The sequence below is a fragment of the Salinibacter sp. 10B genome (assembly GCF_002954405.1).
Lineage (GTDB): Bacteria > Bacteroidota > Rhodothermia > Rhodothermales > Salinibacteraceae > Salinibacter.
On sequence record NZ_MQWC01000004.1, the window covers coordinates 3,027,116 to 3,142,458 of the forward strand.

At 62.6% G+C, this 115,343-nt stretch carries 83 protein-coding genes, 2 pseudogenes and 2 riboswitches (1 of these 87 cut by a window edge); of the genes and pseudogenes, 42 read left to right on the forward strand and 43 right to left on the reverse strand.

Annotation, left to right across the window (positions count from 1 at the left end):
• The 9 genes from BSZ35_RS12410 to BSZ35_RS12445 form a co-directional block, all read left to right on the forward strand.
• On the forward strand, positions 1-1,390 hold the 3' portion of the coding sequence (locus BSZ35_RS12410; protein WP_258096214.1) for a TonB-dependent receptor. 602 nt of this gene lie to the left of the window's left edge; the window shows 1,390 of its 1,992 coding nt (coding positions 603-1,992); the start codon falls outside the window, past its left edge; the stop codon is at positions 1,388-1,390.
• A gap of 80 nt (positions 1,391-1,470) precedes the next feature.
• Positions 1,471-2,085, forward strand: coding sequence for an HmuY family protein (locus BSZ35_RS12415; RefSeq protein ID WP_258096215.1), 615 nt, complete (start codon positions 1,471-1,473; stop codon positions 2,083-2,085).
• A 133-nt stretch (positions 2,086-2,218) separates the two neighbouring features.
• Complete coding sequence (locus tag BSZ35_RS12420; RefSeq protein ID WP_146110076.1) at positions 2,219-3,892, forward strand: hypothetical protein; 1,674 nt, start codon at positions 2,219-2,221, stop codon at positions 3,890-3,892.
• A gap of 232 nt (positions 3,893-4,124) precedes the next feature.
• On the forward strand, positions 4,125-4,511 hold the full coding sequence (locus BSZ35_RS12425; protein WP_105012743.1) for a hypothetical protein: 387 nt from the start codon (positions 4,125-4,127) through the stop codon (positions 4,509-4,511).
• Between the two features lie 178 nt (positions 4,512-4,689).
• On the forward strand, positions 4,690-5,178 hold the full coding sequence (locus BSZ35_RS12430) for a plastocyanin/azurin family copper-binding protein (RefSeq protein WP_105012744.1): 489 nt from the start codon (positions 4,690-4,692) through the stop codon (positions 5,176-5,178).
• 55 nt (positions 5,179-5,233) lie between these two features.
• Positions 5,234-5,587: a DUF6686 family protein gene (locus BSZ35_RS19585; RefSeq protein ID WP_181149324.1), complete on the forward strand. Its 354-nt coding sequence runs from the start codon at positions 5,234-5,236 to the stop codon at positions 5,585-5,587.
• Between the two features lie 43 nt (positions 5,588-5,630).
• Positions 5,631-6,326: a class I SAM-dependent methyltransferase gene (locus BSZ35_RS12435; protein ID WP_181149325.1), complete on the forward strand. Its 696-nt coding sequence runs from the start codon at positions 5,631-5,633 to the stop codon at positions 6,324-6,326.
• Between the two features lie 144 nt (positions 6,327-6,470).
• A complete protein-coding gene (locus BSZ35_RS12440; protein ID WP_105012746.1) occupies positions 6,471-9,452 on the forward strand; it encodes an AsmA-like C-terminal region-containing protein in 2,982 nt (993 codons plus the stop codon).
• Positions 9,453-9,618: 166 nt separating this feature from the next.
• Positions 9,619-10,716 carry a Gfo/Idh/MocA family oxidoreductase gene (locus BSZ35_RS12445; RefSeq protein WP_105012747.1) on the forward strand — a complete coding sequence of 366 codons (1,098 nt, stop codon included), beginning with the start codon at positions 9,619-9,621 and terminating at the stop codon, positions 10,714-10,716.
• 203 nt (positions 10,717-10,919) lie between these two features.
• On the opposite strand, the gene BSZ35_RS19590 is transcribed toward BSZ35_RS12445, so the two are convergent.
• The 3 genes from BSZ35_RS19590 to BSZ35_RS12460 all read right to left on the reverse strand — a co-directional run bounded on the left by BSZ35_RS19590 (position 10,920) and on the right by BSZ35_RS12460 (position 15,651).
• Positions 10,920-11,306, reverse strand: coding sequence for a hypothetical protein (locus BSZ35_RS19590; protein WP_181149326.1), 387 nt, complete (start codon positions 11,304-11,306; stop codon positions 10,920-10,922).
• A gap of 471 nt (positions 11,307-11,777) precedes the next feature.
• Positions 11,778-12,920, reverse strand: coding sequence for a serine hydrolase (locus tag BSZ35_RS12455; RefSeq protein WP_105012749.1), 1,143 nt, complete (start codon positions 12,918-12,920; stop codon positions 11,778-11,780).
• Between the two features lie 163 nt (positions 12,921-13,083).
• Positions 13,084-15,651 (reverse strand): DUF5916 domain-containing protein, encoded by a 2,568-nt coding sequence (locus BSZ35_RS12460; RefSeq protein WP_105012750.1) that lies wholly within the window; start codon positions 15,649-15,651, stop codon positions 13,084-13,086.
• Positions 15,652-16,466: 815 nt separating this feature from the next.
• Here BSZ35_RS12460 and BSZ35_RS12465 point away from each other — a divergent pair.
• From BSZ35_RS12465 to BSZ35_RS12475, 3 genes are all read left to right on the forward strand, one after another.
• Positions 16,467-16,883 (forward strand): hypothetical protein, encoded by a 417-nt coding sequence (locus tag BSZ35_RS12465; protein WP_105012751.1) that lies wholly within the window; start codon positions 16,467-16,469, stop codon positions 16,881-16,883.
• Between the two features lie 195 nt (positions 16,884-17,078).
• Positions 17,079-20,201 (forward strand): hypothetical protein, encoded by a 3,123-nt coding sequence (locus tag BSZ35_RS12470; protein ID WP_105012752.1) that lies wholly within the window; start codon positions 17,079-17,081, stop codon positions 20,199-20,201.
• Positions 20,202-20,367: 166 nt separating this feature from the next.
• Positions 20,368-21,012, forward strand: coding sequence for a riboflavin synthase (locus BSZ35_RS12475; protein ID WP_105012753.1), 645 nt, complete (start codon positions 20,368-20,370; stop codon positions 21,010-21,012).
• A 144-nt stretch (positions 21,013-21,156) separates the two neighbouring features.
• Here BSZ35_RS12475 and BSZ35_RS12480 read toward each other — a convergent pair whose 3' ends face one another.
• The 5 genes from BSZ35_RS12480 to metE all read right to left on the reverse strand — a co-directional run bounded on the left by BSZ35_RS12480 (position 21,157) and on the right by metE (position 27,023).
• Positions 21,157-21,717 (reverse strand): DJ-1/PfpI family protein, encoded by a 561-nt coding sequence (locus BSZ35_RS12480; RefSeq protein ID WP_105012754.1) that lies wholly within the window; start codon positions 21,715-21,717, stop codon positions 21,157-21,159.
• A 411-nt stretch (positions 21,718-22,128) separates the two neighbouring features.
• Entirely contained in the window at positions 22,129-22,560 is a 432-nt protein-coding gene (locus BSZ35_RS12485; protein ID WP_146110078.1) for a hypothetical protein, read from the reverse strand.
• Positions 22,481-23,758, reverse strand: coding sequence for a 4-vinyl reductase (locus BSZ35_RS12490; RefSeq protein ID WP_105012756.1), 1,278 nt, complete (start codon positions 23,756-23,758; stop codon positions 22,481-22,483). Before BSZ35_RS12490 ends, BSZ35_RS12485 begins: the two co-directional genes overlap by 80 nt.
• Positions 23,759-23,810: 52 nt before the next feature.
• Positions 23,811-24,359 carry a hypothetical protein gene (locus BSZ35_RS12495; RefSeq protein ID WP_146110079.1) on the reverse strand — a complete coding sequence of 183 codons (549 nt, stop codon included), beginning with the start codon at positions 24,357-24,359 and terminating at the stop codon, positions 23,811-23,813.
• A 351-nt stretch (positions 24,360-24,710) separates the two neighbouring features.
• Positions 24,711-27,023 (reverse strand): 5-methyltetrahydropteroyltriglutamate--homocysteine S-methyltransferase, encoded by a 2,313-nt coding sequence (metE, locus tag BSZ35_RS12500; protein WP_105012758.1) that lies wholly within the window; start codon positions 27,021-27,023, stop codon positions 24,711-24,713.
• A gap of 608 nt (positions 27,024-27,631) precedes the next feature.
• Here metE and BSZ35_RS12505 point away from each other — a divergent pair.
• From BSZ35_RS12505 to BSZ35_RS12515, 3 genes are read left to right on the forward strand one after another with little or no spacing between them, the layout of a single operon-like run.
• The gene (locus BSZ35_RS12505; protein WP_105012759.1) at positions 27,632-28,111 is read left to right on the forward strand and encodes a hypothetical protein; all 480 of its coding nucleotides are present in this window, start codon (positions 27,632-27,634) and stop codon (positions 28,109-28,111) included.
• Positions 28,108-29,049, forward strand: a complete 942-nt coding sequence (locus BSZ35_RS12510) for a peptidoglycan-binding domain-containing protein (RefSeq protein ID WP_105012760.1) — start codon at positions 28,108-28,110, stop codon at positions 29,047-29,049. The genes BSZ35_RS12505 and BSZ35_RS12510 overlap by 4 nt, the downstream gene beginning before the upstream one ends.
• Before the next feature lie 48 nt (positions 29,050-29,097).
• Positions 29,098-31,050, forward strand: a complete 1,953-nt coding sequence (locus tag BSZ35_RS12515) for a peptidoglycan-binding protein (RefSeq protein ID WP_105012761.1) — start codon at positions 29,098-29,100, stop codon at positions 31,048-31,050.
• A gap of 55 nt (positions 31,051-31,105) precedes the next feature.
• Here BSZ35_RS12515 and BSZ35_RS19740 read toward each other — a convergent pair whose 3' ends face one another.
• Complete coding sequence (locus BSZ35_RS19740; protein ID WP_105012762.1) at positions 31,106-31,768, reverse strand: hypothetical protein; 663 nt, start codon at positions 31,766-31,768, stop codon at positions 31,106-31,108.
• A 665-nt stretch (positions 31,769-32,433) separates the two neighbouring features.
• Between BSZ35_RS19740 and BSZ35_RS12525 the strand changes: the two genes are divergently transcribed.
• The 5 genes from BSZ35_RS12525 to BSZ35_RS12545 all read left to right on the forward strand — a co-directional run bounded on the left by BSZ35_RS12525 (position 32,434) and on the right by BSZ35_RS12545 (position 38,898).
• Positions 32,434-34,584 carry a hypothetical protein gene (locus BSZ35_RS12525; protein ID WP_105012763.1) on the forward strand — a complete coding sequence of 717 codons (2,151 nt, stop codon included), beginning with the start codon at positions 32,434-32,436 and terminating at the stop codon, positions 34,582-34,584.
• A gap of 411 nt (positions 34,585-34,995) precedes the next feature.
• On the forward strand, positions 34,996-35,655 hold the full coding sequence (locus BSZ35_RS12530) for a hypothetical protein (RefSeq protein WP_105012764.1): 660 nt from the start codon (positions 34,996-34,998) through the stop codon (positions 35,653-35,655).
• Between the two features lie 43 nt (positions 35,656-35,698).
• On the forward strand, positions 35,699-36,280 hold the full coding sequence (locus BSZ35_RS12535; protein WP_105012765.1) for a hypothetical protein: 582 nt from the start codon (positions 35,699-35,701) through the stop codon (positions 36,278-36,280).
• Between the two features lie 44 nt (positions 36,281-36,324).
• Positions 36,325-37,539 carry an aminotransferase class V-fold PLP-dependent enzyme gene (locus BSZ35_RS12540; protein ID WP_258096218.1) on the forward strand — a complete coding sequence of 405 codons (1,215 nt, stop codon included), beginning with the start codon at positions 36,325-36,327 and terminating at the stop codon, positions 37,537-37,539.
• A 417-nt stretch (positions 37,540-37,956) separates the two neighbouring features.
• Positions 37,957-38,898 carry an NAD-dependent epimerase/dehydratase family protein gene (locus BSZ35_RS12545; RefSeq protein ID WP_105012766.1) on the forward strand — a complete coding sequence of 314 codons (942 nt, stop codon included), beginning with the start codon at positions 37,957-37,959 and terminating at the stop codon, positions 38,896-38,898.
• Here BSZ35_RS12545 and BSZ35_RS12550 read toward each other — a convergent pair.
• From BSZ35_RS12550 to BSZ35_RS12570, 5 genes are all read right to left on the reverse strand, one after another.
• Positions 38,895-40,271 carry an FAD-dependent oxidoreductase gene (locus tag BSZ35_RS12550; protein ID WP_105012767.1) on the reverse strand — a complete coding sequence of 459 codons (1,377 nt, stop codon included), beginning with the start codon at positions 40,269-40,271 and terminating at the stop codon, positions 38,895-38,897. The two genes, BSZ35_RS12545 and BSZ35_RS12550, sit on opposite strands and share 4 nt — an antisense overlap.
• Positions 40,261-41,760 carry a hypothetical protein gene (locus BSZ35_RS12555; RefSeq protein WP_258096219.1) on the reverse strand — a complete coding sequence of 500 codons (1,500 nt, stop codon included), beginning with the start codon at positions 41,758-41,760 and terminating at the stop codon, positions 40,261-40,263. Before BSZ35_RS12555 ends, BSZ35_RS12550 begins: the two co-directional genes overlap by 11 nt.
• Positions 41,761-41,876: 116 nt before the next feature.
• The gene (locus BSZ35_RS12560; protein WP_105012768.1) at positions 41,877-43,139 is read right to left on the reverse strand and encodes a hypothetical protein; all 1,263 of its coding nucleotides are present in this window, start codon (positions 43,137-43,139) and stop codon (positions 41,877-41,879) included.
• A 109-nt stretch (positions 43,140-43,248) separates the two neighbouring features.
• On the reverse strand, positions 43,249-45,807 hold the full coding sequence (locus BSZ35_RS12565) for a TonB-dependent receptor (protein ID WP_105012769.1): 2,559 nt from the start codon (positions 45,805-45,807) through the stop codon (positions 43,249-43,251).
• Positions 45,808-45,870: 63 nt separating this feature from the next.
• Positions 45,871-46,056, reverse strand: a complete 186-nt coding sequence (locus BSZ35_RS12570) for a hypothetical protein (RefSeq protein WP_105012770.1) — start codon at positions 46,054-46,056, stop codon at positions 45,871-45,873.
• 224 nt (positions 46,057-46,280) lie between these two features.
• Here BSZ35_RS12570 and BSZ35_RS12575 point away from each other — a divergent pair, with 224 nt between their 5' ends.
• The 7 genes from BSZ35_RS12575 to BSZ35_RS12605 all read left to right on the forward strand — a co-directional run bounded on the left by BSZ35_RS12575 (position 46,281) and on the right by BSZ35_RS12605 (position 63,070).
• On the forward strand, positions 46,281-46,778 hold the full coding sequence (locus BSZ35_RS12575; RefSeq protein WP_105012771.1) for a CIA30 family protein: 498 nt from the start codon (positions 46,281-46,283) through the stop codon (positions 46,776-46,778).
• A gap of 210 nt (positions 46,779-46,988) precedes the next feature.
• On the forward strand, positions 46,989-47,648 hold the full coding sequence (locus BSZ35_RS12580; RefSeq protein ID WP_105012772.1) for a deoxynucleoside kinase: 660 nt from the start codon (positions 46,989-46,991) through the stop codon (positions 47,646-47,648).
• Between the two features lie 174 nt (positions 47,649-47,822).
• Positions 47,823-50,039 carry a putative porin gene (locus BSZ35_RS12585; protein WP_105012773.1) on the forward strand — a complete coding sequence of 739 codons (2,217 nt, stop codon included), beginning with the start codon at positions 47,823-47,825 and terminating at the stop codon, positions 50,037-50,039.
• A gap of 148 nt (positions 50,040-50,187) precedes the next feature.
• On the forward strand, positions 50,188-51,282 hold the full coding sequence (locus tag BSZ35_RS12590) for a YihY/virulence factor BrkB family protein (RefSeq protein WP_105012774.1): 1,095 nt from the start codon (positions 50,188-50,190) through the stop codon (positions 51,280-51,282).
• A gap of 249 nt (positions 51,283-51,531) precedes the next feature.
• Positions 51,532-53,964, forward strand: coding sequence for a BamA/TamA family outer membrane protein (locus BSZ35_RS12595; protein ID WP_258096223.1), 2,433 nt, complete (start codon positions 51,532-51,534; stop codon positions 53,962-53,964).
• Positions 53,965-54,166: 202 nt separating this feature from the next.
• Positions 54,167-59,347 (forward strand): translocation/assembly module TamB, encoded by a 5,181-nt coding sequence (locus BSZ35_RS12600; protein ID WP_258096226.1) that lies wholly within the window; start codon positions 54,167-54,169, stop codon positions 59,345-59,347.
• A 516-nt stretch (positions 59,348-59,863) separates the two neighbouring features.
• Positions 59,864-63,070 carry an Ig-like domain-containing protein gene (locus tag BSZ35_RS12605; protein ID WP_181149327.1) on the forward strand — a complete coding sequence of 1,069 codons (3,207 nt, stop codon included), beginning with the start codon at positions 59,864-59,866 and terminating at the stop codon, positions 63,068-63,070.
• Between the two features lie 146 nt (positions 63,071-63,216).
• On the opposite strand, the gene BSZ35_RS12610 is transcribed toward BSZ35_RS12605, so the two are convergent.
• Positions 63,217-64,119 (reverse strand): porin family protein, encoded by a 903-nt coding sequence (locus BSZ35_RS12610; protein ID WP_105012776.1) that lies wholly within the window; start codon positions 64,117-64,119, stop codon positions 63,217-63,219.
• A 206-nt stretch (positions 64,120-64,325) separates the two neighbouring features.
• Between BSZ35_RS12610 and BSZ35_RS12615 the strand changes: the two genes are divergently transcribed.
• Positions 64,326-66,173 (forward strand): SLC13 family permease, encoded by a 1,848-nt coding sequence (locus BSZ35_RS12615; RefSeq protein ID WP_105012777.1) that lies wholly within the window; start codon positions 64,326-64,328, stop codon positions 66,171-66,173.
• Positions 66,174-66,191: 18 nt separating this feature from the next.
• On the opposite strand, the gene BSZ35_RS12620 is transcribed toward BSZ35_RS12615, so the two are convergent.
• From BSZ35_RS12620 to BSZ35_RS12650, 8 genes and pseudogenes are all read right to left on the reverse strand, one after another.
• Entirely contained in the window at positions 66,192-66,860 is a 669-nt protein-coding gene (locus BSZ35_RS12620) for an HAD-IA family hydrolase (RefSeq protein WP_105012778.1), read from the reverse strand.
• Between the two features lie 122 nt (positions 66,861-66,982).
• Positions 66,983-67,174 (reverse strand): hypothetical protein, encoded by a 192-nt coding sequence (locus BSZ35_RS19275; protein WP_146110082.1) that lies wholly within the window; start codon positions 67,172-67,174, stop codon positions 66,983-66,985.
• A gap of 532 nt (positions 67,175-67,706) precedes the next feature.
• A complete protein-coding gene (locus BSZ35_RS12625; protein ID WP_105012779.1) occupies positions 67,707-68,732 on the reverse strand; it encodes an SMP-30/gluconolactonase/LRE family protein in 1,026 nt (341 codons plus the stop codon).
• A gap of 428 nt (positions 68,733-69,160) precedes the next feature.
• Positions 69,161-69,724 carry a hypothetical protein gene (locus tag BSZ35_RS12630; RefSeq protein WP_146110083.1) on the reverse strand — a complete coding sequence of 188 codons (564 nt, stop codon included), beginning with the start codon at positions 69,722-69,724 and terminating at the stop codon, positions 69,161-69,163.
• A gap of 304 nt (positions 69,725-70,028) precedes the next feature.
• Complete coding sequence (locus BSZ35_RS12635) at positions 70,029-72,233, reverse strand: carbohydrate binding family 9 domain-containing protein (protein ID WP_105012781.1); 2,205 nt, start codon at positions 72,231-72,233, stop codon at positions 70,029-70,031.
• 119 nt (positions 72,234-72,352) lie between these two features.
• A pseudogene (locus BSZ35_RS20225) lies at positions 72,353-73,347 on the reverse strand (aldo/keto reductase).
• Between the two features lie 58 nt (positions 73,348-73,405).
• Entirely contained in the window at positions 73,406-73,969 is a 564-nt protein-coding gene (locus tag BSZ35_RS12645; RefSeq protein ID WP_105013832.1) for a flavodoxin, read from the reverse strand.
• 174 nt (positions 73,970-74,143) lie between these two features.
• On the reverse strand, positions 74,144-74,890 hold the full coding sequence (locus BSZ35_RS12650) for an SDR family oxidoreductase (protein WP_105012782.1): 747 nt from the start codon (positions 74,888-74,890) through the stop codon (positions 74,144-74,146).
• Between the two features lie 302 nt (positions 74,891-75,192).
• Between BSZ35_RS12650 and BSZ35_RS12655 the strand changes: the two genes are divergently transcribed.
• Both BSZ35_RS12655 and BSZ35_RS12660 read left to right on the forward strand, forming a co-directional pair.
• On the forward strand, positions 75,193-76,158 hold the full coding sequence (locus tag BSZ35_RS12655; RefSeq protein ID WP_105012783.1) for an AraC family transcriptional regulator: 966 nt from the start codon (positions 75,193-75,195) through the stop codon (positions 76,156-76,158).
• A 106-nt stretch (positions 76,159-76,264) separates the two neighbouring features.
• On the forward strand, positions 76,265-77,428 hold the full coding sequence (locus BSZ35_RS12660) for a histidine kinase (RefSeq protein WP_146110084.1): 1,164 nt from the start codon (positions 76,265-76,267) through the stop codon (positions 77,426-77,428).
• A gap of 27 nt (positions 77,429-77,455) precedes the next feature.
• Here BSZ35_RS12660 and BSZ35_RS12665 read toward each other — a convergent pair whose 3' ends face one another.
• The 3 genes and pseudogenes from BSZ35_RS12665 to BSZ35_RS12675 all read right to left on the reverse strand — a co-directional run bounded on the left by BSZ35_RS12665 (position 77,456) and on the right by BSZ35_RS12675 (position 79,360).
• Entirely contained in the window at positions 77,456-77,926 is a 471-nt protein-coding gene (locus BSZ35_RS12665) for a cupin domain-containing protein (protein ID WP_105012785.1), read from the reverse strand.
• A gap of 53 nt (positions 77,927-77,979) precedes the next feature.
• Positions 77,980-78,132 (reverse strand): annotated as a pseudogene (locus BSZ35_RS12670) (cupin domain-containing protein); the annotation flags it as partial.
• 478 nt (positions 78,133-78,610) lie between these two features.
• Positions 78,611-79,360 (reverse strand): SDR family oxidoreductase, encoded by a 750-nt coding sequence (locus BSZ35_RS12675; RefSeq protein ID WP_105012786.1) that lies wholly within the window; start codon positions 79,358-79,360, stop codon positions 78,611-78,613.
• Positions 79,361-79,630: 270 nt separating this feature from the next.
• On the opposite strand from BSZ35_RS12675, the gene BSZ35_RS12680 reads away from it, so the two are divergent.
• The gene (locus tag BSZ35_RS12680; protein ID WP_105012787.1) at positions 79,631-80,593 is read left to right on the forward strand and encodes an AraC family transcriptional regulator; all 963 of its coding nucleotides are present in this window, start codon (positions 79,631-79,633) and stop codon (positions 80,591-80,593) included.
• Positions 80,594-80,620: 27 nt separating this feature from the next.
• Here BSZ35_RS12680 and BSZ35_RS12685 read toward each other — a convergent pair whose 3' ends face one another.
• Positions 80,621-82,864: a DEAD/DEAH box helicase family protein gene (locus tag BSZ35_RS12685; protein ID WP_105012788.1), complete on the reverse strand. Its 2,244-nt coding sequence runs from the start codon at positions 82,862-82,864 to the stop codon at positions 80,621-80,623.
• Positions 82,865-83,288: 424 nt separating this feature from the next.
• On the opposite strand from BSZ35_RS12685, the gene BSZ35_RS12690 reads away from it, so the two are divergent.
• From BSZ35_RS12690 to BSZ35_RS12710, 5 genes are all read left to right on the forward strand, one after another.
• Positions 83,289-83,933, forward strand: a complete 645-nt coding sequence (locus BSZ35_RS12690; protein ID WP_181149329.1) for a carboxypeptidase-like regulatory domain-containing protein — start codon at positions 83,289-83,291, stop codon at positions 83,931-83,933.
• Between the two features lie 135 nt (positions 83,934-84,068).
• Positions 84,069-84,443: a 2TM domain-containing protein gene (locus BSZ35_RS12695; RefSeq protein ID WP_181149330.1), complete on the forward strand. Its 375-nt coding sequence runs from the start codon at positions 84,069-84,071 to the stop codon at positions 84,441-84,443.
• A 115-nt stretch (positions 84,444-84,558) separates the two neighbouring features.
• On the forward strand, positions 84,559-86,049 hold the full coding sequence (locus tag BSZ35_RS12700; protein ID WP_105012791.1) for a nitrilase-related carbon-nitrogen hydrolase: 1,491 nt from the start codon (positions 84,559-84,561) through the stop codon (positions 86,047-86,049).
• A 104-nt stretch (positions 86,050-86,153) separates the two neighbouring features.
• Positions 86,154-87,248: a histidine kinase gene (locus BSZ35_RS12705; RefSeq protein WP_105012792.1), complete on the forward strand. Its 1,095-nt coding sequence runs from the start codon at positions 86,154-86,156 to the stop codon at positions 87,246-87,248.
• Positions 87,249-87,338: 90 nt separating this feature from the next.
• Entirely contained in the window at positions 87,339-88,088 is a 750-nt protein-coding gene (locus BSZ35_RS12710; protein WP_105012793.1) for a LytTR family transcriptional regulator DNA-binding domain-containing protein, read from the forward strand.
• A gap of 152 nt (positions 88,089-88,240) precedes the next feature.
• On the opposite strand, the gene BSZ35_RS12715 is transcribed toward BSZ35_RS12710, so the two are convergent.
• The 7 genes from BSZ35_RS12715 to BSZ35_RS12745 form a co-directional block, all read right to left on the reverse strand.
• Positions 88,241-89,920 (reverse strand): ribonucleoside-diphosphate reductase subunit alpha, encoded by a 1,680-nt coding sequence (locus BSZ35_RS12715; RefSeq protein WP_105012794.1) that lies wholly within the window; start codon positions 89,918-89,920, stop codon positions 88,241-88,243.
• A gap of 130 nt (positions 89,921-90,050) precedes the next feature.
• On the reverse strand, positions 90,051-91,025 hold the full coding sequence (locus tag BSZ35_RS12720; RefSeq protein WP_105012795.1) for a ribonucleotide-diphosphate reductase subunit beta: 975 nt from the start codon (positions 91,023-91,025) through the stop codon (positions 90,051-90,053).
• A gap of 222 nt (positions 91,026-91,247) precedes the next feature.
• Positions 91,248-91,353, reverse strand: a riboswitch (cobalamin riboswitch).
• 224 nt (positions 91,354-91,577) lie between these two features.
• The gene (locus tag BSZ35_RS12725; protein ID WP_146110085.1) at positions 91,578-93,083 is read right to left on the reverse strand and encodes a tryptophan 7-halogenase; all 1,506 of its coding nucleotides are present in this window, start codon (positions 93,081-93,083) and stop codon (positions 91,578-91,580) included.
• 62 nt (positions 93,084-93,145) lie between these two features.
• Positions 93,146-94,093, reverse strand: a complete 948-nt coding sequence (locus BSZ35_RS12730; protein ID WP_105012797.1) for a radical SAM protein — start codon at positions 94,091-94,093, stop codon at positions 93,146-93,148.
• A gap of 158 nt (positions 94,094-94,251) precedes the next feature.
• Positions 94,252-95,577, reverse strand: a complete 1,326-nt coding sequence (locus tag BSZ35_RS12735; protein WP_105013833.1) for an asparagine synthase-related protein — start codon at positions 95,575-95,577, stop codon at positions 94,252-94,254.
• A gap of 284 nt (positions 95,578-95,861) precedes the next feature.
• Positions 95,862-98,918: a sigma 54-interacting transcriptional regulator gene (locus BSZ35_RS12740; RefSeq protein ID WP_105012798.1), complete on the reverse strand. Its 3,057-nt coding sequence runs from the start codon at positions 98,916-98,918 to the stop codon at positions 95,862-95,864.
• Between the two features lie 39 nt (positions 98,919-98,957).
• Entirely contained in the window at positions 98,958-99,605 is a 648-nt protein-coding gene (locus BSZ35_RS12745; RefSeq protein ID WP_181149331.1) for an MEDS domain-containing protein, read from the reverse strand.
• Between the two features lie 386 nt (positions 99,606-99,991).
• On the opposite strand from BSZ35_RS12745, the gene BSZ35_RS12750 reads away from it, so the two are divergent.
• Positions 99,992-100,672 (forward strand): RNA polymerase sigma factor, encoded by a 681-nt coding sequence (locus BSZ35_RS12750; protein WP_105012800.1) that lies wholly within the window; start codon positions 99,992-99,994, stop codon positions 100,670-100,672.
• Between the two features lie 16 nt (positions 100,673-100,688).
• Here the strand turns inward: BSZ35_RS12750 and BSZ35_RS12755 are convergent, their stop codons facing one another.
• From BSZ35_RS12755 to BSZ35_RS12785, 7 genes are all read right to left on the reverse strand, one after another.
• Positions 100,689-101,270 carry a hypothetical protein gene (locus BSZ35_RS12755; RefSeq protein WP_146110086.1) on the reverse strand — a complete coding sequence of 194 codons (582 nt, stop codon included), beginning with the start codon at positions 101,268-101,270 and terminating at the stop codon, positions 100,689-100,691.
• Positions 101,267-101,773 (reverse strand): sigma-70 family RNA polymerase sigma factor, encoded by a 507-nt coding sequence (locus BSZ35_RS12760; protein WP_181149332.1) that lies wholly within the window; start codon positions 101,771-101,773, stop codon positions 101,267-101,269. Before BSZ35_RS12760 ends, BSZ35_RS12755 begins: the two co-directional genes overlap by 4 nt.
• A gap of 200 nt (positions 101,774-101,973) precedes the next feature.
• Positions 101,974-103,050, reverse strand: a complete 1,077-nt coding sequence (locus BSZ35_RS12765) for a M23 family metallopeptidase (protein WP_105012803.1) — start codon at positions 103,048-103,050, stop codon at positions 101,974-101,976.
• Positions 103,051-103,300: 250 nt separating this feature from the next.
• Complete coding sequence (locus BSZ35_RS12770; RefSeq protein ID WP_105012804.1) at positions 103,301-104,695, reverse strand: hypothetical protein; 1,395 nt, start codon at positions 104,693-104,695, stop codon at positions 103,301-103,303.
• A 212-nt stretch (positions 104,696-104,907) separates the two neighbouring features.
• Positions 104,908-105,891, reverse strand: a complete 984-nt coding sequence (locus tag BSZ35_RS12775; RefSeq protein WP_105012805.1) for a glycine betaine ABC transporter substrate-binding protein — start codon at positions 105,889-105,891, stop codon at positions 104,908-104,910.
• A gap of 71 nt (positions 105,892-105,962) precedes the next feature.
• Positions 105,963-106,850: a proline/glycine betaine ABC transporter permease gene (locus tag BSZ35_RS12780; RefSeq protein ID WP_105012806.1), complete on the reverse strand. Its 888-nt coding sequence runs from the start codon at positions 106,848-106,850 to the stop codon at positions 105,963-105,965.
• A gap of 56 nt (positions 106,851-106,906) precedes the next feature.
• Positions 106,907-108,004: a betaine/proline/choline family ABC transporter ATP-binding protein gene (locus tag BSZ35_RS12785; RefSeq protein ID WP_105012807.1), complete on the reverse strand. Its 1,098-nt coding sequence runs from the start codon at positions 108,002-108,004 to the stop codon at positions 106,907-106,909.
• 510 nt (positions 108,005-108,514) lie between these two features.
• Here BSZ35_RS12785 and BSZ35_RS12790 point away from each other — a divergent pair.
• The 5 genes from BSZ35_RS12790 (at position 108,515) to BSZ35_RS12805 (ending at position 112,401) form a co-directional block, all read left to right on the forward strand.
• Positions 108,515-108,919: a high-potential iron-sulfur protein gene (locus BSZ35_RS12790; RefSeq protein WP_105012808.1), complete on the forward strand. Its 405-nt coding sequence runs from the start codon at positions 108,515-108,517 to the stop codon at positions 108,917-108,919.
• 66 nt (positions 108,920-108,985) lie between these two features.
• Positions 108,986-109,186 carry a hypothetical protein gene (locus BSZ35_RS19280; protein WP_146110087.1) on the forward strand — a complete coding sequence of 67 codons (201 nt, stop codon included), beginning with the start codon at positions 108,986-108,988 and terminating at the stop codon, positions 109,184-109,186.
• A 119-nt stretch (positions 109,187-109,305) separates the two neighbouring features.
• Positions 109,306-109,839: a cytochrome c oxidase subunit II gene (locus BSZ35_RS12795; RefSeq protein WP_105012809.1), complete on the forward strand. Its 534-nt coding sequence runs from the start codon at positions 109,306-109,308 to the stop codon at positions 109,837-109,839.
• A 96-nt stretch (positions 109,840-109,935) separates the two neighbouring features.
• Positions 109,936-111,606 (forward strand): b(o/a)3-type cytochrome-c oxidase subunit 1, encoded by a 1,671-nt coding sequence (locus BSZ35_RS12800; protein ID WP_105012810.1) that lies wholly within the window; start codon positions 109,936-109,938, stop codon positions 111,604-111,606.
• A gap of 207 nt (positions 111,607-111,813) precedes the next feature.
• The gene (locus BSZ35_RS12805; protein WP_146110088.1) at positions 111,814-112,401 is read left to right on the forward strand and encodes a hypothetical protein; all 588 of its coding nucleotides are present in this window, start codon (positions 111,814-111,816) and stop codon (positions 112,399-112,401) included.
• Between the two features lie 199 nt (positions 112,402-112,600).
• Here BSZ35_RS12805 and tenA read toward each other — a convergent pair whose 3' ends face one another.
• Together tenA and BSZ35_RS12815 are read right to left on the reverse strand one after the other, a co-directional pair.
• Entirely contained in the window at positions 112,601-113,320 is a 720-nt protein-coding gene (tenA, locus tag BSZ35_RS12810; RefSeq protein WP_105013834.1) for a thiaminase II, read from the reverse strand.
• A 75-nt stretch (positions 113,321-113,395) separates the two neighbouring features.
• Positions 113,396-113,499, reverse strand: a riboswitch (TPP riboswitch).
• A gap of 198 nt (positions 113,500-113,697) precedes the next feature.
• Complete coding sequence (locus BSZ35_RS12815; RefSeq protein ID WP_146110089.1) at positions 113,698-115,074, reverse strand: wax ester/triacylglycerol synthase family O-acyltransferase; 1,377 nt, start codon at positions 115,072-115,074, stop codon at positions 113,698-113,700.
• Between the last annotated feature and the right edge of the window lie 269 nt (positions 115,075-115,343).

Below are 115,343 nucleotides of genomic sequence, written 5' to 3' on the forward strand. Positions count from 1 at the left end.
ACACACGACACTGTCGCTGCAGGGGCGTCTCGCGGCGCAGTCGCAGGACTATACCGTCGGCATCAGTAGTGCCGGCCCCTCCGGTGAAACACCACACACCCAACGTGCTGAGCAGATCGACTGGAACGTTTCACCCGAGATCGAGCAGCAGCTGGGCGCGGGCTGGCGGCTCACGGGCACGCTCTACGGCGCCGGCTATCACACCGATCAGACGCTCCGCCGCACGTCCAACGGAAGGGTCCGCAGCTCGTCGACGCTCGACCAGTACCACGGCGAGGCCGAGACGGTGCTGCGCGGCACGATCGGCAGCACTCACCTGCTCACGGTGGGGGCCGGAGCCACGCTCGAAACCATCAACGCCGACCGCAAGACCGGGCAGCGGGTCGGCGGCTTCGGCTTCGTACAGGATGAGTGGAGCCCGGTGGATGCCCTCGACGTGACGGCGAGCGTTCGCCTGGATGGCAACAGCGACTACGCCTCGCGCCTGAGCCCGAAGCTGGCCGTCCGCTACGCGCTGCTGGATCGCCTTTCGTTTCGCGCGTCCGTCGGCAGCGGCTACAAGGCCCCGGCGTTTCGCCAGCTCTACCTCGACTTCACCAATCCGCAGGCCGGGTACTCGGTGCTCGGCGTGACGGAGGTGCAGGCGGGGCTGCGACGGTTCGAGGAGCAGGGCCAAATCGACACCTTCTTCCGCGATCCGAGCACGCTAGGCGATCCTCTCTCTCCCGAGACCTCACGTGCCTTCAACGTAGGGCTCACGGGTACGCTTTGGGAGGGCGCCACGCTCCGCCTCGACCTCTACCACAACGAGGTCGATAATCTGATCGACACGGAGGCGGTGGCCCGCAAGGCCAACGGGCAGAGGGTCTTCACCTACGTGAACCGAAACGAGGTTTTCACCCGCGGCGTCGAGGCCCGCCTCACGCTCCGTCCGGCTTCCGGGCTTCGCGTCCAGCTTGGCTACGACTACCTGGAGGCTAAGGACCGGCAGGTGTTGGAGCAGCTGGAGGAGGGCACCATCTACCGACGGGAGAACGGGCGCGACGTACGGGTGACGGTCGACGACTACGCCGGGCTGCCGGGACGCGCCACCCACTCCGGCACGACGCAGCTCCGCTACCGCTATGCGCCGCTGGGGCTGACTGCCAGCGTGCAGGGGACGCTCCGCGGCCGCGCCGGCTACGCCGACCTCGACGGCAACGGCATTATCGACGCCGACCGCGAATATCTGGAGCGCCGTATGCTCTGGGACGCCACGCTTTCGAAAACCATTCGCGACAACTACACGCTGCGGGTCGGGACCGAGAACCTGCTCGACTACACGAATCCCACGCGCGTCCCGTCGCTTCCGGGCCGCACCTGGTTCGTGGAAGCCCAGGCCCGCTTCTAACTCCCCTTTGCTTCACGCACTCACTCCTCAAGCATTCACCCCTCACGCAACACGCAATACGAACAATGCTCAACCGAATCATGCAACGCTCTTCTCTCCTTGCCCTGCTGACGCTGACGATCGGAGCGGTTGTCCTCTCGGCCTGTGACAGCACCGGCGCCAACGAGAAAGAGGATCCGGGGGAGACGGCGACCCTTGTGACTGTGGAGAACCTTCCCGCCGATCCCGACACGACCAGCGGCCGCGGGCGACCGCAGGGCTACGGTCAATTCGCCTTCTTCAATCTGCGGGATAGCAGCATCGTTCTGCACTCCGACGAGTCGACCCGGTCCGATTCGGCATCGACGAAGTGGGACATCGCCTTCCAGAGTACAGACATCATCGTGAACGGGGGAGCGAACGGACCGGGGGAGGGCGCAGCGTACGTCGCTGAGAAGGCCTTCCAGGAAGTTACGGAGGTGAATACCGACAGCCTGAAGAAGAACCGCGTGGAGAACTGGTACACCTACAACGCGAATGGCAATCACCTCGTCCGTCCCACGCCGGGTCGCACCATCGTCGTGCGCACGGCCGACGGCGAGTCGTACGCCAAGATTCGCATCCAGAGTTACTACCGTAATCAGAATACGGATAACGAGTCGCGGTACTACACCTTCGAGTACGTGCTGCAGACGGACGGCACGTCGTTCGAGTGACACGTGATTCGGGAAGTGTGATGAGGGAATCGTGATGCGTGGCGGGAGAGAAGCAGCCCGATTCCATGCATCACGTCACACGCTTCATTTCCAGGTTCTACGCACTACGCAACACGTAATACGTACAATGCCGATGCTTCGACTCCTCCTCAGCGTTCTGGCCGCATTCCTCTTCGTCGCCTCGCCCGCCAGGGCACAGTCGGACACGGTCGCTGCCGACGATCCCGGGCTCCTTGTGCTGGCTCCCGACCGCGGCTTTCTCGGCAACGAGAAGACCCGCGACGTGATGGCTGATTTTCGCGAGCACACCTCGAACGTCGGGCTTGCCTTCGCGACGTACGAGGAGACGACGTCCAACCTGAACGAGGGGCTTTCGCAGATTGATACCGAGAACGGCGTCGTGGTGCTGCCGCTCTTCCTCTCCACCCACCACACGCTCTACCAGTCCGCCCGGGAGGCCATGCCGACGGTCGAGAACGGCGTGCAGTGGGCTGCGCCACTGGGCACGAACTACCTCGCCGAGGAAATTCTGTTTGATCGGGTCGAGGCCCTCTCCGAACAGCCGGACGAGGAGGCGCTGGTGGTGGTCGGGTACGGCGCCACGGACGCCGCGGGGGCCGATTCGATTCAAGCCGACCTCCAGGCCTCCGCCGAGCGCGCGGCCGAGAAGTACGGACTGGCCGGGAGTGGGCAGGTCGTCGTGCAGTACGCGAGGAACGCGTCCGAAAAGGCATCTCGCGCCGCCATGGGGACGGCGACGAAGACGGTGAAAGCGGCGGCCGGCGAGCACGAGCGTGTGATTGTCGTGCCGTACAATCTGGGGATGGAGTACACCTCGATGATGTCGAGCTGGTCGTGGATGAGTCGTCCCCTTGGATCGATCGACGGGGTGGTGGCGAACGGAGAGGCGGTGCTCCCCCACCGGAACGTGGAGCGCTGGCTGCGGCGCACGGCCACCACCTACCGCCCCCTCTCGCCCGACGACGTGGGCGTGATTGCCGTGCCGCACGGCTCGGAGTACAACTGGAACGAGACCATGCGGACGGGCCTCGACCCGCTTACGGACGACTATACCATCGCGGAGGCCTTCAGCATGGTCGATCCGGTCGTCGTGGAGCGGGCGGTCCGGCAGCTGGAACAGGAGGGCTTCAAGGCGGCCGTGATGGTGCGCATTTTCTCGATGGAGAGCAGCTTCCAGGAGAAATCGCATTACATTCTGGGTCTTCGAGACACCTTCGGTCGAAGCATCATGGGCGAGAGCTTTCCCGAGCGCATTCGCACGCACCTGCAAATGACGACGCTCGGCGGCCTGGAGGCTGACCCTCACTTTGCAAAGGGTCTCCTCGACCGGGCACAGGCCATTAGCGAGAATCCGTCCGACGAGACGGTCATTCTGCTGGCACACGGCACCGGCTCCGACGAGGAGAACGCGCACTGGATGGAGAACCTGCGCACGATCGCCGACACGATGCAGGCGCACGGCGGCGACGCCTTCCGCGACATCAAGGTGCACACCTGGCGCGAGGACTGGCCCGAGAAGCGGAAAGAGACGATCCCCGAAATCCAGCAGATGGTGAGAGACGCGTCGGAGGACGGCACGGCACTCGTCATTCCCGCCCGCACGACCTCACAGGGGCGCGCCTCGGAGTACCTGGAGGGACTCGACTACCGCTACGGCAAAGGGTTTGCGCCGCACCCGCAGTTCGAGGCGTGGATGCGGAAGCAGATCGAGACGGGCATCGACCGCCTGCAGGCCGCGCCGCAGTCTGAGGCAGAGACGGTACAGACGGCCTCGTCTACCGAATAGCGCCCAGATGAACCGTGAGGCGTGGCGTGGATGTCCGATTGCTCGCTCACGCATCACGTCATTACGTTTCAAGGCACGCTCCCATACGCCCCACGCCCTTTGCCTCTCGTCCCTCGAATAGCAGGCAACGACCGGGACTGGAGCAGATTCCTCGCAGGCCTCCCCCGCGCTCTTACCTCCCCACCATCCATGCCCTAACGCTCAACGCCAAACCCTGACCCCCCAACTGCCCATGTACAATCTCCACAGTCCCAAGCTCTTCCGGACGCGTCACGGTGCGATTCTGCGGTGCGAATGCTGCAGCCGGATCCAGATCGAGTTTCGCGAGCACGTCTTGCTGGTAGACGAAGACGAGTTCGAACTCTTGATGCGGACGGTCCGGCAGGCGCTGGCCCAGCTCCGTGAGGCCGAGGAGCAGGAGTCGTGGCAGCTGCAGGCGCAGACGGACGGAGGAGCGGTCGGCGTCGTGCTTACGGAAATGTCGCTGGCGGCCCTGCACGAACTGCTCCAGGGAGCATGGGCGATGTATGTCCTGGAAGAGCGCATCGACGCCGCGACGACCGACCTGGCAGACCGGGCCACCGACGTCGTGCGCGATCATCTGCCATGCGCGGGATAATCCCACCAGCGGGATTCCGCCGTGACGACCGTCTATAGACCCACGGATCCCTGGCTGTACCGATTGTGCAGCGCCCCGGATCGTTTTTCCAGCTCCGAGCGCATCGGGGCGCTCGGCCTGCCCGAGACGGGCACCCGCCCTCATCATCGAATCGACGGACCAGACGATATTCATTCTCATGCGCACCCTTTCGCTTTCTCTTCTCCTCACCGCCCTGATTGCGATTGCTGGCTGTGGGGACGGCGACGGTTCCTCCAACTCATCCTCCGATGCGGCGAACGAGGCCGTTACCGAGGTGACGATTACGCCCGTCGGCAATCAGATGCAGTTCGAGCAGACCGAGTTTACGGTGCCGGCCGGTGAGGAAATCTCGCTCACGTTCAAAAATACGGCGACGAGTTCGGCGATGAAGCACAATGTCGTCCTTCTAACGACCAGCGAGGGATCCGTCGTGACGCGGGTCGGACAGGCCGGGACGCAGGCGGCCGACAACGAATATGTGCCTGAAGATGACGCCGTCCTTGCCGCCACGGGCCTTGCCGATCCCGGGGAGACGGTGACAGCCACGTTCACGGCGCCGAGCGAGCCCGGCAGCTACCGGTACATCTGCACCTTCCCCGGGCACTACGCGACGATGCAGGGCACGATGACGGTCGTCTCCCCCTGACGCGGTCGCGTGTCCCGGCCCTCTGCGGATCTCCCTGACCACTGCTTCCAATCCCATGACCCACTCGATCGACGATTCGTCCCTGATCTTTCAGACGGAAAATGGCAAAGTGCTCCGCTGCGCGTGCTGCGATCGCATCGAGGTCGTCTTTGGAAACATTGCCGTTGCCGAGGAGCCGTTTCTCTTCAAGCGATTCCGTCAGGCGGTGAAGCAGATCGACGTTGAGGCGCAGCAGAGCCGCATCGATGCGGAGCGCCCCATCCTCCTGTCGGTGGACGGCGACCGATTTGCGTTCCGCTTCACGCGGGAGGAGGCGCTTGAGCTGGAGGAGTTGCTCGACGGTGCGGCGGCGATGCTTGAGCTTGGGGAGATTGTGGACGAGGAGCTTGGGTCTGATCGCACGTCCTGATCGGCAGCAGATTCACAGTCACGATTCAGAACACGAAATCAGAATGAGCGAGCCAACCTCCATTCAGCAATTCGACGAGGAGCGCGCGGACGGGTACGATGATCGAATCCGCCGCATCGCGCCCGGCTACGACGTGCTGCACGGACTGCTCTCCAGCGTCATGGCGGCGACGCTGGGGGATGAGGCCCACCTTCTCGTCGTGGGCGCGGGGACAGGGGCAGAAATCGCTGCGATGGGGGAGGTGCAGCCGGGCTGGCGCTTCACCGCGGTTGATCCCTCACCGGAGATGCTGGCGCGATGCCGCGAACGGATGGCGGGCACGGACCTGGACGGACGCGTGGAGTACGTCTGCGAGCGCGTGGAGGACCTATCGTCTGGCCGAACGTTCGATGGGGCCACCTCGATTTTCGTCTCGCACTTCCTCCAGACCCGCGAGGCAAAGGAGCAGTACGTCGAATCGATTGCCCGGCGGCTGCGGTCGGGGGCGCCATTCGTGTTCGCGGACCTCTACGATCCCGAGGACGAGGCCGATCAGTTGTGGGCTGCGTGGCAGGAGTGGTTTGCGCGGGTCGGGGCGTCGGACGAGGAGGTAGAGCGCACGTTTTCAAAGATGGAGGACGAGATTTCGTTCGTGCTGGAAGAAGAGCTGAACCAGATTTTGCAAGCGACGGGCTTTGCGGAATGTACTCGCGTGTATCAGAGCTTCCTGTGGGGAGCATGGTGGACGCAGCGCGGCTGACAACCGGATGAGCGGAGTGGGGATGCAGGATTGGTACGGAGCACGTCTCCCAAAGTAGGCGGATGGATCGGTGAGGAGCGCTGTGGGTATGGCACCTTACCCTTCCCGTCTGCACTTCTCTCGTTTACGACCGTCTCCGTTCCCATGACCGACGCCGCCGACGCCTCGTCCGACTCGTCGCCTTCGCTGCTCCGCCGCATTGCCATTTGGGGCGGGAGCATTCTGGGTGGGCTCTTCGTCCTGATCCTGGTCGCCGCACTGCTAATCCCCCAGTTTTTTACCTCCGAGGAGCTGAAGGGCTACGTCATTCCGCCGATGGAGGAGGCCACCGGGCGGCAGGTGGAGATCGACAACATCGGGCTTCGCGTCCTGTGGACGCCTGCCGTATCCGTCTCGGGCTTTCGCCTCGCCAACCGGGAGGGGTACGGCCCGGAGCCGGGCGTGGAGGCACAGGAGTTGAACGTGGAAGTCGCTCTCTGGCCGCTCCTCACCGGCGCCATCGAGCCGTCGGCCGTGGAGCTGGTCGACCCGGTCATCCGCTACGAGATTGCGGAGGACGGGAGCACGAACTTCGAGGACCTGATGGGGGGTGACACGACGGAGGCCGCGGCCGAAGAGGACGAGGCGGTGCTTTCCATTCCCGTCTCCAACTTCCGCACCACGGGGGCGCAGGTGCGCTATCGGGATCGCAGCACCGGGCAGGCGCTGGAGCTCGACTTCGACGCCCAGCTCAGTGCGCTTCCCGACGGCAACGCCCTCACCAGCGCGGGCACGATCGACGTGCAGGCCCTTCGCGCCGTGCTGCCGGATGTGCGGGAGGACACGTTGTCGGTGACGGACGCTACGATCACGTACGACGTGCGGGCGGCGCTGGCGGACGGGCAGATCGATCTGTCGGACCTCACGATCGAGACGGCACCCATTACCGTGAGCACCACCGGCGCCGTGACGCGTCTCAACACGCGTCCGGCGGTGGACCTGACCGTGGAGACGCGGGAGGCCGACCTTGCCCAGCTGGCGGCGTTTGCCCCGGCGGCCGCCGGGGAGGGCCTCAACCCGCAGGGTTCGCTCCAGCTCAAGACGACGATTCAGGGGCCGCTCCCCGACAGCACCGGGGCAATGGACAGTCTCGCGGTCGACGGCACGGGACAGCTCTCTGGCATCGGCGTCGACTATCAGGGCAGAGCGCTCCTCCGCGACTTCTCGGCGGACCTGGCGCTATCCCTGCAGGAGGCGGCCGTCCGATCCATGCAGGGGCAGCTCCTCGGCGCTGATCTCAGCGGAAATGTCGCCGTCGGGGATCCGATGGGCACGCCGCAGGTCGACCTCGACCTCGAAACCGGTGCGATGAATCTGGCGGACCTCGCGGCGTTTGCTCCGCCCGAGCAGGTGGAGGGCTACAATCCGCAGGGGACGCTCCAGCTTGCGATCAAGGCGACGGGGCCGATTCCAGAGGACACGGAGGGGATGGATCAGCTGACGGTCGACGGTACTGGGCAGTTGGCGGGTGTGGGCGTCGACTATGACGGCACGGCGATGCTGCGTGAGCTGGGGGCCGACCTCTCGTTCTCCTCCACGACCGCTGCGGTACAGGGCCTCAAAGGGCAGCTTCTCGGCAAACCGCTGGAGGGCACCGTCACGATCCGCGATCCGCTGGGGAGCCCCGCGGTAGACGGGCGGCTGGCCGGCGCGGCGGACATTGCGGAGCTTGCCTCCCTGGCGGGCGAAGACGCGGAAATGGAGGGCCTACGCGGCACGGCCGACTACGACGTGCAGTTTGTCGGGCCGGTGGACACTCCCGACGCCATCCGGCCCAACGGCCGGATTCGGCTCACGGAATTCCGATATCCCTACGAGGGATTCCGGCACCCCGTCGAGATTCCGGATGCCACCGTACGGCTCACCGGCACGGGCCTTTCGATGGACCGGTTCACGATTCAAACCGGCGAGCAATCGATGGCGCTGCAGACGACCGTTCGCAACCTCTTCCCGATCTCGAAGGGGCTGGCCGAGACCAACCCCGCGATGGCTGTCGACTTTGCCTTCACGTCCGACCGTCTCGACCTCGTGGAGCTGTATCCGGAAGCGACTGGGGACACCTCGGAGGTCTACTACTCGCAACTCTTCGCCGCCACACTCTCCGGTTCAAAGGTGAACGGACGATCGCCGGAGGCCGTCGCGAAGAAGCTGTACGGCGGCACCGAGCTTCCGGCCTACGCCGTGGACGGAGATGTCGAGATCGCGACCTTCCTCAACGATCCGCAGCGCGTGGACAATCTCGCGTTCGACGTGCAGATGCGCGACCGGCGGTTGGAGATGCGCAACCTGTCAGGGACCACGTATGAGGGACAGCTCGCCGGATCGATCACGTTTGACCAGAGCGGGTCGGCCACGAGTGCGGCCCGCTCCACGAGGGAGTCGGTGCTGCTGGCCTCCACGACCGGCGGCGCTGCCCCGATGCCCCCCGCGTCCGACCTCGACTACGACATTCGGCTCAAAGGGGCGCGGGCCGGGGCCTTTCTGGAGGACTGGACCACGCTCGGGCGCGTCGTCAACGGCACACTCGATCTCGAAATGAACGGCGACACTCCTCTCACGGAGGGTTTCCTGCCCGTGGCGAACGCGCTTACGGCCAAGGGCACGTCCATTGTGGCCAACGGGGGCCTCTCACTGAACCTCGGCGCCGTGAAGATGCTCACCGACAAGCTCGGCCTCGGCTCTGCTTTGACCTCCTTCAAGCGATTCGGTGGGCCCTTTACCATTGAGAACGGCACGCTGGAGATGGGGACGTGGGAGATGGGCGGCGCGTCCACGAACGCACGCCTCTCCGGAGCGCTCGGCCTTGGCGGCAGTGTGGACGTGGAGATGCGGATGGACCTGCCGCTGACGGCCCTGCAGAAGAGCAACATTCCGGGCCTCGTGGGGGGCAAAGTCACGAGCCTCGTGCAGAAGCTGGCCGGCGGGGATGTGGGTAGTAACACGATCCCCGTGCGCGTTCAGGTGGGGGGTACGATGAGCGATCCGACCGTAGAGGTTGTGGACAAGGAGGCCGTACGCTCCGCCATTCAGAAGATGGTGAAGGAGGAAGGGCTCAACCGCGTGCGGAATCTGTTTGATGGGGGGTAATGCCGTTCGGGACATGTTCCCGTTTCTCGTCTTGCCCGCCCGATCGACAGAACGGCGAACGCCTCCGAGAGAGCGGGACCAATTTACAGTGCGGAACCGAGGCGAATGCAGGTGCTATTTTGTGGAGGAAGCGGCTCACTATTTTTCGTAAAGACGGTACAGTTGGATGTCTCACTCTCCCTCCCGACGCGACTTTCTGAAACGAGCGGGTTCGGCTCTAGCCGTTTCCACCATCGGCTTCCCCTCCGTCCTTTTGCCGAATCGGGACCGGACGATTGGGGTGGCGCTCTGCGGGCTGGGCAGCTACGCCGGCGGACAGTTGGCGCCGGGGCTGCAGAAGACGGAGCACTGCGAACTGCGCGGCATCGTCACCGGCTCGCCCGAAAAGATTCCGCGGTGGCAGCAGCGGTACGACATTCCGGACGCGAACGTTTACAGCTACGAGACGCTGCCGGACATCGCCGACAACGACGACATTGACGTGGTGTACATCGTCACGCCGACGGGCGTGCACGCACGAGACGCGATCAAGGCCGCAAAGGCGGGCAAGCACGTCTGGTGTGAGAAGCCAATGGCGATGAACGAGGAGGAGTGCCAGGCCGTCATCGACGCGGCGGACGCGAACAACGTGCAGCTTACCATCGGCTACCGGCTGCAGCACGAGCCCAACAACCGCACCGTCATGCGTTACGCGGAAGAGGAAACGTACGGCGCCGTGACGGAGGTGAAGGCGGGCGCGGGCTACGATGGCGCGCACCCTGATCCGGACAACTGGCGGCGGGACGCAGAGCTTGGCGGCGGCGCCCTCTACGACATGGGCGTCTATTCCATCAACGCCGCCCGGTACGCGACGGGCCTGGAGCCGGTGGCCGTGACCGGCCGCACGTGGTCCGAGCGGGACGACATGTACAGCGAGGTGCCCGAGTTTGCCGAGTTTACGCTGGAGTTTCCTGGCGGCGTCACGGCCACGGGCGAAACCAGCTTCGGCAAATCGACGAACTATCTCGATGTGACGTACACCGACGGCTGGTGCCGGCTGCGGCCGTACCAGTCCTACTCCGGCGTGCAGGGTGAGACCAGCGACGGCACGCAGCTCCGACCCAGTGGTCGCGACCAGCAGGCCCGTCAGATGGACGACGACGCCCGTGCGATCAAGAACGGCGAAGCGCCCCTCGTGCCCGGCGAGGAGGGCCTAGCCGACATTCGGATCGTGAACGCGATCATGGAGTCATCGGAGAAGGACGGGGCGCGGATCGAGCTCTAGCGGTCCATGCCCACATCCGTTTCTGATACCTAGTTCGGGGGTAAGCTCCGAGTATGGAGGCCCATCGGTTAATTTCAGGCCGTCTGGGTCACGTGCATATGCCGAGAATGGCTCCAGTAGCACCGTTGGAGTCCAACGGCGCTGCGGATCCTTTCAGGAATCGGAATTAAGCTATCGGATTTGGTAGAATCGGACACGCTCGGTTACCGGTCCCGCCGGACGTACAGGTCCTCGACGTATCCATCTCCGGTCCGGTCCACCAGTGCCGCCAATGGATGGCCTCCGGCCCGGACCCGCAATACCCGCTCGCCGGTCCGATCCGTCGAGACCCACTGGGCGGTGAGGGCGCCGCGAAGATCGAGGCGACGGCGCTCCGCTTCGAGGCGGCGCACTCCGGAGCGGCCCAAAATGTCGATCAGGATTTCCACACGGATGGACACGCCCTCGTCCCGGTGGGGGCGACGGCGAAAGACAATGTCTCGGGCCGGTCGTCGGTGCCAGCGCGGCGCCCGGTGCCGATAGACCCTGCCCCGGTGGTTCACGACGATAGCGGCGCCCCGTTGCTTCCGGACGGCGATCCGGCACTTCATTGGGGGCGGTTGATGTCCGGGCGGGCGGCCCGGATACCAGAGGCGGCACAGGCCGCGCGGTGGACGATGTCCCTTCGGGATATGGAGGCCGCGGGAGCGTTGACCGCGATGCTTGGTTTGGCGCGAACGGCCTCGGGACGCATGCTGCTTCCTGTTCTTCGCCCATCGTTCCTCATGATCAGCTCGGTCAGGAGTTGCCTCGGATGCACGGTCCAGTCCGGGCGGGACGCCGCCGGGAGGCCCTTGGCCTGAGGCCGTCATGGGATGGAGGGCAAAGAGGAGACCGAGGAACAGGACTGCGAACCCCCGAACTTGAATGCTCATGGCGACGGATCGCTGATCGTGAGTGGGCATGCGCATCCGGGAAGCCGTCGCCAAATTGGGAAACGTAACAGAATATCGTGGAAGAAGAGGGAGGGATCGCCGACAAAGGGCCTTTCGGTCGTTACGAAAGCCTCCGAACGTCGAAGACTACCACCCGATAATGGGTTGTGAAAGCGGCGGCCAGGCATCGAAGACCCCAGGACCGCGGGCCGCCGGGATGATGTGTTTGCCCAGCAGACGGAGGATCTGCGTGTTGTGATTGTCGCTGCCGGGCGGGCGATCGCCGAGAGCGGACGTGCAGACCACGACGAGATCCAGCCGAGGCACGACGAAAATGTACTGTCCGCCGTACCCCCACGCGAACGCCACGCGCTCGCCACCAAACCAGTGCGTGAACCAGAGGTAGCCGTACTGATGATTGCGGTACGTCGACAGCACGTAGGTCTTCCAAGAGAGCGTGATCCAGTCTGGGGAGAGCACCTGCTGTCCGTCGAACCGACCGTCGTTCAGGTACAGTTGCCCGAACCGGAGCATCCCTCGCGGCGTGAGCGACATGTTGTTGCCGCCGAAGTAGCGGCCCACCGGTGAGCGCTGCCAGCTCCGGATGCGCATGCCGAGCGGGTCGAAGAGTCGGTCTTGCGCGTAGGCTCGGAGCGACTGCCCCGTTGCCTCTGCGATCGCGGCCCCTAGAATGTGCGTGTTGCCGGTACTGTAAATCATCTCCCCGCCGCGCCGGTCCACCATCGGGCGTTGCAGCGCATTCGCGACCCAGTCGCGGCTTGTCACCCAGGCGCCGTAATTCCCGAAGCTCGTCGACTCCAGTCCGGCCTGCTGCGTGAGCAGGTTGCGAATGGTGATTCGTTGCTTACGGGGAGCGTTGGCCAGCAACGCCGGAAAGAGGGGGCCGATGGGCTGGTTGAGACCTGAGAGCGCTCCCTCTTCGATGGCAATGCCCGTGAGGGCGCTGAGCACACTCTTGCTGGCAGACTTGAGGTTTGATCCACGATTGGGTCCGCCAGTACCGAAGTAGATCTCCGCGACCGTCGTGTCGCCGCGGGCAACGAGGAGACTAGTGAGGGGCGGAGCGATCTCCTCGGCAAGGGCCGCCGCCTCGGCAAGGGCGGCCGCGTCGAATCCGTGTGTTGTGGGCGGATGGGCGCGCCAGGTGACGGTTCGCCCCTCCTCCTGTGCCTGTACGGCGGTTACGTAGAAGCAAAGACTGAGGGCAACGGCGAGCCCGACTCTGAATTGGGCCCGGAGACTGCGGGGAAGGGGAACGGAGTGATGCACTGCGGGAGCACGTTCGGAGATGAGGGGGACTGCGCGTACTCTGCGGCGAAAGTGTGTTGGATTCCCAATTCTTTGGAACCGTCTAATATGGCGCTCTTGGTGTTTCCGAAGTCGGCTGTTCGCTATACCTTGAGCGGGATTCTCTTTGAGCGCTCGCCGAAGGTTATCGGAGGAAGGTGTAGCTCACCTTCAAGGTGAAGGTGTTGCGCGGGAAGAGGTCCAGCGCGTCGGCGACGTGATCCCGGAAAGAGCGCTCGTAGAGCGACCGATCCCGGCGGGCGAGCGGGTTCGCGCTGGGGTTCGCGCGCCGCCCGTGCGTCCACACCAGGAAGATCGTCGAGCCGGGGCGGTACTGCCATCGGAGTACCGAATTGGACTGCAGGCTCTGAATGGCAAACTCGTTCTGCTTTGGATAGGCGTCAAGTGGAACGAGCGTGTCGCGGTCCTGCAGGATTTGGAAGCGATCGTAGGTTCCCTGGGCGACGAAGAGCTGGCCGTAGAGCTGCAGGGAAAGCTGAGGCGTGAACGTGATCGTTCCTCGCGTCGTGACGTCGATGGACCGGGTATCTCGTTCTCCGAAGACGGGAACGAAGTACCGACGCGGACTTGTGGTGATAGGCTCAACCCCTTGGAGGGTTTGGTCGAGTTGATTCGGGCCGAGGGAGAGGTAGCGTGCAGGGGTGCGGCGGGCCTCCGTGCCGATTTGCCATCCTCCGTCTGTCCGGCGGAGTGCCTCGTTGGCCGACCAGGCCGTCACGCTCCGCTCCCATTCTGCCTCCACGTTCGCCGAGAGCGAGAGACGCGTGCCCACGTCGACGTTGCCTCGGAGCCCTGCCGCGTAGCTACGCCCGCCGTCCTCTATCATCGTGAATCCCGCCTCGGGTTCGATCTCCCAGCTGCGGCGGCTGTCCGTCGTAAACTCCGCTTCGACCTTGGCCTGAGCCGGCTCTGCCCAGGGGCCGAGGCCTCGTGTCTCATACAGGTCGTATCCACCAAAGGGGTTCTCCGCTTCTGCGGATACCTCAATCCGCTGGAAGCCTCGGAGCACCCAATTGGTCCCCACCTCAAGACTCAGTCCCTGATTGAGGCCGTTTTGATAGGAAAAGGACTGCGTATTGAAGGTGCGCACGCTCGCCCGCTGAAACGGGCCGAAGGACTCTCCGCCGTTGATGTTGTGTTCGACGGAGGCGAGCATCACGACCATGTTGTTCTCCCGTAGCTGACCGAGGTCGTTCGGATTGAACTGATCCCCGAAGACATCCAGCCCAACGAAGCCGGTCCAGTCGCCCTGTCGCTTGCGAAGCCACGTTTTCCCGGCCGCTCCGGCCCTCGAGTCCTGTTCCGCCGGTGCAGGGCGGAGGTGGGTAAAGGCGGCGAATCCCTCCACGCCGTAGCGATTGTCCCCGAACCGGAGGTCCCAGTCGGCCCCACCGGTGAGGCTGCTCCGTCGGTCCGGCGTCTCTTCTCTCGGAGCGGACATCCCAGTAACGATGCCGCCGACACTTGAGTAGCGCCCGAGTTGCTGCTTGAGCCGGGCCACGCCGTAGTGCCGCGTGGGGTCAAAACTCTGCCCCGTGGTCGCCCCAAGGACACCGTACGAGAGGTCCCCCTCCGTCCGTCCTGAGAACTTGGCCGCACCCACAATAGGGGCCTGCGCGCCGATACGGCGAGTGTAGAGCAGCTCTCCGGGACCGGCGCTAAATTCGAACTTGTTGATCCCCTCCACGAAAAACGGGCGCTTCTCGTCGAAAAATGTCTCGAAGGCGGAAAGATTGAGTACAGCCGGATCCGACTCGACCTGCCCGAAGTCTGGGTTGACAGTCACGTCCAGGATCGAGTTCGGTCCTAGCCCCACCTTCACGTCGCCACCCACGTCGAAGGTGCGGTCCCACTCGGCCGTGCCTGGAACCTGTTCGCTTTCCTCGGCGCGGGCCCGGCTGAGCGTGTAGGGGCGCACCTGCACGTTGCGGCGGGATTCGATTCCCGTGATGCCCGTCACGTAGCCAAACTGAGACACGAGATTGGTGCGCTCCTCCCGGGGCACGAGCGGCCATTCGGCCTGCTCTCCGAGTCGTGGAATCGTGCGGGTGAAGTGGATGCCCCAGCGCTGGGTCTCGGCGCTAGAGAAGCGCAGCATGCTGTAAGGGATTTTGAGCTCTGCCATCCATCCCTCCGAGGTGAGGCGGACGTCACTGTACCACACGGCATCCCAGGACGTATCGAGGCCTCTGGGGAACAGGGCACCGCCTCCACCTCCCCCCTGGCCTCCGCTGGAGCGCGTGGCGTCGAGCTGCACACCTGCCGCACTCACCCCGAAAGCAAAGGCCTGACGTCGGTCCAGGTCTGAGTCGATCGAAATTAGAAACCAGTCCGCCCGGTTCCATTCATCACGTCGGCCCATCGTAGCCTGAACGCGACTCGGGTCTTGGTCGTGCATCCGGGCCCCGACGTAAAGATGGTCCTCGCCGTAGAGAACCCGTACGTCGGTCCGGTGGGTGGCCGCCGCGCCCTCGTCGGGCTCAAATTGACGGAAGTCGCTGATCGAAGTGGCTTCCGTCCAGGCAGTCTCCTGCAGACGACCGTCGACGCGGATCTCGGAGGCCGGTGTGGCCTCCACCGTGGAGCGCTCCTGGTCGGCGGCGGTCTGTTGTGCCCACACGTGGCCTGGAACGCACAGGCTGGCGGAGAGGGCAAAGTAAAGTAGAAGGGACGGAGCAGGAACGGAAGGCATAGTACCGTAAATGGCGAGTCAGAAGAAAGAACTCAGGTGGGGACGACATGCCTCCCGGTCCACTTCTGTCCGTCCCGAGGGGTTCCGGCCCGGCCGACGAAGTGCACGAGCCTACCGCAGAGCACACTACAGAAGGATTCTCCCTCAGATCCGGTCTTCCTTTACCCTCAGTGGTCCCCGATCGCCCCTCTGCCGGTCCGGCATCAGAGGAGGCAGGCAAAGCCGCCATTCCTCCGTCCAATGTTATGACGTGCGATTGCCGTACAATCGCTGATTGCCAATGCCTACGTCGATACGACGCTGTGTTCTGCATCATCCCCTTCCGCTTCATGTCAGTTCCGTCGATGCGGCGTGTCCTCAGCCTCACCTTTCTCCTCGTCGTTGCATGCGGCACCCTCGTAGCTTGGACCCCCGAGCCGACCGTTTCGGACAGCGCAACCGTCTCGAATGGTACAGCGTCAGAAACCGCTGCGTCGGGTTCCGTTCCCGAGTACGCCGAGAATGGGATGGTCGTCTCCGCCAAGCGGTGGGCCTCCGAGGCGGGCCGATCACGAAGGGCGTTTTCGGTGAGTACGTGCGCTGGGGGTGTGCGCAGGCCCTTCGCGTGTAGCACCCCGACGACAAGCGGGTCTTCTACGGCAGATCCGATTCCCGGAGTGACGGAGCCGCCGTCGGTGAGAGGACGGGTCGTAGCCCGCGTCGAATCATTGGAGAAACAGTCTGGACGGTTCCGCGTCCGAGATACGCACTTCGGTACCGTCAACCCCTTTTTATAAACGCGGACACGAGGAAGGGCTCGTGCCCCAGATGATCCTGTGGCCTACCGTTACAATCTCCATCCCTCATACGGCCTCGTCGTTATTCGGGCACAGGGGGCCAAATGGACTGGGGAGGACATTTTGGAGAGTGCGGACGAGATCGTCGCGGACGATCAGTTTGCCCCGGACTACGACTGGATTTACGACATGCGCTACGTCCATCACACCGTGATTGACGTGGAGGAGATCGAGCGCATCGTCGATCGATTTCGGGCCTTTCGCGAAAAGGGACGGGTGGATTCCAACAGCAATTCTGTCATCGTAGGCTCGGACGAGGACGTGCACTTTACGGGGATCCTCTACCAGTACAAGTCGAATCGTACTGAGAGCCAGTTTCAAATCGTGGACACGATGGAGGCGGCCCTGCACTGGCTTGGGGTCGAAACGGCGGCCTCGGAGCTCCTGGAGGAATAGAGCAGAGGGCTTCACGTCGCAGTCTGCTTGATACACCGTTTCGGAACGTGTCCTTTCCCCGAAAGAGTGGCGTGGGCCCATCCCGCTTGCCGCGGCCGCGGCCATTTCTCGATCCCGGGATCGACCCTGGAACAGATCTCCGTTCGCCCGGTGCCGTCCCACTGTCGCTGTTTTGTACCGTAGTTTTCCCTCAGCATGCTGCCCTCATCGGTTCGTTCTCTCGTCGGTGTTCTCGTTTTGCTCTTGGCGATTCCGCTTCCCCTTTCCGCCCAGCCGGCATCGGTCGACACGGCGCTTTTTCGTGATCTCGACTACCGGATGGTCGGCCCTACCCGCGGCGGGCGTGTGACGGCGGTAGAGGGGCATCCTGCTCATCCCAAGACCTTCTATATGGGCGCCGCCGGCGGCGGGGGCGTGTGGAAAACCACCGACTACGGGGAGACCTGGATCAATCTCACGGACGGGGAAAACTGGAAAAGCACGGCGATCGGGGCACTGGAGGTGCCTGCTTCGGATACGAGTATCGTTTACGCTGGCACCGGTTCGGAAGCCATCCGCGCCAATGTGACCACCGGACGCGGCGTCTACAAGTCGACGGACGCCGGCGATTCCTGGCAATTTTTGGGACTGGAAAATGCCGGACAGATTGGCGCCATCAACGCCCATCCGGAGAACCCGGACCGCGTGTTCGTCGCTGCGCTTGGGCATCCCTTCGGGAAAAACAAGCAGCGGGGCGTCTTTCGCTCCACGAACGGCGGCGAAACGTGGGAGAAGGTCCTCTATGCCTCCGACTCGACGGGAGCCGTGGACCTCGCATTCCATCCAAACAACCCCGACGTGATCTACGCTGCGATGTGGCGGGCCGAGCGGAAGCCGTGGACCATTATCAGCGGCAACGACGGGGGGGACGGCCTCTACAAGTCGACCGACGGGGGAGATACGTGGACTCAGTTGGAAAACGGGCTCCCCACCGGACTTGTCGGCAAGATTGACATCGCCGTCACGCCCGCCGCGCCGGATCGCGTCTACGCACTTGTGGAAGCACCGGGCAAGAAGCAGGGCCTCTACCGCTCGGACAACGCCGGCGAGAGCTGGCGACAGGTGAGCGACAAAAAGGAGATCATGAGCCGCCCGTTTTATTTCACCCACATCTTTGCCCACCCCGAGGACCCGGATCAGATCTTCGTGGGCAATGTCAACTATTGGGTGTCGTCGGACGGAGGGCAGACCTTCGACACGAAAGAGGTGACGCACGTGGACGTACACGACCTCTGGATCAACCCCGAGCAGCCTGAGATTCGCATTCAAGGAAACGATGGGGGAGCAACGGTGTCGATGAATGGAGGGCAGACGTGGTCTACGCAGCACAACCAGCCGACCGCCGAGCTTTACCAGGTGAACGTGGACGAGCGGTTTCCCTACTGGCTTTATGCCGGACAGCAGGACAACTCGACGATCGCCGTGCCGAGCCGTCCGCCCGCCGAGAGTGCGCCCGCGGGGCCGTCGGCCTGGTGGAAGGCCATTGGCGGCTGCGAAACCGGCCCCGTCGTGCCTCAGCCCAACACGCCCATCGTGTTCGGCAACTGCAAAGGGCGCTTTGCCCGATACAGCCAGGAAACCGGCCAGGCGCAGCAGTACTGGGTGGGGGCGCAGTACATGTACGGCCAGAACCCCGCCGAGCTGGAGTGGCGCTTTCAGCGCGTGGTGCCCATCGAGATCTCGCCGCATGACTCCAGCGTCGTTTACCACGCTTCGCAGTACGTGCATCGAACCACGAACGGGGGGGAGGACTGGTCCCGCATCAGTCCGGACCTTACGGCGAACAAGCCACAATACCAGATGCGCTCTGGCGGCCCCATCACCAACGACATCACGGGCGAAGAGCACTTCAGTACCCTCTACGCCGTGCAGGTGTCGCCTCACGACGCCGACGTGATTTGGGCGGGCGCGAACGACGGTCCGGTCCACGTAACGCGGGATGGTGGGGAGACGTGGACGAATGTGACACCGCCCGACGTGCCCCCAAACGGGCGCGTCGACGCCATTTCGCCGTCGCCCCACGCGCCCGGCACCGCAACGGTTGCCATCCAGCGACGCCTCCTCAAGGACTTTGCGCCCTACATCTACCGCACCACCGACTACGGCGAGACGTGGACCCGCATCACGGACGGCATTCCGTCGGATTACCCCGTGCGAACCGTTCGGGAGGACCCGAACCGCGAAGGTCTGCTTTACGCCGGCACCGACTTCGGACTGTTCGTGTCGTTCAACGGGGGGCAACAGTGGCAGCCCCTCCAGCGCGACCTCCCGGTGACCCCCGTCACCGACATTCGGGTCCATCGAAAGGATCTCGCTCTCTCCACCATGGGGCGTAGCTTCTGGGTCCTCGACAACTTGACGCCGCTCTACCAGATCGACGAGCAGCTCGCCGAGGCCGACCGTCACCTTTTTGCTCCCCGCGACGCGTACCGATTGCGGTACTGGGGGGGGCAGCGCGGCCCGAGCGGGCCGGAGTACCCGGCCGCTGGGGCGATGATCGACTTTTATCTGGAGGAGGCGCCGGACCAGCCGATCACCCTCGACATTCTCGACGGCACTGATGTGGTGCGCCGGTTTGTGGGGGTAACGGAGCAGATGGAAACGGCAGACGAGAGGAGCCCCGCTCGGCCGATGAAGGCCCCGGGTCCTGTCGAGCCGAGCACGATTGACACGTTTACGGTCCACGCGGGACAGAACCGGTTCACCTGGGACCTGGAGTACCCCGAGGCAACGCCGAAGACACAGGGTGAGGGCACGTACTTCGGCGTCTACAGCGGCCCGATGGCCCTTCCCGGCTCGTACCGCGTGCGTTTATCGGCAGGCGATTGGGACGCGACGCAACCCCTGACGGTGAAGATGGACCCGCGTGTACAGAACGCGGGGGTGACGAAAGAAGACCTGGAGGCGCAATTTGCGCTGAACCGCGAGATCCTCGATGCCATCGGCACGGCGCGCGCCACGGCCTACGCCATCGACTCGGTCCGCACGCAACTCCGCAACGCCGTAGAGAATGGGCAACGCGATCAGGGCACGGTGCAATCGACGCTTGATCGTCTCGGCGCTCTCCACGCAAAGCTGGCAACCTCGACGGAGGGCAGCTACCCGCCCCCCAAGCTCATTGACCAGCTGGAGTACCTCTACTACATGACGAGTGCGGCCGACCAGAATCCTGGATCCGACGCGCCTGCCCGCTTTCAGACGCTGGACAAGCGCCTCAGTGACATTCGTGCCGAATGGAAGCAGCTCCGACGCCAACTCGATCTTCCGACGACCGACTGACATCGCTGCGTTTCACTTGGAAGATGCGGATCCCTAAAGCACATTGAGGCACTGTCGGGGGGGAGGAAGCGTATAGGGGGCGGAGGCATGGAAGCGTGGAGGATTGAACGGCGGCTTCCGTCTGTCTCCCTCACGTTCATGCGTCCACACGTCCACACAGTCGCCTATGTTTACGGGAATCATCGAAGAGGTAGGTACTCTCACGAACGTCGAGGATCTCGGGGGCGGCAAACGGCTCACCATTGAGGCGGAGATGGCACCCACGCTCCGGGTCGACCAGAGCGTCTCGATCAACGGCGCGTGCCAGACGGTCGTGGCGGTGGATGCCGAGAATCGCACCTTCGCCGTCGATAGCATTGAGGAAACCCTGCGCAAAACGACGTTCGGCCGTTTCACGGCGGGCGCGCCGGTCAACCTGGAGCGTGCACTGCAGGCCGGCGACCGGTTGGACGGCCATTTTGTGCAGGGACATGTGGACGCCACCGGCACGATCGTCAAGGTCGAGCGGGAGGAGACAGACTGGCTGTACACCATCCAGTTCGATCCCAAATACGCCGCCTACCTCATCCCGGTGGGCTCCATTTCCGTAGACGGCATCAGCCTAACGGTGGCGCGGCTTGAGGAGGAGACCTTTACCGTCGCGATCATTCCGCATACCTACAAGGAGACGAACGTGGCCGACGGGTGGACGGAGGGAGCGGCGGTGAACCTGGAGTTCGATCTCATCGGGAAGTATGTGACGCGCAGTTTGACCGCGAGCGGCGAGACACCCGATCCAGAGGCACTGGCGCAGGCCTGGGGAGAGGAGTAGGGAGGACGCTGTGACCGGAGAGGATGGATCGTTCTCGTCCTATTGCAAAGTTTTCGCTAGAGGCGTTGTGGAAGCGTGGCAGCACCCTGATCGGGAGCGCTCAGATGCGAACGGAGCACTCGGGTCCGCGGGGACGAAGAGAGATTACGTGTGTGGATAGTCCATTTGTCTGGCAATCTGACGCCGCACAGTCGGTCCCGTTAGCCGTTCCACGACGTGGAGTCCGAGATCAATGCCCGCCGAGACGCCCCGGGCCGTAATCACGTCGCCTACGTCCACCACGCGATCGTCGACCACCTGCGCGCAGTACGGCGCCAAGTCGTCGAATGCATTCGGATGCGTGGTTGCCCGTCGATCGTCAAGGAAGCCCGCCGCCCCCAGAAGTAGGGAACCAGTGCAGACGGAGGCCTTCAGGCCAACAGGCTCGGCGGTCCTCATCCACTTCAGGAAGGCGTCGTCCTCTTGCAGAAGGGCAGTGCCATGCCCGCCCGGCACCACGAGCAGATCGTACGCGTCTAGGGCGGACCCCACGCAATCGGGGGTGAAGTGCAGTCCCCGTGCATCGGAGATCGGTTCACGGAATGCGCAGAGGTCCCACGCGAAGTCGTCTACGAAGCCCATCGTCTTCAGACGAGTGATGGGGTCGTAGGCCCCGATGAGGTCGAGGGCGGTAAGGTCGTCGAAGAGGAGGAAGGCAACGGTCATGAGAAGGGTTTTTCTGATGGACGTCTCATACCGAATCTTGCTACAGGCTTCAGGTAGGGGAGCTACGACGATGTAATACGCAAATCCCTCTCGGATCGTCGGCGCCGTCAAGGAGGGCACCAGAAGCGCCGTTGGACTCCAACGGCGCTACGGAAGCCTACTTCTACCGGAATAGAGCCCCCGGAGTTGGGATCACTTCCCCTTCCAGAACAGAAAGAAGCCCGTTCGTGCCTTTGCCCGAATCGGCCAGTGCGGGGGCGCTTAGAAACGGGTTTGCTGATTTTCCTTCGCACGAGAGAGCCCGTCCCGGAAGAATCGAGAGATCCGAAGACGCTCGGACGGGGGGTTGCGTTCGGATGCTGGGGACCTCGGTACAAGCCCTTTTCTTGAGCGGGATCCCCCAGCAACGATTCAAGACGTTTCCACCAGCCAGCCGATGATGCGTCGGCGGTCTTCGCGGGGAGCATCTTTGTAGAAGTGCACTTCGACCGTGTCGAGGGGAGCGTAAAGGCCCACCTTGCCGGCGACGCCCGGCAGTCGGCTCGTGCGCGATCCGGGAATCGACGCCGAAAAAGACGCGCCGTACCGCTTCTCGCAGCGAGCGGCGAATCCGCTCAGAATCGGCCCGGCGGTCTCGTCCTCGAACGTCGCCTGTACGTGCAGAGGATACGCCCGACAGTCGTTGCGAAGCACGACCTCCCGGTCGGCTCCGTCGTACACGAAAATGTCGTGCGTGTCGCCGTTGCGCAGATGCGCATCGAGCTCACTCGGTGACGCGAAAACGACAGGGGCGTCCGTCTTCGTCGAAGGAGAAGCACTGCTCTTCTTTTGAGCTAAAGCCATCGCTTTCCTTAAAGACGCTGTTTACGTAGTCGCGATCGATGGGACCGTTGAAGTTGAGAATGTCCCCGTGCCGAAGAGCGTTCATGATGGCCGCCCCGCCCCCCATATGGAGCATGCACACCGGTTCGTCGGCCTCTCCGAAGTACTCGCGGTAGTTGTAGGCCTCGTAGCTGTTGTGCACCGAGAACGAAAGCGTGTCGTCCGACAGCTCGTCGAGTTGCCAGTAGCCCCACCCGAAGGCATTGACGACCCCAAAGAGGGCCGTCATGGAGTCGTGTGCGCCGGGGCTGGGACCGAAGTGCGACTTGCGAAGCAATCCAAACTCGGAGGAGAGCAGGATATTTCCGAGGGTGTAAAATCCGCACACGTGGCCCGCTTCCTTCAGCAACCGGACGCCGAGGGCGCGGGACATGTTGTTTTCCTGAATGCGGTCCAGGAAGATCTGCGAGCAGATGTTGTAGTAGAGCGACGGAATGAACGTCAGGTACACGTTAAACGCCGGGATCAGACCTTTCTCCGGGTCCCCCACGAGGTCCATGTTCTGAACCGCCGACGTGACGGGCGGGGCAGGAAGGTTCTCGGGCTTAGGGTTCGGCGTGAGGGCATCACGGTGCTGCTGGAGGCGCTTGGCTTGCTCCATGTAGTTCTCGACGTTGTCCTGTCGATTGCTATGCCGGGTGACCGTCCACGTGTTTTTGTCGTCGCCCATGGCGATGCAAGAGGTCTGCTCGACCTCCACGTCGCAGCCGTAAGCCGCCGTTAATGCTCCCTGCAGGGCTCCCGTCAGGAAGAAGTCTTGCGGTTCGTCCTGGACGCCGAACTTGCTCTTGTAGCCCTCAGAGTAGTGAGACGCCGTTGCCGTGATGGTATCACTCTCTAGAGCATCCGTCACCTGCGGATTGCCATATCCCCGTACCCGAAAAAGGGCCTGCGCGTAGGCAAGCCGTCGATTGAGGGACCACTCAGCGTCGAAGGCGCGCACGAACATAACAAAAAACAGGGCGGCCGACACGTTGACCAGGACGGCGTCCATCCCGGTGTCGGAGCGGGAGCGGAGGGTCTTCTGCAGGAAGCAGTTGTAGTGGTGGCAGTGGGCCACGTGGGTACTCCCACCCGGTCCCACGAGATGACCACGGTCTACAACAGGCTGCAGGGATTGCACCGCCTTAGCCCGAAGGTCAGGGGATACTACGTCCATTTGACTTCGTTGCTAAATAAAGAGCGAACGAGGACGGTAGAGACAGAAACCGCTACCGATAGCACTGGTCCGGAATGTGCTCGTTGACGTTGTTCTCGATGGCATTCTCGAGCGCCTCGACCACGTCCGGGTTGCTGCACTGCTCCAGATCTTCGAGCTCGTCCATGTTGCCCACTCCGATGGATTCGAGTGCCTCAGAGGCCTCCATAAGGATGAAGGCCTGGGTATTTTTGTAGGATTTGACGTTGTCGGTTGTCTCTTCGAGCCAGTCCCACAGGGTCGGAAGGTGAATGACGTCCGTGTCATCGTCGGTCGTCTCTTCTGCCGCAGACGCCGTCCCGTTCCTGCTGCTAACCCCGTCCCTCGACGCGTCTGCAAGAGACGACGTCTCTTCCCCCTCCGTGTTTTGGTCTTCGCTGCCCTCCTGCTGTTTGTAGGCGGCATACGCGATCGTGGGCTCCTCAATGAGGTCTCGTTGTTGCAGCTGACGGACGACGGCAAAGATCTCCGGCTCACTCAGCTCGAGCGTATCGGCAATCTGGCCGATGCTCGTGTCCCCGTCGAGCCGGTCGTAAACGGCCCAGCAAGAGGGGGGAAGCATAAGGTCGGGATCCGGTTCGCGCCGACGCACGAAAACAGTTCCTGAAAACATGGATGGCGGTGGCAACGGATGTGAGGAAACACGAGGGGCGACTTACGGCGTCCGCCTCCGACAGCCGGCATGGCTGTTGAGAGACGGCCCCGAATGTGTTCTAGGTGATAAACAACAATCATTCCGTCCCTTCTTTCTCATTACATCCATCAATGGTTCTTCGTCCGATTCGGGAAATCGGCCCGCCTCGTCCTCGATGTCCGGGAGGCGACGGATCGCGCACCACGACTACGAAAAAAGGCGGCTCGGGGGAGCCCGAGCCGCCTTGATCACGATAACCGAAATGTGTGCGTACGGGGGTTATGCTACCGCAGCAGGCTCGCGTACATTTTCGGCAGCCTGCACCATGTTTTCGAGTGAGGGCTTGACCTCAACCCAGCGGCGTGTCTTGAGGCCGCAGTCCGGATTGACCCACATCTGCTCGGTGTCGAGCACCTCAAGGGCCTTGTGGATGAGGTCTTCCATCTCCTCGACCGACGGCACACGCGGCGAGTGGATGTCGTAGACGCCCGGCCCAATCTCGTTCGGGTAGTCGAACTCGTCGAACGAGTCGAGCAGCTCCATCTTCGAGCGGGAGGCCTCCACGGAGATCACGTCGGCGTCCATGTCGGCGATCGCCTCGATGATGTCGTTGAACTCCGAATAGCACATGTGAGTGTGGATCTGCGTCTCGTCCTGGACGCCGCAGGAGGCGAGCCGGAAGCATTCCACAGCCCACTCCAGGTAGTCGTCCCACTGACTCTCGCGGAGGGGCAGCCCCTCGCGGAAGGCGGGCTCGTCGATCTGGATGGCCTGCACGCCGGCGTCTTCGAGGTCGACCACCTCGTCGCGAATGGCGAGCGCGATCTGGCGGCACGTCTCGGCGCGCGGCTGATCGTCGCGTACGAACGACCACTGCAGCATCGTGACCGGGCCGGTCAGCATGCCCTTCACCGGCTTGTCGGTCTGGTCGTTGGCGTAGGAGAGCCACCGCACGGTCATCGGCTCGGGACGGCTCACGTCGCCGGCGATGATGGGCGGCCGCACACAGCGGCTGCCGTAACTTTGCACCCAGCCGTTTTCGGTAAAGAGGAAGCCGTTGAGCTGGCGACCGAAGTATTCGACCATGTCCCCCCGCTCACTCTCGCCGTGCACCAGCACGTCGAGGCCAATCTCCTCCTGCGCCGCAATCGTGTCGGCAATCTGCTCCTCGATGAACTCCTCGTACTCCGCCTTCGAGATCTCTTCCTTCTTGTACTTCGCACGCATCTTCCGCACATCGTTCGTCTGCGGGAAGGAGCCGATCGTCGTGGTCGGGAGCGTCGGCAGGTCGAGGGCGTCCCGCTGGATGGGGCGGCGCTGGGCGTGCGGAGAGTTGCGCTCCGTCATCGAACCGTCAATGCCATCCACACGGCCCTGCACGGACGTGTCGTTAATCCAGTCGGACTCGGCGCGCGCCGTCTGGGCGTTGCGGCTCTTCTCGAAGAGGGCCTCGGTGCCGTCCACGTCGCCGTTGGCGCGCTCCGTCAGCGCCACGATCTCCTCAATCTTCTGCTTGGCAAACGCAAGCCAGAGCTTCATGTCGTCGTCGAGGGCCGGCTCGGTGTCGAGGTCGACCGGCACGTGCAACAGCGAGCAGGACGGCCCCACGAGCACACGGTCGGAGCCAAGCGCGTCGACGGCCGTCTCCACGGTGTCGAGGAGCGCGTCGAGGTCGGCCCGCCACACGTTGCGTCCGTCGATGAGGCCGAGGGAGAGCGACAGGTCCTCGGGCACGCCATAATCGAGGGCATCCTCCAGCTGGCCCGCGCCCCGAACGAGGTCGAGGTGCAGGACGTCGACCGGCAGGTCCAGAGCCGTAGGGAGGTTGTCCTCCAGGCCGCCGAAGTACGTGGCGACGTGCAGGTCGAGGTCGGCCGCGTCGGCGAGTGCCTCGTAGGCCTTCGTGAAGGCCGCGCGCTCCTCGTCGCTGAGATCGAACACGAGATTCGGCTCGTCGAGCTGTACCGCGTCGGCCCCGGCGGCGGCGAGCTCCTGCAGTACCTCCGCGTAGACGGGCAGCAGGTCGTCGAGCAGGTCGAGGGCGTCGAGGTTGTCCTCCTGCGTCTTGCCGAGTAGCAAGAACGAGACCGGGCCAATGATGACCGGCCGCGTGTCAATGCCATGCTCCTTCGCCTCCTTGTACTCGTCAATGACCTTCGTCGAGGAGAGGGAGAAGTTCGTGTCGCGCGAAAACTCCGGGACGATGTAGTGGTAATTCGTGTCGAACCACTTTGTCATCTCCATCGCCTGCACGCCGGAGTCCTCGCCCTCCAGGTCCTTCTCCTGCAGCCCGCGGGCCATCGCAAAGTAGGTATCGAGGTCTACGCGTTCGCCATCCCACGGGAAGCGTTCGGGCACAGCACCGACCATCGCGCAGGTGTCAAGCACCTGGTCGTAGTAGGAGAAGTCGTTGGACGGCACCACGTCGAGGCCGAGATCCTGCTGCTCCGTCCAGTGCGATTCACGGAGTGCCTGGGCCGACTCGATGAGCTCTTCCTTCGAGAGGTCGCCTTTCCAGTATCCCTCCACGGCACGCTTCAGTTCACGGTGCGCACCGATACGGGGAAAACCGAGATTGCTTGCCTTCGCCATAGGCGTACAAATGGTTCATGCGTGAGGAGAATGGAATCTGTAATGTGAGGGCGTTTGTGGAAAAATGCTACGCACGTCGGTTTATTTCCTCAAACATCCATATTACCCCCAGGTTATGTTGGGGGTAGGTCAAAATTGGAGGAAAAGATTAGGGCGTGAGTATGGGGTCTGGCATGAGGTAGTGAGGCGCACTCGTGTGCACTCGTTTGAATGCAACGAGCCCCCGGAGATCAATCGCCAACCCCGTGCGAAACCCTCATCGAATCGACTCTCGATTGCACGCCCGGATACCGGATCCGGCAACTTAATTCAGGACGGAAAAGAATCTGTAGCGCTGTCGGAGGAGGGGGGCGAGATTGTCCGCCGCACGATGGAGACGCTCTGTGTCGAGGCAAAAAATCCAGTGTCGCGACGCGTCGGACCTGCGGCTACTCTCGCAACGGCACACTCCAACGGCGTTTCGGACTGAGCTTCCATATTGGAAAAAAGCTGCAGGATTTGGTATGAGCGGTCCGTTGACACTCTCTTCTCTCCCCGCTTAAGTTAATTAAAGCATACATACCAATTCTATTTTGTTTTATTTTTTTCTCCTCGCTTCCCTTTTCTCCATGCCTGAGTTTACCGGCGCGACCGACGAGACACACGTCTTCACCCTTCCCTCCGAAATCGACGCCGTCCGCTTCGACCGACGGCAGGCCGCCCCCGGTGGGGAGATCGGCCTCGAAATCCGCACGCTCTTCTGCGCTGAGGGCTCTCGTCTCCAGATCAAGCTCGTCGACGCGCAGGGGACCGTCCACAACACCCTCGACGGCCGGCTCGCGGGCGAGGACATGAATCTCCGGCTTCGGGTGCCGCAAAAGGCGAAGGGCGGCCTCCTGGCGAAGGTCAAGATGCCGAACCACGGCCTCTCGGCCGAGTCGGAGGCCCTGAAGGTGACCGAGCCGGTGCGGGTCCGCGGTGGTCGCAGGAAGAAGTCAAACGCGGAGACATTCTCACGCTCACAGCCGACGCGAAAGGCGCGCCCGACGGCCGCCGGGCGACCGTCCGCATTTTCGAATACAAGGAGCGCGGGGCGCACGTCCCGGTGACGCGGCTGCGTCCTCGGGTAGAAAACGGAGCCGTGGAGGTGATGTACCGGTTCCAGTATCCGGGCGACACCGCGGACATTGTGCCGGAGTGGAAGGCGCCGGAGGGCTACGTGCAACCGCAGTTTTTCTACACGGTGGACGTGAGCGGCATCATCGCCGATTCGCAGGACGCGAAGAGCACGGGCGTGATGCGATTCGTGGACGATCTGGATCTCCGGTTTGTAAACGAGGGAGGAGCGCCGCTGGCCAATCAGACTGTCGAGCTCACGCTCGCCGACGGCTCGACCGAAGAACGGCAGACGTCTGGGGAGGGGCGCGTCCAGCTGCGAGAGGTGCCGCCGGGCCCGGTTCACGTTGGGCTGGCCGGCTACGAACCCGCGTCTGACGAATCGGAGTCCGAGGCCGATCAATCGCCGCCGTCCGAGGATGCAACTCGGCTCGTGATGGACACGGCGGATGCGACCGCCGGCGTGGCGACCGGAGGCGAGGAGACGGTCTGCGTCGTGCCGCCACGAATCGACCTTCACCTGGAGCACGGGCTCGTCGGGGCGAAGCTCGCGGGCACCGACTACACGCTGAAGATCAAAACCGAGGACGGATCCACGTCCACCCTCGAGGGAACGGTGGACAGTGAGGGGCGGCTGCAGCAGGCGGTGCCGGTCGGAGCGGTGGCCGCCGCGCTCACGCTGAAGACGGAAGGCGGGACCGTTACGGTGCCGCTGGATCTCACGTCTCTTTCGGCGGGGGGGGACGAGGCCGGGTTGCAGCAGCGCCTCGCGCAGGCCGGCGTCTACGGTGGCAAGGTTGATAGCAAAAACGGGGCGGTCACCCGGGCGTCCGTTCAGACTTTGCAGGCACAGCTGGGCCAATCGCCGACCGGCACGATTCCCGAAATGGAACGCCCCATGCTCGACGGTCTGCGGTTTCGGGATGCGTAGGTCCCTTTTCTTTTCTCAATTGTTTTGCACTTCCAATCTCAGTTTGTCATGTCTACGCCCGATTCATCAGAACCGACGATCGAGTCCTGGATTGAGGAGAGTTTCTCCGATTCTGGGCAGGCCGCACTGGACCTGCTTCCGGAGGATGCGCCCTTTTACCGGCGGTACGGCAACTACACCCTGCGCCGGGGCGACTGGGACGGCTCCTGGCCCTCGGCGCCGGTGGAGGAGGGGCGGGAGATCGGGCTCGCCAACGGGGACCTCGTGCTCCCCGGCATTGTCGTGGACCCGGCCGAGGAGCAGCCCCCGACCATTTCCCTCGGGGGATACGTGACTCAACTGCAACTGGACCTGTGGAATCTGGGCTTTGGCCTCATCCGGGAGTTTGACGGGGTGTTCGGCCCTCGGACCGAGCAGGCCGTGCGGGAGTTTCAGATCTACGCCGGGATGGGCCGGGTGGCCGAGGAAGACCCGAAGGCCGCCGGGGAGTACGTCGAGCGGCTGTCGGGGACCGACAATCCGGAAGGATCCATGACGCGCTACACCGGAGAAGTGACGGGCGTCCTCAACCAGGAGACGCGCCGCTGCCTCACCCACTGGATCAATGAGGGCTACCGGTGCCCGGTGGTCATCACCGCGCGGACGGGGGACGAATACGCGTCGGTCTACGACGGCGATGCAATGGCCGAGGGGGCCGATCCCGAAAACCTGTGGGGCCACGACGACCTGCAGAGTAATAGCCCACGAGTGTTCGCCGTCGACTTTACCGACTACTACGATCTCCCCTCGGAGCCAGACTCGTCTGACCCATCTCTTGATGGGATTCGACACTTTGTCTTGGGCGAATACAACTCCTATGAGGGCGATGAAGGCCCAGTCTCCCAACAGTATCACACTTGGAATGAGGGTGAAATTACTCCGCAGCGACTCATAGGAACGCCCGGGGAGCACCTAACTGAAGCCGACCAATCCACGTACGATGTCGTCCACGCGGTCTCTCACATCGAGTGCATGGGCTATTTCGACTCGGTGAATGCCTATGACCGAGCCCTCGTGTCCGTTGGTCCGTGCCACTGGACGCTCGGTTTAGCTGACTCGTCTGGGGGGGTAGGAGGAGGAGAACTGTGTGGGTATCTCGCCTATCTGCAAGAGTGTAATCCAAACGCGTTCGAGAAGGCATTCGGCCGATTCGGCCTGGGCCTGAACCATCAATGGGGGAACTGGGAGGATCCGGGGGGATCCCCTGACGGGAGCACGCTTTACGACGACGCATCTCGGACCTACTCCAGCTGGGTGCAGTTGCCAGCGCAGGACCTAGATCCTGAGGGGAAGGGTTCCGATGAGGAGAGCAGTGAGGAGATGCAATCGATGCCGAAGGCCCCACCTGATGCCAAGTCCGAGGCGCTGTACTTCAAGTCCTGGCATTGGTTCTACCGGTTCGTGATGGCAGGACGCACGGTCGAGCCGTATCGTCAGAGAATGTGGGACATGGCTCGGGTTCGGATTCGAGATCTTCGTTCCGCCTCCCTCCCATTGGAGGCACCAGAGAAAGCGGAATGGTCGCCAGAGGAGATCACTATCGGAGACATCTTTACCTCCGAGAAAGCCATGGTGATGGTTTACTGCTGGCACATCTACTCGCCTAGCGATGTTTTTCCGTTAGTAGGCCAATCGTGCCTTGAGGAGGTCTTCGATCATGCCAGTTCTGGGTACCACGACGTTCACGAACAATATGTGGACCAAGAGGACGAAGAACTGCAAATTCAAAGGCAACTGACCATAAACGGCGAAGAGGTCGATGGAGCACGCCTCGACTGGTCGAGACGGCCCGGCTCCTGGTCCGACCGGCATGAGCTGGCTTTGATCGGCGGGCTTCTACAGCGCTCCAGTGGAGAGATTCGTCGGCGGATCGGGCTGCTTTTTCTAGACGAGCACCAGACCCTCGACGAAGGACGAGGCTCGTTCGCGTTTGCGGATGCGGGACTACCCGAGAGCCCTTGAACCGGGTGAGACTTGCTTTTTCTGGAACAGGGGAGAGGAATCTCGCAGAGCAAAGCTACGGAAGACCTTCCTCATACGCGGCGTGCTTGAAGCGAATCGTGCGCGAACGGACCTCTGTTTCACCGGGTTCGTGGAACCGAACGTGGAGATTCCGCCAGCGAGATCCGTTTGGGGCAGTCGTGTATTCGTCGGTCGGCGTGAGCTCAACTGCGTATCTCTGCCGGTGTATCCGGGTATACCACGTTCCGTTGCACCTCGCGTAGACGGTGAATTCGTGCTGAGCAGGTCCGGTCTCCCCGACTGAATTCTCACGGAGAACACGGTCAACCTTCTGGTCGTCGTTTAGGTCACTTCGCCAGACGGTCTGGGTTTTCATCGTGCTATCCAGAATTGTCGGTGCTCGTCGTCCGGCGGGACAGTTGGGGGGAAAAGCGCCCGCCTTCTGCATCTCGGACCTGGTGTAGGGAGAGTCGTGATGCACGAACCACGCGGAACCCGGTAGTAAAGCGTAGCGCTCGATATCTTCATAGTAGCGATAGATCCGCGTTGGATACGTCACATCTTCAGTTCCCAAGGGGGGGGAGTGAGGAATCTTCATGAACTGCCGCCAGTGTTGCCCACTTTTGGTTTCAGCAAAAGCCGAAGGCACGTAGCCGGTGCCACTTGTCCACTCGGTCGAATCGGGGTGAAAGGGTTCAAAATCATATGCAGAAAGCATTCTCATGACAGGAACATATCTGCCTCCTCCGCAGGCCAAGTAGAGCGAAAAGTCGCATCCAGCGCGATCACAGTTGACGGCTGGACCCACGTCGAGTCGTCCGTCCCGGTTCACATCTTCAAGTAACCACGTTTCGACCGTTGCTGACCATAGTTTCTTTCCTCTGTACGTTTCCTTAAGAGGCTCGACGGTAGCTTTCGTGTCATAGCTACTCGAATCGAGGGTGATAGTTACAACCCCATTTTCTGGGCCAACAGGACAGTCCACACCCGCAGAGTCCAGCTGGGAGGTCTGTAGCTCAGCCTTGATTGTATCCGGTCTTGGGACGGTTGTCGACGCACTCGAATCGTGCGCCGCAGAATCCTCCTCGGTCGAGGCAGAAAGCGCGGCCGGCGAACGGCCTCTGGAAGAAGTGCCCGAACCGGAAGCGAACCGGGTATCCTCGGTCACGATATCCGTGGATTCTACCGCTTCCGCTGGCGAAGGGTCGCCTGACTCGGGTGATCTGCAGCCCGAAACGAGGAGCAGGCCGAAGAGACAAGATACGGAGAAGAGAGCGAATCCGGGAAAGGAGTGGCGCATTGGCTCGCATGGATTCAATGACAGAAATGTATTCTTGCATATGCCGTGTCTTTCCTTTCGTTCACATAAAATGGTTCTTTCGCTTGGGTCCAATCACGGGGGACCACGACCAGGAGACGCGCCGCTGCCTCACCCACTGGATCAATGAGGGCTACCTGTGGCGGGAGGTCGACGTGCCGGGGGTTCCCTACGCCCAGTACGTGGCCACCCGGACGAAAGACGGCAGCACGCGGTACGTCCGCACCCGTGAGCCGACCGTGGACGAGGAGGCGCTCGATGCGCTGAGGAGCGGGGAAGTGGTCGCCCTCGACGCGCCGGTGGCCGCCGGGGACATGCTGTGGTGGAGCGGTGCGTTCGGCCTCCCGTCCGGGGAGGTCGCAATCACAGACGCCTACGAGCGAGGCCCCACGGTGCACTGGGAGGTGTTTGCCGCAGACAAAGCCTTCGGGCACGAGGACGGCGTCGGGGACGGGTCCGAGGCCGGCGCGTGGTCGGTTTTTGAGGATCAGAATGACGATCACCGCCTGGACCCGAGGGAGGTGGAGGCGGCGGGGCAGCTGCAGGACCGGTGGGCCGAGAGCACCGCTGCGGAAACCGATACGTTTGCGAAGGCTCCATCCGAGGAGCGGAGCCCGTTTTTCATCATGGAGGCCCCGTGGAGCCGCCGGATCGCGGCGAAGTTTCGGAGCGAGTGGGGCGTGAAGGACGTCGAGACGGTGATGGCCGACGAGAAGGGCTACGAGGCCGACGGGCGGGCGGCGATGAAGCGGCTGCAGTGGTGGGACGAGGTGCGGGACGCGCGGTCGGCGGCGGGCTCCTCGGTGGAGCTGCCCGAGGACGCGACGGTGTGGCACTACCACCCGGTGGGGGCGCTGGAGGCGATCCGGCCCCGCTTTACGGCAGAAGGAGACAACACCACGCTCGACGGCCCGGTCGAGACGATCGAGGACGTGGCCGATCAGGTCATCGGGGCTCTTGGCTACAGCGGGGACCTCTTCAGTCTCGATGAGCAACAATTCGAGCGGGTGCGGTCGGAGATGGACTACGAGCGATCCAGCGACAGCAATCTGAAAATCAAGGTAGCGGCCCCAGCGACCGAAGCGCCGGAGGAATTCGCGCATGTTCACTTTGAACCGAACCGATACGGACACGCCACCTTCAACGGAGCGAACTACTTCCTCGGCATCTTCGCGACGAGCACCGGAGCCGGCGACCCGGAGCTTTACGAGATGCTACAGGAAGGCAGCCCGATTGAAGGCGTGCCGGGCCGCACGCCGGTCGAGAGCGCGTCGGAGACTCCCATGGACTGGTTTGGCGAAATGGAGAAAAACATATGGGCATCGCTGACCGCATCGGAGGGATCCCTTCAAGCGCTCAACACCTACGACACGGCGTTCCTGTCGGTGGGGCCGGTTCAGCAGACGGCGGGGGCGGGCGAGGCAAAAGGCGAGCTCCAGGGGGCGCTGGATACCCTTCGCGAACATGCCGAGGAGACCTACTGGCGGCATTTTGGGCGATTTGGGCTCAAGCCGGTGGGCGCCACGATTCAGGGCGGAGCGAAAAAGGCCCACGTTGAGCTCAACGGCGAGGTGCTCGACACGCCGGAGAAGAAGGAGCGGCTCCGCCGGTTCAAATGGGCGCACCGATTCCAGGAGGCGATGCAGGACCCGACCGTCAGGTACTGGATCATGCGGGAAGGCTTCAAACGTCTGGATCGGATCCGAGACTGGGACGCAACCATGCAGCTTCCTGACCAGCAGGGGAAACCGCAAGAGATGAGCGTCCGTCTGCAAGATGTCTTTCAGAGCGATCTGGGGCAAGCGCTCATCTTGGACGCCCACATCAATCGTCCTGGACTGGTGGTCCCGTATGATGATGACAATGTCTGGACGAGCAAGGCGACGAGCCTGCTAAAAAGTCGAAACGGGACGGCGAGCGATCCAACCCTCACTCCGGATGAGGAGCGTCAGCTGATCGAGGCGATATTACAGAACAGAGTCGATTCGCCTATGAGCGACCCCGAAGGACGCGCGATCGGCATTCTGAAGTATACCAGTGATGAGGTTGTACAAACTTTGGCTACGACAAACCAGCTTGCTGACCAGCCGCAAACCGTGCCCGCCTTCTTAACACGCGTACTGAATCTGGCCGAGAACCGAGACCATTCTGGTGAGGGAGCCTGGGGTGATATTCAAGGTCACGAGGCTGAGCCCCTCTCCTTCAGACGTGAGTAATGGACCGAAACTTCCAGCCGCTACCTCAAATGTGTCTAAGTCGAAATTATGCTAACGCATTCGACTTCCAGGCGTCCTTTACTTTCGGGATTTCTTATATGTTCTCTGCTCGTTTTGATATCAACACTCTTCAGAAAAGAAGACGCGAACCAACACGGTGAAGTCGTCGCCAGTTTCCACGTTATTGCACATGTTGTCGGGACCGATACCACAAGACCAACTCCGATTGAAGAGCGACCTTGTGGAACCTACGACTGGTTTGATGCTCCGGAGGAAGGGTGGGAATCCTTAAGCTCCAGCCCCTTACCTGGAACCCACTATGCGTCGCTACACGAACTAACCTGCAAGTGGGCTGCTTACCAGAATGGTCTGAGTCTCGACTCTACGCACCTTCCGAAGTACGTGCGACCGGTGGGGGACAGTCTCCGCCTTTCCGAGGACGCCGTAACCTATGGGGTAAAGATGCGGCCCGCCGATCCGGATCCCCTGGATAAAAGCAACCTTTACCTCGTCGCCGAGGTGGTTGATTCGCTGTTCTTCAGTGACATTGGAAAAGCGCGGCCCTATCAAGACGAATCCCCATCCACCGTTTCCATTCGAGCGATGCGGCCGATTGACGTGCCCGGTGCTGACTCTCAGTATCTTTGGGTCGAAATCGAAGAACGACATCTTGACGAGGAGGGCTCCCCGACAGGCGTCTACACTCGATGGCGTGGACACATTTTTGCCTACGACCGCCGTCGCGGCATGCGACATCTGCATCGCGCTCCCGTGCGCGTGGAGCGAACGCGGGGTGAGAAGCTCATCGGCGCCGAGCAGTGGGACGTGTCGGTCCCCGAACCCGGAATTATGCTCGTTGAGCCGCGCTCGAAGCGCGGGAAGGTGTGGGAAAACACCATTGACGAAGGCGGGGTGTCGCTCGGTCCGCCCCAGCACTGGATCGGGCGCCACGTGATCGACCCGACGGCCACCAGCAAGCGGGAGGTGGAAATGACGCCGGGCAGCAACTACACCAAGATCATCGACACCACGGAGGTGGAAAATTGGCGAGAGGTTTACGACAAACAGTAGGCAGGTTAGCACGACCGGTCGATTCAGCCGGAAATCCTGAAGGGTGCCAGTCACGTCCGCAATCGTCGAGTTCGAGTCGAGCAGCGTCGGATACAAATCCTTCAACGGAACGCCGCACACGTTTGGAATTGCAGAATCGGGCCACGGGGACGACGACCCCGACCCCGACTTCTACACCCTCCTCCAAGACTCTGGCCGAGAAGGCCTTCCGGAGAGCCCCTTCGACCGCAACGTATGGGCGTCGTTGAGCGAGTCGGAGGGTTCGCTCCGGGCGATCAACACCTGGGACGCGGCCTTCCTGTCGGCCGGGCCGTTTCAGCACACCGCGGGAACCAACGGAGGGAAAGGGGAACTGCCCGGCGTCTTGGATACGGTACGCGAGAACGCCCGTGATGCGTACTGGCACCACTTCGGCCGGTTTGGAGTGAAGCCCATAGGGGCAGAGATCTCCGGTGGGGCAAAGCGCGCCTACTTTGAATTGCACGGCGAAAAGTTGGATGCTCCTGAGAAGAAACGACAACTCCGCCGGTTCAAGTGGCCCCACCGGTTCCGCGAGGCCCTGCGAGACGAAGAGATCAGCCGGTGGGTGTTGACCGAGAGCTTCCGTCGACTGGGTCGGCTTTGAAACCGAACGCTCGAACGGACGGAGGGTCCATTCGTTGGCCTTTGATGCGCACGATGTCTATCCCAATGCCTGATCCGATGGCCATTGATGTGGAGCAGTGTCGGGCCGAAACGCCTGGATGCTCGAACGTTCTTCATTTCAACAACGCCGGGGCGGCCCTGCCGCCGCAACCCGTCCTCGATGCTCAAGTCGGACACCTGAACCGGGAGGCGGCCATCGGCGGCTACGAGGCCGAGGCCGAAGCCGAATCTCAGCTTCAGCACACGTACGCCGCGATTGCTCGAATGCTGGACTGCACGCCTGAAGAGGTAGCGATCGTCGAGAATGCGACGCGGGCGTGGGACATGGCCTTCTACGCCATGCCGTTTGAGGAAGGAGACCGCATCCTGACGTCACGAGCCGCCTACGCGAGCAATCACATCGCCTGCCTGCAGGTGGCGCGGCGTACGGGGGCGGAGGTGGACGTTGTCCCCCATGATGAGTACGGGCAGATCGATGTGGAGGCTCTCCGCTCTATGATGGATGATCGGGTGGCGCTCCTTGCGTTAACGCACGTTCCGACCAATGGTGGGCTCGTGAATCCGGCGGCACAGGTGGGCGAAATCGCCGGGGAAGCGGGCGTCCCCTTTCTACTGGATGCCTGTCAATCTGCCGGGCAGATGCCGCTGTCGGTCGACGAGATCGGGTGCACGATGCTTTCGGCCACCGGCCGTAAGTATTTGCGGGGGCCGCGTGGTACCGGCTTTCTTTACGTGCAGAAGGATTGGATTGAACGTCTGGAGCCCCCGCTCCTCGACCTGCACGCGGCGACCTGGACCGGTCCCGAGACCTACGAAATTCACTCCGACGCTCGTCGCTTCGAGACGTATGAGGGCCACGTAGCGGGAGCCGTAGGGCTGGGGGTGGCGGTGGAGTATGCGCTGACTCTCGGATTGGAGGCGATCTCGGAGCGCGTACAAATGCTTGCCGACACGCTACGCACAGCGCTGTCCGGAGCGTCTGGTGTCACTGTCCACGACGCGGGGCGTACGCGCTGTGGCATTACCACCTTCAGCGCCGAGCAGAAAACGGCCCCCGCGATCCAGACGGCGCTGCGGGAGCACGACATCAACGTTTCCGTCTCAACCCCGAGCTCAACACGTCTCGACGCCGAGGCTCGAGGATTGCCCGATCTTGTTCGGGCCTCCGTACACTACTATAACACAGAAGCGGAAATTGAACGCTTTGTGTCACGGTTGAAAAGCGTTTTGAAGGGATAAGCGACGTTCGCCGGCGTAGCACTGGTCCTCATCAAGAGGGGGCTTGTCGGTGCAGGGGGCGCGGTTTCGTGGGCCGCTCCAACGTGTCGGTACTCCCCCCTGTCCGCCCGGCGGCACGATGTAGGTTCGGAGAATGTCCGGTCCCTGAGGGATACCGGCAGGGTATTCAGGACGTACCCCAGGATGGAGTCGTCTGTATTCTCAAGTCAGCGTCATGCGTTCGGTTTTTTAATTGGGGGACGGGGAGACGGCAAGGCGTAGGTCTCACCCATTGCAGGCGACGTTGGGTTATACCTCCCCTGCCGGGGGAAGGCACACGCTTACGTCACGCCAGAGCGGTGTTCTTGCGAACCGCACTTCGGGGAGGCAGTTGGGGGGTACTGCCTCATCCTTGTTCGGTCAGGACTTACTGCTACAATGCACGTTCTCGTCACCGGCGCGGCGGGATTTATCGGGTCTCATCTGGCGGAGCGACTGTCTGCTCGGGGGCACACCGTGGTGGGGCTCGACGGTCTTACGTCCTACTATGATCCTGCCCTCAAACAAGCCCGGCTGGCCCAGTTGGGGGAACAGGGCATTACGACACGGCAGCTTGACCTTGCGGTTGATCCGATACGGCCCGTCCTGCGCGAGATCGACGTTGTGTATCACCTCGCAGCTCAGCCCGGCCTTTCCTCTCAAACGTCCCGGCGGACCTTCGTGCGAAACAACGTGCGGGCCACGGAACGACTCCTCACCGCGCTGGCCGACCATTCGACCCTCAGTACCCTCTTTTACATCTCCTCATCGTCGGTGTACGGGGCAGACGCAACGGGGCGTGAGCATACGTCCCTTGCTCCCATCTCAGCCTACGGTCGGACCAAACTCCGAGCCGAACAGGCCGTACGTGCGGCCGCTAGGCGGGCATCGTGGGAGGCCTGCATCCTCCGTCTCTTCTCCGTGTATGGGCCGCGCGAGCGCCCGGACAAGCTCATCCACAAGGCACTCCGATGTGCCCGGACGGGGGACGCCTTTCCCCTCTACGAAGGAAGTGCGGAGCACCGACGCAGCTTTACGTACGTTGAGGACGTCGTCGACGGAATGGAAGCGGCTCTTCGTCGGCTCGACCGCTGTCAAGGCGAAATCATCAACCTTGGCGCGCCCACCACTGCCTCCACGCAACACGTTCTCAATGTTGTAGCGGACACCGTCGGGGCGCCCCTCTGCATCAAACGGGTGCCTCCCCGCGACGGGGATCAGCGCCGCACCTGCGCCCAGATCCAGAAGGCCCGTCGCCTACTGGACTTTTCCCTCACCACGACTCTGCGCGAGGGCATTGCCGCCGAGGCCGCCTGGATGGACGAGGCACGGGTCCATTAGGCGCGGGCCGCCGTGGAGCGGTCCCTCTCCCTCTCGCCCGACGCCAGGCGAGAGGCAAGAGTTTTGGCCCGTGCGTAGAGGTTGTGGACGTGGGTGTAGGTGAAGTTAGCACTCCGCCCCAGTCGGTGCAGGTTTTCGAAACGGTCGAGGTAGTTGCCGAGACGTTCGGCCGTCTTTTCCGCGCCCACCTCCAGGATGGGATAGGCGAAGGGCACGGTGTGGTGATCGAATGCCACGATATCGTCGCCGTCGGTGAGGCCCTGCGCCGCGAGCAGGGCGCGGGCTTCCTCCCGGAGCGTGTCGGCGGACCGGCTCCACGCGGCGTCGTCGCGGTGGCAGGGCAGTTCCAGCACCACCACCGTCTGGTCGTCCGGAGCCATGTCGGGACTCCGGTTTGTGGGCTCGTACAGGCGGGTGAACGGCACGTGGCGGGAGGGAAAGTAGAGCGACGCGTTCGGCGTGAGGCGGGGGCGATCCAGACCCAGTACCGCCAGCCGGAGGTGTCGAAAGCGAATCGATGATGCGAGGTCTTGAATCTCGGCGGGCGGGGCAGGATCGAGCAGGCGCAGGACGAGGGTGAGAGGCAGGGTACTCACGACGGTCTCGACGTCAATCGTCTCCGTCTCGTTCACCGTCACGGCCTCCACGCGGGTCCCGTCGTGGGCGATGCTCGTAATGCGCGTCCCGGTGCGGATATGGTCGCGGCCCAGCGCGTTGGCGGTAGCCTCGGCGATTTGCCCGTAGCCGTGCTTTGGGTAGTAGAAGGAGCCGTCCAGGTGGCGGGCCTTCCCCTTCGAGCTCCCGAAGGCCTCCAGGAAAAAGGTCGTCAGGTCGAGCCCTTCCAGCCGGTCCCCGGCCACGCGAGGGGAGAGCCGTTCGGCGTCGGCGCCCCACAGCTTCTCGGTGTAGTTGAGCAGGAAGAGGTCCGCGAGGGTGGGGCCGTAGCTCTGGTGTGCCATCTCGCGGAAGTGGTCGGCGTCGGTCGAGACGCGCGGAATGGACAGCTGCTCCCACGAGATGCGGGCGAGAAGCGACGGCGGCAGCTTCCGGAGGAGGTCGACGGGCGCAAGCGGAAAGTCGATGCGGCGTCCCCGCCAGCAGATTTGGCTCGGCGCGTCGATCCGCCGCAGGTCGTCGCCCAGCAGGGCCTTCACGTCGGCGGTGATCTCGTCATTTTTGTCGTGAAACCGGTGGGCGCCGGTGTCGTAGCGGAAGGGGCCGAGCCGGAGGGTGCGTGCGTTTCCGCCCACAGCGTCGGCGGCCTCCAGCAGGCGCACGGGCATGCCCTGTCGGTCTGCGTAGAGCCCGGTGGCCAGCCCGGCCGGACCGGCCCCCAGCACTGTGATCGGCATGTCGGAGGGGTTAGTGCTCATAAACGGACACTGTGACTTTGGGCCACATGCGATTGACGTGTGGGTTGTGGTAGAATCGTTTTGTTCGCGTCGGGGTGCGGTCGGGGAGCGCGGCGTAGGTGCCCACGACGATCGTCCGTCCCTGCTCAGCCCGGCGCGCGCGGCGGACGTCACTGCTGTCCTCCACCGACAGGAAGCGCGCCTCCACCTGCTGGCGGCGCAGGTACGTATGGACGAGCGGCTTAGACACCACCCGCGTGGGGCCGGGCCGTTCGGTCTGCTGTTCGACAAACGTCTTCGCCTGCGCGATCGCCGACGGGGTGCGGTGCTGATTTACCAGCACGAGCGTCACGGCAGCGTAGGCACCTGCGATTCCCAGGGCGACTGCCTGGCCCCACCACCGCTGGAGTCGCCAGAGTGCCGCTGCTCCGGCTGCCGGCAGCGTCAGCAGAAGGGGCAACAGCGGGAGCACGTGCCGGCTCTTGTGCACCACGTTCTGGCCCACAAAGATCCAGACGCCGTAGAGCCCCGTGCAGAGCACAACGAGCCAAAAATGCCGCTCCCGCCAGCCCCCGTTCCGCCCGAGCCGCGGTGCCCCGAGGCCGCCGAGCCCGAGCACACCTGCGCCCACGAGGAGGGTGAGCGGATGGCGGCCCGGCCACCAGGCCCCAAGGCCGTCGGCCCAGAGGCCCTGCACCAGTCCCGCGACGCGGCGGCTCAGGTCCGACTCCGTCTGCACCGTGCCGCCGAACTCGGTGAAGTGTCCGGTCGTCTGTCCCCACGCCACGTCGACCAGGGGCCAAAAGCCGGTGTCGACGATCATCGGGACGAGCCACACCGCCACGCCGGCCGCGCCCACTCCCATCAGACGGACGGGATGCCGAGACCGCCCCAGCACCCACAAGGCCGGTACGATCACCAGCGGAAGGTACGAGAGCCGCAGCCCCGCCAGGAGGGCCGTCAGTCCGATGCCCGCGAGAGCCGCCCGTTCCTGGACTTTGTTTCCGTCCAGTGCTCGCACCAGCAGGGCCAGGGCCGCCAGCGCATTGGTTGTGCCCAACAGGTCGGGCATGTAGCGATTTCCCATCAGCCACAGCAGCGGACTGAAGAACACGGTTCCGCTGATGGCGATTCCCTCCACGGACCGCAGCGGCACATCGCGCAGCCGGAGCAGGCCCCAGATGATGCCCACGGTGGCCAGCCCGCCAACGATCGAGAAGCTCGCGCTGAACGAGCCGGTGGAGAGGTAGAACAGTTCGGCCGCCGCCCAGAACACGGGATATCCCGGAAAGTGCGGCTGCAGCGCCGCAATGTCGTACGCGTCCGCCACGCTGAGAGCGAAGCGCAGGCTGTCGGGGTCTTCGATGTACGTTATGGTCGTGGCGAGGCGGCTGCCGACGCAGGCCAGCACCAGCGCTCCCCACGCTACGCCGGGCATCCGCCCGTACCGCCGGAGCGCCCGACGCCACGCGGCCGGAACCTGGGAGGTAGCGGCGGTAGACGCGTTCATGTTCGAGTTGATGTCTGCGTGGGAGACAACAACGCCCCTCTCCCACTGAAGTGGAAGAGGGGCAGTTGATCAAGCATCACCGGTAGAGACCGGAGTTGATCCTCAGAACCTGGTGGTTACCAGTTTTGCACGTTGGTGTCTTTAAAGTCGTAGGCGTCCTGAAGGATGCCCGTTGCGGCCTCGAGCTCGTTCGCGTATTCCTCCGCCGTCATCTCGCCGTACGGCGGGGCGTTCCCGATGTCCTCCAGGATATCGTTCAGTTGCGTTTCGCTCAACGCACTGTTGTAGAACTGAAGTCCCCAGGCAAATGCCTTTGCCTCGCCCCAGGCACCCTCGTCAATGTCTCCTTGACTCAGTGTCCCGCTGACCTCGTCGCTGTTCAGAGTGCTCTCCATAGAGTTGATGTAGTGAATCACGTTGACCGCAACGACTTTCTCCCAGGCGTTGAGGGCCGTCTGGGCGTGGTCGGACGGGGAGTCTCCGTTCTCGATGTCTTTCCGTCCCTGTACGAGTGCTTCGAAGGCCTTACCGGCAAAGTCGTTGGGCTCGCCGGTTTGCTGAGCTGCGGCGGAGCGCTCAATGGCGTAGGCGGCCCAGGTGTGAACGTACTCGCTCGTCAGGTCGACGGAGCCGTTTTCGTCCAGGTCCCGCGCGATGATCGGGTCGTCCCCACCGTCGGTGGCTAGGCCCTCAACCCCTCCACTGTAGTCAAGGAAGGGCTCAAGGGCACGCGGGAAGCCGAAGTAGCCGAATGCTTTGTCCCACTGCTCAGCTTGGTCTCCGGAGACGTTCCCATTGGCGAAATCGTTGAGGATCGCTGCGCCCCGGCCGTAGATGGGCGTGCCCAGCAGCATCTTCTCGGCAAACTGACTCAGGACAATGCCGTTGTCCGTTCGAACGATGTTTTCCGATCCGGCTCGTTCGAGATAAAACTCGAGCATCTGATTCGTGGATATTTGCGACTCAGGGTCGGGGGAGTCGCCATTTTCCAGATATTGACTTCGCACGAGCGGGGTGTCGTCCGTCAGCGAAGAGAGGTTGACCGTTCCCTCGAAGTCCCCGTAGACACTCTGTTCGGGGGAGCCTTTGATAGAGGGGACCGTCGTGTCGTTCATGTCCCCTGTGTACAGGGCTTTGAGGTTGCTTGCGGAGTTGTTCGACACTGCGTCGTCCGACCCGGTCCGAATGCCGAGGTCGAAGGCCAGCAGGTTCGCGACGGTCTGGGAGCCGTAATCATTGGACGGATACTCGAACGTGCTCGTCTCGTCGCCATTGTCGCCCCCGTTCGAGCCGGTGCTGTCGCAGCCCGTCAGGACCAGCCCGACGGCGAGAAGGGGAATGAGGAGAAGGCGTGTGTAGCGCAGGAAAGAATGATGCATAGATGCGTATGCGTTAGTGAAAAAGTGCTCCGTGTGAGGGGTGCTTTCTGTGTGAGGAAGGGGTTCCGTCCTTCGGATTTCGGAGGGCGGGGCCCTTTTCTGTGTGATTCTAAAAGTCGTACTGAATCGAGAGATTGACCTGGCGGCGGGCACCGGGAATGATGCCGGTGCTCAGGTTGGCGCTCGGCTGGCGGGGATTGGAGTGTAGCCGCGAACCGATGTAGACGTTGTCCGTCACGTTCTTGGCGGTGAGTTGGACGCTGAGGGCGTCGGAGTACGCGTAGGTGGCCCCGGCGTCGAGTACCGCGTGGGCGGGCACCGGTCCCCGCTCGCCCCGGTTGTTGGTCATCTCCAGGTTTTCGAGGTCGGTGTAGAAGCGGCCCGTGTAACTGAGGTCCGTGGACAGGGTGAGCCCAATCTCCGAGAAGGTCTTTGACAGGCCTACCGTGGCGGTGTGGTTGGGCGCAGCGGGCAGTTCGTTGCCACTGATATCCTCCGGCGCACCGTCGATGGCGCTCGAAACGGTGCCCTGCACGACTGCCGACTGGAGGTAAGTGTACGACACGTCCAGCGCAGGCAACGGCCCGGCGAAGGCCCCACCCTTCACTCGGGTTCGCGCCTCCAGGCCGTAGCTCTCCACAATGCCCAGGTTTTTCTGGAAGCGGGTGCGTCCCCCGACGAGGTTTTCCACGTACAGGTAGAACCCAGTGACTTCGAACTGGCCGGCGGCCGAGCGGCCCCGCACGCCCAGCTCCGAGTTCCAGCTCTTCTCGGCCTTCAGGTCAAATCCGCCCCCATCCGCGCCGGTGGCGCTAGGCGGGTCGAAGCCCACGATCGCGAACGTTGCACTGGAGGGCGGGGTGTAGCCGCGGTGAACGCCGCCGAAGAGACGGAGATTGCTCTCGCCGAGGCTCGGGCCCAGGTCGGCCGCGCCCACATTCCAGTTGAAGCCGAGTCTGGGAAGGGGCACCACACTCGTCTGGTCGCGGTACTGGCTGCCGTTGAGGCGGTTGATGCGCGACTGCTCGAAGACCTCCAGCCGGACGCCGGGCGAGAGGCGGAGCGCCCCCCACTGCACGTCCTCCAACGCGTGAAGCGACAGGGCGCGCGTCTCGTAGACCGAACTGCCGCCAATAATCGTCACGGGCCCGGGATCGGACACGTCGCCCTGGTAGAAGACGCCCTCCCGCACGCCCACCTCGTCGCTAATCTTGCGATTGTCTTTGAAGCGTTCCCAGTGCAGGCGACCGCCGATCTCCAGGTCGGCCTCCTGGCCGAAGAGGGCGTGCCGGATGCCAAGCGAATGCTCGGCACCTGTCACGTAGAAGGTCCGAACGTTGCCGAAGTAGGGCTTGTCGTCCAACGTGAGATTGTCCACTACGTCGCTGATGCCGACGCGCATGAGGGGCCCCGGTGTATTCGGCGGGACCGGTTGGGCATCCACGTCTGCGTTTTGGTAATCGTCGGCCCGCACGAACACGTCCTTTTCTCGCCACCACGGACGGTGGAAGACATTGGCGTAAAATCGCGTGGTCCCCTGCACAGCATCGCTGTAGCGGCGGTTGTAGACCGTTCCGAGCGACGCCCGGTAGATTTGATAGAGGTCGTCGTCCTTGGGGTTGAAGTCCGGATCGGTGCGGAAGGTGTAGGGCGTAAGGCCCGTGTACGTGGCGTTGAGGCGCTCGTAGTCGGCGTTGAGCTTCACGTACAGCGACCGGCTGTCCCCGAGGTTGGCTCGCAGCTTGGCGGTGCCGTTGAACTGACGGAAGTCGTTGTTTTGGCGGAAGCCGTTTCCCCGTTTGAAGAGGAGCTGCACCTGTGGACGCACGTCGTCGGTCCCGAAGCCGCCGACCTCGCCGAACGCACTGACGTAGCCGTTCGTGCCGGGCGTCAGCTCGAGCGTGCCGCCGGGGGAGCGGCGCTGGGGGCGGCTGGTAACGTAGTTGATGACGCCGGCCATCGTCTGCGGCCCGTGCCGGATCGTGGAGCTGCCCTTAATGACCTCAATCTCCTCGATACGCTCAATGGGCGGGTTGTAGTAGAGCGGCGAGAAGACGTAGGGCGCTGGCTGGATCGGCATCCCGTCCTCCATCACCAGCACACGCTGGGTGCGGCGCGGCTGCAGGCCGCGGATGCCCACCGACATGCGGGTCTGCGTCATCCCGTCGTCGGCCAGGCCGTACACGCCGGGCACGTGCTTGAGCGCTGCCTGCGAGCCGATAGGGTCCATCTGCTCCAGGGCGGCGGCGTCGACCTTCGAAGCCGCTCCCGGGATGGCTGCGCGGGCACCCTGCGAGGTCCCGGTGATCTGCAGGCCCGCGAGCTCCACCGTCGCGCTTTCCAACTCCACCGTGATGCGCGTCGTCCGGCTCGGCCGCACCCGAACGGAGCGAGTGTGCGTGACGTAGCCGACGTATCGAACTTGCAGGGCCACCGTGTCGGCGGGCAGGTCGTCGAGAACAAAGCGGCCGTCGCTGTTGGTTGCGGTGCCAAGGGACGTGGCACTGTTCACGAGGCTGACCGTGGCGTTTGGGAGGGGGCGCCCACTCGCCGCGGTGACGACCTGACCGGCAATTTGGCCATCGCGGTCCGCCTGTGCCGTCGCCAACGGCACCCAATTTAGACTAAGTACAAAGACTAGAGCAAGTCCCGAAAGAAGCGTTCGCATAGGGAAAACAGTCGTGCAGTCGCGCGTGGAAGCAGGAAACCGTACCTCGAAACTACCGTGCTGTCAGAAGCGCTCCGGATTCTTCTGAGCGGGGGATGCTTTCGTTGAGTCGGCTTCCGTGGCTGCATCCGGCTGAGCGAGTTTTTCGATGACGCTGTAGCTGCCTCCCCCATCAGACTCTCCATCCGACGGGCCCAACACGGGATCGTCGGAGCACGCAGAGATCAACACCGAGACGGCAATCGCCATAGTCGCAACGACGGCGAAGGCCCATCTCTGATCGAGTAACGAGCGAACGATATACACGGGAGGCCGGGGGTTTTTACTTATTTAGACTGATTGTATATAACGAGCGCCTATCTCTTGCTCAAGTGCTCACGGCTCAGTTGTTTGAATAAACTCGTAATGCATGTACGGTCCCGACCCTGCGAGGGCCTCTTTCCTCTCCGCTCTGCTCATGTACTTTCTGCCCCATGTTTGACTTCACCTCCCCTTCTCCGGATCCTGCCAGCGCCTGGCGCAACGTCGACGACCCGGTTATGGGCGGCGTTTCGGAAAGCACGTTCGCGGCCACGGACGACGGCGCAGCGTTCACGGGCACCGTCTCCTTAAAACAGGGCGGCGGCTTTGCCTCGGTACGCGCGCCCGAAGCGGACTACGACCTGCATGCACACGACGGGCTGCGTCTCCACCTGCGGGGCGACGGCAAGCAATACTGGTTCACGGCGTATACCACCTCGGGCGGATCGGTCAGCTACCGCGTCCCGATCCAGGTTCCGCGCGAGTGGACAATCGTCCGTATCCCCTTCGCTGAGCTCACGCCGTACCGGCGCGGCACGAAGCGCCCGGACGCGCCCCCGTTCGATCCGTCGGAGGTCCGCACGATTGGGTTTCTGATTGCCGACGAACAGGAGGGACCGTTCCAGCTCGAGGTGGCGTGGATTCGCGGCTGGACGGACCCTTCCGACTAGCGATGGAGAGAGTGCCGTCGCAGACATCCGTCCTTTTTCTTGGGCAGGTCCCTCGTTCCAGGCAGGGGCCCGCCTCCGATCCGATGTTCAAAACGGGAAAACGAAGAGGGTTTTCGCAGAAAAGAGATCGGAAGATCGGATCGAAGGTGCGCTCCTTCTGCTAGGACAGGACGGTTCCCATGTTCCCTGTGGTATCCGTACTTCTTTCTTATGCCCGACCTCTTTGACAATCCGTCCGATGAGAAAAAGTACGTCGCCATTGCCGGCAACATCGGTGCCGGGAAAACTGCTCTAACGGACGTTATGGGGCAGTACTTTGGGTGGGAGACCGTCTATGAAAAGGTGGACGAGAATCCGTATCTCACCGATTTCTACAACGACATGCGGCGGTGGGCCTTCAATCTGCAGGTCTTCTTTTTGTCCCGCCGCTTCAAGCAGTTGCAGAAGATTGAAGAGATGGAGGACTCGGTGGTGCAGGACCGCTCCATCTACGAGGACGCACAAATCTTTGCCCGGAACCTCTATGAGATGGGCCTGATGAGCGGGCGCGACTACGAGAACTACGTCAATCTCTTTGGCATCATGACCTCGTACCTTACGCCCCCGACCCTACTGGTGTATTTGCGTGCGTCCGTTCCCACCCTCGTGAACCACATTCAACAGCGCGGCCGCGACTACGAGTCCACCATCCGCATCGATTATCTCGAGCGTCTGCAGGGACACTACGAGGAATGGATCGACGAGTACGACCGCGGGCCAAAACTCATCGTCGACATTGACGAGCGGGATTTCGTGAATAACGATGAGGACCGGCGCGCCGTGCTGAATCAGATTGAAAGCCGGCTGTTTGGTCTCTTTGCCGACGAATAGGTTCAGGTCGGGCCACGCCATTTTGGATACGCCTCTGCCTCTCCGAAAGACGAAGGGACTGGGGGAGACGGCGCTTGCCGTCCGCAATACTAAAATACACCGTTGTCGGGCCGCGCCGCTGAACCGGCAGTGGCATCGTATGGGCTCGACTCGTCAGACGTGCTACGCCCACTCATGACCGCATCTGTTCGGAACGTATTGCTAGACGGTGGGGTGGGGGCAATCCTTCTCGTTCTGTTTGCTGTGCCTGGAGGGGCCGTCCACGCCCAGGTCGATTCCACCACTGTTGTTTCAGACACGACAGTCTCAGACACGACAGTCTCGGACACGACGGCTGCTCCGGCTGACACGACAGTTGCTTCCGTTGACACGGTTGACACGACGGTCGCGCCCGACGATACGACGGCTGTTTCCCCCGACACGACCGATTCCGAGGCGGCAGAATTGCCCGACGACCCGCGTACGTTTACGACGCCCGTCTATGGGCGCCCCGCCATCGATTCCCTCCCCACTCTGACCCCGCACGTGGGATTGGAGCACGCGCTTGCTCAGCAGACGGGCAGCTTTCTCTATGACCTGGCCGCCGTAGGCTGGCCGCATGGCTGGAGCCCGAACGGATTGGGGCCGCACCGGTCGCGTCTCTGGATCGACGGGCGTCCCTACAACAGTCCCCTTACGGGGCGTGCCCGATTTGATCTCGTCCCGACGTCGTTTCTGCAGCGGCCTGGCATTGGGGAGGATCCTGGGGGCGGGACCGCTGGGGTTCAGCTCTCCTGGCGCTCCTTTCCTTCGATCCGGCCCATTACGGAGCTCCGCTTTCGGCGCGACAGCAACGGCCAGAAAGCAATTGAGGTGGTGCACTCGCAGAAACATCAGCTCTCGTTCTTTGGAGAGCCGGGACTTTTTCAGACCACGTTTGGGTATGGAGGGCGTACCGCGGATGGGGTTTATAGCGGGAGTGACCTGCGTCGCGAACGGCGAATCTGGGGGCGCCTTCGCTATCAGCGTGACAACTGGGCCTTTGAGCTGAGCGACTTTTCGTCCCGCCATCGGATTGGGGCGCACGGCGGCGTGGTCCCCCCCGAGGGGTCCTCATTCGAGACCATTTACATCGTTCCGCGCTGCGAGGCCTGCAGTCACACCCCGGGGGCGAGCCGGCGCACCTTTCGAAACGACTTGACGGCCCGCGTTCGAGGACCGGTGTTTCCCGGACTCTCGACCCCTGCTGAGCTCTCGGCAACGTGGACCTCCAATACGTTTGATTTTCAGGAGAGCGGATCGGATTCGGACACAACCTGGACGGTCGCGATGGATGGGGCACATGGGAGCATGCGGCAGTCGCTGCGCCTTGGGCCGCATGATCTGACGCTGGGGGTTCGGGGAAGTCTCTGGGGGGTGGGAAAGAGCAATGTCCGACAGGTGGACGGGGAGCGGTGGGCGGTGCACGCCATTGCGCGTGACTCGGTGCGTTTGGGGGCCACGCAGTTCGTGTTGGATGCCGGTTGGCATTCTACCATCGATCAGCAGTATCCGTCCGCTTCGGCCCAGCTGTACCAGTCGGTCGGTCCGGTTCAGGTGACGGCCTCAGCCGCGGCCACGGGACAGCGCCTGTCGTGGATCGAGACGGCGGGCTTTGAGGGACTGGTGACGCCTCTCGACGAGAGTCCAACCAGCGTGTTTGGGCGTGTGCTTCGAGGAAACGTCGGACTTGAGGTTCAGCCCGGTCCCTTCGACCTACGGGTAGAAGGCTTTGCACATCAGATCCGCAAGGCCGTTGATCTGTATGCTTTACCGTCGTTTGGGCAGCGGGTGGCGTCTGCGGACACGGTGGAGGCTCGGCAGACGGAAACGCCGGTGCGGCGAGTGGGGGCGACCGCGTCCGTAGGCTGGCGGCGCGATGCAACGTGGGGGTTTTACGCAACGGCACAGGCCACAGCCCTTTCCACCCTCAACGCTGCGGCGTCGCGTCTCCATACGCGTCTTGCCCGCACCCTGCCGCGATTCTACGGACGAGGGCGCATCGGCGCCCGCTTTGTGTTTTTCGAGGATCTGGTGACCGACCTTTACGTGCAGGCGCGGGGATGGACGGCCATGAACAGCCGGTGGTTTCATCCGCCTACGGGGCGCTTCGCCGTGCCGCCCGCCGAAAATCCAGTGCCCGTACGCCCAGGCTATCGGCTTGGCCCCAACGGCACGGTAGATGCACACGCCGAAATCAAGCTTCGGGGGGCCACGCTGTTTTTTACCTTTGAGAATATCCAGCTTTCTCTTGCCCAGCCCGGCTCGTTCCAGCGTCAGTTTACGGCCCAGCCCGGAGCGTTCATTGTGCCGGTGTATCCCCTCCCCGGCCGTCTCTTCCGTTTCGGGGTGCACTGGCCCATTTTCGACTAGCCGCTGGCGGGGGCCGAAGGCACTACGCGAATGGCGGCGGGTCCTGGAGCGTGTCGTCGGCGTTTGAGAATCACCATCCCCTCCATTTGGGTACACAACGTGCCGAACGGCCGTTAAGCTCACCGCCCCTCGTGATTGCTGTCTCGAAATGTCATCCAGCACCTCCGACGTCCTCCGTCTGCTCCGAGACGCGCTTGCGGAAAGCGTGCACTACTATCTACGGGGCCTCTACCGGGAGCTTACGGCGAAGAATGTCTTTCTGTGGGCCCAGGCAATTGCCTTCAAGGTGCTCGTCACCATCGTTCCAATCGTCATTCTGGGGACGGGGCTTGTAGGGCGTATTCTTCAAGGGAAGGATGCCTTCACGGCTGTCGAGCGGTTCATTCGAGGGCTGCTTCCCCCCAGTCAGAGCAACGAGCTTATCACTTTTTTGGAGCAGGTGGAAGGGGCGAGTGGCACCATCGTCGGCCTGGGCGGCATTGGGCTCTTTCTGTCCGCCGTGTCTCTTTTTATCACCCTCCGAATTGCGGTCAGCAATGCTTTCGAGCAAAACTGGCACGAGGAGCGCACCCTCCTCCGTGGGTACGTCTTCGACGTACGGATGGTGATGCAGGTTGGCCTCCTGTTCGTGCTCACCGTCGGGCTCTCGACCGTACTCCCGTCGTTTTTCAACAACGTGGTTCTCAACGATTTGGGCCGAGAGGTTCGCTGGCTTCGGTGGTTTTGGAATCAGATTCTCTTTGCCTTCGGGGTTCTCCTGCCCTTTTTGATAACCACCGCTATGTTCTTCCAGCTCTACTACCTCGTGCCGCAGCCGCACCCCCGCAAGCGAAGTGCACTCTCTGGGGCCTTCATCGCGGGCCTGCTGTGGGAGATTACCAAACAGGCGTTTACCTATTACGCCACCTACGTGGGGCAATTCGACCAGTACGCGACGGGCGATGGGGGGCTCAGTGCGCTGGGAAACGCATTCGGGCTTATCGTTGCGTTCGTCTTCTGGGTCTACTTCTCAAGCATCGTGCTCATGCTGGGGGCCATCATCGCGTCGCTTCACGAACACAGACACGTGACGGCGGGGCACCTTCCAGGAGATGAACCGCCGCCAGAGGCGCTTCCCATTACAGAAGATCCGCCCGCTGCTCCTTCGCCCGCCCACGACCCAGACGGCCGGGCCGAGGAGGATCCGACGTCGGAGCAGACTGAAGACCCTGCAAAGCCCGATCCGTCTCCCTCTCCCTCCTGATTTCGTTTACGAACGCTCGCTGCGCATGTGAGGGATCCGCTAGCGTGGAAGACTTGTCCCGAGACGTGCTCCGTGACGATTTCTTTTCTGATCCTTCCGCCCGAAGAACCTGTGTGAATGTACGTCCGTCTCCTCATCCGATGCCGATATTACGAGGGCAAAAACAAATCGGAGCGTATGCGTCTGCATCCCCGGCGGGCAGGGGCGGGTCCGCAGTCGCTGCGTCCCGCCGGACGCACAGCGTAGGAAATGGAAACTGCTTCTAAGGGGATAATCATCCTCGGCATCCGGTATAATTCGTGCTCGCTTGGGAGGAGCGACCTGAACGGAAGCACGACGTGGTCGTATCCCCTGCGCTCTTTTTGCTTTGTTCGTCTCGGTCGTTCGTTCGTGACTGCGCTTTGTTCTTTTTTCCGGTTTTTGTTTGGGCGCTGGTGGATCGTCCTCATCGTCGCAATGTGCGGCGTTGCTTGGGCGCCGCCGTCCGCGGTCGCCCAGGCGCCCCTGTACCTGGTCGACGACCAGACGTCGGTCCGAGAAGTGTCGTTCCGGTTCGTTGGGGGAAAAACCTTCGACACGGATCGGCTGCGAGAGCAAATTGCCACGGCAGCCCCTGGGTTCTTTGCGCGCCTGCAGAACCAGTTCTCGTTTCTGCCGGGCCTGCAGCGGCAGGCGTTCCTGTTCGACCCCGTCACGCTCCAAAAAGACGTGGTGCGCCTGCGCCGCTTCTATCAGCAGAACGGCTTCCCGCGCCCCCAGATCGACTATCCGGTGTCCCAGCTCGACACGGCCTCCAACGAGATCCACGTCATTTTTACTGTGCAGGAGGGCACGCCGCTCACCATCCGCAACGTGTCGTTCCTCGGGCCGGAGGGGACGCAACCCGTCACGAATTTCTTCGGGAAGGATCTGGAGCGAGGATGGGCCGAGTTTCGAACCCGATCGACCGTTCAACCGGGCGAACGCTACACAGACTTCAAGCGCACCCAGATTTCGAACGAGGTGCAGACCTGGCTTCGTAATCGGGGCTATGCCTTTGCCACCGTAGAGGCCCGGGCCGAGATCGACACGGCGGCGACAGCGGTCGAGCTCCGCTTCCTGATGGATCCCGGGCCGTTGACGACAATCTCCCACATTCGGGTGGAGGGCAATACGTCGGTGAGCGACCGTATTGTGCGTCGGGAACTTCCCTTCAAAGAGGGGGATCGGTTTTCGGCCCAGCAGGTGTCCGACGGGCAGCGCCAGCTTTTTGACCTCAACCTGTTCCGCGTGGCCCTGGCAGACGTGCCCGAGCAGCCCCGTGATAGCACTGTGACGGTGCGCTATCGGGTGCGTGAAGCGAAGCTGCGGGCGTATTCCGGGCAGATTGGGTATGGGACCCGGCCGGGCATTACCATGGAGGGAAGCTGGCGCCATCGCAATTTCCACGGCAATGCCCGCACCCTGGTGGTGAACCTGACGGCCGACACGGGGTTTCCGGAAGATCCGGCCCGTATTTTTCCATTCCTTTCGACCTCGACGACGAAGACCCCTGACCGGCTGTTTCGGGCCTCGGCGACGCTACGCCAGCCGTACCTTTTTGCCGAGCAGTTGTCCGGCTCCATTGAACCGTTTATCCAGGAGCGTCGGAGCGTATCGTTGGACCAGAATCCGAACCGGGCCTTTTCGCTGCTAGAGCGTCTGGGGTTGAATGAGCGTCAGTTTGGGCTCAATACGACGCTTATCTACACATTCTTGCCCTTCCGGTCGCTTTCGCTGCAGCACACGCTGGCCCGAACAGAGCAATTTGGGGGAATTGTGGATTCGGATTCCGCCCGCGCACAAACGGATCTCTTTGACAAAAGCATCTTCACGCTCAACGGCACGTTTGGCAAGGCCGACGACTTCATCAATCCCGATCGGGGCTTCATCATTCGACCTTCGGCAGCCGTGGGCGGCGGGACCTTCAGCTCAGGGGTCAACTTCTGGCGGGGGAGTATGGAGGCCAGTGGGTATCTCCCACTTTCCGCCTCCGTTCAGCTTGCGGGACGCCTGTTTGGGGGCGGCCTTTTTCCCTTTGGCAAAAGTCGCGACAATCTCGCCATCGGGCCCGGAGCACGAGACTCGCTACTCAACGAAAATCAGACGTACCAGGATCGCTTTTCGGATCACCTGTTCTACGCGGGGGGCGGAAGTGACGTCCGCGGCTGGCGATCCCAGCTGGCCGGAGGGAAGGCACTACGCAATATTGGCACGGAGGAGACGCCCGACTACGCGTATCGCCCCATCGGGGCCCAGTCGAAGGTGGGAGTGAACCTCGAGGCCCGGCTTCCCTTCCCCGGCCTTGGCGACCGATGGCGCACGGCGCTTTTTATGGACGCGGCGTACTTGGAAACGGGCGATCTGAACTTGGTGCCGTCGCCTGAAGTTTCTGACGTCGTTGCGGGGCCGAGTGGGACTGCCATTCGGACCAAGCCCTCCCGACTGCTCGTGGGGGCGGGGGCAGGCTTGCGCTACCAGACGCCGTTCGGGTTCGTTCGGCTCGATCTGGCGTACAAGCTTACCCCGGACCAACTTGACCTCCGCCGTCCCAACGACATCCGATCTCAAATTGAAAAGGGCTCTCCCACTCCCGTTCGTGACGCCGATCCGCGCACGCTTCGTCGCTTTCGATTCCACTTTGGGATTGGCCGTTCGTTCTAATGCCAACTAGGCAGGATCATTATGCACCGTACGGGTTGCTCACCTGACGGAAGTGCCGTTTTCTTGGAAGGAGCTTACTGCTGAAGCACTGCACATACGATAGCACAACCCCTTCACGTGTCGACTGCGGGTCGACGAGATCGGGAATGATCTCTGGCAGCTGATACTCGTTCCGACGTCCCACTGACTGCTGTTTTTCTCTGTGCCTGACGAATCTTTCTCACGTTCCGACGAGGCGGCCCCAACCGAGGAGCAGCCGTCTACCCTCCACCGGTGGGGACGTCGGATCCTGTGGGTTGTTGGCACGACGATGGGGGCGGGACTTCTCCTCGTCGGGCTCCTCCTTCTGGGGGTACAGACGGAGACTGGCGCGACGGCGGCCGCGCAGTGGCTGGCGGCGTCTGCCAATCCCGTTTCCGGCACCGAGATCCGCATCGAGCGCGCCTCTGGAAGCTGGGTTCGCTCGCTCCGCCTCACGGGGGTGACGCTCACCCGCACGGATTCGAGTGCGGAATCCTCCGTGCGGATGGCCCGCATCGACACGCTCACTGCCTCGTATCGACTGCTTCCGCTTCTGCAGGGCCGCCTGCACATGACTCACGTTTCCATCGCCGGGCCGGAGGTGACGATGCGGCAAGCCGCCGACTCGACCTGGGACTGGTTGCGCGTGTTGCCGGAGACGCCCGACGAACCCGACACGAGTGCGGCGATGCCCGTGCGAATCGACCGCATCCGCGTTGTAGACGGGGGCTTTGCGGCGTCCTTCTACGCCGGCGGGCGCGACTCAACGGCCCATATCCGCGACCTTCACCTGCGCGTGCAGGAGTTCGAGTCGGCATCGGCGGTCACGGGACGGCTCGACACGCTCGGCCTCCGGGCGCAACTGCCCACCGACACGACAGACCTTCGTCTTGCCGCTCGGGGTCGGCTCTCCGCCACGTCCGCCACGCTCGACACCCTCCGACTCGACTCGCCCCGCAGCCGGGTTCGGGGCCACGGTCGGGTGCGGCTGCCCGAAGGGCCGACCGACCCGGTGGACGACGTGGCCCTTCGAGTGCAGGCGACCCCCTTTGCTCTGCGCGACCTGACGCCGTTTGTACCGACCCTTGATATTGATCCGTCGGAGACCGTCCGCTTCGATGTTCAGGTGACGGGCTCCGGACGGCGGCTTTCGGCCACGGCCAACGGACAGTTTCGCGGCGGCGGGACCCTTGCGGTTCAGGCCGACGCGACCCCGACCACGACGGCAACGGCGGAGGGGCCGCCCCTTCACTACCACCTCGACGCAGAGGTCCGCGACCTTACGACCAGTCTCCTCGGTTCGCCCGACACGACGCAGAACCGCCTCAGTGCCACGGCCACCGTCGACCTCACGGGCCGTTCGCTCACGGCGCTCGACGGCACCGCCGACCTCCGCCTGACGGATACGCGCTGGGCTCCGCTCCGCATTCCGGACATGACGCTGGGGGCGACGATGCGAGATGGAGCCGCAGCGGTGGAGCTACGAGGAAGAATGAACGAGGCGGAGGTGAACGTGACGGGGCAGACCCGCCCACTGGCCGACGCTCCCGACGCGACCTTTACCGCTCGGGTGCAGGCGCTCGATATCGCGGCCTTCGCGCCGGCAGCGGGGATCCGAAGCACCCTTGCGGCGACCACACGTATTGAGGCTCGCGCACTCGGCCAGGCAGCCCAAGAGATCGATGTATCGCTGACGCTGGACTCGTCGCGGGTGGGGGTGCAACGAATCGAGGGGGGGCAGGCCACACTGGCACTAGGGCCGGCGCGGGCCACGTTCGACGGCGCTCTTGCTCTTCCGGAGGGGCACGTGCAGGCGGCCGGATTCGCCGCACTGGATGGAAGTGAACAATTTGCGTTAGAAACAGCGCGGCTGGATTCGTTCAACGTGGCGGCTCTCGTCGGCGACACTACGAACAGTCGCGTAACGGGGACGGCACGAGTAGAGGGCCGCGGCTTTGTGCCCGAGACGATGCGTCTCGATGCGTCGGTCACGCTGGAAGATTCGCACTACGGTCCCTATCGGCTGTCCACCTTGGCCACGACCGCTGCCCTCACGGAGGGACGTCTTACGACGACTACGGAGGCCACGCTGAATGGCAGCGAGTGGACCCTGGAGGGGCGCGGGCGGCCCTTTGCTCCTGCACCGTCGTTTGAGCTTCGGCAGGGCCGCTTCCGCAATCTGGACATTGGCCCATTTCTGCAAAGCCCGAGTCAGTCGAGCCGTTTGCACGGTACGCTTCGGGGCACGGTGCAGGGCTTCGATCCGGAACGCATGACAGTTGAGGCCGGGCTCACGCTTGACTCCTCTCGCGTCAATCGGCAGCGCATTGACGCCGCCGTGTGGCGCCTGCAGTTGCAAGAGGCGCAGCTCCAGACCGCGCTTTCTCTCGACACGCCCGACGGGGAGACGCAGATTTCGGCGACGGCTCGTCCTTTTGCCGAGACGCCCACGTTCGAAGTGACCGAGGGGCGCTTCCGCAATCTCAACATTGGCACGCTTGCCGGCCTGCCGGGCCTCACGACTGCCCTTTCGGGGTCGCTTGCGCTGACGGGACGCGGGGCCACCGCGACGACGCTCGCCCTCGATGCCGGCTTGTCTGTTGCCGAGTCTCGCATTAACGACGCGGTTCTCTCCGATGGGCGCCTGTCGGTGACGACGGAGCAGGGGCGCGCCGAAGCCAACGGGCGATTTGCAATCGCCGGGGGCACGGTAGAGATGAGTGGAACGGTGGATCGCCTGGAGTCGACGCCGACCTACACGACACAGACCACGGTCGATTCGCTCGACGTTGGGGCGCTTGCCGGATTTGATTCCCTCGCGGCCAGCGTTCGGTCGCTCCGGTGGGAATTGGACGGACGCGGGACCGATCCGGGCACCCTTACGACGTCTACCCGGCTCTCCGCTGCTGGAATACACGTTGACCGGTTCGCGATCGACGCGGTGGATTTGAATGGAGCATTTCGGCATGGCCAGCTCGTGCTCGATACACTCGTGGCCCAATCCAATGCATTCACGAGCCAGGGACAAGGCACTCTGGCAGTCACCGACACGAGTGCGCGATCGGACTTTACGCTGCGGACGGAGGTCACGGATCCCTCGCCGCTTCGCCGGCTCGTGGGGGCCCAGACCCTCCGTCTGCAAACCGGCATTCTCGAAACGCGCATCTACGGCCCGACCCTCGCGGAGCAGCGCTTTGATGGGGCGGTGAACCTCCAAGGGCTGCTTTACAACGACGTGCGGATGGCCGAGGCCGAAATCAACTTCAACGGGAGGCGGGGGGAGGCCCAACTCGTCCAGCGTCTCGAACTGGACGGGACGCTCGGGTATCTGTCGATGCCCAGCCTTTCAGCCGAGCGCACTGAGGTCAACGCGGTGTACGATGGCACGACCATGAGTTTGTCGTCGAACGTACGCCTCGATCCCACCCACACCGCCACGCTTACGGGCACCGTCACGCCCACCGCCGACCAAGTCGAGGTGACCCTGACCAAGCTTGGCCTTCGCTTTGAGAACGATCAGTGGTCGCTTCTGCAGGACGCAACCCTAACGGTCGCGGGGGAATCCGCAACGCAGTACCGGGTGAATGGGCTTCTGCTTCATAGCGGGACCCAGCAGGTTGCGGTGGATGGCCTGGTGGACCTCGACGGCACGCAGAACCTTCTCGCGACCCTTGAGGGCGTGAAGCTGGGGCCGATCTCATCGCTCGTGGGGCTATCGGGGCTGGACGGGACGCTGTCGGGCTCGTTGGACCTCACCGGCCCGGCCGCTGCGCCTCAGATCGACAGTCGTCTGGCCCTCGATCTTCGTTCCGAAGAGCGAGCCGTCGGCACGCTCCGCTTGAATGCCGACTACGAAGACCTTGCGCTTTCTCTCGATGCGGCACTGGCCCACACCGATGGCAGCACGCTTACGGCGGAGGGCACCGTGCCCACCGATCTGCGCCTGCAGGCCTCCAATGCGGTGACCGTAGCAGACCGGCCCGTGCGCCTGCGGTTTTCCACAAGCCGCTTCCCTGTGAATTGGATCGATCCGTTCCTGGACCCGGCCACGGTACGGGAGGTGAGCGGCACCCTCGCCGCCGACGTGGAGGTGCGGGGCACCCTTAGTGATCCCGACCTTGCCGGTACGGCCTCTCTCAGTAACGGCACTGCCAGGCTGCCCGCTCTCGAAACGCGCTATCGAGACGCCGCGGCGACGCTTCAATTCGCCGAGGACCGAGTCCGCCTCGAACAGGCGGTCGTCCACTCGTCCAATGACGGACGTATGCAAGCAGAGGGCGTTATCAACTTTCCCCAGCTTACCGTCGGTGAATATGATCTCACCCTCAACGCCTCCAACTTTATCGCCATCGACACCCGGGCATATCGTCAGGCCGTGATCGACGGCACCCTCTCCCTGAGGGGGACCACCCAAGAGCCGGTGCTCAATGGAAAGGTGCAGGTGCGCAGTGCCGACATTTACTACAACGAGGCCCTGTCCGAAAGTGAGGCGATGGCCACGACGGTTCCCCTGACGAAAGAGGATCAACTTACCCTCGAAAACCGCTTCGGCCTTCGCCTCTCGGCGGCCGACACCACGACATTTGATGCGTACGAAGCCATGGAGATGGATCTTACAGTCCAGATCCAGCGCAACACGTGGATCCGATCGAAGAGCGCGCCGGAGATGAACATCCAGTTTATGGGGGATCTCGACGTCTCGAAGGCGCCCAATGCCGATCCGCAGGTGTTCGGCTCGATTGAGGTCCTTTCGGAGCGGAGCACGCTGCGCCAGTTTGGACAGGAATTCCAGATTCAGGAGGGCAGTCTCACCTTCAACGGCGATCCGTTTACACCCTACCTGACCCTTGAGGCGACCTATGAGCAACGGGCCCGGGGCGCACAGGGGAACGAGGTGACCATCACACTGCGATTGGACGGTCGCCCCGAGACGCTGTCGCCCACCCTCTCGTCTACCCCGCCGATGGATACGCGCAACATTCTGTCGTATCTTGCCACGGGCCGCCCGGCGGACGAGCTGCTAAGTGGGAGTGGAGAGGGCAATCTGGCCACACAACTGGCGTTGGGGCAGGCCACCAATTTTGTTGAGAACCTTGCCGCGAGTGAGCTGGGGCTCGACGTGGTGCGTGTGCAAATCCGGCCCTCAGGGGCGTCGTATCTCACGGTGGGACGGTACTTTACGCCTCGCTTCTTCGTGAGTGTTGAGCAGCCGGTGACCGAGCCTACCGTCATGGGAGCGGGGACCACCCCCTACCTGCCAGACCTGACCCTTGAGTACCAGCTCCTTGATACGCTCATGCTTCGGGCCCTGAACAACCAGGAGTCGTTTCAGGTCAATTTGTTGTTCGAGTACGCCTACTAAGTGGTGCTATTGGAAAGGCGGGTGGCGTCTTCCAACGGAGCAGGGGGACACGTGTGTGGACCTACGTCCGGGCTTATTCAATAGCACCAGTCGTACGAATCCACTGTGCTCCTAATTGCCTCTCTGTTGAGCACGAGGGTCCGATTTTTAATGTATTCGTGAGCTTTTGGAGTCCCCGGTGCAGGGAGCACCCGGATCGGTACACCTGGTGATTATTACCACGCCAGAAACGTTATTTCCGGGCCAAGAGACCGGTCGCAAGCTCATGTGTCGCAACCACACATCGTACCGTCGCAATTCGACCACGATTCGACTGGGATTCCTGTGACGCGTTCTTTTTGTGGGGCGGTACAGTATGATGCTCACGCGCCTCTCACCTTTCGACGTGAGCGAGACCTGCCCTTCTACTTTTTCTCTCGATCCGTTCTGCCCTCCATGCTCCCTGTGTTCTCGTTCGTCTCAGCAATTGCCCGCGTATGCAGTCCGTTCTTGCCGTTCACTTCCGGGCGTACGTCTATGCGAACGAAGTGCGTTCTCGGGATCGGTCTCGTTCTGATCGTGGCCGGTACCCTTTCCCAAAATGCTCAGGCCCAAAACGACGCACCGGTCCCGAGCGCGGATAGCTACACCGTGATGCAGGGAGCGACGTTGTCGGAATCTGCTCCGGGCGTGCTTGGCAACGACAGCGACCCCAACGGTGACTCGCTGACTGTATCGGCGGTGGTGGCGGCTCCGGACAGCGGCAGTCTGTCGCTCGACACGGATGGATCGTTCAGCTACACGCCGGATTCAACCTTCACAGGGATCGATGAGTTCAGCTACGCAGTCAGCGATGGCGATACGTCAGCGCAGGCGAGTGTCGAAATCACAGTTGACCAGGACACCTTGGGGGGCGGATCGAATGGGGCACCCGTCGCCGATTCAGACAGCTACACGACATCCTCGGGTCAGACGTTAACGATCTCCGCGCCGGGGGTCTTGAATAACGACAGCGACCCGGATGACGATTCGCTCAGCGCTTCGGTCGTCGCTCTCCCGGACAGTGGTAGCCTTTCCCTCAATACCGACGGCTCGTTCGACTACGCCCCGGATTCCTCTTTCTCCGGCACCGACTCATTTACCTACGCAGCCAGCGACGGCAGTGCCTCCGACTCGGCAAGTGTCACCATCTCCGTCGACTCCGATTCCTCCAGCGACGGCTCCAACAGCGCCCCAGTTGCCAACTCCGACAGCTTTTCCACTCCGAAAGGACAAACCCTCACTGTTACCGCTCCCGGTGTCCTCGACAATGACTCCGACCCGGAGGGCGACTCGCTGACTGCGTCCGTGGACTCTCTTCCGGGCAGCGGCACACTATCGCTGAACACAAATGGATCCTTCACCTACAGTCCGGACTCCTCCTTCTCTGGCGTCGACGACTTCAGCTACGAGGTATCTGACGGCCGGGGCGGTACCGACCGGGCGATCGTCGAAGTCACAGTTGAGGAGGACACTTCAAGTGGAGGGACAAGCGGAGCACCCGTGGCTGAGTCCGATCGCTACACCACTGCTCCCGGCCAGACGCTATCCATTGCCTCCCCCGGAGTGCTGATCAACGATTCCGATCCGAACGGCGACTCGCTGACGGTGTCGCTGGTTTCCGGCGTGTCCAATGGATCACTCTCCTTGAATGGAAACGGCTCGTTTATCTACACGCCAGACTCTTCCTTCACCGGTGTCGACGACTTCACGTATGCGGTCAGCGACGGGGATAGCAGCGATGAGGCGATTGCTGAGATTGTCGTAGAGGAGGACACGACGGAAAGCGGCACTTCCACGCCTCCTTCCCCGACCGATCTCACCGCCTCCGCGTCCCCGGACAGCGTCACCCTGTCGTGGAGCCCTCCGGACACAACCGTCGTAGCGTCCTATACCGTCTACCGTGATACGGGAGCAACGGCCTCCGATAGCGCATCGGCCCTCACCACGGTTCCCGCCCCGGATACCACCTACACCGATTCGATGGTCACGTCCGGCACAACATACCATTACCGCGTATCGGCGACGGACTCGACGGGCACCGAAAGCAGTCTCTCGGCAGAGGCGTCGGCAACCGTGAGCACGTCCCTCACGGCTGCTCCCGACACCTTCACGACAACAGCGGGCCAAACCCTCACGGTCTCAGCACCGGGGGTCTTGGACAATGACAGCGGGGCGAGTACCGACTCGCTGTCGGTGTCGCTGGTGACGGACGTGTCGTCCGGCTCACTCACGCTGAATGCGGACGGTACCTTCACCTACACACCGAACACCGGCTTTACGGGAACCGATGCCTTCACGTATGCAGTGAGTGACAGTGCCGGCGCCACGGCCGAGGCCACGGTCTCCCTTCTGGTCGAAGAAGAGGAAACGGTCATTCCCACCGACCTCACGGCCACCGCCGGAGAGGAGCAAATCCAACTCAGTTGGACGGCCCCGACGCAGGACTCGGTCGACGGATACTACCTCTACCGCGACACGTCGGCCTTCGATTCAACCTCTGTGCCTGCGGACGTGGCCCCGTACGACAGCACCGCGAGCGGGACCACCACCGTCACTGACACAAGCGTCACACCCGGCACCACCTACCACTATCGCGTCACTGCCCTGGGCGACACTGCGGAGACGGGATTTTCGAACGAGGTCCGGGCGGTGCCTGAAGGACTCGTGGCGAGCGAGTCGAAATCCGTCAGTAATACGGAGTCCGAACAGGACTTTGAGGAGAGTGGAGCTAAGCTAAACTTTTCCAATGTAGAAGAGCCCGGAAACGTGACGGTGAGCACGTACTCCGGTGAGCCCAAAGAATCGGAGAGTATCGATCAGGACAACGTGAGCGACACCCGCATGGTGATTGATGCCGATGCTTCGCTGAAGTTCACCGAGGTAGATGTCCGCCTAGCCGTGAGCCGGTTCCGGGGCATCGAGGACCCGAACAACGTGACGGTGTACAAGCGGGGCACGCCGGGCAGTGGCACGTTCCGAAGCCTGGACACACGGGTAGACGACAACGACACGCCCAATGACATCTCCGACGACACGCTTGAGGCCACCACGGACGGCTTCAGTGAGTTTGCGCTGGGGAGCGACACCGAGCCGCTGCCGGTGGAGATGGCGTCGTTCGACGCTCGGATGGACGACGGGGCCGTTCTTCTCTCCTGGACGACGGCCAGTGAAAATGGCAACGCCGGCTTCCGGGTCCAACGAAGGATAGGCACGGCGGGGGGAGGAGACGATCCTGATGTACAGGCGTCCCGGCAGGACGCCTCAGCGTGGACGACGGTCGGTTCCGTTGAAGGAAGCGGCACCACCTCCCAGGCCCAGGCCTACCGCTTTACGGACGGAGAGCTGCCCTACGAGGCCGACGCCTTGACCTATCGTCTCAAGCAGGTGGACACGGAGGGGAGCACGCACCACTCGGAGGCGATCACTGTTGAGCGAGACGTAGGCACTGTTCAGCTTCTGGGTGCCTATCCGAACCCAGCCCGTCATCAGGCGACGGTTCGGTATGCACTACCCGACCGGAGAACTGTAAAAGTGCAACTCTACGACGTGCTCGGGCGACAGGTACGGACGATCACGAGGGACCGGAAAGAGGGGCGGCACGAGCAGACGCTGGACGTGAGCAGTCTTTCAAGCGGCGTGTATTTTCTTCGACTCCGGGCCGGCGGGGAGACTCGGACGCAGAAGCTAACAGTGGTACGGTAGAAGGAGAGAACCGCGAAAACCACTGTACAGCGTCGCTCTTGGAGGGCATCTTCCGACGATTGACGACGTTTTGCAGTCGTTCTGCTCAGCCTGATGTCTCGTCGCGTGAAATCAAAGCCGTCTCTGAAACGACGAGGATGATCCACTTACCACCCGAGGGGCTTCGTATACGAGAGACTGGCGGTAATCACGTCGTGTCGCAGGGGAGGGGGAGTACGGGTGAGAGGGGGCGGGTCTTCCAGCCCGGCTATTTTTGCCTTTGAGGAGCGCTCGGTGGAGGAGAAGACGGATCGGAGGCCCGGATTGTACCGCACGCCCAGCGCTACGCGGTGTCCCTCTTCCGTAGAATAGCTGATTGTCGTGCCAATGAGTAGTCCCGCATCCCATCGTCGAATGAGGTCTGTTTTTAACAAAGGAATGCGTTCCTTGAGAGTGAGCGCCTGAATGCGGACGCTGCGGCGAACTCGCCCCCCGACGGCTCGCGACATCGTGACACCCCCTACGAAGTGGAGCGAGAGGGGACCCGGGAGAGAAAAGTCGTGTCGGCCGAGGAGTTGGCCCTGCAGGTACGACAGCCGGTAGCGTTCGGACGTATAGCGCTGAGGGGTAGAGCGAGAAAAATGTCCCCCCTTCTGTACGAACAGCAGCTCGGGCTGAACAGCGATGTGGTCGGTGATCGGCACGACGAGAAAGGCGCCGGCGTGTAGGTCGAGCCGGACGTTGGTATTGGCCGAGGCCTCGCCTCCCGCGCTTACGAAGGGCACGGCGCTGTCGTTGAGAAATCCGAATGTTGGGCCAGTGCGGACGCCTACTCGTATGTGTTGCGACTGAACGCCGCTCACGGAAACGGTGATCAGGAGGAGAGTGACTACGGCCGTCCGCCCCCATAATGAGAGGGCACCGGGCGAGGGAGGGCACTGGCATCCAGGTGTACCGAAGGTCATACGGGCGAACGGCGAGCGTCGAAGAAGAGGAATGGAGGCTATTGTACAGCCTGGGTGGGGGCCCATTGGGGACTCAAGTGCGCCGGAAGCCCCCGAAACGAGCATCCCACATCATTTGCAGCGGGTCGTGTGGGTTGGGGGAGAGGGAGGAGGAAACAACGAACGCTCGAGAGTGAGGAGCGATTGTGACGGAGTAATAACGCACCGAACCTCACACCGGCGCGTTCCTTCACAAAGTCCTCTGAGGCTCCTCGGTCGCATCGAAGGAAGGATCCACATCCGTATTCCACTCGTCTGTCTTCACGCGTTACATGCTCCTATCTCGTCTTCCGATTCTCCTCACTCAGGCGGCCCCCACGTTCACCGTGGATATGTTCGTCGTGCTGGGGTTGATTGCCGCGGTGCTCGGCCTTTTTATCTCGGAAATCGTCCCCATTGACATCACGGCACTCGGCACGATGGTCGCGGTCATTCTCCTGGAGCCGTGGACGGGGGTCGGGCCGGCAGACGGCGTCTCGGGCTTTGCCAGCACGGCCACCGTCACGGTCCTCGCCATGTTTATTCTGAGTGAGGGCATTCGGCGTACCGGGGTGCTTCGGCGCCTGGGCAATCGGATTGTGGAGTGGGCAAAGGGGAGCTTCTACAAACAGTACGGTGCACTCATCGGCCTTTCCGGCACCACGGCGGGCGTCATCAACAACACGCCGGTGGTAGCCATGATGATTCCGATGGCGGTCAACCTGGCCCGTCGCACGAAGCTTTCCCCCTCGAAGCTGCTGATGCCCATTTCGTTTGCCTCCATGCTTGGGGGCATGCTCACGCTCATCGGGACCTCTACCTCCATCCTGGCGAGTGACGTGAGCGCACGACTGTTGGGGCACCCGTTCTCAATGTTCGAATTTACGGCGCTGGGGGCGATTGTCCTCGTGACGGGATGGATCTATCTTCTGACCGTGGGGCATCGGCTCGTTCCGGAGCGCATTAAGCCACAGGAAGATCTGACGGAGGAATTCGAGATTAGTGGATACCTGTCAGAAGTAGTGGTGACCGAGGAGTCTCCCTTGGTGGGCTATACGGTGCGGCAGGCCTTGGAGCAGTTGGAACTGGACGTAGACATCGTGCGCATGGAGCGAGACGGGAAGGCGTTCGCCGCCCCGCTGGGCAGCAAGCAGTTTCGTCCCGGCGACGAGCTTCTGCTCCGCACCAATCGCGACACGCTGATGCAGCTCATCCGAACGCAAAAACTGGAGCCCGAGGCGCGTACGAAGACGTTCCGGGAAAAGGACTTCGAGATCGAGCGGAAGGGGGAGGCGCTCGCAGAAATTGTATTGCTTTCCGACAATCCCCTCGTTGGGGAGACGCTCCGTACCATCACGTTTGCTCAGCGGTTTGACGCGCTCGTGCTGGCCATTCGACGCAAGGGGGAGCTCCTCTATGACAATGTCGACCAGGTGCCCCTGCAGGGGGGGGACACGCTCCTCGTGCAGGCGTCTGGCCAGGCCCTCAAACAATTCGAGCGCGGCCGGTCGTTCGTCGTCATTCAGGCCGACGAAGAGGCTTCCTTTCGAACCGAGAAGCTTCCGCTGGCACTTGGCATTATCGGGCTGGTGGTGGGCCTCGCGGCGCTGGAGGTGGTGCCCATCATGGTATCGGCGCTCGGCGGCATCGTGGCGATGGTCGCGACCGGGTGCGTGCGGCCCAATGAGGTGTACGAGGCGGTGGACTGGAGCGTGATTTTCTTACTGGCCGGCCTCATCCCGCTGGGAATGGCGATGGAGCGCTCCGGCACGGCGGCGTATCTGGCTACGGCCATCACGGATATAGGGACGTCCTTGCCGGCGCTGGTGCTCCTGTTTGTGTTTTACATCGTCACCTCGCTGGTCACGCAGGTGATCAGCAACAATGCCAGCGTCATTTTGATGATTCCGATGGCCGTGGAGGCAGCGCAGATCACGGGGGCGGATCCGTTCTCGTTCGTTCTGGCCGTTACGTTCGGCGCGAGCTGCGCCCTCCTCACGCCCATTGGGTACCAGACCAATCTCATGGTCTACGGCCCGGGCGGCTACCGCTTCACGGATTTCGTGCGAATGGGGGCGCCCCTTCAACTGCTCCTCGCGTTCGTGACCTGCGGCGGCATCTGGGCGATTTGGGGCGTGTAGGGAAGGGGACGCGGTGCGTTAGGGGTTGTGCGTTGCCGTGGTAGGACAGTGGACATGGAGGTCGCCGGGGCCGTTCTGCTCGATCTCCACGTCCGCCACGGATGAGACCACGGCGTCGGCCGCCGACAGGTTTTCAGCTCCCGTCGCTGTCGCAACTCCAATGACGGTGGCACCGGCCTGTTGGGCAGATGCCACCCCTGCCGGGGCGTCTTCAAGAACCACACAGCGCTCTGCCTCCACCCCCAGTCGTTTGGCAGCGAGAAGGTACGGGTCCGGGGCTGGCTTGCCGTTCTCGATGTCGTCGGCCGTCACCATGGTGTCGGGGATGGGAAGGCCAACGTGCGACAGCCGCCCGGTCGCCGTACGGAAGCGTCCACTCGTCGCGATGGTCCAGCGCTCGTCGGGCAGATCCTCCAGCATTTTCTTCGCGCCGTCGAACCGGCGAAGCGCCTCGGGGGCAGTGTCGAGCGTTCCGCTCATGCGTTCGGTTTCGGCGTCGGCATCGAGGTGAGGCGCTACCTCTTGAATCACCTCGAACGCCGGCCGGCCGTGGTACACAGCCTCCACCTCTTCGAACGGAATGCCCCGGTGCTCGGCCCACGCTCGCCACTGTTGCTCCACCGCGGCCTCGGAGTCGACGAGCACGCCGTCGAGATCGAAGATAATGGAATGGCACGTCAAGGACATGGGAAAGACGGATTGGTGAGGGGCAGTTGTATGTTCGTAACGGGGGAGAACGGTGAGGGCTCCCGTCCCCGCGGGCGGACGACGAAAAGTCTTCTTTCGCACATCACAGTCAGATGCGGGGTCTACATTGCATCGGAGTGAGGCGTCTCGTTCGAGGACAACGAGGAGGCCTCTGCAGCCCATGTGCGTGCACTCCAGGCGGCGTGGCTGCGAAAGCCGCGGGACACGGCGCGAACAATACGGCTCCAGATCGTCTGTCCCCTGTTGGAGACGTAATGGGTCATGCGCTTCGTGGCGTGGCGTACGCGAGTCATGTTGGTTCTTTTGGATTGGGGAAGACCACCGTGCGGTTCCTTTCTTCAGCGCACCGAATCCTCCCCTGTCGAAGGAAGTTCGCCACAAAATCTGGTGTAAGCGATTCCTCCCCCTACGTTTCACCGGTCTTCTGCACTGTCTTCATCGAAAGCGCTCTCGCTGACAATGTCGTCCTCGGTTGGAAACGGTTCCCTCTTTTTGACGACAGATCGGGGGGCGCTTCTGTTTTTTTTTGGAGAACAAGGCCGGCACTGGGCTGCTGTGATGAGATGTGTTCTTCGAGGCATTGTGGGCTATCGTGAGAGAGAGGGCTGGGCTATGCAGCGCACGCGGCCGGTTGGAGCTTCCTTTCGTGAGGTCCGGCCCGCCGACCCGTCGCAGGTATGGAATAGCTCCGCCGGGGGCAACGGTCAAAGGGGGCGCCACGTCGAACAGGGAGGGAGCAGTGGTCAAGCAGGCCGGGCCTGGACGAAGGACATGCCATCGCCTCTTGAGGAGCGGCTGATTGTTTCACGCGGGCAGTGTCCGACGCTATTCAAGCGACACAAAAGCCAGCCCATTGTTCGGATTCATCGGCACCACGAGTTGATGCGCCTTGGGGTCGTAGCACATCGACGCCGCACTCGGAATGTTGCGGGCAATCAGCTCTGCGGACTCGCCGGGGCGAATGCGGGAAATGCCTCCCTGGGCGACACTGCTCACGTACTTCGTGCCATCGTCCATGATCACGAGACCGTCGCCGCCCGGCTGCGCGGCCTTTTCCGTTTTCAGCAGCTCTCCGTCCCGGGAGAACGTCAGGACCTCGTCGTTGCCGTAGTTGACGACGACAATATGCCCTGCCCGGTCGATGCCGAGGCCGTTGGGCTGGCGCAGCGGATCGCCCTGCGCGAAGACCTCTGGCGTGCCGTCCGGCGTAATTTTCCAGACGCGCCACGTCGACGGGTCCGGGTCCTGGCCCAGATCGCCGGTCTGGGTAACGTAGATGGTGCCGTCGTTCGTGACCTCAATGTCGTTGATCCAGGGGGCGTTCTCGATGCGAATCTCGCCGACGGGCGTGCCGGTCTTTAGGTCAAACTGGCGAACGACGGCCACGCTCGGATCGTCTTCGCTCGTCCCGCCGTCCTGGTCGGCCAGGTGAAGGGTCCCATTGGCGATGTCGCTGCCCAGCGGATGGTTCAGGGTGAGGGGCGGGTCCAGTTCGGCTCGCGCTGAGGGACTCTGCACACCGATCCACCGGGGTGTGCGCACCGAGCCGTCGTGGTTGATGAAGGAGATGAAGGCGTCGTTGGTGCGGGCGCTCTGGGGGGCGCCGCGGTTGGGCACCACAATCACGTCCCGCTCCGGGTCGTACGTGCAGCTCTCTGCGGAGTAGATGGCGCCGTAGACGGTGACGTTCGAGGAGGCCGGAGCGAATGACTGGTCGGCGCTGGGGACGGCCGGCGTGCCGACGGGATTTCCAACCGGGTAGGACGAGGGCGTTTCCTGGGCAAGTGCAGGCCCAGAGGCAATACCGATGAGGAAAAGGACGGTGATCGTGAGGGGGAGAGGTTGTTTCATGGAGAACCTAGTTTTGTCGTTATCGAAGTGTGGGGAGATTCGTCAAGGAAGGGAGGCAGGGGGAACTCCTTAGAGTCACTATCAAAACCGCCGCAAGGCCAATAAAAACACTATGGTCATGTCGCTCCAGGTCATCTAGATAGCCAGAACCCATCCAGTCGAAAGGGTAGGTTCTTACCCCCGTCGGATCGGCTCTGAGGTGAGTTCAGAGTGACGGGTCTGTCCCAGTTTTGTTGGAGGTTTTTTAGAAGGCCGGGGAGGGATCCCAGTGCTCGACCGACTCGGTGATGCCCGGTGGGGCGTCGTGCAACGGCTTGGCCGAGAGAGGAATCGGCAGTATACGGGTTCGTCTCCCAGAACCGAAAAATGCCCGCCCCAGGTTCCCGGGCGGGCATAATCGTTGCGGGCCGAATGCCTGACGTGTCGGGTCAGGCTCGGTCCTGCTGCTCCATGAATAGCTTATAGAGGTCCGGTGTAAGCTGGAGCGTGCGTCCTCGCTTCATCTCGTAGTCCGCCAGCACCCGCAGCGTGAGCCGCTGAACGCGCATGGAGGACTGCTCGGCGGTCAGTGCTCCGAGGCGCTGCATAATTTGGTCGCCGTTGGCGGAGCGATCGGCCACCTGTCGGAGAGCAGTAGCGGCCATAATGCGGTGCTCCAGCGTAGCGTCCGACTCGTAAAGATCGAAGAGGGCCGGAACGGTCGAGGAGAGGTCCACTGGTCGGGCGCCGTAGCTGATCGCGAGCAGGGTTTTCAGCGCAAGGTGCTTTTTTTGCTCAATGTCGGATCGAAGCAGATTCGCAGCCTGCTCCCCGTAATTCGCCTGCCACGTTGAGCGGTCAGGGGACGGAGGGGCCGAAACAGTAGACTGCGCTTCCACCGGCGCGACAAGCAGGAGGAACACAAAGAGACTGCCCATTATCGTGGGGACTACACGTCCGCACAGGCCCTGCGACGCGTCGGTCGAAGAAGAAAGAAACAGTGGTGTGTTCATCGGTCTAAGATACGGTGTGTGTTGGTAGCACGCGACAAAAAAGGGCGAGCCGACTAGGACCTGCTCCTACACAATTCCTGGTCGGAGGCCCTTTTTTGTTTTGAGTGAGCGTCAGGGACGCCTGTATTGATTCTGGGGTCTTGCAGCCGCTGCAGGCTTTTTTGGTTCGGGGCGTTCGACGAATTACACGCCCGAGACACGAGCGACACCCCATTACGTGCTCGTCAACATCTCGAAGGCAGAGATCGCACGCCGGAGGAGGCCTCGTGAGCGACTGCCCGCGCGAAATCGATTGATCGGAGCATCAGAGGTTCAGCCAGTACGTCAGCTTCAGGGTCAGCGAGCGGCGGCGGGGCGAGAAGCGGTCGGTGAAGTAATTGTCGTTGTACACGAGGTACAGGTCCGACAGCGGGGCAAAACGCCACTGCAGGCGGGAATTGACCCCAAACGTATTTCGCTGAGTGCTGTACTGCACGAGGGTGGACCAGAACAGCGACTTGCTGAACGTGATGTCTGCCTCCGGGGTCAACAGCCACAGGTCCGCGTCCGCGTACGGATCGGGCAGGCGAATGCGGTCGTAGTTTGCCCCCATGCTGAGGACGGCCCAGGGCTGAACGTTGAGATTGAGCTGCCCGCCGAACGAATACCGGTTTCCATTGAAAAAGCCCCCGACCGTCGACTCCGCGTTGAAGTAGAAGTCATTCGAGCTGTCCGACTCGTACTGGCTCGTGATCTGATTGAATCGGAAGCCTCTGTCGCCCGGAAGAGGGGCTCCGTCGTCCGACCGGGTGGGATCGAACCCGTTTGTTAGGAACACAAACCGATTGCTGTACTCCACCTCGAAGGAGGACTGGTCCGCAAACTCGGCACTCCACCCGGCCCGTAGGTGCTGGTCCGTCAGCTTGAAGTCGAGATTGGGGCGCCAGTAGTGAACAGTCGTGAGGTCAACGGTATGGTTGTTCACGAGGCCGGATTCGGGCCAGAAGGTACGGGAGATGCTCTTTCCGGACTTGAAGATGTCCTTCCGGGGGATAAACCCGAGATCCGACTGGTAGTCCTGCCCGACGTACACGAAATCGGCAATGCCGCTGTACGTCCGCGTGTTGTATTGCAGAAGGGATTGGGCCGAATAATTCCCGACGTAGTCGTCCGGCTGGAAGGACTTGTGCAGGTAGAAGGTGCCGGTCCAGACGTTGTCCGACGTGGCGAGGTTATAGTCGAGGCCGAGGACCCGGTTGTACTCTTCCTCTGGGGACACGAAGCCGTAGTCTCCGACCGTCTGCCGGTTGATGAAGAAGGCCCCGACGGTCGAGCGGGCAAAGACCCGCCGCTTCAGGGCCACCATCGCGTTGTTGTTCGAGGGGATCTGAAGGCCGCTGTTTTCGTCGGTCTGGATGTTGAGAACGCCGAGCCGCCAATCTTCGCTCAGGTTGCCGCTTAGCCGCGCACCGCCGAGAATCCGATTCTCGACGAACCGCCCCGTGCTGTCTCGCGCAATGCCGATGCGCCGGGAGAAAAAGGGGACGTCATCCTGAAACGGGCTTCCAAACTGGAAGAGATCGTTGTTGTCGATAAAGAACTGCCGTTTCTCGGGGCGGGAGATCTCGAAGCGGGTGACGTTGGTCACGAACTCGTCCGCCTCCACATTGGAGAAGTCGGGGTTGACCGTGAGGTCCAGCGTCAGCCCTTGCCCCACGTCCACTTTTGCGTCGCCGCCCATGCGGAACTGGTTGTCCGTCTCGCCGGGCACGAAATCCCGCTGCGTCCCCGTGTTCACGTACGGGATGACGGCGATTGGGGACGAGGACCCGCCCAGTGGCCGCTCGAACACCATTTCTCCGAGAAAGCCCAAATTGATCATGAGCTGGTTCTGTGGAACCCGGGACCAGACGCTGCGCTCGTTGACCTGAAAGTCCCACCGGTACCCCTGAAACCGCCAGCGCCGACTTCCTTCTGGATAAGAAAGCGAACTAAACGGAATGGCCATCTCGACGACATACTGGTCGTCGTGCCGCCGGCTCTCGGCGCGCCACTTCTCGTCCCAGGTGTCGTTGAAGTCGCCTCCTTCGTCGCCCCCGCCGGAGATGAGGGCCTCCCGCTTCACCCCGTACGGATTGACGCCGAAGAGATAGGCGTTGGTGCCGTTCCGGTAGGTGTCGAACATCACGGTGATGTTGTCGCTGGTGGTGCCGCTGAAGTCCCGCCGGAGGGTGGACACCACGTAGTCGTCCTCAGGCACTTCGGCGCGGGCGGCCACGTAGAGCGTGGTTTCGTTGTAAAGCATGCGCATCTGGGTGGGGTGCTCAGCCCGAGCCGTATCCGTGGGAAAGAACTGCCAGAAGTTGGTGGCCACGTCGGCCTGGCTCCAGACCGCCTCGTCCATTGCGCCGTCGACGGTAATGTTCCCGGAGATGTAGTTCACCTTGATCTGGCGCGGCGCGTCTTGCCCGAGTACAGACAGAGGATGGAGGAGAAGAAGGACAACAAGGAATCGTAAGGATCGGACCATCGGTGGGGGTTACTTTTGGAGTTGTGCGATTGACGCTCTTTGGAGGAGGAACACCGCAAACGGATACCATGAGAGACAACGGCTTACATCGGCGGCCGACTGCGGATCGCTGCCTTCGCTTAGCGGTCGATCATCTCCTGCGCATCCTCGCCGTACCGCGCCCCCTGAGGTTCGATGTTCGAAGCCGCCTCCTCGATCTCTTGTAGGTCCTCCTCGGTGAGCTCGATGTCTGCAGCCTCGACGTTCGATTCCAGGTGCTTGCGCTTCGTGGTGCCGGGAATGGGCACGATCCACGGCTTCTGGGCCAGGACCCACGCGAGTGCGATTTGGGCACGCGTCGCGTTCTTCTGCTCGGCCATCCGGCCAAGAAGCTCGACGAAGGCTCGGTTCGCTTCCCGATTTTCCGGCGACAGGCGCGGGACCGTGCTCCGGAAATCGTCGTCACTGAACTCCGTCGACTCGTCAATCTCGCCGGTCAAAAAGCCCTTGCCGAGCGGGCTGTACGGGACGAATCCGATGCCGAGCTCTTCGAGCGTCGGGATGATCTCGTCTTCGGGCTCGCGCCACCAGAGGGAGTACTCACTCTGCAGTGCGGTGACCGGCTGGACGGCGTGTGCTCGACGGATCGTATCGACGCCGGCCTCGGAGAGCCCGAAGTGACGGACCTTGCTTTCCTCAATGAGCTCGCCCACCGTCCCGGCCACGTCCTCAATCGGAAGTTGGGGTCGACGCGGTGCTGGTAAAGAAGGTCGATGTAGTCGGTCTGAAGCCGCTGGAGCATCCCGTCCACCGCCTTCCGGATGTGTTCGGGTCGGCTGTTGAGAGTGCCGCGGTTCTCGCCCGTGTCGAGGTCGATGTCGAATCCAAACTTTGAGGCAATGACCACCTCGTCACGAACGGGCGCGAGGGCTTCGCCCACGACCTTCTCGTTTTCGAACGGGCCGTAGACCTCCGCCGTGTCGAAGAAGGTCACACCAAGCTCGACCGCGTGCCGGATGAGCGAAACGGCCTTGTCTTTCTCGGTGGTCGTGCCGTACCCGAAGTTCAGGCCCATGCAGCCGTTGCCGACGGCCGAGACGTCCAGGTTGCTGTTTCCAAGGGTGCGCGTTTGCATAATGGGTTCTCGTCTGATTCCAAAAAGACAGTGTCGTGCGACTCAATAGGGGACCCGCTCATTCGACCACCGCCCCGATCTCAATACGCTCCAGCCAGGTGGTTACCGAATCGTGCACCTCTTTCCGCCGCTCCCCTTCGATCGCAAGGTAGATCCCATCTCGTTCCAGCCCCCCACGAGTGGAGAAGCCATCCAGCACATCAGACTCCGAACACATCTCGTCTACCATCCGAAAGCTGCTCCCCACTCCGTATCCCCCGTTGGTGTTGAACGGAATCACCGTGGTGCCGCTCAGATCGTGTTCGTGCAAGAAGCTCCTCATCGGCGGCGGCAACTGCATGTCCCAGGTCGGGAAGCCGAGAAAGACGGCATCGTATTCTCCGATATTCTCTATCTTTGTTTTGAGCGGCGGCACATATCCTCTCCCGTTCTCCCGGGCGACCTGTGACACGATTTCTTCGTAGTTCTTCGGGTAGGGCGTTTCGGGCTCCACACTCACCATTGTGTCGCCCACCTCCTCGCGAATGATCTCGGCGACGGCCTTCGTGTTGCCGGTTCGTGTGAGGTACACAATCAGAACGTCGTCCGACCGGGGCGTCGCCCGGGCACTGCCAACCTTCATGCCCTGCGAAAACAAGGAGGCTCCGGTCACGGCAAGTCCAGTTTGCAGAAATCGTCGGCGGTCCATCGTGGATGCACTCTCATCACGAGATGGGTCGTGCTGTTCAGAGAACATGGGCATCGGTTCTGTTGAGTTTGGAGGGGGAAATGAGTCGCTTCTCCCTTCCAGTCCCCTCTAAAGTTCCTGGCTCGTCGGCCGGTAGAGGATCTCATTCACGTCCACTGCTTCCGGCTGCTCGATCGCAAAGGCCACGGCCCGCGCGAACGAGTCCGCGGGGACGGCGTGCGCATCGTAGAGCCCGTGGACGCTCTCGGCCACGTCATCTTCAGAGATCGTGTCCGGAAGCTCCGTGTCGACAGCGCCGGGCGAGATGATCGTCGTGCGAAGGCCGTAGTCCTTCACCTCCTGGCGAAGCCCTTCGGAGAGAGCGCGCACGGCGTGCTTTGTGGCCGAATAGACGGCGCTCCCGGGCGAGACCACGTGCCCGGCCACGGAGGCCACGTTGATGATGTGCCCGGACGCCTGCTCCTCCATGTACGGAAGCACCGCGGCAATGCCGTAGAGAACGCCCTTGACGTTCACGTCGATCATCTGGTCCCACTCGTCGACGTTGAGGCGATCGAGCGGCGAGAGCGGCATGAGACCGGCGTTGTTGAGCATCACGTCGACACGACCGAAGGCCTCAACTGCATGGTCGACGAGGGCCTGGACCTGCTCGCGCTCGGTCACGTCGGTGGTGACGGCAAGTGCCTCCCCGCCCTTTTCGGTGATCTCCTCGGCCAGCGCCTCGATGCGTTCGGTCCGCCGTGCCGCAAGCGCAACGCTCGCGCCCTTGGCGGCCAAGTGGCGCGCAGCGGCCTCTCCCAGTCCGCTACTGGCACCGGTGATGATAACGACCTTTCCTTCGATGTTCGTGCTCATGTGATGCGCGTTCTATGGATAAAAATCGATGTGTCGGTCCCCGTAGGAACGACCGATCCCCTCGCAGGCCCATCGCTCTCACTACGCCTTTCGACCGAACGGATGGGGGCGCAAGAGAAGCGTTTCCTACTCACAGGCCAGTGTACACGACGGGAAAACAGCCTGGGTACAACAGAATTCCAGGATCGTTGTACAATCCTACGAGATTCGGCAGTAGACGGCGGGATCGGTTGTATTCCATTCCAACCCTGTCGTACCCTGGAGGTGGACCTTCGCATGAGAGCCCCACGAGAGGTGCAGCCATGAATTCGACACACGACTCGACGCCCGCGTCCCACCAGACCACAGATCCGGAGAAACAGAAAGCAGAAGCCAACCGGACGGAGCTCACAGAGCGCATCACGCGAGCCCTTCCCGAGGATGGGCGGATGGAACCGATGGACGGTCTCTTCCTCAACCGCTCCTCCACGACCAACGAGCCCCTCCACGCCGTGGTGGCCCAGCCGTGCTTCTGCGTCATCGCCCAGGGAGAGAAGGAGATTCACCTCGGCGAGCACCGCTATCAGTACGACCCGTACAAGTACCTGCTGGTGACGGCCGAGTTGCCCCTCACCGGACAAGTACTCGATGCCTCCGAGGAAGCGCCCTACCTGAGTCTGCGCCTCGACCTCGATCCCTCCCTCGTGAGCTCGGTCATGGTGGAAGCCGGACACACGGCCCCGCCGGACGGATCCGACGTGCGGGCCCTTGACGTGAACCCCTTGAGTGACTCTCTTCTCGACGCCGCCGTCCGCCTCGTTCGCCTTCTAGAAGAACCAGAAGACGCCCCAGTCCTCAAACCGATGATCACCCGAGAAATCATCTACCGGCTGCTCCAGGGGGAGCAGGGCGAGCGGCTGCGGCACATCGCCGTGCTGAACGGGCAGGAGCACCGCATTGCCGAAGCCGTTCGGCGCCTCCGGCAAGACTTCGACCAGTCGATCCAGGTCGAAGATCTCGCGGCGGAGTTCGGCATGAGCCAGTCGAGCTTCTACCAGCACTTCAAGGACTTCACCGGGATGAGCCCTCTCCAATTCCAGAAGCAGATTCGCCTCCAGGAGGCACGCCGATTGATGTTGGGGGAAGACCTGAACGCCTCGACGGCCGGGTACCGGGTGGGCTACGACAACCCCTCCCACTTCAGCCGGGAATACAAGCGCGAGTTCGGCCGCCCGCCGATGCAGGAAGTGGAGCGGATCAAAGAAACGAAGACGGTCCCAATCGAATGAAGGAGAACTGCCGGCAGTCCCGACATGACGGCCGGGGCTGTCCACACGGTACGACCCTTTTTCATTCCTCCCCGACAAGACCGTCTTCGCAGCCCTACCGCGTATCGTGACTGACCCATCAACACAACAAATTTCCCCTTCGCCTGCAGTTGAAGGCGGGCGCACCGGCCGACGACTGTGGATCGAGACCGGCGTGGTCGTCGCGTTCTGGGCCTGCGTGTTTCTCTTGACCATCGGGGAGCGGGCGACCGGCCCCCACGCGCCCTCGTCCTGGTGGTCTCTGGGACTGGTCCACACGGCGTTCGAGAATATACTCTGGCTTTTCGCGACCCCGGGATTCTTCTGGCTCACGCACCGCTTCAATCTTGAACGGGAGACGTGGCTGTGGTCTATCCCGTTGCATCTCGGGGTGGTGTTCGTGGCGGCGGTTGCGATTGACTACACAAGTCACATTCTCTTTCCTGTTTTTTCCCAGCCCTACACGCTCGCACGCAGCCTGTCGGGGTTCGGCTTCATCGAAGAGTTCAGCATTGCTATGGTCGTCGTCATTGCCGGAGTGGCACGGGCCTACATCCTCCGGTTTCAGGAGCGCAGGGATGCGGCCCTTCGTTACAAGGCAGAGGCCGGGGCGCTGCAGGCCCAGCTCTCCGATGCGCGGCTGGAAGCCCTCCGCATGCAGATCAATCCGCACTTTCTTTTCAACACGCTCCATAGCATCAGCACCCTCGCCGGACGGGATCCGAAGGGCGTCCAGCGCATGATCGCTCGACTGAGCTCCCTCCTCCGCCGTGTGCTCGAAGGAGAGGCCACGCAGGAGGTGCCCCTCGAAAAGGAGCTCTCGTTCATCCGGGATTACCTTGAGATCCAGTGCATTCGGTTCGAGGGTCGGTTGGAGGTCTCTGAGGATATCGAGGCCGGGCTCCAAGACGCGCTCGTCCCCGACCTGATTCTACAACCCCTCGTGGAAAATGCCATCAAACACGGGTCGGACGACGCCCCCCTCCACATCACCCTGCGGGCGCGGCGCGGTCCGGAGAATGGTCAGCTCGTGTTGGATGTCTGCGACAATGGGCCGGGGATCGACGCGGACGACGTGGAGCCCTCCGCACAGGACGGGGGCGTGGGGTTGGCTAACATCCGAAAACGACTGGACTCCCTCTACGGCCCGGACGCGACCCTCGACCTGTCGAATGCCTCCGACGGAGGCCTCGTAGCGACCATCCGGCTTCCCTACCATACAGCGGCCGAGCTTCGGGCCGAGGCTCCGTGAGTGGGGCCGTCGGCCCGATTCTACCGCCTATTCGGGCTGATACTCTTCGTCCGTGACCTTGTCCCTCCAGTTGACCACGGAGCTGTCCCGCTCTTCCTGGATGGCGATGTGGCTCATGGAGTGGCTTGTGGTCGCGCCGTGCCAGTGCACCACCCCCTCCGGGGTCCAGACGACGTCGCCCGCCTCGACCGCCCGTCGCTCTGCGTTGCGCCGCTGGACCCAGCCGTGGCCGGACGTGATGACCAGCCGCTGGCCACGCGGATGGCTGTGCCACGCACTGCGTGCGCCGGGGGCAAACATGACCTTCGCGGCGCCTGCGCGCGTCGGCCCGCGCGGGTCGAACAACGGCTCGATAATGGCCGTCCCGGTGAAATAGTCAGACGGCCCCATGACGGTCGGACGCGAGTCGAGGTCCGAAATCTCATGGTCCTGCGCCTGCGCAAGAGGCGCCGCAGCGAAAATGGCGAAGGGGATGATGAATGCGATCAATCGGTTCATAGGCTTCTGTTGATTCTTTTATTGGGAAGACAAATCGGACTGAGCGGCTCACGCTATTGGGCTGAATACTCTTCGTCGCTGACCTTCTCCCCCCACTCGACCATCTCGCCGTCCTTTGCTTCCTGAATGGCGATGTGCGTCATCGACTGCTCGGGGGTGGCACCGTGCCAGTGGTTCTCGCCTGGAGGGAACCAGACGACGTCGCCGGTGAAGGTCTTTTCCGGGCCGTCGATCGTTGGTCGCGTGTTGGCTCTGGTAATGTCCATGGGATTGGCAAACGTATTGAAAATCGATCGTGACGGGTCTGAGAACGGCCTGTGCCATAGTGCAAAGTATGCACAAACCTTCAGAGATAACCTTATTTTGAGAAAACAGCACCTTGTCGCTCTAGGACATCTAGATGTCCAAGCTTGACTGAGAGCCTATCCGATGGACGGACGAGGCCTCCTCACTCTCTTGGATAGGCTCCAGATCAAGTCTGGAGCGACGGGAGGAGCCATTTCTGGCGTCTGGGGCCCCTACATGCTGCCCACATATAGCACAACACGTTCTGAGACGCTAGGCACTTGGCCTCACTCGGGCAGTCTCTTATGGATGTGGAAGGAGGGCTAGCTGGACGAATGGGCACGAAAACCACTCCGTACCTTCACACCTCCACACCCAGCGGCGCTTGCAAAGTTGGTATTACCACGGCTGCGTGGTGGGCCCGACCGTAAATTCGTTCACGTTCGTGTCGTCGGGCTGGTCGATCGCAAAGGCCACGACGTTCGCGATCCGCTCGGGTGAGATGCCGTGCTGCTCGTACAGGCCTTCCATCGCCTCCGCCGAGCCTTCGTGGCTGATCGAATTCAGAAGCTCGGTGTTCACCGCCGCCGGATAGATCGTCGCCGTGCGGATGTTCGTCCCTTCCTGGGCCGACTCCATGCGCAGAACCTCCATGAAGTTGCGCACGAACCACTTCGATCCGCCATACACCGCATTGCCCGGATAGGCCTTCAGCCCAGCCACCGACGAGGTCGCGATGACGTGGCCGGACTCCTGCTCGGTGAAGGTTGGCAGCACAGCGGCGACCCCGTTCAGAACGCCCTTGACGTTCACGTCGACCGTCTGGTGCCACTCGTCCGTCTTCATCGCCGAAAGCGGGGCGGTTGGCATGATGCCGGCGTTCAGGAAGATGGCGTCGACGCCGCCGAACGTGCTCTTGGCCAACTCGACGATCGCGTCGTTCTCTTCTTGGACAGTAACGTCCAGCTTCTGGTAGGCGGCCGTTCCCCCGTCCGCCTCGATCTCATTGGCAATCTGCTCCAGCTTCTCCTCGCGGCGTGCGCCCAAGACGACCTTGGCGCCGTCGTCCGCAAGCCGCTTCGCGGTCGCCTCCCCAATGCCCGAGGACGCGCCGGTGATGATAACGACCTTTCCTTCAATGTTGCTCATCGCTTCGACTCTTTATTTGCAGGGAGTATTCTCGCGCGAAAGCCCCTCGGTCCAGAGGCTCCGAGGCGTTCTCTTTCGTTCGCTGATTATGATACTCAACACATGAGCCCTGCGTCTTGGAGGATTTTCCAGGATCATTGGATCATCCTCCGGAAATGCGTGCCATAGGCCCCGAACCATTGAAATATTCTTTAGCGTTGTCGTATTGTGCTGGAGCTGGAAGGCAACAAGGGACGACCAAATACACGAACTCAGAAGAGAGCCGCTGCCATGAATGACTCAACAGATTCGCCCCGCGGCCATAATGAAAGTGTCAATCAGATCGACAAGCGCGAGGAGTTGCAGATGCAGGCCCACCGGGCCGAACTCGTCGACCGCATCTCCCGGGCCGTGCCTGAAGACGACAGGGTTGAGGTGCTTGACGGCCTTACCCTTCACCGCCGCTCCCAGGCCACCGAGCCGCTCCACAACGTTGCCCAACCGGCGCTCTGCGTGATGGCGCAGGGGGCCAAGGTGGTCCAGTTGGGCGACAATCACTACCGGTACGACCCCTACCACTATCTTCTGATCACCTCGAAATTGCCGATGGCGGGCGAGATCGTCGAGGCGTCGGAAGAGGAGCCGTACCTGTGCATGATTCTCTCCCTCGACGCTGATCTCGTTAGCTCGGTGATGGTCGAGGGAGGCTACGGGGCCCCGGCAGAGGGCGACAGCGTGCGAGCACTCGACATTAGCCCGCTCGGACCGCGTCTCTTGGACGCCGCCGTGCGGCTCGTTCGGCTCCTGGACCATCCGGAAGAGGTGGACGTCTTGAAGCCGCTCATCCTGCGGGAGATCGTCTTCCGCCTCCTCCAGGGAGAGCAGGGCCACCGGCTTCGACACTTCGCTATGATGGAGGGAGGCGACCACCGCATTGCCCAGGCCATTCAGCGATTCCACCAGGACTTCGACCAGTCGATTAAGATCGAACGCCTGGCGGAAGAGGTTGGAATGAGTGAGTCGAGCTTCTATCAGCACTTCAAGGCCGTCACTGGCATGACGCCCCTGAAATTCCAGAAGCAGCTCCGCCTTCAGGAGGCGCGCCGGCTGATGCTCAGCGAAGACCTGAACGCCTCCACGGCGGGCTACCGTGTTGGCTACAATGACGTTCCGCACTTCAGTCGGGAATACAAACGTCTCTTTGGCGATCCGCCGAAGCGCGACGTTGAACAGTTGCAACAGACCACAGGGTAACAAGTCGCACAACGATGAGCATCCGGGCTATCCGTTAAACGGATTGCCCCACTCGACGTCGTCCCAGTCCTCGTCGGCTGAATCGTCGGGCTCACGGGAACGCTCGGGAGAGGTCTCCGGGGCGGTAGAGTCATCGTACTCCGTTGCCGCGGCGATGTCCGCGAGCACCGAATCCCGCACGTCGCTAACGTTCGCCTTTGCTTCTTTCAGCACCGCGAGCGGCCACTCGTTGCGTCCTTTGGTATCGTCATCGCAGTCGACGGTGGCGTTCACCCGACGGTTGAGCATGCGGATGACGACTTCGATGTTGCTTTGCTCCTCGCCCTTCCCGACGACGTCTACGAGGTCGGTCCCCTCCGGAATGTCGAGGCGGTGCAGGATGGTGCCCGCAGCGCGGCGAACGGCGTGATCCAGAATTTTCCGATAGGCGTGCCGCTCGCGGGCCGGACGGTTGGGGGGAGGCGGCAATTCCTCGTCCCCCAACGGCTGATTGAGCGCCGCGATCTCCTGCCTGAACGCGTCGGCGTCCGGGACGTCGAGACCCTTCTCCTTGAGCGCATCGAGCGCGTTTTCTACGTCCTGGAGGTGCTCCTTCGCCTCCTTTGCGTCCTCGCCCTCCACCGGCAGGTACGCGTCCACGTCGAACCCCTCGATCTCCTCGCGCGTCACCTCCGCCGGATCGTTGGATCCACGGGGCTCTGACGATGATTTGCGATCGTCGGCGGCAGTCGTTTCCTCGTTCTGAGCGGCGGCCCACGCATCGAGGTCGGCCAGCACCTGCGCCTCCTCGGTCTCATTTTTGAAGTACTGCCAATGCGCCTCCTGATTGAGTCCGGCGTGCGCCACGACGTGCGCGAGGTTATCGGTGTCGTTGCCGTTGGGAAGCGCGCGGAGGGCCCGGCCCACAAACTGGGTGTAGGGGGCCACGGAGCGGAAGGGGCGGAAGAGGGCGGCGATGGAGATGTTTTTATTGTCGTACCCCTCGCCCAGGATGCCGACGTGCACCATCGCGTCGATGTCGCCGTGCTCGTAGGCGCGGAGGCGCCGCTCCCGCTCCTCCTCCGTCATGCCCTCGCTCGCCACGAACGCCGCCTCGACGCCGCGCCCCCGGTAGAGGGCCGCCACCTGCTCGGCGTGCCGGATCGAACAGGCGGCGCCCAGAATCTGGTGCCGCTCGGTCCCGCGCCGATTTTTGGCCTGCAGAAGCTGCACGCTACGGTCCACGATCGTCTCATTGCACACGTCCGACAACGCCACGCCCCGCGAGAACCACGTTTCCTCCCGAAGGTCCATGATCTCCTCGCGGGTGTAGGACTGTTCCTTGCCCTCCACCGTGAACGTCATCTCCGAAGCCACGGCGTCGACGCGGACGATGTTTTTGACGTATCCAGCCGCGATGGCGTCGGCGAGGCGGTAGCTGTAGACGGGCTCGGCGCGGATCGGCTTTTCGTCGCTCCGGAAGGGCGTGGCCGTCAGGTAAATCTTCTTCGCGTCGGGAAAGGCCGCGTTCACGTTCTGCCACGAGTCGGCAGGGGCGTGGTGCGCCTCGTCTACGATGATGAGGTCGAAGAAGTCGGACGGGAAGAGAGGGAGCCAGCCCTGCATCTGCTGCACGTTCGTCACGATCACGTCGGCTCGGCGGCAGTCCTCTTCGTTCACGCGGCCCCGCTCCAGCGCCACCACGCGGGGCAGGCGGACCGATTCCGGCAGAATGTCGCAAAAGTGGTAGAAGTTGCCAGTGCCGCTGAGGGTACCTTCGGTCAGCCCGTCCTTGATCGTGAGGTTGGGTGCCACGACCAGCACGCGCCCGTCCGCGATGCCGAACGGGGCACATGCGATGAGACCGGACTTTCCGCAGCCGGTGGGCAGCGTGACGATGGCGGGCAGTGAGGTTGGGCGCTCTTCCGCAAAATAATCGCGCAGCGCCACGTAGCCTTCCTCCTGCGGTACGCGCAGCTGGTTATTGCCGACGATTTTCGCGTCGGTCTCCTGAAAGTAGAGGCGGATGTCGTTGTCCTGCCGCTCATGCCGTGCCGTCATCTGCTCGGTGCGGGCGGTGTCGCCGGCCCCCTTCGCCTGATTGCACTCGTGGCAGAGCGGATCGAGGTTGAAGACGGCGTGCTCGCCGCCCTCGGAAAATGCTTCTCTATGATCGAGGTGGCGGAGCAGTTTCTCCCCATCAATCGGACGGCCGCACTCCTCGCACGTCTGCCCGTCGAAGTACTCAACGCGGCGGCGGACGGCCTCAGGGATGTGGCGGCTGCGGGACATGCCTTCGTTGTGCGTTTGGGGGTTGAGGGTTGGAGGGGGGTTGTGCGTTGGGCGTGTCGAATTGTTTGGCGTACGCTCTCGACTCCCGTTCTACTGTTCATGCGAACGCATCTAGCCATTTTCGCACGTGAGCAGGGAGATTCAGAATCTCCGGAATCGTCCCCCTTTTGAGAAAAAACAGTTGCCAAGCCCTTCCTCACAGATCGGTATGCCGCATCCTAGGGTGTGGTCCGAGTGCTCGCGGAGACGGGTGCCGGTCCGCACCGCTCACCTCTCGCTCGCGCCCGTTCATTCTCGACACTGACCGTTCGGCGCGAGTTCGTTGCGACCGGGGCGCTCACATTGCACGTTACCCGGTGAGCCTGAGACCTATCCAAAACTCGCATGCCGGTCGGCCATGTTGTATCTCATTTCTCCATTCCGGATGTCCTTCGGTTTCGTTCTGACGATCCTCCTGAGTGTGTTCGTCGGCGTCGGCCCGGTTGCGGCCGTTCCCGTGGGGACGGACACGTCGGACGCTCCGCGCGGCGCCCTCACGGGACGGGTGGTGGACCAGACCACCAAGCAACCCCTTCCCGGCGCCAACGTCTACATTGAACGTCTGGATCGAGGCACCGCGACCCGCAACGACGGCCGGTTCACTCTCGACGGTCTCCCGACCGGAACCTACACCGTACGGGTATCGATGGTGGGATACGAGACCGTCGTCCGCGGACCGGTGCCCGTGACTAACGGGCGGCCCCATCAACTCTCCGTAACGCTCCAGCCCACGGTCGTCCAGACGGACGGAGTCGAGGTGACGGCTAATTACTACGAGACCGCCGCCGACGCCCCCACGTCTCTGCGCACGCTGGGGACCGAAGAGATTCGGCGGGCGCCCGGCGCGGCTGTGGGCAACGACCGCCGCGACCACTTCGCGTGGGGCACCGTCACCAGCTATGTCGAGGTGCAGAACGTAACCGGGCGCCGCAACGTCGCCACCCGGCTGTACGACGCCGACACGCACAGCGTGGAGGACGTGACGCACTGGGGCCGCTTCTTCGTCGGGGGCGTGAAGGTGGAGCTCTAACTTCTCACGGGCTCGCCGGGCTTGGTACCTCCTCCGATGGACGGCCATGGTTCCTTGCTGCGACCGCCGGCCAATGGAAGAGGCAGCGACTCGCACCATTCCGCTCGTTCCCTGCACCACAATCCTCGTAGTGTCATGTGCTCGTTTCCCCACGCCCCGTTCCACTCGTCAGACGCACCTCGAAAGGGCTTCCTGGCCCACCTCGTCACCTACCTCACGGTGAACATCGGACTTCTACTGATCAATCTGCTGACGACCCCCGACGTGATCTGGGCCATCTGGCCCCTGTTCGGGTGGGGCCTCGGCGTCCTTTCGCACGGCCTTCGTCTGTTGGCCAATGACACGTTCCCCTCGGTGTCGCCGTCCGGGCAGACGACCTCGACGGACACCCCCGACTGGACCCGCGTCGAGAAGCGGCTGCAAAACCTCGAAGCGATCGCGGCAGAGGAGGATCTGGAGGCCCCGCAGTCGTCGTCCGCCGCCTCCACGAGGACTGGAACCGCTCACTGAATGAAGGCCGCCGCTCACTGTTGGTCGCTCCGTTCACCGCGAGGTCCGTCCCCGCAGAATCCGTTTTTCTATAGCCTGCGAGTGATTGATCGCACACGCCACACCCCCCGATCCCATGCAATCCTTCTTCGATGGACGCCGCTTCTCTCGTTCGTTCCTTTGTCTGATTCTTGCCGTCCCGCTCCTGTTCGTCGCAACCGGGCAGCGGATCGTTCCCGTGGCGGCGTGGATCGCACCTGTTCTCCTGCTCCGCTTCGTACGCCAACAACCGGTTGCCCGGGGCTCCGCGCTGGTGGCCGTGGTGGCGACCGGCGTCGTGTCCGTGACCTGGGCCGACATGGTGCCGTTCAGCGGCGCGTCGTTCTATGCTTTCACGGCGGGGCAAGGCCTTCTCTTCGCCCTTCCGTATCTTGCCGACCGTTTCCTGGCGTCTCGTCTGTCGGGCTTGTGGGCGACACTCGTCTTTCCGGCGGCCGCCGTGACGGTGGAGTACGCCGCCTCGTTCGGCCCTTTTGGGACCTGGGGGAGCGCGGCATACACCCAACAGAACTTGGCGCTCCTCCAACTGACGTCCGTCACTGGCATCTGGGGGATTACCTTCCTCCTGCACTGGACGGCCAGTGTGGGCAACGCGGTCTGGGAGGAGGGCATAGCGTCTCCGTCCGTGCAATGGGCGACCGGCCTGTGGGGCAGTCTGGTCGCCGCCACGCTCCTGTTCGGGGGCGCTCGACTCGCCTGGACTGCTCCCGCCCAAACCGTTCCTGTGGCGACGGTGGTGGGGCAGCACGATACCCGGTCCTTCTGGGCGATCCGTCGGCAGGCACAGAGTCGTGCGACTGTGCGGGACTCGGCGCATGCCGTGCAACGAGACTACCTGCGTCGGGCTCGGCGGGCGGCCCGGATCGGCGCTGACCTCGTCACGTGGCCCGAATCCGCTGTGCCAGTGCCCCTCGAAGACACGTCTGCCTTCTTGGATCGCGCCCGCACGCTGGCCGCCGACCACGAGGTGTACCTCGCGATGGGCGTCAACGTGTTTCCCCGATCTGGGTCGGACCGCCGGCTTCGAAACAAGGTCGTCTGGATTGGGCCGGACGGGACCGTACGGGCGGAAGGCCTCAAGACGCACCTCGTGCCGGGCGAGCCCGGGCGGGCCGGAACCGGCACGCTTCCGATCGTCTCGGCGGCAGGAACGTGGTCAAGCGTCGTGTGCTTTGATCTCGACTTCCCGTCCCTCATCCGGCAGGCCGGTCGGAAGGACGTGGACCTCCTCGTGGCGCCCTCCAACGACTGGTCGGCCGTTGCCGAGCGGCACGCGCACATGGCCCGCATTCGGGCGATCGAGAACGGCACCGCGCTTCTCCGCCCCACGTCCAATGGCCTCACCCTCGCGACCGGTCCGTGGGGGCGAACCCATGCCCGAGCGAACCACTTTACCACCAAGGAGCACGTGCAAATGGCGCACCTCCCCGCGGAGGGGACATCGACGGTGTACGCAGCCCTCGGGGACATCTTCGCCTGGGGCTCCGGGTTGGGGCTGATTTTGCTGGCCGGCGGCGCGTACGTGCGATCCGGACGGTGCCGAGGGGCGTCGCCCGCCGCCTCCTGATCACGCCCGGTGTTTCCCGGCCCTCTCCCTCGGGCGTGCGTGAACGGGGAGGGGCGCGCGAGCACAGCGCATTTTGGTCTTTTCTCGGTTTGACCCCTCCATCCATGTTCACCGACATCCGCAATACCCTTCCAGGTGTCCGACGCCTCGGCCAGCAGATCGGGCTCATGCTCGGGGTGGCCCTCCTCATCGGGACGTTCCTCTTTCACGTCTGGACGGGACTGGGGGAGCTGCCGGAGCGCTGGCCCACTCTGCTCTGGAACGTGTACTTCTCGCTCGTCTACACGGTGATCATTTTTACCAGTGTGCGGGTTGCGATCGCCGTGCTCCGGGCCCACGTGCCCCTTCGGTCGCGGCGGGACGTCGCCCTGCATGTGGGCGGTCTCTCAGTGACGACGGTCGGCGCGTACGGGCTTGCCACGGCGTTCTGCCGGGTGCTCCATCCTGCCTTCAGCGTGCGGTGGCAGGTGCTGGTGATCACGGCCACCATCACCTTCATGGTGTCCCTCATCTGGAGCGCCTTCTCGTACATGGGGGCGTTTTACCGACAGCTCCGCAAGGCGGAGGCCGCCCGCTACGAGGCCCGGCTGGAGGCGCTCCGTGCCCAAATTAATCCACACTTTCTGTTCAACGCCTTCAACTCGATTGCGGCCCTCGTTCGCACCCGGCCCGACGAGGCCGAGATGGTCGTGGAGGACCTGTCCGACCTCTTCCGGTACACGCTGCGCGCCTCGAAGGACGACGCCGCTACACTGGCGCAGGAGGTGGAGGCGGCCCGGCGCTACCTCGCCGTTGAGAAGGCGCGCTTCCGGGACCGGCTCACGGTGACGATTGACGTGCCCGACCGCCTCCGGTCCGTCTCGATGCCCAGCATGACCCTCCAGCCGCTCGTCGAGAACGCGGTAAAGCACGGCGTAGGAGGAACCGCCGACGCGTGCACCGTGACGGTCATGGCTGAAGAGATCGACGATATGCTCGTGCTTCGCGTGCAGGACACCGGCCCCGGCTTCAGTACTGTCGACCTCGACGACGTGCTCGACGAGGGCACCGGCCTCGCAAACGTGCGCGAGCGACTGCGTCTCTTCTTCGGCGACGCGGCCCGGATGCGTCTCCAAGCCCAGGGTGTGGAGCTCCGCCTGCCCCTGCACGACGAGGAGGCCTCCCCCGGTGGCAGAGGTGCCGTGGTCGAAGCCGGGTAGCCTGCTGTATGGTGTTGCGTATTTCGTATTGCGTATTTCGTATTGCGTATCGAGTATTGTACGTCCATTGACATCTCTCCGAGAAACGACATGCCCCTGCGCTGCTTGCTCGTCGACGACGAACCACTGGCCCGCGACCGCCTGCGCGATCTGCTCAATGAAGCTGAGGCCGACGTTGCGGTGGAGGCCGAGGCCGGTGGGGGGAAGGAGGCCGTGTCCCTGATCCACGAGCACGAGCCCGACGTCGTCTTTCTCGACGTGCAGATGCCGGTGCTCGACGGGTTCGACGTGGTCGACCTGCTTCCGGAGGCGCGGCCTCACATCGTCTTTGTGACGGCCTACGACGAGTACGCCCTTGAGGCCTTCGAGGTGCACGCGCTGGACTACGTCACCAAGCCGGTGCGGCTCGACCGACTCAACAAGACCCTGAACCGCCTGACGGACGCGTTGGCGGATCAGCAGCGCGCGGAGCAGGAGAAGCTCGAGAACCTCCGCGATGCTCGGCACGATCAGGCCCTGAAACGACTCACGGTGCACGTCGGGCGGCGCCTCCGCGTGGTGCCGCTCGAAAATGTCCGATGGATTGAGGCCGACGATGGGTTCGTCTTTGCGCATACCGAGGACGGGCGGTACCGAACGGACTTCACCCTCGGCGAGCTCGACGATAGGCTTCCCGCCGACGACTTCGTTCGGACCCACCGCTCCTCGATCGTCAACCTTGCGGCGGTGTACGAGCTGGTGCCCGAGCCCGCCGGCACGGCGACGCTTCGGCTTGAGGACGGGACGGAGGTGAAGGTGGCGCGGCGGCGGACCGAGGACGTGAAGGACGCGCTGACCTGAGTGCCCGTGGAGGGAGAGCGACGGTCTTATCCTCCTCAGGTTCTCCGTCCCCCCTTGGCTCTCCTTTAAGGGCCGCCACCGTATCCGCGGCCTCCCTGACTGCGCCCGCTCGATCCCTGCGAGCGCTGTGAGGCCTGCGCGTTGATCGAGAGTTAGGCCTCGCAGCTGCGGCACGCCAGCAGGTCGCGCGAGAAGCTCTGCGCTGCGTTCACGCCGTTCTGGTAATAGAGCGACTTCACGCCCTTCTGCCACGCTTCCACGTAGAGCCGGTTGATGTCTTTCACGGGCGTGGACTTCGGGTCGATGGCGAGGTTGAGGCTCTGCGACTGGTCGATGTGCTTCTGGCGACCGGCTGCCTGATCGATAATCGCCATCTGGCTGATCTCGCTGAACGTCTTGAACACGTCCTTTTCCCGATCGGACAGGAAATCAAGGTGCTGCACCGAGCCGTCGCGCAGGGCAATCTGCTCCCAGACGTCGGCCGTGTCCTCGCCCTTCTTTGCCAGCAGGTCCTTCAGATACGGGTTTTTGTAGGTCACCTTCATCTTGGCCCGGTCCTGCACGAAGTAGTTGCTCTTAATCGGCTCAATGGACGGCGAGACCTGCCCGAGGATGAAGCTGGACGATTTCGTGGGGGCCACGGCCATTGTGGTGGCGTTGCGGCGCCCGTAGCCCTCCAGCACCTCGGGTTCGCCAAAGCGGTCGGCCAGCTCGCCAGAGGCGGCGTAGGACCGGTCCTTGATCGTCTTGGCGATCTCGGCTCCTTTCAGGCTCGCCTCCGTGGACTCAAACGGAATCATGTTCGACTGCAGGTACGAGTGCCAGCCCAGGATGCCGATGCCAATGGCGCGGTGCCGCTTCGCAAAGCGCACCGTTCGCTCCATGTGCTCCATTCCCTCGGCCCCCTCGATAAACTCCTGCATCACCGCGTCGAGAAAGTAGGTCAGCGTCTCCACGGCCTCGGTATTCTTCCACTCGTCGTAGTGCAGCGCATTCATGGACGAGAGGCAGCAGACGAAGCTCTCGTCGGGTCCGGCGGGCAGGGCGATCTCACTGCACAGGTTCGAGGCCTTCACGTCGTAGCCCTTGTCCTTGTAGACCTGCGGTCGTCCCCGCTGGATGTTGTCGCGGAAGAGGATGTACGGAATGCCGAGGTTCATACGACTCTCCACCACCTGCGCCCACCGCTCGCGCTTCTCCGGGTCCCCGTCGATCATGGCCTGCATCCAGTCGTCACCCACGACAATGCCGTACATCATCGTCTGGATGGCGTCACCCTCCGTCTGGATGTTGAGCCACTCCTCCACGTCCGGATGCTCAATGTCGATGTACCCGGCAAAGTGGCCGCGTCGCGTCTCGCCCTGGCTTACGACATTGATGATCTTGTCGAAAAGCTGGGCGAACGGGTAGGTGCCGTTCGACGTGCCGTTGTTGCTGATGGGGGCGCCGCGCGGGCGGAGATCGCCAAAGTAGCCGCTCGTGCCGCCGCCGACCTTCGTCATCATCCCCACCTCGGCGTGCGTGTCGAGGATTGATTCCATCGTGTCGCCGATGTAGGAGCCGAAGCACGAGATCGGCAGGCCGCGGTCGAGGCCGAGGTTGGCCCACACGGGCGAGGCCAGCGAGTAGTAGCCGCGCGCCATGTACTCGTAGAACCGGTCCGCAAAACCGTCCATCTTAAGGATCGACTCGGCGTGCTCAGCGATCTCGCGGACGCGCTCTTCCGGCCCGGTATCGTCCAGCAGATAGCCGCGATGAAGGAAGGTGCGAGCCTCGTCGTTGAGCCAGGAAAAGTCGGGCGAGGTGGTGGGGCGAGACAGGGTTTTAGGCATAAACGGAGGAGCGAGAAAGGTTGAGCAAGCATGTGGAAGACGTAGGAACGACCGGCACTGAGGCAGCATGACCTCGTTTCACTCGGCCCCCGGTCTCGTCCCTACGAGAGGAAAAATGCAATGCGCTAGATCAGAATAGATCGTCCCCGCTCACGCTCTGCGTCATCTTGGAGTAGCTGGTGGAGCGTTTTGAGAAGAAGTCGTTGCCCTTCGTGAGCAGAATCTCCTCGTAGAACCAGCGGGTTTCGTCGAGCCGCTCCGGGTCGACCTCGAAGATCGGATTCACGTCTACATTCTTCAGCGAGCGGTTAAACTTGTCGCGCAGGAAGGCGTCCACGACCGGACGGGGCAGAAAGTCCAGCTCGCCCTCCGCAAAGATCCAGTCGAGGACCCGCTGCTCCGCGTCGTGGGCGCGCCGACAGGCGTCCTGCACTTCGCGCTCAAACGCGGGCCCAAACCACTCGGGGTGCTCCTCGCGGATGACGTCGATCAGCTCCACCCCGAAGAGGCCGTGGATCTGCTCCTCCTTGGAGGTGGCCTCGACCGCATTGGCCACGCCCTTAAACCGCTTCTCGTACTTGTCGAACGAGAGCATGATGAGGAACTGGCTGAACAGGCTCACGTGCTCGATGAAGATCGAGAAGAGCAGGATGGCCTGGGCGAAGTCGCGGTCGTTTCCGGTCTCGATGCCCTCCAGCGCGGCGTTGAGGTACTGCACCCGGTCGTGCAGGGCCGGGATGTCTTCGATCTGCTCGAAGCGATCGCTCAGGCCCAGCAACTCCAACAGATGCGAATAGGCATCCAGGTGGCGCACCTCGCTCTCGGCGAAGGTCATGCCGACGGCCCCGACCTCCGGTACCGGCAGCCGGTCGTAGAGGTCGGCCCAGAAGGTTTTCACCGCGACCTCCACCTGCGCGATCGCGAGCATCGTCTTTGTGATGACGCTGCGCTCGGCGTCGGTACAGTTGACGCGGAAGTCCTGCACGTCGCCCTCAAAGTTGAACTCGTCGTGCACCCAGTACGACTGCCGGATGGCCGTCTTGAATTCCAGCAGATGCGGATACTCGTAGGGCTTGAGGTTAACGCGCTCGTCGAAGATGGACATAGGGCTGCGCTCGTGACATAGAAAAAGCCTTCGGACGCCGGACGCGTCACGAAGGCAGCAGAGCGCAGAAGAAGTGTAGGAAGCCAGATGGGCTGTCGAAAACCATCGTTCGGGAACGACGGGGGCTCCGGACAGCCACACCAGCAATACACTCCACGTCGCGGACCGCAGCCCTATGACGCGTAGGGCGGATTGAGCTCTCTGCTCGGGCAGAGAGGCTCGAGGATGGGTCGCTCTCCAAGCGGGCATTCGGACTGTGACCGTTGCGCGACAGTGCCGGACTTTCACCGGGCTTTCCCCGAGACGCACCCGATAGTGATCGGAATGCCGCCGCGCCACGACAGCGCGGCCTCGAAGAGGACGGGATGTTGCTAGAATGTGCCCGTCACGGTAGGACTCGACGCCGGAAATGTCAAGCTTCCACCCATCGGCCTCTGTTATTGCGCCCGGGGAAAACGGTTGTCGAGTCGGGCGTACGGCGATTTCTACGAGGAATTCCCGTTTTTGTGAAGATCTGGAATCGACACAAAACGGGCAGAGCGGGAGCTGCGCTTATGTCTCCATGGGGGCGGCCGTGTGTGGGTACATGTTGGAAATCGGAGGAGCGAAGAGGCCAACCTCATTGAACGGCGCAATCGCGTCCTGCACGAATGAAGCGTAGTCCGTTTCCGCATCCGGTGCCCCTGCATTTCTGGGGAGATGTTGATGCGCTTGACGGGCAGCAGTTTGCAGGGCCTCCTCGTGGGCACAGAGGAACGTGGGCGGATCGTCGGGCACGCCGTCCGTATCCGCCCGACGGCGCTCGTAGGTGGTGGCGGCGGCAAAGTAGAGCATCGTACTAGCCGTCCACGCCTCGAATGACGGGAGCGCATCGTAGCAGAGGCGCACCAGATCGTCGACGAAGCGAAGCTCTTGCCGAACGGCCCTGCTGTAGTGCTGAAGAGCGGAAGCAGGCGGGGCCGGGCCATGTTGCTCGAAGAGACGAGCCAGCCGCTCGATCCCGCTCAGCGTGTGGGCGATACCGGTGCTGTGCAGCGGGTCGACGAATCCGGCCGTGAAGGGCAGCAGCGCCCACCCCGGCCCGGCCGCCTGATCCACGAGGCGCTGCAGCCGCCCGGTGCGGACGATCTGGCTCGGGGGATCGATGATCTGGGCAGTCGCAAATCGATCAGCGAGCGTCGGATAGTCGTGCAGGTGCGCTCGCCACTCCTCTGGTGGAGACGCATCAGACGGAAACGGATGCGCTTTGGCGTCCAGAACGAGCCCTGCGCTCACCCGACCGTCGTCGAACCGCAGTTCCCAAAGCCATCCGTCGTCGAGAATGTGGTGGAGGGCCGCCTCGTCCGCCGGAAACGGATGGTCCGACGTCCGACCGCCGCGCTCGGCAAGCCACTCGTTCCAGCGGGGTAAATCTTGAAAGTGGGCGTAGAGCGCTCGGGAGTGCGTGTGTAGTGCCTCGTCTTTCTCGGCAAATCCGAGGGACGGAAGCAATTGGCCCCCACCCGTCGCGTCAATCACAACATCTGCCGTGCACTCTACCGGCTCCTCCTTGTGTTGTCCCTGCACGCGCCATCGTTCATTCCGCTCCACATCGGTCACGGTCGTGTTCTCCCACAGCGGAATGCCCGCCGATCGCACCTCGTCGGCCAGGAACGCATCGACGTCGGCCCGGAGCCACTGCGTATCCGCGTGGTACGGGTCGCTGCTCGCGGCCACCAGCAGCTCGTTGGCGTGTGTAGGGTCGGGGGCAAACGGCTCCCCGCGCCGGTGGCGGAAATAGCTGAACCCGCGCTTCCGCCCGCCGGTGACGTCCGGGTACGTTTCGCGCCAGGGGCCGTGCGCCGACAGCGGCTCTAAGCGGGGCAAGTCATAGCGGGTGGCCAGAGCGCGCAGGATCATGTTGGCCGTCGGCGTCGACGATTCTCCGATCGCAAATCGCGGATGCTCGGCCCGGTCCAACACGACCGGCGCTAGGCCGATGCGGTCGAGCACCAGCGCCATGATGCAGCCCCCGAAGCCGGAGCCGAGAATCGCTACGTCGGCGTCGAGCCTTTCCATGATGTGGGTGCTCTCATTCAAGGAATCTGCTATCCGCCTGGACGGTCGACGGCGGTCTGCGGTCACCTCTGCCGATCAGAGCAAGTACATTGCACCGGTGGTTGCACCGTCTGAGTTAGATTCATCCGCCGCAGGCGCTCCCGTCGCTTCGGGCCGCACGTTTCGCACTCATAGAAGCGCTCCAGGTCCCAGAGGTCCATGAAGACGCGGCTGCGATTCATGCGGAGGCCCTCCTCCAACACGGTTTCGATCGAGGGCATCGACGGCGGCTCGAAGTGGTCGTCCTTCTCCAGTTGCTGCATGATGCCGTTGCCGCTGCGGGTGGGCACGACGGACACGCACTGCACCCCGGCGTCGAACGCAAACTCGATGGACCGCAGCGCCCACACCACGCCCTCGTCCTCGCTCAGAAATGGCGGGCGCAACAGGATGAAGGTCCGCACGTCAATGTCATTTTCGCGCAGGAAGCCGACGGCCCGGCGGAAGTCGTCGCGCGTCATGCGCTTGTTGAGGCGGTCGAGCACCGTGGGGTGCGCCGTTTCCAGTCCCAGCGCGATTTCGAGGCGGCCGCCGAGCCGGTCCCGAAACTCGACGCACACGTCGCGGCACAGCTTCGGGTGATTCTCGACGATCACCGTGTCGAAGTCTTGCACCCGCTCGGCAATCGCGGGCCGGTCGGACGGGGGGAAGGCTTTGCGGTCAAAAAAGTTGCCGCTGTTGTAAAGCTTGACGTGCCGGGCGTCGGGGAGCCGGTCCAGCGCATAATCGATCTGTGCGGGCACGGCGCCCTCCGGCACCGTCTCGTCGGTCGTGTTCGTCCAGAGGTCGCACATGAGGCACCGGAATGGGCACTCCCGGTTCGTCAGGAAGAGCGTGGCCACATCGTCGACCGTGCCTGCTGCCGACCGCTCCTCTTCCACATGGTAGGCGTAGGGTTCCCACGGGTCGACATCGGCCTTCTCGGGCCGGGCGGCAACGATCTCCTCGTCAGTGTACTCTGGCAGTTCCATGAGGGGAAAAGCAATCTTGGAACGGAGCTGTCCCCCTTTCTCCGGTGGTGCCAACTTCTTGCGTTGAACGTTTAACGTTCCACGTCGACCCAATTATGGGTAGCAGGACCTCCGGAGGCAGCGAGGGCCTTAACGAATAGCAGTCCCGATTGTGGAAGCTACTCGTGAATCTCCGCAAAGGCCTGTCGGTACGCCCGCTCGGACTCAGGGAAGAGCTCGTCGAACCCGCCGTCATCCACGGCCCCGTGTTGAAAGCGCGTCTTTTCGAAAATCGGCATCTCCTGGCCGGTGATTGCCTCCACGCCGCGTTTCACGATCTCTCCCTTGAGCTCGTAGAGCTTGTCCGGCTCCCAGTCCGTGAGCTCGATGAACGGGATGTTTTCGGCCACCTCGATCACGTTCGGTAGCGTGTAGGGGCTGAACGGCTGGAAGTTGAGCGCCCGTGCGGGCGCGTAGCTTCGGACGTGACCCCGGCTCTGTCCCCCGGAGTAGGTAGCGGAATGCTTGAGCGCATCGACGCCCCAGCCCTCCTGGTAGAGCATCTGGTTGTTGAGCACACTCCGGATGGTGAGCTCCGGATTCTCGTCGATCGGGTAGTCCTTCAGGTTCTCGTCGCCGCCGTCGCCGTCCACGAGATAGGTCCAGTCCGGGTAGCGCTCGCGGATGCCGCGGCAGAGGGCGAGCGTCATCGTGGCCGCCTGCACGTCGAGCGGCTTGTAATCCTCCGTCACGCGGATCGCCTCGCGAAAGTCCACCTGCTCCTTCTCGGTCTCCACGACCTCCAAGAACATCGACAGGTCCAGTGCATCGAGGAAGGCGTGGGCCTGCTCCACGTCCGAGCCGCCGCCCACCGACAGCGTGAACGCCTTGAGGCGCGTCGGCGCCTCGCCTCGCTCCAGCAGCAGATGGCGCAGCACGAGGAAGATCGAGCCGCTGTCGATGCCACCGGAGAAGAGCACGCCGATCGGAGCCTCGTCGTCGATCCGATCGAGCCACTTGTTGCACTCGTCGGCCAGTGCGCCGATGTACGCTTCGCCGATGGCGTCGAGGTCGGCCGGGAGCGTACCCTGGTCGGGATCGAAGTAGCGGGTATAGCTCGGCTTCGGGTCGGGGCAGCCCACGAGCTGGAGCTCGGTGACGTGGTGGGCCGGCACCATGCGCGTGTACGACGGGTGGAACTGATCTCCAAGGCCCTCGCTCTCCAGAAACTCCTGGATCTCGTCCATCCGCTCGGCGACCACGAGGCACGGCCCCTCGCGCCGCTTCGCCAGGAAGTACCGCATGGGGCGCCCGATGGAACGGGCCATGCGGACCGTCTGGCCCTCCTTGTGCACGAGGGCGAACTGCCCGTCGATCGACCGGATGCGCTCGGGATCGCCGGAGGCCATGGCCTCTGCGGCATCCTCCGCTGTACCATTCAGGAAAACGTTCTGCTCAGGATCGAGGAGATTGACAAGGCGCTCGACGTAGGCGTCCGTAGCCATACTTCGGTAGAAGAGATGAAAGAGCATTCGTCCGAAATATATCCTACAGGACTGGGGTCCTTCGGGTTTTCCAGTCGTGGATATATCGAGAATGATGCAGATTCCTCCTCCGTCTGATCTATGACGATCGTATCCGAATTCGAGGCGGGACCCCTGGCGGGAGATTGGAATCGGTCTCGTGGCGGCGCCGGTCTTCGGGATCGCATTCGTGGGGCTCGGGGACAGGTTGGTTTACTACGTTCTGTAGGCTAACGACCTCACGGCACCCACAGGAAACGGTTCGTCTATGTGCGGTACTCCTCCGGATCGATGCCCAGCCGGTCCATCCGAGAGAGAAGGGTGGTCCGCTTTACGTCGAGCAGTTGCGCCGCTCCGTCTTCGCCCCCGACGACCCCGTCGGTCCGCTTGAGGGCTCGTTCGATGTGCCGGCGCTGGGCGTCCGCCAGTGTGTCGAAAGAAGCGGGGCCGTCGCGTCCGGTCGGGCCCGAGATGGACAGGTGTTCGGCCCGGATGCGAGGCTCTCGGGTGAGGATAACGGCCCGTTCGATGATGTTGGCCAGCTCGCGCACGTTGCCGGGCCAGTCGTAGTCTTCCAGCACGGCCATCGCCGTCGAGGTGATGCCCTCGATGGCCTTGCCGGTGCGCTGGGCGAACGTCTCCCGAAAATGCTCCGCCAACAGCGGAATGTCACCCGGACGGTCGCGGAGGGGCGGAAGCTCGATGGGAAAAATGTTGAGTCGGTAGTAGAGATCGTCGCGGAACTGTCCGGCGTCCACTTCTGCCGTCAGGTCTCGATTGGTCGCGGCGAGGATGCGGGTGTCCACCTCGATGGTGGTACTGCCGCCCACCCGTTCGAACTCCTGGTGCTGCAGGACGCGAAGGAGCTTGGCCTGCGTACCGAGCGGCAGCTCGCCGATCTCGTCGAGGAGGAGAGTGCCGCCGTCCGCCAGCTCGAAGCGCCCCTCACGTTGCTCAGTGGCTCCCGTGAACGCCCCGCGCTCGTGCCCGAATAGCTCGCTTTCGATGAGGTCGCTGGAGAGCGCCGCACAGTTGACCTTCACGAAGACCTCATCGGCTCGTGCGCTGCGGTCGTGAAGGGCCCGGGCCACGAGCTCTTTGCCCGTGCCGGTCTCGCCGGTGATGAGGACGGTCGTCTCGGTGTCGGCCACCCGCTCGATGGCATCGAACACCGTTTGCATGGGGGCGGAGGTGCCCACGATCTCGTCGAAGTTGTACTCGCTCTTCAGCTCCTCCTGCAGATACGATTTTTCAGACTGGAGCTGGTCGACTTCTGCCTCGGCCTGCTTCAGGTCGTCGAGGTCGCGGAGGATGAGGAGGTACCGATCCTCGTCCGGCAACTGGACGGGGCAGAGCGTGGCCTCGACTGGAAAGGCGTCGCCGTCGGCCCGCCGGGCCTCCAGCCCGTTCGGGGCCGTGAGGTACCGCCCCTCCGGCACGACGTCGTCGTCGCTCTTTTGATACGCCTCAATGTGGCGTCGGACCAGGGCCTCGAACGACTCGCTGAGGAACGCGTCCATCGTCGTGCACTCTGCCTCGGTGGAGGCGCACCGGAAGATCTCCTCTGCGGCCTCGTTGAACAACGTGATGTTCAGGTCGGCGTCGACGCTGATGATGGCATCGATCGCCGAGTCGATGATGCGGGTCAGGCGTTCCCGGCTCTCGCGGAGGGCCTGCTCGACGCGCCGCCGTTCCACATTCTCCTCCGTGAGCGCCGCGTTGGCGTCCTGGAGCTCGGCGGTGCGGGCCGCGACGCGCTCCTCCAGCCGGGCGCGCTGCTCCTGCACGGCCTCCAGCAGGCGCGCCTGTCGCAGGGCAATGGCCAGATGGTCGGCCAGCTCCCGCCCGATGCGGCGTTCCGCCTCACAGAACGCCTGTGCCTCCGTGGAGCCCAGATTGACGGTCCCGATCAGGTCGTCCTCGACCATCATCGGAACCGTGATGGCCGACTGGATGCCTGCTGCCCGGAGGCGCTCCGTTATGGCCGTGGAGGGCGCCGTGTCGAAGTCCGGCATGTCGTCGACCTCCCCCGCCCGCAGCCGGTCGTTGAGCGTAAACTCGTCGATCGGGAAGGTCGTGCCACTCTCCAGCACCGGGTCCTCCTGATGGGCCGTGAGGACGCGGACCTGCTCCTCGTCCCAGTCGAAGAGGGACACGCTTACGCGCTCGCAAGGGACGATGTCCTGTGCCCGTCGGGCCGCGACGCTCGCAATTTCGGCAGGCGACTCGGCCGCCAGGATGGCCCGGTCCACGTCGCGCAGGGCTTCCAGGCGCTTGGCCTGCTGCTTCAGCTGCTCGTTGGCCTCGCGAAGCTCGGCGGTTCGCTCGTCCACCCGGGCCTCCAGGTCGTCCCGGGCCTCGCGCAGGGCCGTCTCCATGTGTTTGCGCTCGGTGATGTCGATCATCATCACCAGCCGCTCGGCATCGTCGGTGGCCGCAATGGGGCGCATCGTGAGGCTTACCCACACCCGCTCCCCGTCGGCGCGGCAAAGCTCCACTTCCGCGTCATGCATGGGCCCCCCGTCCTCCAGATGACGCTGAAGGTGCTGCACAGCGGACTCGGTGTGCTGCACAGCGGATTCGCCGCGCTTTGCGGCCGCCTCGTCGTCGGTGGAGCGGATGCAGAGGTGCGGCATCTTCCGACCGATGAGGGCGTCCTTCGGGGCGCCCAAGAGCTCGGTCGCGCGCTGGTTGACCATCCGAATCTCACCCTCGGGGGTGACGGAGGCGTAGGCGACCGGTGCGCTTTCGTAGAGTGTGCGGTAGCGGGCCTCACTTTCTTCCAGGGCTGCCGCCTTGGCCCGCCGCTGCCGGTTGAGCTGGATGCGGTGGAGGGCCATTGAGACCTGTGCCGCCAGCATCTGGAGCACAGAGCGGTCCATGGACGTGACGGCGTCCGGGGCCACGTGGCCCGCCACAACAATGCCAAAGTCGCGGTCGATGGTGCCCAGGCGGACGAGCGAAAGGCCCTCAATGCCAATGTCCGCAAGCGTTGGGTACATCTCCGGGTCCACAGCGAGGTCACGGTGGGACAGCCCACCAATGCCTTCGGAGGTGCGGAGGCCGACAGTGTTTTCCACCGTCCGGAGTTCCTGGAGGGCCGAATCGGATAGGGCCTTCGTGCCGGCACTGCCCACGACCAAGGGACCGTCGTCGAGTGTCTCGTTCAGCACCACGGCCTGCAGGTCGGCCAGCCCCATGGATCGGAGCGCGCCCGTGAGTAAGCGCCCGACCTCGTCGGACGAGTCCAGCAGGGCCAGCGCCGACCCAAACCCGAGAACCGATGAGGGATCCAAGTCCGAAGAGTAGTGCGACGGTTCCATGACGGGGGGAAACGGTCAGTCGGGACGATGGACGGTCAACTACGGATCGACGGTGCGGTCCGTCTCCGAGAGGTCCTTCCGCACCGCCTCGGGCGACTCGTGGAACGGATTGGGGACGACTACCTCTCCCATCACGCAGTAGGGATGGGTGCGAAGGGCATCCATCATCACGTCGCTGTGGAAGGCCGAGAGGTTGAACTGACAGAGGGCGAGCATGCGGAGGTCGGCGGCGGTCCGGTCGTAGAGCGCTTCCCAGCGCAGCATCTCGTGGACGGACAGCTCGCGGTCCAACACCCATTCGCCGTCGCCGGCCCACCGCACCACGGGCTCATTCTCGTCCCGCGCCGACTGATCGATCCGGTGTACCATCGCCTCCATGTCCTCCTCCGTGTCCCGTCCCGGATGGAGAACCAGTCGATCGGTTTGCCGGGCCGTCTCGATGTCCACGTCCCGTTCCGTAAGCCAGTCGCACAGCGCCTCTCCGGTTCCCGGCCGGGCCACACACACGCACCGGTCGCCCCGCTGGAGGCCCGTCTGCAGGTAGGGGTCCAGCACCGAAAAGCGCTCCTCCTCGCCTCGAAAAAAGTGAGCGATATGATCGCCCACGGAGGCCGTGACGTCCCCGATGCCGAGCGGCACCGAGGCGGAGCGAGCAGGACGGGACGACGAGGACGGAGACGGCGGCATGGCGGCAGGGACGGCAGCGGTCCATCGCGGAGGGCATTTCGATTGCAAAATAACAGCGATCGAGCGACAATCTCCATTCGGCGCGCCGGTCGCGCTCAATTTCGTGAGACGGTCGGCCTTCGGCAAACCCATCATGGCTGAATACTGGGTCCCACAGTGCGGCCCGACGTTACAGTCCGGGGTGTAGTCGTGACGATATATCGACGCGGTGTCGACATCTCGTCAGTTTGGTCTGATGCTCTTTGGGAGAGTCCTTCGTCTATCTATATGCATTTCAGTTACTTGCACGAAAAATAATCTTCCGATCGGCGCTGGCACGGTCTTATCACTATGTAGGGAGGCAGACGCAGTCCATCGATTCTACTCGTGAGCTCCCCCCGTTTCCCATGCCCGATTCGATGTCATCTTCGCCCCCGGATGCTCGTTCGTCCACTTCACACGACGATGCAGACACCTCCCCCGACGGTCGCCTCTCCGATGCGGAACTGGAGGCCCTCCGCAACCGGGACCCGCGCGCCGTCCGCCGTCACGTCTACGGCCGCCGGGACTTCATCAAGAGCGTGCTTCGCCGCTTCACCGAGACGGAGGAAACGGCCGAGGATCTGCTTCAGGAAACTTTTTTCCAGGCCCTGCGCAGCCTGCCGGAGTTTCGGGGGGAGTCGAAGCTTTCGACCTGGTTGTACAGCATTGCCAAGAATGTGGCTCTGGCCCGCTACCGGAAAGATAAGCGCCGCAGTTCGCTAAAAGACGAGACCCTGACGCACGTGGCGGCTCACCAGGCGGAGCGGTCCGCGGATCCGACCGGCGAGCCCCCAACCTGGGATCCCGCTGAGGCGGCCGTCCGCAAGGAGGAGGCAACCGTTCTGCAGGATGCCCTGACGGAATTGTCGGCGAACTACCGAGAGGTGATTGAGTTGCGCGATCTGCAGGAGTTGACCACCGAGGAAACGGCCGAGCGGTTGGGGATTACCCGGGTGAACGTCCGCGTGCGGCTTCACCGGGCACGTACGAAGCTGAAGGGTGTCCTCGACGAGCGCCTCGACGCGGAATATCAGCTGGCGGACTAACCGACAGACAGCAAAGTTATGAGTCCTCGAGTTGATGGAGCAGTTGGGTCAGCTTCTGTTGACGGGGGCGAAGGTCCTGTCGTACGGTTCGCTGGTTGAAGTAGTAGATGCCCACGCAGAGGCCCGCGACGACGATCCCGTAGCCGAGCGCAAACCAGGACAGACCCGATCCTCCGATCACAATGAGCCCCAGCCCGGAGGCTGTGGGGGCAATGTACCACCACAGGATCGACTCCAACAGCCGAATCTGCCGTCTCACCTTTCGCCGTTCCGCCCGAATGACCTCTGCTACGGGCTGCTCGGAGGCCGGCGACTCGGACGAACGGGCACGTTGGAGTGTCCACACAATCAGCGCGCTACTGGCCATTACGACGAGGGCCCCGGTCCGGACCCACCAGGACGGGTCGAAGAGCATCACCGAGAACCCCAGAAAAACCACGGCTGCAGCAATCCGCTCGCGCCGATCGCGCCGCCGAATTTTCTCGTCGAAGGCGTCGGCCTCCGTTTTGACCAGAGATAGAAGGGCATCGTCCGAGAGCACGTCCCCGGAAGACGCGTCGGCGTCTTGCCAGGCATCTTTGGCGTCGTCCAATCTCATGACGGATCGTCCTCCAGCCACTCGGCCAGTTTTTGTTTGATGCGGTGCAGCTTCACGCCGACGTGGTTGGGCGTGATGCCGAGCACGTCGGCCATTTCGTCGTAGCTCTTCTCGTCCAGGTACATCGTCACGAGTGCCTTATCAATGTCGTCCAGTCGGTCAATGGCGGCGTAGAGCCGATCCAGGGTGTCCTGCTCCTCGAGTGCGGCCCCGGGGGCGGAAAAGCCATCGTCCCAGAGCGGGTGATCATCGTCGAGGGTGGCCTCGGTCCGAACGGACTGCTTCCGGTCACGGCTCAGGGCCGTGTTGAGGGCCACTCGGTAGAGCCACGTGCTCGGTTGGGCCTCGTCCTCGAAGGAGGGAAGCGAGCGCCAGAGTTCGACCAGAATGTCTTGGTACAGGTCGCGCTGCGCTGCCGTCCCGTCGGCGTAGACCCGGCAAATTTTGCGCAGTCGCCCCTCGTTGTCCCGCACGAGCTCCAGAAAGTCCTCCTCACGGCTCACCACAGTTGGAACGTAGCCCCTATATTGAAGGATGCGCTCGACCTTGGCTTATTGCACTGTCCGACTCCATCGGGCGGGCACATCCCCATGAGGATCGCGTCCACTTAGAGTCCCTATCAAAACCGGGCACGTCCTCCTGACCATCGTGGAAGGAGCTCCCTAAACGTGGCTGCCCGCACCAAGAAGCTTCTTCGACAGGCTCAGAAGGACCTGCTAATCGTTGTTTTGATAGGGACTCTTAGCCCTGATGCGGAAGAGCGGTCCAGGCCCTCGTTGCGACGCGGCCGCATGCGGTCGAGGGAGACATGTGCAGGCACGTCCGAGCGGGAGGTGCTCTCCGTGGAGGAACGCACATGCGAGAAGCGGTTGTTTCGAGTCGGAAACCGGCCGTTGAACGCGAGGGGCACCGGGGTTCCGTTTCGGTGTAGCGTGTCGGGGCTGGACGTGTGTCCGTCGTAGGTAAGGGCGTGTACATGGAGGTGCGGCTCCGACGTGTTGCCGGTGTTGCCGACAGCCCCAATGGGCTGGCCGGCCGCTACCCGATCTCCCGGCGAGACGCGGATGCTCCCGTGCTGAAGATGGGCAAGTACCACGTAGAGGCTATCCTGGCGCACCCACACGTGATTGCCGGACGGATGCTCGGGCTGGCGATTCCCGGGCGTCAGGTCTGCAAATCGGTCCACGGCTCGCACGACGGTTCCGCCCACCGGACTGTAGACGGGGGCTCCGTAGATGTTGTATTGCTTCAGCTCCTCCGGGTAGAGGCCCGACGCCCGCATGCCCCACTCGTTCAGTTGCGTAATGTCGACGGCGTACGTTTGCGAAGACGCAAAGAGGCCGTGGTAGTTGAGGGGGTAGGTGCCGCCGCCGTGTACCACGTAGTACTGCTCGCCGTGGAGGGGCAGCTCCACATTCGTAGGAGATTGGGCCGGCCAGTATCCCACGAGTGTCCACCCGACCAGGCCCAGCATGACCGCGACGTCTGCGAGCGCACTCCAGGAGACGTGCCACCGATCGTCGGCAAACACGGGGCGGTTGGACACGCGTGACCAGGAGGCGATCATGGCCAGTGCGTACAGGCCATACAGCCCGTATCGCAGAGAGACCCCAGCGAGGTCCCAGCGTCCGACAACAAGCATCAATCCAAGAAAGGTGAATCCGGTTGCTGCGTTCACGCCCCACGCCGAAACGGTTGGGAAGGAGGTCGTCCAGAGGTGATATATAAAGTACAACGGAAACAGCACGGCAACGACCAGAGAGAGCACAGTGATAACCATAACACACGAAATACGGTGAACGAGGGAGGCGAATGAACGAGCGCATCATTTCTGCTCGTCGATCCACCCTCATTCGTCGTGTGCCGGGCAGATCGTCTTACAGGTCCGTGCTGTCTTTCCTCTATCTTCACCCACGTAAGGGCGAGTCGTGGAAAAACGAAAAACGGGGACAACGGATTGCTCCGTTGCCCCCGCTGATCTCTTCGCTCTCCCGATAGAACGGGTGGTGCTACGTGATCGTGACCGCGGCTTAGAAGTAGAGGCCGATGTTCATGTTGAAGGCCACGTTCCAGTTGTCGTTGGTCCGCTCAGCCATCACACTCGAGAACCCGTCGAAGGGATGGTTGAAGGGGTGGCCTTTGCTGACATTCAGGTCCGTGTAGACGTACAGCGGACCGGCGGACGTGAGCACGCCAATGTCGTGGGTAACGTTGTCATTCCAGCCATCGACCTCCTTCGTGACCATACTGAAGTCATAGTACGGCTTGAACTCCGAGATCGGGCCCAACTCCACCGGAATGTGGTAAGCCAGGCTGGACGAGTAGACGCTGTGCTCGCTCGCCACCCGCTGGGGAAACCCGTAGGCGCCCATGACCACGAAGTCTTCAGCATCGTAGTCTACTCCGGACTGGTTGTCGAACGCCTGCTTTTCGGCGTCGGTGAGGGGCGGATTGAACTCCTGCTTCGAGTACTGAAGCTTCGCGTCGAAACCGCTGTACTGCCCGTGCAGGTGCACCGCCACGGCGCCGTGCCCGTCGGTGTCCCCGGTGTTCCGGTTGAGAAGCTGGCCCCGCTGCGCAGAGACGCCCAGCTTTGTAGAGCCGAGGTCGCCGTGGTTGAAGGTGTAGGCCACCTTCGCGTTGAACTGATGCTCCTCGCTGAGGTCGGAGCGCAGGCCATTGCCACCCGGAACGACCTGATAGGCCGCTGCACTCACCGGCGCCACGTCGTAAGAGTACCGCGAAAAGTCGTTGCCGGCAAAGAAGTCGGTCTGCTCCGAGTTCATGTAGTAGGCGCCCTTCAGCTCCCAGTTGCCGGGCGTGAAGATGGCCTTGATGCCGGCGTCGTAGTCGTCCTCCAGCCCCACGTAATACGCGCTGTTGAAGAACCAGCTGCTGGAGGCGTACGGCTGAATGCCGAACGGCACCTGACTCACACCAACCTGAAACTGGCGGGTGTCGCTAAACTCATAGCCGACCCATCCATGATGGATGAAGAGTCCGCCGAAGGACTCCGGATAGATGGCGTATTCGGTGTCGAAGATCAGGCCGCCGTACGATCCACTGGCATTGATGCGGAAGGTGTCGAACGTAAAGCCGCCATCGGACAACACCCGGTTGATGGGCTCGTCGCTCGCCGGAATCTGACTTTCGTAATTCCGGAAGAGGGCGTTGAAGCGAAGCGATCCGCCGACGCTGACCTCAAGGGACGGTTCCTCCTGGGCCGGGGCGGAGGCCGACTCCGTTTCTTCGGCATTCTCCTTCGTGTCGTCGTCCTCGTCATTCACGAGAAGAATGCCGTCCGTGGAATGGGACGACGGAGCCGCGCGGCTGTCGGATTGCAACGCCTGTCCGGTGACCGGGGCCGGCAGGAGGAGGCCGGCAATGAGGAGAAGGGATGAGCAGAGAGTGAAAAAACGATTCATGTGGGTGGTGTACAGTTGTAAACGGAGTACGTATGAGGGTGGCATTCAGGGGATGACACACAGTCTCCACTCTAGTGCCCTCCGAGGGAGGGCCGAGTCGTGTAAACAGGAGAATCCAGAGGCAGAGATCCTGTCATCGGGTCCCCATTAAACGCCCCCGACCGCCACGTGGGCGACCGGGGGCAGGAATGGTCAGGGACCAGTGTCAGTGGTTAGCTACGCGAAAAGGTCGCGTCGTCCGGAAGCGTCTCCACCGGTCCTTCGGATGCCGCGCACTCTTCAGCTTGATTCATCCACTGGGCCACATCCTCCGGATGATTCTGAATCCACTGTGCAGCGGCTTCTTCCTTGCTCATGCCTTCGCGATTGCGATAGGTATCCATGAGGCTTTCGATCTGCTGGTCGTTGACCTCCATGTGCTTGAGGAGGCACACTACCTTCTTTGGAAACTCGTCGACAAACTGATTGTCAACGATCTTGAAGATGTCCTCCGGCTCTCCGAAGACGGGCGACTGTCCCGTCTGGGCGCCTTCAAGATACTTCAGGTCGTAGGAGCCCCATTTCCAGTGCGGATACCACCCGGTAACCACGATGGGCTCCTTGTTGCTAATCGCGTTTTCGAGCGCCTGCCATGTGGCTGGACCACTGGAGGCAACCACCTTAAAGCCTTCGATGTTGTTGTTTTTCAGGATTTGGCGGGTCTGATCGTTGACGGCCGCCCCTGACTCGATTCCATTGATTTCACCGTTGAGCTGATCGCGGAACTTCGGCAGTTCCGTGACGCTGGTGATGTCCATGTAGGCGGGAACCGTCAGTCCCACGGACGTCCCCTTGTAGGTATAGCCCAGCTTCTGAGCGTTGGCCTTCGTGCTATCCCACGGCTGTTGATGAGTGGTGGGAAGCCATGCCTCGTTGAAGTAGTCCCGGTCGCCGCTTGCGACCGACTTGAAGGCAATGCCGCCGCCCGACACTTCGCGCACGTCGACCTCCATGTCCAAGCTATCTTCGAGGAGTCGTTCCTGGAGGTAAGTGAAGGCCATGCCTTCAATCCAGTTCACGGTCACCATATTCATTTCGCGGGAGGGACCGTCGTCCCCACCGGAGCCGCCGCCACATCCGGCGAGTCCAGTGGCGAGAAGTCCTACCGCCACAACAACGGCGAGCAGGGATCGAAAAGGAGTGGTGGAGTTGTTCATAATGGTCGGTGTAGAGTGGTTATGTGGAGAAAGCAAACAGAAGTCGTCGGAATTCAAGAGTGTCGTGCTAGTTACGCAGCCTGTCCTGCTTCGGCCGTACTGCCGGCCTTTTCGCCGACCGCTTGGGTGATGCGGTCCAGGAAAATGGCAAGGATAACGATGCCAAGTCCGCCCTCGAACCCACGCCCAATCTGCAACTGGGTGAGGCCTTGTACCACCGGCTGGCCGAGGCCGCTGGAGCCGATCAGCGCGGCGACCACAACCATCGACAGGGCCAGAAGAACCGTTTGGTTTACTCCGGCGAGAATGGTGGGAAGCGCCATCGGGAGCTCCACTTTGAAGAGCAGCTGCGTCGGGGTCGACCCGAAGGATTTGGCCGCCTCAATGGTTTCCTCCGAAACCTGTCGGATGCCAAGGTTCGTGAGCCGCACACAGGGGGGCGTCGCAAAGATAAAGGTGGCAATGACGCCTGGCACTGTCCCCAGACCGAAGAGGACGACAGCGGGAATGAGGTATACAAACGAAGGCATCGTTTGCATAAAATCGAGGATGGGCCGAACGATTTGGTCAACCGTCTCCGTTTTGGCCGCCCAGATGCCCAGTGGGATGCCAACGAGAAGGGAGAACAGGGACGCTGTGAGGATGAGCGTGAGGGTTTGCATTGTTGCCTCCCAGTACCCCATCCCAAGGGCGAACTCCATCCCGAAGAGGGCGAACTCGGCCTCGGTGAGCAGGCCCATCCCGAAGAACGTAAAGAGTGCGACGCCCCGCGAGGCAATCCACCAGGCCAGGGCTGTCAGTAGAAGCACCATTGCCCACGGGGGAAGGAAGAGAAGCACCTCTTCAAGCCCGTCGGTAGTCGTACTGATAACTGTCGTAATGAAATCAAAGAGCGGTCCCAGGTTGTTCTGCAACCATTCGATGAGGGACGCAAATGCACCGCCGATATTCAACTCCATAAGAAACCGTGGCTCGTTCAAGATTCGAGAGACGACCGGAAGGAGAGCCGACCCGTTTATGCCGTTTCCATCTTTTCGGCGTGGCGGGAGGCCTCACGGGTCTTCGACACGTTGCTGGCGTTGCGGGTGATTTCTGCCATTACGTCCTTCTGGCTGACAATGCCCTTCAGGGTGCCGGCGCTATCCCGAACGGCCACTGGGCCGTCCGTCTCAAGGACGCGCGGAAGAACCTCAGCGATTGACGTGTGAAGGGAGACCGACGGGTCCTCTTCGGTCAGGCGCTCAGCTTCCTCGTCCGTGGGAGCGCGCATCACCGTCCGGACCGGAATGACCTTCGTCCGGTCCACATTTTGAACGAAAGACTCCACGTAATCGTCGGCCGGATTCGTGAGAATCTCCGTCGGCGTGCCGATTTGGGCGATCTCTCCATCCTTCATGATGGCGATACGGTCGCCCATCTTCAGCGCCTCGTCCAGGTCGTGCGTGATGAAGAGAATCGTGGCGGCCGGATCCCACATGTCCTGTAGGTCCAGAAGCTCGTTTTGCATCTCCTCTCGAATGAGGGGGTCGAGCGCACTGAAGGCCTCGTCCATCAGCAGAATTTCGGGGTCGTTCACGAGGGCCCGTGCCAGTCCCACACGCTGTTGCATCCCTCCACTCAACTCCCCGGGATTGCTGTCCTCGTAGCCTTCCAGTCCTACCAGTTCGAGGGTGCGTCGGGCCTTGGCCTGTCGTTTTTCCTTGTCGGCTCCGCTCACTTCCAGCCCGTACTCGACATTGCCGAGCACGGTGCGGTGCGGGAACAGCCCAAAGTTTTGGAACACCATCGACATCTTCGTGCGCCGAATTTGCCGCAGCTGCTCCTGATCGTAGGCCGTCACGTCTTCTCCGTGGACGCGAACCGTGCCGAAGGTGGGCTCAACCAGCCGATTGACGCACCGGAGAAGTGTGGATTTTCCACTTCCCGATAGGCCCATCACGACGAAGATTTCCTGCTCCTGTACGTCGAAGTTGGCATCGTTCACCGCGATGACGGAATCCGTCTCCTCCTTCACCTCTGCCTTCGAAAGTCCTTCGTCCTGAGCAAGCGTGCGGGCCCGTTCGGGGTCGCCGCCAAAAATTTTCCAGAGTCCCTCCACCTCAATAACCGCCATAACATTGTATTCCTTGAATGAGAATCGAACATTAAGCGGAAAATAAGATCCGCCCTTCAGCTATATGGGGGGCGAACATCCCTCCATTCCGATCTCGACGAATGCACGGGGTCAGACCGTACGATGGAGTGCAGGATTGCCCCCCTAAGACTGCCTCCTTGCTTGATTCATGCGTCGGTTCTCTTTCGAGTCCAGACCCAATGTTTCTATTAACCCCCCAGGAGAAACATGTTTAGAAATACGAGCCCTATTGGCCCAATTCCTCTCACTTTCATGTAACCTGTTAGGAAAAGTAACCTGCCTGAGAACAGATGCCCTCTAATCGGGCACGTCGTCTTTCTCTTGTGGGGCTTTTCAGGCCGGGCGTTTGCGTGGGAGGAGCACCCACACCCCCTCCCGCCAATTCCCTACGAAAGGAGGACATTTTCGCTTTAACACGTGCCTTCCGTTTCCTATATTCTCAGATGCGTGAGTAATCACGAGCTCTCCCATGAACCACACGACTGACTTATGAACTCCAAAGACAACGACCGCGTCACACGGCGCCGCTTCCTCCAGTCCATTGGCATTGCCGGCGTGGTGGGGGCCGGTGGGTCCCTCCTGACGGCCTGTGGCGGGTCCGACGATTCGGGGGGGGATGGGGGCGACGGAGGCAGCAGTGCATCCGGCGGAGAAACGACGGCCTCGGCCGACTGCTCCGACCTCTCCAGCCTGTCCGACGCGCAGAAGAAGCAGCGGAAACAGATGGTGAGTTCGTTGCAATACGTCGAAGAAACGCCCGAAGACAAAAAGAACTGCGCGAACTGCCAGCTCTACATCAAGAGCGAGTACGGAGAGGGGTGTGGCGGATGCCAGCTGTTCCCGGGTCCTGTGGCGGCGAATGGGTACTGCAACTCCTGGGCGCCTGCCAGTTAATGCCCACGTTGGGCCGGACGCAGGGCCGGCCCCATCGTGTTCTGTCTCACTATAGCCCACTGATTCATGTCCGCCGACGCTTCTGCCTCTGAAGCCGCCGATGCATCCATGGAGGGCGATGAGATCGTCAAAGAAATCTCGCTGGAGGAGTTTGATCCAGTGGGGACTTTGGCCGTGACGGGAGGCTACTTCCTTTTGCTTCTTGTCCTCTACGCGCTGCTGTACTTCGTTGAGTTTGCCGGCCGCAGTCCTTCGATTATTGAGTAGCGCCGTTCGAGTCGATCACGGTTCGTCCGGTCGAACATGTCGTTTGTCCAGGAGGGTATGTTGGACGAAAGCCGGCGCTCGGTCTCTGTTCTATTTCCCCACGATGATCCGCTGACGATATGCACATACACCGATTCGAAAAACTCTGGATCGGCCTTTCGCTCTTCCTCATCGCGTGCTTCATCGGCATCGTGATGTTCGGCTTCACCGTTCTGGACCTGAAAGTTCCAGGGTCCAGTCAGACGGGTGAGCAGGTCAATCCCATGACGGTCCTTTCGGAGGGGCCGTTCTCTACTCCTGGCGTGCGTAAGGTGGAGGAGGATCACTACGAGGTGTACATGGTGGCGCAGAAATTTCTCTTTCGCCCGGGGTCGGGGCAGCCGCTGGTGCTTCCGGCTGATACCCGGGTCACCTTCCACGTGACGAGTCCGGACGTCATCCACGGCTTCGAGGTGGTGGGCACCAACATCAATTCCATGGCGATTCCCGGCCAAATTGCGACCTTTGGAACGATTTTTCCGGAGCCGGGCACCTATGGCGTCATCTGTCATGAGTACTGTGGTGCTGCTCATCACACGATGCAGGGACAGATTAAGGTCGTCCCCAAGTCGGAGTACGATGAAAGCAATCTCGTGACCGCCAGTGCGCAATAGCGCATTGCGCGCAATCCGTCTTCCCCGCTTCGCTGGTTGGCGCTGGCGATTGATTTCGATTTTCTACGATCACCCGATTCGGACCCGGCATCCTCTATGACGTTTGTTGACCGCTACCCCGACGCGACCCGCATCGTCAAGGCCTCCTTCATCGTCGCCTTCACCGCGCTCGGCATTGGGGGCTTCTTTGGGCTCGTACAGGCCCTGCATCGCACCGGGACCTTCCGCGGCATCGTGTCGTCGGTGCAGTACTACGATGTGCTCACGGGCCACGGCGTCCTGCTTGCCCTCGTCTTCACCACCTTCTTCATCGTGGGGCTCTATCAATGGGGCATTTCCCGGAGCCTTGAGCGGGAGCCTGAGAACATGACGTTTACCTGGACCTGGTTCTGGGTGATGACGGTGGGTACGGTGCTCACGGCGACGGCCATTCTCGGTGGTCTCGTGCCCGGCAGTGGCATGAGTGCGGCGGTGCTCTACACGTTCTATCCCCCGCTTCAGGCTCATCCGCTCTTTTACATCGGAGCGGCCCTCCTGGTGGTTGGGTCGTGGCTGACCGGGGTTGACTGGTTTATTTCGTTCCGCCGCTGGCGCGAAGAGCATCCGGACGATTCCATTCCCCTGCAGACCTACATGGTTCTCTTTACGTGGCTCATGTGGTACATCTGCTCGATTGGGGTGGCGCTCGAAGTGGTGGTGCTCCTCATCCCGTGGTCGCTCGGGTTTGTGACCAACATTGACCCGCTGCTGCCACGGACCCTGTTCTGGTACTTCGGCCACGCGGTGGTGTACTTCTGGCTACTCCCGGCCTACTTTGTCTGGTACTCCATCCTGCCGAAACTGTCGGGCGGACGGCTCTTCAGCGATTCGCTCACGCGCATTGTGTTCGTCTTCTTCCTGCTTCTGTCCACCCCGATCGGGTTCCACCACCAGTACGCCGATCCGGGCATTAGCCTCGGCTACAAGATGTGGGCGGTCATTTCGACGCTCCTGATTCTCCTGCCGAGCCTCATGACAGCCTTCACCGTCATCTCTAGCATGGAGCACGGGGCGCGCCAGCGGGGCGGCTCCGGGTACTTTGCGTGGATGGGGGCGCTTCCCTGGAACCGGCCGGCGTTTGCGGGTTGTGCCCTGGCCGGCATCATGTTCGCCGCGGGAGGGTTCAGCGGCATGATCAATGCGTCGCTCAACATTGACATGCTCGTCCACAACACGGCCTGGATCCCGGGCCACTTCCATCTCACGGTGGGCACGGCCTCGGCGCTCACGTTTATGGCCATAACGTACTGGATCCTGCCGCAGCTCACGGGGCGAACCCTCAAGTTTAAAAAGCTAGCGCTCGCCCAGCCCTACACCTGGTTCGTCGGGATGACGCTCATGTCGAATGCCCTCCACCGTGCGGGGCTCGCTGGTATTCCGCGCCGGACGGCCGAGCCGGAGTATCGGAGCGTGACGTACGATCCTCCCTTTGGCACGGTAAGCGAGATGCAGTGGCAAACGGCCCTCGGCGGAACCATCCTGTTTATCTCGTTGGTCTTCTTCCTCGTGGTTGTCATTGCCAGTTGGCGTGGGGGACAAGAGGGCCCGATTGATGATACGATTCCGGAGCCCTTGAGCGGCGCAGAACACACGCCGAAGATTCTGGACAACATGAAGCTGTGGATTGCGATTGCGATTGTGCTCGTTCTTCTCGCCTACTCGCTGCCGTTGGCCGATATGGTGATGGATGGACTCTTCTCACCGGGGGCACCGCCCACGCCGGTGTAACGGATGGGGCGTATTGCGTAATGCGTTGAAGGGGGGACCCGAAACAGGAGAGCGGAGTCTTTTCAAAGATGGAGACTCCAGTGTGACTCGTTTCTCCTGGACCAATTCCGAGAGTGGACTGCATTCTCGGCGAGGGTCCCCCAGTACGCAATCCGTCGGGCGGACAGCTTCAGTACAAAATGATTTTCCACCAACGGCTTCCCTCTCTTGGGCACCGTCAACCCTTCTTCGAAACCGGATTCCTCATCGGACGCACCAACTGGGTCCTCCTCTTCGAATGAGTCGGACATCTACGAGAAGTGGCTGGTGCGCATTCTATTGACGCTGGCCTTTGGGCTGGCCTTTGGGATTGAGGGGATGACGCTGCTCCGCTCGTATCTGTTCTACGGCGACGAGGCGAAAACGTCGACTGAGACGCAGCGGCCCGTGCTGGAGGAGGGCGGCAGGCTTGTACCGTCGCTGGCACCGGATATTCGGGTGTGGCGTCTCCGCGTCCGTGCCACCGATGAGGCGTGGACCTTCATGCTCACGGCCCGGCCCGACACGGCGCTGGAGCGACGCACGACGCTCACATTCGACCGCCTCACGGCGACCAACGGAGCGGAGCGCACCACGGCCCCGAGCTACACGTGGGCGCCGTCCGACACGACCTCGTTCACGGCGTCCTGGACCCTCCCGGTCGGGCAGCGCCCCGATGCCCTCACGATCACGGCGACGGCGACGAGTGCCCCCGACTCCACTGTGTCAGCAACCCGCACGATGGATGTGGGACACGTGCCCGTGCGGATGCAGTGACGCTCCCTTCCCGGATCGCACGAGCTTCGTTCGAGGGCAAAACGAAATCTGTCTTCCGTAGCGTCCCCAAACAGGACGTGATGCGTGAATCGTGAGTCGTGACGTCCGGGGTTGTCTTCACGTATCACGCCTCACGCTTCACGGATCAGCCATCATCGGCGCCCCAACTCGTCATTCGCTACTCGCAATTCGCCACTGCCTAGACTGGCCATTCCTGCTGCGTCCAGGCCTGATTCCAGAACATCCACTCGTACCGAACGCTGGTGGTAAAGGCCGTGCGGGCGCCTTCGCGGGCAGACTCATCCGCCGCCTCCGCAAAGCGCTGTAGCCGCGCCAGGAGGTTGTCCATGTATTCGTGAAAGTCCGGATCGCGGTACATCTCCAACCACTCCGCATACGGATGATCGTCGGGCACGGCCCCCATTTCCCGCTCCAGCCGTTGGCCTAACTCGATGTAGAGCCACGGACACGGCGTGAGGGCGGCCACCGCCTCCACGAGCGTGCCCCGCTGCGCCCGCTCCAGCATGTGATTCTGGTAGGCGCGATTGTTCGGTGTCAGCGTGAGGTCGCGAATGTCGTCAGGCCCATACCCCAGCTCTTCTCCATATCCTTCATGGAGTTCGCCCTCTACGACAACAGCGAGGCGGGCGGCGTCGATGAACCAGAGCTTATCGTCCGGGTCCGGACAGCGGGTAGAGACGAGGGACGCGGCATCGGCAAAGGCCTCCAGGTAGCGCGCGTCCTGCATCTGGTAGAATTTAAATCGCTCCGGGTCGAGCGAGCCGTCGGCCAGGGCGTGCACGAACGGGTGATCGACAGCTTCGTCCCAGGCCTTGCGGACGTGCTCCAGGCACGACTGGGCAAACGGCGGGACGGTGTACGGGCGAGTGTCGATGGGGGCAGCAAGCGTTTCAGGCATGGCGTCGTAGTAGAATGGCTTCGCAAAACGGATGCGATGTGAAAAGGCGAAGCCAGAGATGATACGCACGCCTGGTGGCCCCAGGTCTTGCTTTCCTTCGCCGGTGTGAACCGGATCAGGTTCGAAGGGACTCTCTCAGCCCGGTCGCCGTACGGCGCCGCACACCCCTAGCTTCGTTTTCAAACGTACTGACAGCGTGGGTCAGGATCAAGGTGGAGCAATCGTGCCAGAGCGATTGCGTCTTGATATTGGCGTCTGAATTTGATGGCTGACAGACCGGGCGGGTTCTCGCCCACTCGTCCCAGGTACAGCCGAATAACAGAAGGGCAAAGATGATTTTATCACATACACGCCTCTGAGGATTGGAGCCCCACGCATCAGGCTGGCACGGGCACCACGCGTTTCTGCAAAGCCGTGACCTCTTCCTCAATGGCCCTCGCGATGATCGAAGGCTCCGCCACCACCCCGCCATCCGTCATCACGCCCACCGTGAGGCCTCCGTCGTAGCTGAGAATGCTGATACCGAGGCCAAGGTGCACGGGATGGGGCACCCAGAACACGAGACCTTCGAGTGTTCGTCCGGCGAAGGCGTGCCGGTGCGTTGGCCCGGTGACATTGGTGAGGACCGCCGTGGCCTTGCTTGCAAACAGGTCGGCGGCAGCGTCCTCGATCCACGCCGGGAGCTGGCCAAACAGGCCCAGAATACCCAGAAAAACGTGTGCTTCCGGCGAGTGCTTGATGGCATCCATCCCGCTTTTGGCTGCCCGAAGCCGGGCCGCGGGATCGGTCTCATTCACGGGGAGGGGGAGAAAGGTGAGGCCGAAGGCATTGCCGAGCTCCAGGGCCCGTCCCTCGGGGCGCAGGTCGACGGGCACAATCGCTCGGAGAGACGGGAGGGCCTCCGTTGTGTCGTGGTCGAGCAGGTAGTGGCGCAGAGCGCCCGCCACGGCGGCCACCAGCACGTCGTTGACGGTGGCGTCGGCCCCGCGTCCGATTGCTTTTACGTCGGCCAAGGGAAAGGGCTTGGTGTGGGCCAAGCGTCGGGTTCCGTTCAGCGCTCCATGGAGCGGCGTCGGCGGGTCGGCCGGCTCAAGCACCGATCCCGCGGCGATGCCGACGCCCTCGACCACCGTTGGCAGATGCTGGAGGGTGTCGACGGGATGGCAAAATCGTTCGATGCCCACTCGGAGTCCGGTCCAAAGCCCACGCCTTGTACGGTCGAAGAGAGAGGTGGCCCTCGGCAGGCTGGGTTGTGCGGGAGTGGACGGAATGGAGGCCGAGGCGTCGACCGGATCCAGCAGGTGCCGGGCAAGCGCGACCGATCCGGTGCCGTCGGCCATGCAGTGGTGAAATCGAATCACGAGAGCACTGGTCTCGCCCCGATCAATGACGTAAGCCTGCCACAGCGGGCGATCCGGCGGAAGCGGCCTCGAGGCAAGATCCCCGACGAGGTCAAGGAGGTCCGACTCGTCCCCCGAGCCGGGTCCTCTCAGTGCCTGTACGTGGGGGGCGATGTCGAAGTGCGGGTCCGTTTCCCAGTAGGGTAGCGACCAAAGAAGGCCTCGCTCCACGACCCGGGACCGGAAGCGATCAACGTCGAGCAGGCGCTCGGCAAACACCAAGCGTGCCGTTTCGAGGTCGACCGGAGCATCGAGATACAAGAGGCCGGTAATGACGGCCGGATTATTGGGCCAGTCCATGCGATACCAGGCCGCATCGACGGGGGAGAGAGGGCGACGGGACGGAGCAGCCACGACCGGAAAAGGGATTCGGTGCAAAAGAACAACATCCCCAATCTACGCCAGTCGACGACGGCACGTCCCATCCAACTTGACAATGACAGAGGGGGAAGGTGGCGAAATGCGCCGTAAGCGCCTTTTCCTGGCCGAGCCAGGACAATCCAATCGTACGCAATAGGTGGTTAAGGGGCGAGGAGATGCCTCGTGAACAGACCGACGGAGTGCGATCTCAAAAGCGACCCTCGTTGATTGCCGTACCGAGATCGAGTCCGGGACGCAGAACA

What these genes read in the sequence shown, in the direction of transcription:
- BSZ35_RS12440 (WP_105012746.1), top strand. Translation starts at nt 6,471, where the DNA reads ATGACCGACGCCGCCGACGCCTCGTCCGACTCGTCGCCTTCGCTGCTC.
- BSZ35_RS12505 (WP_105012759.1), top strand. Translation starts at nt 27,632, where the DNA reads ATGCCTGAGTTTACCGGCGCGACCGACGAGACACACGTCTTCACCCTT.
- BSZ35_RS12550 (WP_105012767.1), bottom strand. Translation starts at nt 40,271, where the DNA reads ATGAGCACTAACCCCTCCGACATGCCGATCACAGTGCTGGGGGCCGGT.
- BSZ35_RS12495 (WP_146110079.1), bottom strand. Translation starts at nt 24,359, where the DNA reads ATGCTTCCCCCCTCTTGCTGGGCCGTTTACGACCGGCTCGACGGGGAC.
- BSZ35_RS12735 (WP_105013833.1), bottom strand. Translation starts at nt 95,577, where the DNA reads ATGGCTACGGACGCCTACGTCGAGCGCCTTGTCAATCTCCTCGATCCT.
- BSZ35_RS12420 (WP_146110076.1), top strand. Translation starts at nt 2,219, where the DNA reads ATGCTTCGACTCCTCCTCAGCGTTCTGGCCGCATTCCTCTTCGTCGCC.
- BSZ35_RS12485 (WP_146110078.1), bottom strand. Translation starts at nt 22,560, where the DNA reads ATGGCTTTAGCTCAAAAGAAGAGCAGTGCTTCTCCTTCGACGAAGACG.
- BSZ35_RS12650 (WP_105012782.1), bottom strand. Translation starts at nt 74,890, where the DNA reads ATGAGCACGAACATCGAAGGAAAGGTCGTTATCATCACCGGTGCCAGT.
- BSZ35_RS12655 (WP_105012783.1), top strand. Translation starts at nt 75,193, where the DNA reads ATGAATTCGACACACGACTCGACGCCCGCGTCCCACCAGACCACAGAT.
- BSZ35_RS12545 (WP_105012766.1), top strand. Translation starts at nt 37,957, where the DNA reads ATGCACGTTCTCGTCACCGGCGCGGCGGGATTTATCGGGTCTCATCTG.
- BSZ35_RS12475 (WP_105012753.1), top strand. Translation starts at nt 20,368, where the DNA reads ATGTTTACGGGAATCATCGAAGAGGTAGGTACTCTCACGAACGTCGAG.
- BSZ35_RS12415 (WP_258096215.1), top strand. Translation starts at nt 1,471, where the DNA reads ATGCAACGCTCTTCTCTCCTTGCCCTGCTGACGCTGACGATCGGAGCG.
- BSZ35_RS12780 (WP_105012806.1), bottom strand. Translation starts at nt 106,850, where the DNA reads ATGGAGTTGAATATCGGCGGTGCATTTGCGTCCCTCATCGAATGGTTG.
- BSZ35_RS19585 (WP_181149324.1), top strand. Translation starts at nt 5,234, where the DNA reads ATGACCCACTCGATCGACGATTCGTCCCTGATCTTTCAGACGGAAAAT.
- BSZ35_RS12690 (WP_181149329.1), top strand. Translation starts at nt 83,289, where the DNA reads ATGTCCTTCGGTTTCGTTCTGACGATCCTCCTGAGTGTGTTCGTCGGC.
- BSZ35_RS12635 (WP_105012781.1), bottom strand. Translation starts at nt 72,233, where the DNA reads ATGGTCCGATCCTTACGATTCCTTGTTGTCCTTCTTCTCCTCCATCCT.
- BSZ35_RS12630 (WP_146110083.1), bottom strand. Translation starts at nt 69,724, where the DNA reads ATGAACACACCACTGTTTCTTTCTTCTTCGACCGACGCGTCGCAGGGC.
- BSZ35_RS19590 (WP_181149326.1), bottom strand. Translation starts at nt 11,306, where the DNA reads ATGAAGTGCCGGATCGCCGTCCGGAAGCAACGGGGCGCCGCTATCGTC.
- BSZ35_RS12590 (WP_105012774.1), top strand. Translation starts at nt 50,188, where the DNA reads ATGTCATCCAGCACCTCCGACGTCCTCCGTCTGCTCCGAGACGCGCTT.
- BSZ35_RS12710 (WP_105012793.1), top strand. Translation starts at nt 87,339, where the DNA reads ATGCCCCTGCGCTGCTTGCTCGTCGACGACGAACCACTGGCCCGCGAC.
- BSZ35_RS12730 (WP_105012797.1), bottom strand. Translation starts at nt 94,093, where the DNA reads ATGGAACTGCCAGAGTACACTGACGAGGAGATCGTTGCCGCCCGGCCC.
- BSZ35_RS12680 (WP_105012787.1), top strand. Translation starts at nt 79,631, where the DNA reads ATGAATGACTCAACAGATTCGCCCCGCGGCCATAATGAAAGTGTCAAT.
- BSZ35_RS12665 (WP_105012785.1), bottom strand. Translation starts at nt 77,926, where the DNA reads ATGAACCGATTGATCGCATTCATCATCCCCTTCGCCATTTTCGCTGCG.
- BSZ35_RS12425 (WP_105012743.1), top strand. Translation starts at nt 4,125, where the DNA reads ATGTACAATCTCCACAGTCCCAAGCTCTTCCGGACGCGTCACGGTGCG.
- BSZ35_RS12435 (WP_181149325.1), top strand. Translation starts at nt 5,631, where the DNA reads ATGAGCGAGCCAACCTCCATTCAGCAATTCGACGAGGAGCGCGCGGAC.
- BSZ35_RS12585 (WP_105012773.1), top strand. Translation starts at nt 47,823, where the DNA reads ATGACCGCATCTGTTCGGAACGTATTGCTAGACGGTGGGGTGGGGGCA.
- BSZ35_RS12800 (WP_105012810.1), top strand. Translation starts at nt 109,936, where the DNA reads ATGACGTTTGTTGACCGCTACCCCGACGCGACCCGCATCGTCAAGGCC.
- BSZ35_RS12695 (WP_181149330.1), top strand. Translation starts at nt 84,069, where the DNA reads ATGTGCTCGTTTCCCCACGCCCCGTTCCACTCGTCAGACGCACCTCGA.
- BSZ35_RS12705 (WP_105012792.1), top strand. Translation starts at nt 86,154, where the DNA reads ATGTTCACCGACATCCGCAATACCCTTCCAGGTGTCCGACGCCTCGGC.
- BSZ35_RS12625 (WP_105012779.1), bottom strand. Translation starts at nt 68,732, where the DNA reads ATGAAACAACCTCTCCCCCTCACGATCACCGTCCTTTTCCTCATCGGT.
- BSZ35_RS12445 (WP_105012747.1), top strand. Translation starts at nt 9,619, where the DNA reads ATGTCTCACTCTCCCTCCCGACGCGACTTTCTGAAACGAGCGGGTTCG.
- BSZ35_RS12490 (WP_105012756.1), bottom strand. Translation starts at nt 23,758, where the DNA reads ATGGACGTAGTATCCCCTGACCTTCGGGCTAAGGCGGTGCAATCCCTG.
- BSZ35_RS12615 (WP_105012777.1), top strand. Translation starts at nt 64,326, where the DNA reads ATGCTCCTATCTCGTCTTCCGATTCTCCTCACTCAGGCGGCCCCCACG.
- BSZ35_RS12570 (WP_105012770.1), bottom strand. Translation starts at nt 46,056, where the DNA reads ATGGCGATTGCCGTCTCGGTGTTGATCTCTGCGTGCTCCGACGATCCC.
- BSZ35_RS12470 (WP_105012752.1), top strand. Translation starts at nt 17,079, where the DNA reads ATGCTGCCCTCATCGGTTCGTTCTCTCGTCGGTGTTCTCGTTTTGCTC.
- BSZ35_RS12555 (WP_258096219.1), bottom strand. Translation starts at nt 41,760, where the DNA reads ATGAACGCGTCTACCGCCGCTACCTCCCAGGTTCCGGCCGCGTGGCGT.
- BSZ35_RS12755 (WP_146110086.1), bottom strand. Translation starts at nt 101,270, where the DNA reads ATGAGATTGGACGACGCCAAAGATGCCTGGCAAGACGCCGACGCGTCT.
- BSZ35_RS12515 (WP_105012761.1), top strand. Translation starts at nt 29,098, where the DNA reads ATGTCTACGCCCGATTCATCAGAACCGACGATCGAGTCCTGGATTGAG.
- BSZ35_RS12725 (WP_146110085.1), bottom strand. Translation starts at nt 93,083, where the DNA reads ATGGAAAGGCTCGACGCCGACGTAGCGATTCTCGGCTCCGGCTTCGGG.
- BSZ35_RS19275 (WP_146110082.1), bottom strand. Translation starts at nt 67,174, where the DNA reads ATGACTCGCGTACGCCACGCCACGAAGCGCATGACCCATTACGTCTCC.
- BSZ35_RS12750 (WP_105012800.1), top strand. Translation starts at nt 99,992, where the DNA reads ATGCCCGATTCGATGTCATCTTCGCCCCCGGATGCTCGTTCGTCCACT.
- tenA (WP_105013834.1), bottom strand. Translation starts at nt 113,320, where the DNA reads ATGCCTGAAACGCTTGCTGCCCCCATCGACACTCGCCCGTACACCGTC.
- BSZ35_RS12560 (WP_105012768.1), bottom strand. Translation starts at nt 43,139, where the DNA reads ATGCATCATTCTTTCCTGCGCTACACACGCCTTCTCCTCATTCCCCTT.
- BSZ35_RS12565 (WP_105012769.1), bottom strand. Translation starts at nt 45,807, where the DNA reads ATGCGAACGCTTCTTTCGGGACTTGCTCTAGTCTTTGTACTTAGTCTA.
- BSZ35_RS12595 (WP_258096223.1), top strand. Translation starts at nt 51,532, where the DNA reads ATGGAAACTGCTTCTAAGGGGATAATCATCCTCGGCATCCGGTATAAT.
- BSZ35_RS12765 (WP_105012803.1), bottom strand. Translation starts at nt 103,050, where the DNA reads ATGGTTATCACTGTGCTCTCTCTGGTCGTTGCCGTGCTGTTTCCGTTG.
- BSZ35_RS12605 (WP_181149327.1), top strand. Translation starts at nt 59,864, where the DNA reads ATGCGAACGAAGTGCGTTCTCGGGATCGGTCTCGTTCTGATCGTGGCC.
- BSZ35_RS12575 (WP_105012771.1), top strand. Translation starts at nt 46,281, where the DNA reads ATGTTTGACTTCACCTCCCCTTCTCCGGATCCTGCCAGCGCCTGGCGC.
- BSZ35_RS12685 (WP_105012788.1), bottom strand. Translation starts at nt 82,864, where the DNA reads ATGTCCCGCAGCCGCCACATCCCTGAGGCCGTCCGCCGCCGCGTTGAG.
- BSZ35_RS19280 (WP_146110087.1), top strand. Translation starts at nt 108,986, where the DNA reads ATGTCCGCCGACGCTTCTGCCTCTGAAGCCGCCGATGCATCCATGGAG.
- BSZ35_RS12480 (WP_105012754.1), bottom strand. Translation starts at nt 21,717, where the DNA reads ATGACCGTTGCCTTCCTCCTCTTCGACGACCTTACCGCCCTCGACCTC.
- BSZ35_RS12720 (WP_105012795.1), bottom strand. Translation starts at nt 91,025, where the DNA reads ATGTCCATCTTCGACGAGCGCGTTAACCTCAAGCCCTACGAGTATCCG.
- BSZ35_RS12700 (WP_105012791.1), top strand. Translation starts at nt 84,559, where the DNA reads ATGCAATCCTTCTTCGATGGACGCCGCTTCTCTCGTTCGTTCCTTTGT.
- BSZ35_RS12430 (WP_105012744.1), top strand. Translation starts at nt 4,690, where the DNA reads ATGCGCACCCTTTCGCTTTCTCTTCTCCTCACCGCCCTGATTGCGATT.
- BSZ35_RS12715 (WP_105012794.1), bottom strand. Translation starts at nt 89,920, where the DNA reads ATGCCTAAAACCCTGTCTCGCCCCACCACCTCGCCCGACTTTTCCTGG.
- metE (WP_105012758.1), bottom strand. Translation starts at nt 27,023, where the DNA reads ATGGCGAAGGCAAGCAATCTCGGTTTTCCCCGTATCGGTGCGCACCGT.
- BSZ35_RS12460 (WP_105012750.1), bottom strand. Translation starts at nt 15,651, where the DNA reads ATGCCTTCCGTTCCTGCTCCGTCCCTTCTACTTTACTTTGCCCTCTCC.
- BSZ35_RS12795 (WP_105012809.1), top strand. Translation starts at nt 109,306, where the DNA reads ATGCACATACACCGATTCGAAAAACTCTGGATCGGCCTTTCGCTCTTC.
- BSZ35_RS12540 (WP_258096218.1), top strand. Translation starts at nt 36,325, where the DNA reads ATGCGCACGATGTCTATCCCAATGCCTGATCCGATGGCCATTGATGTG.
- BSZ35_RS12675 (WP_105012786.1), bottom strand. Translation starts at nt 79,360, where the DNA reads ATGAGCAACATTGAAGGAAAGGTCGTTATCATCACCGGCGCGTCCTCG.
- BSZ35_RS12775 (WP_105012805.1), bottom strand. Translation starts at nt 105,891, where the DNA reads ATGAACAACTCCACCACTCCTTTTCGATCCCTGCTCGCCGTTGTTGTG.
- BSZ35_RS12790 (WP_105012808.1), top strand. Translation starts at nt 108,515, where the DNA reads ATGAACTCCAAAGACAACGACCGCGTCACACGGCGCCGCTTCCTCCAG.
- BSZ35_RS12740 (WP_105012798.1), bottom strand. Translation starts at nt 98,918, where the DNA reads ATGGAACCGTCGCACTACTCTTCGGACTTGGATCCCTCATCGGTTCTC.
- BSZ35_RS12645 (WP_105013832.1), bottom strand. Translation starts at nt 73,969, where the DNA reads ATGAAGGTTGGCAGTGCCCGGGCGACGCCCCGGTCGGACGACGTTCTG.
- BSZ35_RS12580 (WP_105012772.1), top strand. Translation starts at nt 46,989, where the DNA reads ATGCCCGACCTCTTTGACAATCCGTCCGATGAGAAAAAGTACGTCGCC.
- BSZ35_RS12770 (WP_105012804.1), bottom strand. Translation starts at nt 104,695, where the DNA reads ATGAATCGTTTTTTCACTCTCTGCTCATCCCTTCTCCTCATTGCCGGC.
- BSZ35_RS19740 (WP_105012762.1), bottom strand. Translation starts at nt 31,768, where the DNA reads ATGCTTTCTGCATATGATTTTGAACCCTTTCACCCCGATTCGACCGAG.
- BSZ35_RS12785 (WP_105012807.1), bottom strand. Translation starts at nt 108,004, where the DNA reads ATGGCGGTTATTGAGGTGGAGGGACTCTGGAAAATTTTTGGCGGCGAC.
- BSZ35_RS12610 (WP_105012776.1), bottom strand. Translation starts at nt 64,119, where the DNA reads ATGCTCGTTTCGGGGGCTTCCGGCGCACTTGAGTCCCCAATGGGCCCC.
- BSZ35_RS12620 (WP_105012778.1), bottom strand. Translation starts at nt 66,860, where the DNA reads ATGTCCTTGACGTGCCATTCCATTATCTTCGATCTCGACGGCGTGCTC.
- BSZ35_RS12745 (WP_181149331.1), bottom strand. Translation starts at nt 99,605, where the DNA reads ATGCCGCCGTCTCCGTCCTCGTCGTCCCGTCCTGCTCGCTCCGCCTCG.